At 63.2% G+C, this 111084-nt stretch carries 113 protein-coding genes and 7 pseudogenes (1 of these 120 running past the window's edge); 57 read left to right on the top strand and 63 right to left on the bottom strand.

What is annotated here, in order from left to right:
- Window positions 1-351: 351 nt before the first annotated feature.
- The 9 genes from ACVDG8_RS28820 to ACVDG8_RS28780 all read right to left on the bottom strand — a co-directional run bounded on the left by ACVDG8_RS28820 (window position 352) and on the right by ACVDG8_RS28780 (window position 8111).
- Window positions 352-816 (bottom strand): cupin domain-containing protein, encoded by a 465-nt coding sequence (locus tag ACVDG8_RS28820; protein ID WP_447251481.1) that lies wholly within the window; start codon window positions 814-816, stop codon window positions 352-354.
- A gap of 298 nt (window positions 817-1114) precedes the next feature.
- Window positions 1115-1675: a DUF4142 domain-containing protein gene (locus ACVDG8_RS28815; protein WP_447251480.1), complete on the bottom strand. Its 561-nt coding sequence runs from the start codon at window positions 1673-1675 to the stop codon at window positions 1115-1117.
- Window positions 1676-1776: 101 nt separating this feature from the next.
- Window positions 1777-2532 (bottom strand): DUF899 family protein, encoded by a 756-nt coding sequence (locus tag ACVDG8_RS28810; RefSeq protein WP_447251479.1) that lies wholly within the window; start codon window positions 2530-2532, stop codon window positions 1777-1779.
- A gap of 141 nt (window positions 2533-2673) precedes the next feature.
- On the bottom strand, window positions 2674-3099 hold the full coding sequence (locus ACVDG8_RS28805) for a lysozyme inhibitor LprI family protein (protein WP_447251478.1): 426 nt from the start codon (window positions 3097-3099) through the stop codon (window positions 2674-2676).
- A 142-nt stretch (window positions 3100-3241) separates the two neighbouring features.
- Entirely contained in the window at window positions 3242-4066 is an 825-nt protein-coding gene (locus ACVDG8_RS28800; RefSeq protein WP_447251477.1) for a carbohydrate ABC transporter permease, read from the bottom strand.
- Between the two features lies 1 nt (window position 4067).
- On the bottom strand, window positions 4068-4982 hold the full coding sequence (locus ACVDG8_RS28795) for a carbohydrate ABC transporter permease (protein WP_447257123.1): 915 nt from the start codon (window positions 4980-4982) through the stop codon (window positions 4068-4070).
- Window positions 4983-5011: 29 nt separating this feature from the next.
- Window positions 5012-6280 carry an ABC transporter substrate-binding protein gene (locus ACVDG8_RS28790; RefSeq protein WP_447251476.1) on the bottom strand — a complete coding sequence of 423 codons (1269 nt, stop codon included), beginning with the start codon at window positions 6278-6280 and terminating at the stop codon, window positions 5012-5014.
- Window positions 6281-6397: 117 nt separating this feature from the next.
- Window positions 6398-6925, bottom strand: a complete 528-nt coding sequence (locus ACVDG8_RS28785; RefSeq protein WP_447251475.1) for a phage tail protein — start codon at window positions 6923-6925, stop codon at window positions 6398-6400.
- A gap of 250 nt (window positions 6926-7175) precedes the next feature.
- Window positions 7176-8111 carry a transglycosylase SLT domain-containing protein gene (locus ACVDG8_RS28780; RefSeq protein WP_447251474.1) on the bottom strand — a complete coding sequence of 312 codons (936 nt, stop codon included), beginning with the start codon at window positions 8109-8111 and terminating at the stop codon, window positions 7176-7178.
- 166 nt (window positions 8112-8277) lie between these two features.
- On the opposite strand from ACVDG8_RS28780, the gene ACVDG8_RS28775 reads away from it, so the two are divergent.
- Window positions 8278-8847: a methylated-DNA--[protein]-cysteine S-methyltransferase gene (locus ACVDG8_RS28775; protein ID WP_447251473.1), complete on the top strand. Its 570-nt coding sequence runs from the start codon at window positions 8278-8280 to the stop codon at window positions 8845-8847.
- Window positions 8848-8935: 88 nt separating this feature from the next.
- On the opposite strand, the gene ACVDG8_RS28770 is transcribed toward ACVDG8_RS28775, so the two are convergent.
- Complete coding sequence (locus ACVDG8_RS28770) at window positions 8936-9262, bottom strand: hypothetical protein (RefSeq protein WP_447251472.1); 327 nt, start codon at window positions 9260-9262, stop codon at window positions 8936-8938.
- Between the two features lie 282 nt (window positions 9263-9544).
- On the opposite strand from ACVDG8_RS28770, the gene ACVDG8_RS28765 reads away from it, so the two are divergent.
- The 3 genes from ACVDG8_RS28765 to ACVDG8_RS28755 all read left to right on the top strand — a co-directional run bounded on the left by ACVDG8_RS28765 (window position 9545) and on the right by ACVDG8_RS28755 (window position 10481).
- Window positions 9545-9757, top strand: coding sequence for a cold-shock protein (locus ACVDG8_RS28765; protein WP_140821395.1), 213 nt, complete (start codon window positions 9545-9547; stop codon window positions 9755-9757).
- A gap of 271 nt (window positions 9758-10028) precedes the next feature.
- Window positions 10029-10229 (top strand): hypothetical protein, encoded by a 201-nt coding sequence (locus ACVDG8_RS28760; RefSeq protein ID WP_447251471.1) that lies wholly within the window; start codon window positions 10029-10031, stop codon window positions 10227-10229.
- 84 nt (window positions 10230-10313) lie between these two features.
- The gene (locus tag ACVDG8_RS28755) at window positions 10314-10481 is read left to right on the top strand and encodes a hypothetical protein (RefSeq protein ID WP_447251470.1); all 168 of its coding nucleotides are present in this window, start codon (window positions 10314-10316) and stop codon (window positions 10479-10481) included.
- A 26-nt stretch (window positions 10482-10507) separates the two neighbouring features.
- Here ACVDG8_RS28755 and ACVDG8_RS28750 read toward each other — a convergent pair whose 3' ends face one another.
- From ACVDG8_RS28750 to ACVDG8_RS28740, 3 genes and pseudogenes are all read right to left on the bottom strand, one after another.
- Window positions 10508-11116 (bottom strand): glutathione S-transferase family protein, encoded by a 609-nt coding sequence (locus ACVDG8_RS28750; RefSeq protein WP_447251469.1) that lies wholly within the window; start codon window positions 11114-11116, stop codon window positions 10508-10510.
- Window positions 11117-11231: 115 nt separating this feature from the next.
- Window positions 11232-12091: pseudogene (locus ACVDG8_RS28745) on the bottom strand (EAL domain-containing protein).
- A gap of 201 nt (window positions 12092-12292) precedes the next feature.
- Window positions 12293-12985, bottom strand: a pseudogene (locus tag ACVDG8_RS28740) (EAL domain-containing protein); the annotation flags it as partial.
- A gap of 190 nt (window positions 12986-13175) precedes the next feature.
- On the opposite strand from ACVDG8_RS28740, the gene ACVDG8_RS28735 reads away from it, so the two are divergent.
- Window positions 13176-14378 (top strand): pyridoxal phosphate-dependent aminotransferase, encoded by a 1203-nt coding sequence (locus ACVDG8_RS28735; protein WP_447251466.1) that lies wholly within the window; start codon window positions 13176-13178, stop codon window positions 14376-14378.
- 54 nt (window positions 14379-14432) lie between these two features.
- Here ACVDG8_RS28735 and ACVDG8_RS28730 read toward each other — a convergent pair whose 3' ends face one another.
- Both ACVDG8_RS28730 and ACVDG8_RS28725 read right to left on the bottom strand, forming a co-directional pair.
- Window positions 14433-15950, bottom strand: a complete 1518-nt coding sequence (locus tag ACVDG8_RS28730; protein ID WP_447251465.1) for an MFS transporter — start codon at window positions 15948-15950, stop codon at window positions 14433-14435.
- A gap of 59 nt (window positions 15951-16009) precedes the next feature.
- Window positions 16010-16405: a (R)-mandelonitrile lyase gene (locus ACVDG8_RS28725; protein ID WP_447251464.1), complete on the bottom strand. Its 396-nt coding sequence runs from the start codon at window positions 16403-16405 to the stop codon at window positions 16010-16012.
- Window positions 16406-16694: 289 nt separating this feature from the next.
- Between ACVDG8_RS28725 and ACVDG8_RS28720 the strand changes: the two genes are divergently transcribed.
- The 3 genes and pseudogenes from ACVDG8_RS28720 (at window position 16695) to ACVDG8_RS28710 (ending at window position 21736) form a co-directional block, all read left to right on the top strand.
- A complete protein-coding gene (locus ACVDG8_RS28720; protein ID WP_455707324.1) occupies window positions 16695-18176 on the top strand; it encodes a putative bifunctional diguanylate cyclase/phosphodiesterase in 1482 nt (493 codons plus the stop codon).
- A gap of 265 nt (window positions 18177-18441) precedes the next feature.
- Window positions 18442-20493 (top strand): elongation factor G, encoded by a 2052-nt coding sequence (locus tag ACVDG8_RS28715; protein WP_447251462.1) that lies wholly within the window; start codon window positions 18442-18444, stop codon window positions 20491-20493.
- Window positions 20494-21237: 744 nt separating this feature from the next.
- Window positions 21238-21736 (top strand): annotated as a pseudogene (locus ACVDG8_RS28710) (methyltransferase family protein).
- Here ACVDG8_RS28710 and ACVDG8_RS28705 read toward each other — a convergent pair.
- Together ACVDG8_RS28705 and trxB are read right to left on the bottom strand one after the other, a co-directional pair.
- The gene (locus tag ACVDG8_RS28705) at window positions 21733-22629 is read right to left on the bottom strand and encodes a LysR family transcriptional regulator (protein ID WP_447251460.1); all 897 of its coding nucleotides are present in this window, start codon (window positions 22627-22629) and stop codon (window positions 21733-21735) included. The pseudogene ACVDG8_RS28710 and the gene ACVDG8_RS28705 sit on opposite strands and share 4 nt — an antisense overlap.
- A gap of 72 nt (window positions 22630-22701) precedes the next feature.
- Window positions 22702-23676 (bottom strand): thioredoxin-disulfide reductase, encoded by a 975-nt coding sequence (gene trxB / locus ACVDG8_RS28700; protein WP_447251459.1) that lies wholly within the window; start codon window positions 23674-23676, stop codon window positions 22702-22704.
- 235 nt (window positions 23677-23911) lie between these two features.
- Between trxB and ACVDG8_RS28695 the strand changes: the two genes are divergently transcribed.
- On the top strand, window positions 23912-24382 hold the full coding sequence (locus tag ACVDG8_RS28695) for an Lrp/AsnC family transcriptional regulator (protein WP_447251458.1): 471 nt from the start codon (window positions 23912-23914) through the stop codon (window positions 24380-24382).
- Here ACVDG8_RS28695 and ACVDG8_RS28690 read toward each other — a convergent pair.
- The 6 genes from ACVDG8_RS28690 to ACVDG8_RS28665 all read right to left on the bottom strand — a co-directional run bounded on the left by ACVDG8_RS28690 (window position 24379) and on the right by ACVDG8_RS28665 (window position 28515).
- A complete protein-coding gene (locus ACVDG8_RS28690; protein WP_447251457.1) occupies window positions 24379-25029 on the bottom strand; it encodes a D-glycero-alpha-D-manno-heptose-1,7-bisphosphate 7-phosphatase in 651 nt (216 codons plus the stop codon). The genes ACVDG8_RS28695 and ACVDG8_RS28690 overlap by 4 nt on opposite strands.
- The gene (locus tag ACVDG8_RS28685) at window positions 25022-25594 is read right to left on the bottom strand and encodes a D-sedoheptulose-7-phosphate isomerase (RefSeq protein WP_447251456.1); all 573 of its coding nucleotides are present in this window, start codon (window positions 25592-25594) and stop codon (window positions 25022-25024) included. Before ACVDG8_RS28685 ends, ACVDG8_RS28690 begins: the two co-directional genes overlap by 8 nt.
- 8 nt (window positions 25595-25602) lie before the next feature.
- Complete coding sequence (gene rfaE1, locus ACVDG8_RS28680; RefSeq protein ID WP_447251455.1) at window positions 25603-27081, bottom strand: D-glycero-beta-D-manno-heptose-7-phosphate kinase; 1479 nt, start codon at window positions 27079-27081, stop codon at window positions 25603-25605.
- 125 nt (window positions 27082-27206) lie between these two features.
- A complete protein-coding gene (locus ACVDG8_RS28675; protein ID WP_447251454.1) occupies window positions 27207-27839 on the bottom strand; it encodes a LysE family translocator in 633 nt (210 codons plus the stop codon).
- Window positions 27840-27872: 33 nt separating this feature from the next.
- Complete coding sequence (locus tag ACVDG8_RS28670; protein WP_447251453.1) at window positions 27873-28286, bottom strand: hypothetical protein; 414 nt, start codon at window positions 28284-28286, stop codon at window positions 27873-27875.
- Window positions 28279-28515, bottom strand: coding sequence for a type II toxin-antitoxin system Phd/YefM family antitoxin (locus ACVDG8_RS28665; protein ID WP_447251452.1), 237 nt, complete (start codon window positions 28513-28515; stop codon window positions 28279-28281). Before ACVDG8_RS28665 ends, ACVDG8_RS28670 begins: the two co-directional genes overlap by 8 nt.
- A gap of 149 nt (window positions 28516-28664) precedes the next feature.
- Between ACVDG8_RS28665 and rfaD the strand changes: the two genes are divergently transcribed.
- Genes rfaD through waaC form a run of 3 tightly spaced genes read left to right on the top strand, consistent with a single transcriptional unit; the run spans window position 28665 to window position 31572 of the window.
- Window positions 28665-29615, top strand: a complete 951-nt coding sequence (rfaD, locus tag ACVDG8_RS28660; protein WP_447251451.1) for an ADP-glyceromanno-heptose 6-epimerase — start codon at window positions 28665-28667, stop codon at window positions 29613-29615.
- Window positions 29588-30595, top strand: a complete 1008-nt coding sequence (waaF, locus tag ACVDG8_RS28655) for a lipopolysaccharide heptosyltransferase II (protein ID WP_447251450.1) — start codon at window positions 29588-29590, stop codon at window positions 30593-30595. The genes rfaD and waaF overlap by 28 nt, the downstream gene beginning before the upstream one ends.
- Entirely contained in the window at window positions 30592-31572 is a 981-nt protein-coding gene (gene waaC, locus ACVDG8_RS28650; protein ID WP_447251449.1) for a lipopolysaccharide heptosyltransferase I, read from the top strand. The genes waaF and waaC overlap by 4 nt, the downstream gene beginning before the upstream one ends.
- Window positions 31573-31800: 228 nt before the next feature.
- On the opposite strand, the gene greA is transcribed toward waaC, so the two are convergent.
- Window positions 31801-32274 carry a transcription elongation factor GreA gene (greA, locus tag ACVDG8_RS28645; protein ID WP_371009000.1) on the bottom strand — a complete coding sequence of 158 codons (474 nt, stop codon included), beginning with the start codon at window positions 32272-32274 and terminating at the stop codon, window positions 31801-31803.
- Between the two features lie 274 nt (window positions 32275-32548).
- Window positions 32549-33085, bottom strand: a complete 537-nt coding sequence (locus tag ACVDG8_RS28640; RefSeq protein ID WP_447251448.1) for a tetratricopeptide repeat protein — start codon at window positions 33083-33085, stop codon at window positions 32549-32551.
- Between the two features lie 177 nt (window positions 33086-33262).
- Here ACVDG8_RS28640 and ACVDG8_RS28635 point away from each other — a divergent pair, with 177 nt between their 5' ends.
- From ACVDG8_RS28635 to ACVDG8_RS28620, 4 genes are all read left to right on the top strand, one after another.
- Window positions 33263-33673 (top strand): DUF3775 domain-containing protein, encoded by a 411-nt coding sequence (locus tag ACVDG8_RS28635; RefSeq protein ID WP_447251447.1) that lies wholly within the window; start codon window positions 33263-33265, stop codon window positions 33671-33673.
- Between the two features lie 211 nt (window positions 33674-33884).
- A complete protein-coding gene (locus ACVDG8_RS28630) occupies window positions 33885-35045 on the top strand; it encodes an extensin family protein (RefSeq protein ID WP_447257122.1) in 1161 nt (386 codons plus the stop codon).
- A 130-nt stretch (window positions 35046-35175) separates the two neighbouring features.
- Entirely contained in the window at window positions 35176-35979 is an 804-nt protein-coding gene (locus tag ACVDG8_RS28625; RefSeq protein WP_447257121.1) for an extensin-like domain-containing protein, read from the top strand.
- 78 nt (window positions 35980-36057) lie between these two features.
- Window positions 36058-36765 carry an LssY C-terminal domain-containing protein gene (locus ACVDG8_RS28620; RefSeq protein WP_447251446.1) on the top strand — a complete coding sequence of 236 codons (708 nt, stop codon included), beginning with the start codon at window positions 36058-36060 and terminating at the stop codon, window positions 36763-36765.
- A gap of 82 nt (window positions 36766-36847) precedes the next feature.
- On the opposite strand, the gene ACVDG8_RS28615 is transcribed toward ACVDG8_RS28620, so the two are convergent.
- Window positions 36848-37870: a zinc-dependent alcohol dehydrogenase family protein gene (locus ACVDG8_RS28615; RefSeq protein ID WP_447251445.1), complete on the bottom strand. Its 1023-nt coding sequence runs from the start codon at window positions 37868-37870 to the stop codon at window positions 36848-36850.
- Between the two features lie 122 nt (window positions 37871-37992).
- Here ACVDG8_RS28615 and ACVDG8_RS28610 point away from each other — a divergent pair, with 122 nt between their 5' ends.
- The gene (locus tag ACVDG8_RS28610) at window positions 37993-38907 is read left to right on the top strand and encodes a LysR family transcriptional regulator (protein ID WP_447251444.1); all 915 of its coding nucleotides are present in this window, start codon (window positions 37993-37995) and stop codon (window positions 38905-38907) included.
- Between the two features lie 75 nt (window positions 38908-38982).
- Window positions 38983-40296 carry a hemolysin family protein gene (locus ACVDG8_RS28605; protein WP_447251443.1) on the top strand — a complete coding sequence of 438 codons (1314 nt, stop codon included), beginning with the start codon at window positions 38983-38985 and terminating at the stop codon, window positions 40294-40296.
- Window positions 40297-40324: 28 nt separating this feature from the next.
- On the opposite strand, the gene ACVDG8_RS28600 is transcribed toward ACVDG8_RS28605, so the two are convergent.
- The 3 genes from ACVDG8_RS28600 to ACVDG8_RS28590 form a co-directional block, all read right to left on the bottom strand.
- Entirely contained in the window at window positions 40325-41887 is a 1563-nt protein-coding gene (locus tag ACVDG8_RS28600) for a DHA2 family efflux MFS transporter permease subunit (protein ID WP_447251442.1), read from the bottom strand.
- 10 nt (window positions 41888-41897) lie between these two features.
- Entirely contained in the window at window positions 41898-42905 is a 1008-nt protein-coding gene (locus ACVDG8_RS28595) for an HlyD family secretion protein (RefSeq protein WP_455707323.1), read from the bottom strand.
- 92 nt (window positions 42906-42997) lie between these two features.
- Window positions 42998-43549, bottom strand: a complete 552-nt coding sequence (locus ACVDG8_RS28590; protein ID WP_447251440.1) for a winged helix-turn-helix transcriptional regulator — start codon at window positions 43547-43549, stop codon at window positions 42998-43000.
- A gap of 172 nt (window positions 43550-43721) precedes the next feature.
- Between ACVDG8_RS28590 and ACVDG8_RS28585 the strand changes: the two are divergent.
- Window positions 43722-45016: pseudogene (locus ACVDG8_RS28585) on the top strand (glucoamylase family protein).
- 66 nt (window positions 45017-45082) lie between these two features.
- Here the strand turns inward: ACVDG8_RS28585 and ACVDG8_RS28580 are convergent.
- Entirely contained in the window at window positions 45083-45688 is a 606-nt protein-coding gene (locus ACVDG8_RS28580) for an NADPH-dependent FMN reductase (protein WP_447251439.1), read from the bottom strand.
- Window positions 45689-45778: 90 nt separating this feature from the next.
- Here ACVDG8_RS28580 and ACVDG8_RS28575 point away from each other — a divergent pair, with 90 nt between their 5' ends.
- On the top strand, window positions 45779-46147 hold the full coding sequence (locus ACVDG8_RS28575; RefSeq protein WP_447251438.1) for a winged helix-turn-helix transcriptional regulator: 369 nt from the start codon (window positions 45779-45781) through the stop codon (window positions 46145-46147).
- Between the two features lie 169 nt (window positions 46148-46316).
- Here the strand turns inward: ACVDG8_RS28575 and ACVDG8_RS28570 are convergent, their stop codons facing one another.
- The 3 genes from ACVDG8_RS28570 to ACVDG8_RS28560 all read right to left on the bottom strand — a co-directional run bounded on the left by ACVDG8_RS28570 (window position 46317) and on the right by ACVDG8_RS28560 (window position 48049).
- Window positions 46317-46520 (bottom strand): hypothetical protein, encoded by a 204-nt coding sequence (locus ACVDG8_RS28570; protein WP_447251437.1) that lies wholly within the window; start codon window positions 46518-46520, stop codon window positions 46317-46319.
- Window positions 46521-46624: 104 nt separating this feature from the next.
- On the bottom strand, window positions 46625-47020 hold the full coding sequence (locus ACVDG8_RS28565) for an acyl-CoA thioesterase (RefSeq protein WP_447251436.1): 396 nt from the start codon (window positions 47018-47020) through the stop codon (window positions 46625-46627).
- Window positions 47021-47107: 87 nt separating this feature from the next.
- Entirely contained in the window at window positions 47108-48049 is a 942-nt protein-coding gene (locus tag ACVDG8_RS28560) for a phosphoribosylaminoimidazolesuccinocarboxamide synthase (RefSeq protein ID WP_447251435.1), read from the bottom strand.
- 207 nt (window positions 48050-48256) lie between these two features.
- Here ACVDG8_RS28560 and ACVDG8_RS28555 point away from each other — a divergent pair, with 207 nt between their 5' ends.
- Genes ACVDG8_RS28555 through ACVDG8_RS28545 form a run of 3 tightly spaced genes read left to right on the top strand, consistent with a single transcriptional unit; the run spans window position 48257 to window position 51995 of the window.
- Window positions 48257-49873 (top strand): GMC family oxidoreductase, encoded by a 1617-nt coding sequence (locus tag ACVDG8_RS28555; RefSeq protein ID WP_447251434.1) that lies wholly within the window; start codon window positions 48257-48259, stop codon window positions 49871-49873.
- On the top strand, window positions 49870-51081 hold the full coding sequence (locus ACVDG8_RS28550; protein WP_447251433.1) for a mandelate racemase/muconate lactonizing enzyme family protein: 1212 nt from the start codon (window positions 49870-49872) through the stop codon (window positions 51079-51081). The genes ACVDG8_RS28555 and ACVDG8_RS28550 overlap by 4 nt, the downstream gene beginning before the upstream one ends.
- Entirely contained in the window at window positions 51078-51995 is a 918-nt protein-coding gene (locus ACVDG8_RS28545; RefSeq protein WP_447251432.1) for an NAD(P)-dependent oxidoreductase, read from the top strand. Before ACVDG8_RS28550 ends, ACVDG8_RS28545 begins: the two co-directional genes overlap by 4 nt.
- Before the next feature lie 71 nt (window positions 51996-52066).
- Here ACVDG8_RS28545 and ACVDG8_RS28540 read toward each other — a convergent pair whose 3' ends face one another.
- Entirely contained in the window at window positions 52067-53005 is a 939-nt protein-coding gene (locus tag ACVDG8_RS28540; protein WP_447251431.1) for a diacylglycerol/lipid kinase family protein, read from the bottom strand.
- A gap of 961 nt (window positions 53006-53966) precedes the next feature.
- Between ACVDG8_RS28540 and ACVDG8_RS28535 the strand changes: the two genes are divergently transcribed.
- Window positions 53967-55094 carry a hypothetical protein gene (locus ACVDG8_RS28535; RefSeq protein WP_447251429.1) on the top strand — a complete coding sequence of 376 codons (1128 nt, stop codon included), beginning with the start codon at window positions 53967-53969 and terminating at the stop codon, window positions 55092-55094.
- A gap of 237 nt (window positions 55095-55331) precedes the next feature.
- Window positions 55332-55847: a hypothetical protein gene (locus ACVDG8_RS28530; protein WP_447251428.1), complete on the top strand. Its 516-nt coding sequence runs from the start codon at window positions 55332-55334 to the stop codon at window positions 55845-55847.
- 6 nt (window positions 55848-55853) lie between these two features.
- On the opposite strand, the gene ACVDG8_RS28525 is transcribed toward ACVDG8_RS28530, so the two are convergent.
- The 3 genes from ACVDG8_RS28525 to ACVDG8_RS28515 form a co-directional block, all read right to left on the bottom strand.
- Complete coding sequence (locus ACVDG8_RS28525) at window positions 55854-56477, bottom strand: hypothetical protein (RefSeq protein WP_447251427.1); 624 nt, start codon at window positions 56475-56477, stop codon at window positions 55854-55856.
- Window positions 56478-56616: 139 nt separating this feature from the next.
- Window positions 56617-57591, bottom strand: coding sequence for a hypothetical protein (locus ACVDG8_RS28520; RefSeq protein ID WP_447251426.1), 975 nt, complete (start codon window positions 57589-57591; stop codon window positions 56617-56619).
- A 78-nt stretch (window positions 57592-57669) separates the two neighbouring features.
- Window positions 57670-58719, bottom strand: a complete 1050-nt coding sequence (locus tag ACVDG8_RS28515; protein ID WP_447251425.1) for a CapA family protein — start codon at window positions 58717-58719, stop codon at window positions 57670-57672.
- 154 nt (window positions 58720-58873) lie between these two features.
- Here ACVDG8_RS28515 and ACVDG8_RS28510 point away from each other — a divergent pair, with 154 nt between their 5' ends.
- The 5 genes from ACVDG8_RS28510 (at window position 58874) to ACVDG8_RS28490 (ending at window position 66084) form a co-directional block, all read left to right on the top strand.
- Window positions 58874-60130 (top strand): hypothetical protein, encoded by a 1257-nt coding sequence (locus tag ACVDG8_RS28510; RefSeq protein ID WP_447251424.1) that lies wholly within the window; start codon window positions 58874-58876, stop codon window positions 60128-60130.
- 155 nt (window positions 60131-60285) lie between these two features.
- Entirely contained in the window at window positions 60286-63495 is a 3210-nt protein-coding gene (gene uvrB / locus ACVDG8_RS28505) for an excinuclease ABC subunit UvrB (protein WP_455707322.1), read from the top strand.
- Window positions 63496-63864: 369 nt separating this feature from the next.
- Window positions 63865-65391 carry an ABC-F family ATP-binding cassette domain-containing protein gene (locus tag ACVDG8_RS28500; protein WP_447251422.1) on the top strand — a complete coding sequence of 509 codons (1527 nt, stop codon included), beginning with the start codon at window positions 63865-63867 and terminating at the stop codon, window positions 65389-65391.
- A 102-nt stretch (window positions 65392-65493) separates the two neighbouring features.
- Window positions 65494-65802, top strand: a complete 309-nt coding sequence (locus ACVDG8_RS28495; RefSeq protein WP_447251421.1) for a HigA family addiction module antitoxin — start codon at window positions 65494-65496, stop codon at window positions 65800-65802.
- A 123-nt stretch (window positions 65803-65925) separates the two neighbouring features.
- Window positions 65926-66084, top strand: coding sequence for a hypothetical protein (locus ACVDG8_RS28490; RefSeq protein ID WP_447251420.1), 159 nt, complete (start codon window positions 65926-65928; stop codon window positions 66082-66084).
- Window positions 66085-66150: 66 nt separating this feature from the next.
- Here the strand turns inward: ACVDG8_RS28490 and ACVDG8_RS28485 are convergent, their stop codons facing one another.
- Window positions 66151-66765, bottom strand: coding sequence for a glutathione S-transferase family protein (locus ACVDG8_RS28485; RefSeq protein ID WP_447251419.1), 615 nt, complete (start codon window positions 66763-66765; stop codon window positions 66151-66153).
- A 334-nt stretch (window positions 66766-67099) separates the two neighbouring features.
- On the opposite strand from ACVDG8_RS28485, the gene ACVDG8_RS28480 reads away from it, so the two are divergent.
- Complete coding sequence (locus tag ACVDG8_RS28480; RefSeq protein ID WP_447251418.1) at window positions 67100-67516, top strand: VOC family protein; 417 nt, start codon at window positions 67100-67102, stop codon at window positions 67514-67516.
- Window positions 67517-67711: 195 nt separating this feature from the next.
- Window positions 67712-68065 (top strand): DUF1428 domain-containing protein, encoded by a 354-nt coding sequence (locus ACVDG8_RS28475; protein ID WP_447251417.1) that lies wholly within the window; start codon window positions 67712-67714, stop codon window positions 68063-68065.
- A gap of 269 nt (window positions 68066-68334) precedes the next feature.
- Here ACVDG8_RS28475 and ACVDG8_RS28470 read toward each other — a convergent pair whose 3' ends face one another.
- Together ACVDG8_RS28470 and ACVDG8_RS28465 are read right to left on the bottom strand one after the other, a co-directional pair.
- A complete protein-coding gene (locus ACVDG8_RS28470) occupies window positions 68335-69969 on the bottom strand; it encodes a tetratricopeptide repeat-containing sulfotransferase family protein (RefSeq protein WP_447251416.1) in 1635 nt (544 codons plus the stop codon).
- A 199-nt stretch (window positions 69970-70168) separates the two neighbouring features.
- Window positions 70169-70576 (bottom strand): Kazal-type serine protease inhibitor family protein, encoded by a 408-nt coding sequence (locus ACVDG8_RS28465; RefSeq protein ID WP_447251415.1) that lies wholly within the window; start codon window positions 70574-70576, stop codon window positions 70169-70171.
- Between the two features lie 455 nt (window positions 70577-71031).
- On the opposite strand from ACVDG8_RS28465, the gene ACVDG8_RS28460 reads away from it, so the two are divergent.
- The 3 genes from ACVDG8_RS28460 to ACVDG8_RS28450 all read left to right on the top strand — a co-directional run bounded on the left by ACVDG8_RS28460 (window position 71032) and on the right by ACVDG8_RS28450 (window position 72308).
- Window positions 71032-71244 carry a cold-shock protein gene (locus ACVDG8_RS28460; protein ID WP_140821513.1) on the top strand — a complete coding sequence of 71 codons (213 nt, stop codon included), beginning with the start codon at window positions 71032-71034 and terminating at the stop codon, window positions 71242-71244.
- A 235-nt stretch (window positions 71245-71479) separates the two neighbouring features.
- Window positions 71480-71692 carry a cold-shock protein gene (locus tag ACVDG8_RS28455; protein WP_006202521.1) on the top strand — a complete coding sequence of 71 codons (213 nt, stop codon included), beginning with the start codon at window positions 71480-71482 and terminating at the stop codon, window positions 71690-71692.
- Between the two features lie 199 nt (window positions 71693-71891).
- The gene (locus ACVDG8_RS28450; protein ID WP_447251414.1) at window positions 71892-72308 is read left to right on the top strand and encodes a BA14K family protein; all 417 of its coding nucleotides are present in this window, start codon (window positions 71892-71894) and stop codon (window positions 72306-72308) included.
- 125 nt (window positions 72309-72433) lie between these two features.
- On the opposite strand, the gene ACVDG8_RS28445 is transcribed toward ACVDG8_RS28450, so the two are convergent.
- The 3 genes from ACVDG8_RS28445 to ACVDG8_RS28435 form a co-directional block, all read right to left on the bottom strand.
- Window positions 72434-73075 carry an MBL fold metallo-hydrolase gene (locus ACVDG8_RS28445; protein ID WP_447251413.1) on the bottom strand — a complete coding sequence of 214 codons (642 nt, stop codon included), beginning with the start codon at window positions 73073-73075 and terminating at the stop codon, window positions 72434-72436.
- A 130-nt stretch (window positions 73076-73205) separates the two neighbouring features.
- A complete protein-coding gene (locus ACVDG8_RS28440) occupies window positions 73206-73514 on the bottom strand; it encodes a hypothetical protein (RefSeq protein ID WP_447251412.1) in 309 nt (102 codons plus the stop codon).
- Between the two features lie 144 nt (window positions 73515-73658).
- Window positions 73659-74552 carry a branched-chain amino acid aminotransferase gene (locus ACVDG8_RS28435; RefSeq protein WP_447251411.1) on the bottom strand — a complete coding sequence of 298 codons (894 nt, stop codon included), beginning with the start codon at window positions 74550-74552 and terminating at the stop codon, window positions 73659-73661.
- A gap of 259 nt (window positions 74553-74811) precedes the next feature.
- Here ACVDG8_RS28435 and ACVDG8_RS28430 point away from each other — a divergent pair, with 259 nt between their 5' ends.
- The 4 genes from ACVDG8_RS28430 (at window position 74812) to ACVDG8_RS28415 (ending at window position 78843) form a co-directional block, all read left to right on the top strand.
- Window positions 74812-75345, top strand: coding sequence for a MarR family winged helix-turn-helix transcriptional regulator (locus ACVDG8_RS28430; protein WP_447251410.1), 534 nt, complete (start codon window positions 74812-74814; stop codon window positions 75343-75345).
- Entirely contained in the window at window positions 75332-76051 is a 720-nt protein-coding gene (locus ACVDG8_RS28425) for a response regulator (protein WP_371009039.1), read from the top strand. Before ACVDG8_RS28430 ends, ACVDG8_RS28425 begins: the two co-directional genes overlap by 14 nt.
- A 100-nt stretch (window positions 76052-76151) precedes the next feature.
- Window positions 76152-77567 (top strand): ATP-binding protein, encoded by a 1416-nt coding sequence (locus ACVDG8_RS28420; protein WP_455707321.1) that lies wholly within the window; start codon window positions 76152-76154, stop codon window positions 77565-77567.
- 253 nt (window positions 77568-77820) lie between these two features.
- A complete protein-coding gene (locus tag ACVDG8_RS28415; RefSeq protein WP_447251408.1) occupies window positions 77821-78843 on the top strand; it encodes a glycosyltransferase family 4 protein in 1023 nt (340 codons plus the stop codon).
- Window positions 78844-78863: 20 nt separating this feature from the next.
- Here ACVDG8_RS28415 and ACVDG8_RS28410 read toward each other — a convergent pair whose 3' ends face one another.
- From ACVDG8_RS28410 to ACVDG8_RS28385, 6 genes are all read right to left on the bottom strand, one after another.
- Window positions 78864-79913, bottom strand: a complete 1050-nt coding sequence (locus ACVDG8_RS28410) for a LacI family DNA-binding transcriptional regulator (protein ID WP_447251407.1) — start codon at window positions 79911-79913, stop codon at window positions 78864-78866.
- A gap of 120 nt (window positions 79914-80033) precedes the next feature.
- Window positions 80034-80873: an ABC transporter permease gene (locus ACVDG8_RS28405; protein ID WP_447251406.1), complete on the bottom strand. Its 840-nt coding sequence runs from the start codon at window positions 80871-80873 to the stop codon at window positions 80034-80036.
- Window positions 80866-81654: an ABC transporter ATP-binding protein gene (locus ACVDG8_RS28400; protein WP_447251405.1), complete on the bottom strand. Its 789-nt coding sequence runs from the start codon at window positions 81652-81654 to the stop codon at window positions 80866-80868. The genes ACVDG8_RS28405 and ACVDG8_RS28400 overlap by 8 nt, the downstream gene beginning before the upstream one ends.
- A gap of 110 nt (window positions 81655-81764) precedes the next feature.
- A complete protein-coding gene (locus ACVDG8_RS28395) occupies window positions 81765-82265 on the bottom strand; it encodes a M24 family metallopeptidase (RefSeq protein WP_455707320.1) in 501 nt (166 codons plus the stop codon).
- Window positions 82249-82479 (bottom strand): hypothetical protein, encoded by a 231-nt coding sequence (locus ACVDG8_RS28390; RefSeq protein ID WP_455707319.1) that lies wholly within the window; start codon window positions 82477-82479, stop codon window positions 82249-82251. Before ACVDG8_RS28390 ends, ACVDG8_RS28395 begins: the two co-directional genes overlap by 17 nt.
- A gap of 9 nt (window positions 82480-82488) precedes the next feature.
- Complete coding sequence (locus ACVDG8_RS28385; protein WP_447251403.1) at window positions 82489-83478, bottom strand: ABC transporter substrate-binding protein; 990 nt, start codon at window positions 83476-83478, stop codon at window positions 82489-82491.
- Between the two features lie 237 nt (window positions 83479-83715).
- On the opposite strand from ACVDG8_RS28385, the pseudogene ACVDG8_RS28380 reads away from it, so the two are divergent.
- Window positions 83716-84473: pseudogene (locus ACVDG8_RS28380) on the top strand (glutamine amidotransferase).
- A gap of 124 nt (window positions 84474-84597) precedes the next feature.
- Window positions 84598-85428 (top strand): nitrilase family protein, encoded by an 831-nt coding sequence (locus ACVDG8_RS28375; RefSeq protein ID WP_455707866.1) that lies wholly within the window; start codon window positions 84598-84600, stop codon window positions 85426-85428.
- A gap of 125 nt (window positions 85429-85553) precedes the next feature.
- On the opposite strand, the gene ACVDG8_RS28370 is transcribed toward ACVDG8_RS28375, so the two are convergent.
- The 3 genes from ACVDG8_RS28370 to ACVDG8_RS28360 form a co-directional block, all read right to left on the bottom strand.
- Window positions 85554-85913: a tRNA-binding protein gene (locus ACVDG8_RS28370; RefSeq protein WP_447251400.1), complete on the bottom strand. Its 360-nt coding sequence runs from the start codon at window positions 85911-85913 to the stop codon at window positions 85554-85556.
- A gap of 12 nt (window positions 85914-85925) precedes the next feature.
- Window positions 85926-86426: a YbjN domain-containing protein gene (locus ACVDG8_RS28365; RefSeq protein ID WP_447251399.1), complete on the bottom strand. Its 501-nt coding sequence runs from the start codon at window positions 86424-86426 to the stop codon at window positions 85926-85928.
- 313 nt (window positions 86427-86739) lie between these two features.
- Window positions 86740-87042, bottom strand: a complete 303-nt coding sequence (locus tag ACVDG8_RS28360) for an accessory factor UbiK family protein (protein ID WP_447251398.1) — start codon at window positions 87040-87042, stop codon at window positions 86740-86742.
- 455 nt (window positions 87043-87497) lie between these two features.
- On the opposite strand from ACVDG8_RS28360, the gene ACVDG8_RS28355 reads away from it, so the two are divergent.
- From ACVDG8_RS28355 to ACVDG8_RS28325, 7 genes and pseudogenes are all read left to right on the top strand, one after another.
- Complete coding sequence (locus ACVDG8_RS28355; RefSeq protein ID WP_447251397.1) at window positions 87498-87737, top strand: BrnA antitoxin family protein; 240 nt, start codon at window positions 87498-87500, stop codon at window positions 87735-87737.
- Between the two features lie 106 nt (window positions 87738-87843).
- Complete coding sequence (lgt, locus tag ACVDG8_RS28350; RefSeq protein WP_447251396.1) at window positions 87844-88698, top strand: prolipoprotein diacylglyceryl transferase; 855 nt, start codon at window positions 87844-87846, stop codon at window positions 88696-88698.
- Window positions 88695-89750: a class I SAM-dependent methyltransferase gene (locus ACVDG8_RS28345; protein ID WP_447251395.1), complete on the top strand. Its 1056-nt coding sequence runs from the start codon at window positions 88695-88697 to the stop codon at window positions 89748-89750. The genes lgt and ACVDG8_RS28345 overlap by 4 nt, the downstream gene beginning before the upstream one ends.
- Window positions 89751-89839: 89 nt before the next feature.
- Complete coding sequence (pgeF, locus tag ACVDG8_RS28340) at window positions 89840-90628, top strand: peptidoglycan editing factor PgeF (protein WP_447251394.1); 789 nt, start codon at window positions 89840-89842, stop codon at window positions 90626-90628.
- A complete protein-coding gene (locus ACVDG8_RS28335) occupies window positions 90628-91779 on the top strand; it encodes a M24 family metallopeptidase (RefSeq protein ID WP_447251393.1) in 1152 nt (383 codons plus the stop codon). Before pgeF ends, ACVDG8_RS28335 begins: the two co-directional genes overlap by 1 nt.
- A 54-nt stretch (window positions 91780-91833) precedes the next feature.
- A complete protein-coding gene (locus ACVDG8_RS28330; protein ID WP_447251392.1) occupies window positions 91834-92448 on the top strand; it encodes a hypothetical protein in 615 nt (204 codons plus the stop codon).
- Window positions 92449-92622: 174 nt separating this feature from the next.
- Window positions 92623-93556, top strand: a pseudogene (locus ACVDG8_RS28325) (ribose-phosphate pyrophosphokinase).
- Window positions 93557-93626: 70 nt separating this feature from the next.
- On the opposite strand, the gene ACVDG8_RS28320 reads toward ACVDG8_RS28325, so the two are convergent.
- Complete coding sequence (locus tag ACVDG8_RS28320; RefSeq protein WP_447251391.1) at window positions 93627-94112, bottom strand: dihydrofolate reductase family protein; 486 nt, start codon at window positions 94110-94112, stop codon at window positions 93627-93629.
- Between the two features lie 103 nt (window positions 94113-94215).
- Window positions 94216-95083 (bottom strand): annotated as a pseudogene (locus ACVDG8_RS28315) (AraC family transcriptional regulator).
- A gap of 151 nt (window positions 95084-95234) precedes the next feature.
- On the opposite strand from ACVDG8_RS28315, the gene ACVDG8_RS28310 reads away from it, so the two are divergent.
- On the top strand, window positions 95235-96476 hold the full coding sequence (locus ACVDG8_RS28310) for an MFS transporter (RefSeq protein ID WP_447251389.1): 1242 nt from the start codon (window positions 95235-95237) through the stop codon (window positions 96474-96476).
- 75 nt (window positions 96477-96551) lie between these two features.
- Here ACVDG8_RS28310 and ACVDG8_RS28305 read toward each other — a convergent pair whose 3' ends face one another.
- Window positions 96552-97409, bottom strand: a complete 858-nt coding sequence (locus ACVDG8_RS28305; RefSeq protein WP_447251388.1) for an alpha/beta fold hydrolase — start codon at window positions 97407-97409, stop codon at window positions 96552-96554.
- Between the two features lie 148 nt (window positions 97410-97557).
- Here ACVDG8_RS28305 and ACVDG8_RS28300 point away from each other — a divergent pair, with 148 nt between their 5' ends.
- Window positions 97558-97998: a MarR family winged helix-turn-helix transcriptional regulator gene (locus ACVDG8_RS28300; RefSeq protein ID WP_447251387.1), complete on the top strand. Its 441-nt coding sequence runs from the start codon at window positions 97558-97560 to the stop codon at window positions 97996-97998.
- Window positions 97999-98049: 51 nt separating this feature from the next.
- Here ACVDG8_RS28300 and ACVDG8_RS28295 read toward each other — a convergent pair whose 3' ends face one another.
- The 6 genes from ACVDG8_RS28295 to ACVDG8_RS28270 form a co-directional block, all read right to left on the bottom strand.
- Window positions 98050-98811: an ABC transporter ATP-binding protein gene (locus tag ACVDG8_RS28295; RefSeq protein WP_447251386.1), complete on the bottom strand. Its 762-nt coding sequence runs from the start codon at window positions 98809-98811 to the stop codon at window positions 98050-98052.
- Between the two features lie 17 nt (window positions 98812-98828).
- Window positions 98829-99827, bottom strand: a complete 999-nt coding sequence (locus ACVDG8_RS28290; RefSeq protein ID WP_447251385.1) for an ABC transporter substrate-binding protein — start codon at window positions 99825-99827, stop codon at window positions 98829-98831.
- A gap of 42 nt (window positions 99828-99869) precedes the next feature.
- Entirely contained in the window at window positions 99870-100718 is an 849-nt protein-coding gene (locus ACVDG8_RS28285) for an ABC transporter permease (RefSeq protein WP_447257120.1), read from the bottom strand.
- Between the two features lie 24 nt (window positions 100719-100742).
- On the bottom strand, window positions 100743-102107 hold the full coding sequence (locus tag ACVDG8_RS28280; RefSeq protein ID WP_447251384.1) for an LLM class flavin-dependent oxidoreductase: 1365 nt from the start codon (window positions 102105-102107) through the stop codon (window positions 100743-100745).
- A 36-nt stretch (window positions 102108-102143) separates the two neighbouring features.
- Window positions 102144-102701: an FMN reductase gene (msuE, locus tag ACVDG8_RS28275; RefSeq protein ID WP_447251383.1), complete on the bottom strand. Its 558-nt coding sequence runs from the start codon at window positions 102699-102701 to the stop codon at window positions 102144-102146.
- Window positions 102702-102841: 140 nt separating this feature from the next.
- Complete coding sequence (locus ACVDG8_RS28270) at window positions 102842-103498, bottom strand: glutathione S-transferase family protein (protein ID WP_447257119.1); 657 nt, start codon at window positions 103496-103498, stop codon at window positions 102842-102844.
- Between the two features lie 339 nt (window positions 103499-103837).
- On the opposite strand from ACVDG8_RS28270, the gene ACVDG8_RS28265 reads away from it, so the two are divergent.
- From ACVDG8_RS28265 to ACVDG8_RS28235, 7 genes are all read left to right on the top strand, one after another.
- Complete coding sequence (locus ACVDG8_RS28265) at window positions 103838-104482, top strand: 50S ribosomal protein L25/general stress protein Ctc (protein ID WP_447251382.1); 645 nt, start codon at window positions 103838-103840, stop codon at window positions 104480-104482.
- Between the two features lie 24 nt (window positions 104483-104506).
- Window positions 104507-105229: an aminoacyl-tRNA hydrolase gene (gene pth / locus ACVDG8_RS28260; RefSeq protein ID WP_447251381.1), complete on the top strand. Its 723-nt coding sequence runs from the start codon at window positions 104507-104509 to the stop codon at window positions 105227-105229.
- Window positions 105230-105339: 110 nt separating this feature from the next.
- On the top strand, window positions 105340-106092 hold the full coding sequence (locus ACVDG8_RS28255; protein WP_447251380.1) for a tetratricopeptide repeat protein: 753 nt from the start codon (window positions 105340-105342) through the stop codon (window positions 106090-106092).
- Between the two features lie 117 nt (window positions 106093-106209).
- Complete coding sequence (ychF, locus tag ACVDG8_RS28250) at window positions 106210-107313, top strand: redox-regulated ATPase YchF (protein WP_447251379.1); 1104 nt, start codon at window positions 106210-106212, stop codon at window positions 107311-107313.
- Window positions 107314-107484: 171 nt separating this feature from the next.
- Window positions 107485-108459 carry a magnesium/cobalt transporter CorA gene (corA, locus tag ACVDG8_RS28245; protein WP_447251378.1) on the top strand — a complete coding sequence of 325 codons (975 nt, stop codon included), beginning with the start codon at window positions 107485-107487 and terminating at the stop codon, window positions 108457-108459.
- A gap of 123 nt (window positions 108460-108582) precedes the next feature.
- A complete protein-coding gene (locus ACVDG8_RS28240; protein ID WP_447251377.1) occupies window positions 108583-109044 on the top strand; it encodes a MaoC family dehydratase in 462 nt (153 codons plus the stop codon).
- Window positions 109041-109511, top strand: a complete 471-nt coding sequence (locus tag ACVDG8_RS28235; RefSeq protein ID WP_447251376.1) for a MaoC family dehydratase — start codon at window positions 109041-109043, stop codon at window positions 109509-109511. Before ACVDG8_RS28240 ends, ACVDG8_RS28235 begins: the two co-directional genes overlap by 4 nt.
- Before the next feature lie 166 nt (window positions 109512-109677).
- Here ACVDG8_RS28235 and ACVDG8_RS28230 read toward each other — a convergent pair whose 3' ends face one another.
- On the bottom strand, window positions 109678-110223 hold the full coding sequence (locus ACVDG8_RS28230; RefSeq protein ID WP_447251375.1) for an adenine phosphoribosyltransferase: 546 nt from the start codon (window positions 110221-110223) through the stop codon (window positions 109678-109680).
- Window positions 110224-110232: 9 nt separating this feature from the next.
- Window positions 110233-111084, bottom strand: partial view of an alpha-hydroxy acid oxidase gene (locus ACVDG8_RS28225; protein ID WP_447251374.1) — the 3' portion only. It continues 294 nt past the right edge of the window; the window shows 852 of its 1146 coding nt (coding positions 295-1146); the start codon falls outside the window, past its right edge; its stop codon occupies window positions 110233-110235.

The raw sequence follows: 111084 nt of genomic DNA, 5'->3' as shown, positions 1-111084 counted from the left end.
GGGACCAGCGGCCGCGCCGACTTGAGTTCAATGCCGAGACGTTGACAATCAGCCGGGTTAGCACAGGCGGGATTCCCCTCCCCCTTGTGGGGAGGGGGTTAGGGGGTGGGGGTCCTCTTCAAAAAACTTTGGGCGACAACCCTGTCATTTCGCGGAGCTTATCCTGCCGCCGGCCGAACGCCAGCAGCGTTCTTCCCTTCTCCCCTTGTGGGAGAAGGTGGATCGGCGCGCTAGCGACGAGACGGATGAGGGGTGTTCCAGGGAATGCCAACGTCTCACTCCGCTGGAACACCCCTCATCCGGCCGCTTCGCTGCCACCTTCTCCCGCAAGGGGAGAAGGGGGAGCCTCGCTCACCCCTGCCCCGGATACGGCGTGCCGTCCTTATGCAAAAACCGCCCATCCGAGCTCGGGCTCATCATGTCGATGTCGGAACAGGTGATGACATCGTCCGGGTTGCGCGAGCCGACCTCCAGATAGCGCGCCGTCACCGTCGAGCGGTTGATCATGTGGTGGCCGTTGCCGCTGTTTTTGGCGAAGGCAGCACTATCGCCCGCCTTGAGCAGCGTCTCGCCGCCATCCTCGACCAGCGTCAGCTCGCCCTCCAGCACATAGACGAGCTCGTCCTCATGGCTGTGCCAGTGGCGCTGGCTCGACCAGCCGCCCGGCGGCAGTGTCATCAGGTTGACGCCGAAATCGCCGAGGCCGCCGGCATCGCCGAGGCGCTGGCGCGTGCGGGTGGCGCAAGGGACGTCGAAAGGCGCGGGGTAGCCGGAGCCTTTGCGGATGGGGACGGAGGGGAGGTCGATTTTGGGCATGGAGGCCTCGCGAGGTGGTGGCGTAGTTTAACGCGCGGCGTGCGGGTGCAAAGAGCCAGTGGTCGGCAATGCGATGAATACGTAGCAAGGCGCTCTACGGCGCCCCCTCTGTCCTGCCGGACATCTCCCCACGAGGGGGGAGATTGGCAGCTTCGGCGCCTCGCCTTTCCTGCAACGTTGGAGATTGGCGAAAGCCGGCGTGACAGCTGATCTCCCCCTTGAGGGGGAGATGTCCGGCAGGACAGAGAGGGGGCCGTAGAGCGCTGCCGCCGCTTGTTTAACATCGGGCACAAGCCCCTCACTGATGCGCGACCGCCAAATCCTTCACATGCTTCTCGTGCATCTTCAGCACCGGCAGCGTCTTCTTGGCGAATTCCTTTATCGCCGGGTCGTCGCCCGATTGCGCATAGGTGCTGAACAGGGCGACGGCATCCTTATGCGCGTCGGTCTGCATCTTGATGTATTTGGCATCGAAATCCTTGCCGCTGGCGCCCTTCAACTCGTCGAGCATCTGCTGCTCCTTGGGCTGCAGACCCGGCGCCCCGGGCTTGATCGACGCCGTGGTCTGGCCCTGGCTCAGCGCCGCCTTGAAATCCTCGCCAGCCTTGGTGTGATCCTTGATCATTTGACCGGCAAAAGCCTTGACGTCGGCGGATGCCGATTTCTGCTCCGCCAGCTTGCTCGATTGGATCTCGAACGCGTTGGCGTTTGGCACCGTCGTGACGAAGGTCTGGGTATCGACCTTGCTGTCGGTCACCATCGGTCCCACCGCGTCCGTGTCGATGTCGTTCGATTGGGCGAGAGCAGCCGGCGCGCCGGCAAAGAGCGCGACGGCGACCAGGGGCAGCAGCGTTTTCATCTGAAATCTCCGATCCGAAACAGCCCCTCTGCCATCCAAACGCGGCATCGGCCCCAGGGTTGCTTGAAAAGAGGCGCGCGGGCTGAACACCCGCCGCGCCTTCAGTGGCAGCGCGCGGCGGCGGGCTGCCCGGCATATTGCAGTTGCTCGTGCCACTCAGGCCGGCCTTCCGGTGTGAAATCCATCAGGTTCCACAGGATCTCGCAGGTGCCGATGGCGCGCGGGTCCTGTCCGGGATCGGTCGGCGCGAAGCCAAGCTCCGACGACCAGAAATGGCGGATGCCGTCGGCGTCGCGATGGAACACCGAAAGCAGCGGTATCTGCGCGCCCTCGGCCGTTTCGGAATTGTAGTCGCGCTTGAAACCATTGCCAGCCGACGAGACGAGCCGCATGTTTTTCCAGCCGCGGTCGCGGCCAAGTGCGATGAGATTGTCGAGCGCGGTCTTGGCCACCACGGCGAAGTTGAAGCCGGCCGCCTGCAGATGGCCGACCGCGCCGTCCAGCTGGTCGAGCAGCGCGGTGCAGGACGGGCACGGCTGGTCCTGTCGGACGAGCCTGGCCGTCTCGCCGCTCGACGCCACATCGCGCGTTTCCTGCGGATGACGCGGGAACATCATCTGGTAGAGGATCAGCGAATCCTTGGCCGGCGCGAACAGGTCTGCCAGTTTCACCTTCGCCGGCTTGCCCTCGCCATCCAGCGCGTCGAAGACATAGCGCTGCGACACCAGCCCGCCCGGCGGCAGAGCGCGCCGCTCCTCGGCCACGGCTTCCATGGCGCGGCGCAGTTCGATTTCCTTCTTCAGCAGCTTTTCGCGCGCGGTGCGGTATTTGGCGGATTCGTTGGGAAAGGTGATCATGATCGGCTCCTTGTCTCGTCGCGCCGGCGTCCCGGCGCGGTTGCGCTACGACCCAAGGACGTTTCGAAACGATCGGTTCCGACATTTTTATACGCGCGCGGCCACGCAGGAGCCTGCCCTGCCGAAACGGCCGGGCAAACGCTACTGCGCCGTCGGCACCGGGCAATTGATCTCGCCTTCGGGACAGTTGAGATAGGTCTTGAAATCGCTCAGCCGGTCGTTGGTGAGAGACGTCTGGCAATTGGCGACCACCATCGGGTAGATGGTGCCCGCCTGGTCGATCGGACCACCCTGGAAGTTGCATTCGGCATCGCGGAAAGCGACCCAGGCGCGCTGCGCATCGACCAGCAATTTCTTCGACGCGGCATTGTCCTTGAGCCGCCCCTCGATCTGCTTGTAGGCGTCGTTGAGTTTCTTGTCGGCCGCGGTGAATTCCTTGCCGGCGCATTGGTTCATGGTCGCCTGGTCCTGCGCGTTGGCGCAATCGTCGGCAGCCTGTGCGGCACCGGCAAGGAGCGGCGCAGCGAGGATCAGGGTGGCGAGGCGGGAAAGCAGAAGCCGCATCATGTTTCCTCCGGTTTCAACAAAACCCCACGCGGGCGAAGCTTAGCAACTGGATGAGCACGGGCAAGACGCGGCCTGCCGCTTTGGTGGACAGTTCCTTTCCATGAAGAAGAAGGTCGGTAACGCACTGGATATCTGACCTATCTTACCCCTTCACCCCGCCGGCGGTGAGGCCTGAAACGATGCGGCGCTGGAAGATCAGCACCAGCACCACCAGCGGCACGGTGACGATCACCGAGGCGGCCATGATGTTGCCCCAGGGGATTTCGAACTGCGAGTTGCCGGAGAGCAGCGCGATCGCCACCGGCACGGTGCGCTGCGTGTTGGTGGAGGTGAAGGTGAGCGCGAACAGGAACTCGTTCCAGGCGCTGATGAAGGCGAGCAACCCGGTGGTGGCCAGCGCCGGCCACATCAACGGCAGGAAGATGCGCGTCAGGATGGTCCATGGCCCGGCGCCGTCGAGGATCGCCGCTTCCTCGATCTCGACCGGCAGGTCGCGCACGAAGGTGGTGAGCACCCAGACGGTGAACGGCAAGGTGAAGATCATGTAGGACAGGATGAGCGCCAAGAGCGAATTGTAGAGGTGCAGCGCCCGGATGATCTCGAACAGCCCGGCAAGCGCGGCCACCTGCGGAAACATCGACACCGACAGGATGGCGAGCATCAGCGCCGAGCGCCCGCGAAAACGAATGCGCGCCAGCGCGTAGGCCGAGGTGACGCCGAGCAGCAGCGAAATCGCCACCACCGCGCCGGAGACGATCAGCGAATTCATGAGATTGCGCAGGAAGGGCCCTTCGGTCAGCACGTTGCGGTAATTGGCAAGGCTGAACGATCGCGGCCACAGGCCGGCCTGGAACAGCTCGGTGCCCGATTTCAGGCTGGTGACGATGGCATAGTAGAACGGAAACACCGCGACGAAGACGATTCCCAGAAGCAGCAGATAGAAGCCGGCGCGCTTCAACAGTTTCATATCAGCGGCCTCCATCCAGGCTCAGCCGGCCGATCCGGATATAGGCGATGGTGAGCAGGCCGATGATGAGGAAAAGCAGCGTCGAGGCGGCCGAGCCATAGGCGAACTTGTCGAACTCGAACAGGTTCTCGCGCGCGAAGATCGACATCGATTTGGTCTGCACGTTGTTGGGCGTCAGCACATAGATCAGGTCGAAGATGCGCAGCGCGTCGAGCGCGCGGAAAATCACCGCCACCATCACCGCCGGGCGGATCAGCGGCAGGGTCACCCACCAGAACACCTGCCATGGGCTCGCGCCATCGAGCCTGGCCACCTCGACGATCTCGCGCGGCAGCATCTGCAGCGCCGCCAGGATCAGCAGCGCCATGAACGGCGTCGTCTTCCAGATGTCGACAATGAGCACGGCGACCATCGCGGTGTCGGCGCTGGCGGTCCAGGCGATCTTGGCGTGGATCAGGCCGAGGTTGAGCAGCACCACATTGATGATGCCGAACTGGTCGTTGAGCATCCATTGCCACATCTTGGCCGAGACGATCGTCGGGATCGCCCAGGGAATGAGGATCGCGGCCCGGACGATGCCGCGTCCCGGGAATTCGGCGTTAAGCGCCAGTGCGACGACCATGCCCAGCACCGTCTCGCAGGCCACCGAAACCACGGCGAAACGCATCGTGTTCCACACCGCGCGCCACCACACCGGATCGGCGAGCAGCCCGTCATAGAGCAGGCGGCCGCTCGGCAGGCGCAGCACCGAGAAGTAGTTGTCGAAGCCCACCCATTGCCGGGCATCGAGATCGGCAAGCGAGGCGTCGGTGAAACTGTAATAGACAGTGCGCAACAGCGGCCAGCCGGCGACGGCGGCCAGAACCACAAGCATCGGCGCCAGGAACAGCCATGCGATGCGCACGCGCTGGCGCATCAATGGCGATCGCCTTACCGGCGTCGCGGTCACCAGCCCTTTCCTTTCAGCCTGGTCAGCCTCGCCTCGAGATCGGCGAGATTGTCGCCCGCCGCGCCTTCGCCGGAAATCGTGTTGTGCACGGCCGTCCAGAACTGGCTCGATGCCTCGTTGTATTTGATCCTGGCGGTCGCGGAGGGCCGTGGCTGGGCGTCGAGAAAGATCGGCTTCCAGCGCGGCACGATCGGCTGCTGCCTGGCGATGTCGGGATCGTCATAGAGTGCTGCGATCGTCGGCAGATTGGACGTCCGCAGCGTGCGGTATTTCTGCATCTCGGGCGAGGCGATGAACTTGACCAGGTCGATCGCCGCGTCCGGATGTTTGGAATATTTTGAGACGGCAAGGTTCCAGCCGCCGAGCGTCGCGACCGGATGCGCGCCTTCGCCGCTACCGGCCGGCAGCGGCGCCACGTCGAACTTGCCCTTGATCGGCGAATTCTCGCTGTTGCCGAGCGCGTAGGCGTAGGGCCAGTTGCGCATGAAGACTGCGTTGCCAGTCTGCCAGACGCCGCGCGATTCCTCTTCCTGATAGGCGAGCACGCCCGGCGGCGCGATGGTGCCGATCCACCCTTTGACCATGTCGAGCGCGGCCGCCGCTTTCGGGTTGTTGATGGAGATGGCGCCGTCCAGTTCGACGATCCCGCCGCCGCCATTCGACATCACCCATTCGAGCGCGTTGCAGGTCAGCCCTTCATAGGCGTTGCCCTGGAAGACATAGCCCCAGATGTCCTTGTTGCCGGCCGCCCGCTCCTTGTCCATGACCAGCCTGGCGGTGTCCTGCAGCTCCTTCCAGGTGGTCGGCACCTTGGCGCCATATTTGTCGAGAAGATCCTTGCGATAATAGAGCGCCGGCGCGTCGGTGAAGATCGGCAGGGCCACCAGTCTGCCGTTGACGGTCTGCGACTTGATGATCGACGGGAAATGGGCGCCGACAACATCCCTGGTTGCCTGCGTCAGGTCGACGAGCTGGCTGGCAAGCTGCGGCGCCCAGATGACGTCGGTCTGGTAGACGTCGATGTCGCTGCTGCCGGCGGCAAGCCACAGCCTGTATTGGCCGAACTGGTCGGTGATCGAGGGCGGTATGACGACGATGCCGACCTTGTTGCCGCTCTTTTTCTCGTAGCGGTCGAGGATCTCGCGCAGCACCTTGATGCCGTTGCCGGTGTCGCCCGACACGATCGAAAGCTCGACCGCGTGGACCGGAACGACCGTAAGCAGGATGCCGGTTGCCAATGCCAGAAATGCGGGAAAGAACTTCACGGGGCGGCCGATCTCGCTTCAAGGCCGGCGAGACGGATTTCCGCGCGTCGTCAGCTCGTCAGCACCCCCGCCCTGCGTTGAATGCGGAGCGCCGCATTCGGTTCCGTAGCGCGACGATCACGCCGGCGGATCGGTAAAGCCGGGCTCGGTCGGCTCGACCACATCGGTATCGCGCTCCCAGCCTTCGTTCTCCAGCCTCATGGCCTGGATCGCCACGGCGTTTGCGTTGGCATCGAGCTCGGGCAGCATCTGGACTTCGGACGGCCAGCAGCGAAAGATCTTGTAGACGAGCGCCACCTGCCCGGCCTCGTTCAGGAATTCGAGGATGATGTCCTTGCGAAAGTCCTTCAACGACACTTCCGCGCCGAGACCGTTCTGCAAATCCCACACCTTGTTTGCCCAGCGCTCGAATTCGAGGTCATGGGTCACGCCGCGTTCGACGGTGATCGGCTCGAAGCGGGTAATGCCTGGCGATTTGCGCGTGTTGCCGGCAGCGCCGCCGTCACGGTGTTCGATGACTTCGGTGGTGCGCTTCAGCCCGCTGATCTTCGAGATGCCGGCAACATATTTGCGGTCCCATTTCAGTCGGAACCGATAGTTCTTATAGGGATCGAAGCGCTGTGTATTGACGGTGAACGGGGCCAAGGCGGACATCTCCTCCATGGGCTTCACACGAAAGCGGACGGGCTCCGAAACCCACCGCCCCGGAGCCCGCCTGGGAGTGGCTGACGCATGCCGGCACAGCCCCCTCCGACGCCTTGCCCGCGTCGATCCGCCGATCGGCCGCCGGCACGACGACGAATTAGCATGCCCTAACGTCAGTCTATGTGAAGGAGTTCACAAATTGCGCCGGCACGCCGCCGATGTTGCAAAGCGTCACAACTGGACAGCTCGCTCAGGCGTCGGGTGGCAGGCGGTGCCGCTTGCGGTCGACGCCGAGGCCGGTCGCCTCGAGCAGGCCCTTGCGCTTGGCGTCGTAGTAATAACCGGTCTGGTAGAGCATGTCGGCGCGCTTGGCGTTGCCGCCGGAGACCAGCCAGGCGCCGCGCAGATACTTGACCGCGTATTTGAGGTTGGTCTCGGCGTCGAACAGGCCGGTCGCCGGTCCGTCATAGCCCATGCCGCGCGCGGTCGCGTGCTTGATCTGCATCAGCCCCCAATGGCCATGATTGAAGGCTTTCGGGTTGAAGGTGCTCTCGCGGTTGACGACATGGCGCACCAGCTCGACCGGCACTTCATAGACCGCCGAATATTTCTCGATCAACCGCTCGATCTCGGCGCGCGGGCCGCTGGCGTGCTGTTCCGGCTGGGCGGGCGCCGTAAGCAGCGCCGGGTTGTCCGGGGAGACATAGGCGACCTGCTGGATGCCAGGCATCGGAGCGATCTTGGCCGTCTGTCCGGTGACCGGCATGGCGACGCCGGCGGTGGTGTAGAGCGCTGCCTGCTTGAGCGCGCCGGGACCGGTCGGCGAGGCGCCGGCCATCAGCACCGGCGGCGGCGGAAACTGGCCCGCGACAGGCGTCGCGCCGGCAAAGGCTGCCGGCTGCGCGCCGGGCTGTATGGGCGGCGGCAGCGCGGCACCTGGCGTCGTCGCCAAGGCGACGGCATCGCCGGCAAGTGCTGTCGTCTGCACCTGCGCCAAGCCGGACGGTTCCGGCAGCACGGCCACGGTTTCGGGCAGCGCCAGGGTCGGCGTATCGTCCGCGACAACAGGGCTAGACGCCGCCGCAAGCGCGGGCGCGGCCTTCATCTGCGAGGTCGAGGTACAGCCGCTGAGGCCGGCTGCTGCAACGAGCACGCCGATCGCGGTGATGATGATCTTGACTGGCAAGCCGTGCGGGTCCGGTTTGTCGGGCTGTTAAGAAGTCCTTACACCAGCGATTCACCCTCGGCAATCGCCGCCGGCCGGCGGTTTTCGGGTGTCAGGAACAGGGCCGAAATGCCATATTGTTCCGGATATGTACTCGTTTTTCGCGGTTTTACGGAAGGAATACGCCATGAAACCCACATCTCGGATCACGGCCGGCCACGCAGTGTTAGAAACAGTGATCGGCTTCATGGGAATAGCCTGGAGCGAGAAGGGCCTGATCCGCGTCTGCCTGCCCGAGCGCAGCCGCGAAGCGGTCGAACGCCGGCTGTTCCGCCACCCGGGCGTCTCCACCTCGACGGAGCAGCCAGGGTGGATCGTCGAGCTGATCGCTTCGATCAAAGCCTATGCGGCCGGCGAGGACGTCGACTTCTCCGGCGTGCCGGTCGACCTTGACGGAGTCGATGACTTTCGCCTCGCCATCTACGATGCCGCGCGCAAGCTCGGCTTCGGCGAGACGACCACCTATGGCGAACTGGCCAAGCGCGCCGGCCATAGCGGGCTTGCCCGCGAAACCGGCGCCGCGCTTGGCGCCAACCCGGTGCCGCTGGTCATCCCTTGCCATCGTATCCTGGCCGCCGGCGGCAAGATCGGCGGCTTCTCGGCGCCGGGCGGCTCGGCCACCAAGGAAAAGATGCTGGCCATGGAAGGCGTGCGTGTCGGCCCGCCGCCGGCCGCGCAGGCGTCATTCGGCTTCTGAGACTTCCAGAGCCCGTTTCGAAACTTGCTCCCGCGAGTCAGATGACCGCCGCCAGGTGGCCGCGGGAGTAGAGTTTCCAAACGGACTCTCAGCGGTGGTGCGGGAACCGGCGGCGGAAATGGTCGAAGTCCGGCCGCTTGCAGACATAGACCGCGCACGACCTGATGTCGGCGCTCGGCACATAGGCGCGGGACCGCACCTCGCCCATGTTGCAGAAGCGCTCGTCGCGCACATAGCGGTCGTAGAGCGGCAGCCCGGGCACGCGCGTCGACTGGTAGCGCAGGATGACCGCACCTTGCCTGGCGATCGTCGCCTGCACCCGGTCGCAGCTCATACGGGTGGGGTCGTAGCGCGAGACGGCCTGCGCCTCGGCGGACACCAGCACCAGGCAAGCAGCAAGCAGAATGGTTTTCATGTTCCTCTCCTAGAACGGCGAGCATGTTCATCCCTCCACAACGCGCGCCACGTGTCAAAACTTCCCTTCGAACTTCTACTCGATTCCAGCGCTATGCTGTCGGCGCCCATGCGGACCATCTTGTTTTCTTGGCAAAATCATCCTATATGCGTCCCATTGAATTTGGCCGATCGATCGGGCCTCGCGATACCTCGCGTTTGCTGACGTCTATCTCCAAAATTTCGATGCAACCGGCCGGACGTTGGTCCGGTCAAACGTAAGCAAATGTGGAAGGGCATTTAGATGGCAACTGGTACGGTCAAGTGGTTCAACGCCACCAAGGGCTACGGCTTCATCCAGCCTGACAATGGCGGCGCGGACGTTTTCGTCCACATCTCCGCTGTCGAGCGCGCTGGCATGACCAGCCTCGTCGAAGGCCAGAAAATCAACTTCGAGATCGAGCAGGACCGCCGCACCGGCAAGTCCGCCGCTGGGTCTCTGAGCAAGGCGGCCTGATTTTTGCGAATGGCGCGCACTGGGCGAGAGCCTAGGGCGCGCGGCAAGTCACGGATGTACTGACGGTCGCGCGATGAGCGCGCCGGAGCGAAAGACCCGATACGCTGGAACAGCAGATAGCTGCCAGCCCGGACCGGACGCTCCCGATCAGGCTACCTAAATGGGAAGGCGGGATTTATCCCGCCTTTTTGTTTGTCTGCAGTCAGGCGGGTTGAGGTCTAGTGTCCCACCGATGGTACCATTTTTAGCCCGATTGTGGTACCGTTAGCCTATGAGCAAGCTTGAACAGATCGAAAAATCCGTCGCCGAACTGAGCCCTGAAGAACTGAAGGCCTTTGCCGCATGGTTCGAGCAGCTTCAGGCGGACAAGTGGGATCGGCAGATCGAAGACGACGCAAAAGCGGGGCGGCTCGACAAGCTGCTGGCCGAAGCGCGGGCTGAAATAGCAGCAGGCAAGTTGCGCGACTTGTGAAGCACCGGGCGACCGCAAGTTTTTGGGGGGAAATACCAAGCTCTACCCAAACCAGTTCGTCGCCTTGCCGACAAGAGTTTCACGTTGCTGAAGACCAACCCTCGCCATCCATCCCTTCACTTCAAAAAGGTAGGTGAGGCTTGGTCAGCGAGAATCGATAGCAATTATCGCGCTTTGGCTTTGGAAAGTGCCGACGGCTATAACTGGATCTGGATCGGCACCCATGCCGAGTACGAGCGTCTTATCAAATAGCCCGCCTTCGTTCGAAGCAGCCGGAATTACCCCACCCACTCGATCGGCACGTGCCCCTGATCCGCCTCGACGCGCTTCAGCCAGGCCGCCACGGCCGGATAGGCGTCAAGCTGGAAGCCGCCCTTCTCGGCGGTGTGGGTGTAGGCGTAAAGCGCGATATCGGCGACGCTATAGGAACTGCCGCTGAAAAACGCGTTCTGCTCCAGGTGCCTGTTCATCACGCCGAGCGCCTTGTTGCCGCGCTCCAGCGTCGCCGCCAGCCGTTCGGGCGTGGCGTCCTTCGCCCTTTCGGGAAAGGTGAGCAGCGCCTTGCGCACGGCGATGTAGGGCTCGTGGCTGTATTGTTCGAAGAACAGCCATTGATAGGCCAGCCCACGCTCGTATTTGTCAGCCGGCAGGAAGCGGGTGCCCTCGGCGAGATAGAGCAGGATGGCGTTGGATTCGGCGATGCGCCTGCCATCGTCGAGCTCCAGCATCGGCACCATCGCGTTCGGATTCTTGGCGACATAGTCGGGCTTGCGTGTTTCTCCGCTGTGCGAGTTGACCTCGACCCGAGTGAAGGGAATGCCGAGCTTGGCCATCAACAGCCGCGGCTTGTAGCAATTGCCGCTGTCGCTCATGTCGTAAAGGATCATGCTGTCACCTCGCGCGTCGATAGCAAGGCTCTACCGCGCTTCAGCGTGGCTCATCCAGTGATTTGTTCTTGGGCTAAAGCATCAGCGACGCTGATGCGTTTCTTGGGATCAAGCGTCAGCGGCGCTGATGCAGGGCACGACCTTGTTGTTGGCGCCAAGCAGCGCGTCGATCGACAGCGGCTCTTCATTGAAGATCGTGCCGGCGAGCGCCGGGCGGGCAAGGTGGAAGCCCTGGAGGAGATCGACGCCGCCATCCAGCGCGACACGCAGATGCGTCGCCCGCTCGATGCCTTCGACCAGGACCTTGGCGCCACGGTCGTGCAACATCGAGACCAGCGGCCGGAAGAAGCGTTCGGCCGCCGCATGCCGGCAGAACTCGGCGAACCAGGCGCCGTCGATTTTGACGATATCCGGCGCAAGAAGATTGATCCGCTCCTCGGTCGAATGTCCGGTGCCGAAATCGTCGATCGCAATGCGGATGCCGTGACGCCGCATTTCGTGCACCAGGCTGATCAGGACGCGATCGTCGGCCGCCTGTTCGGTGATTTCGCAGACAAGCAGGCCAGGCTGCAGGTCGAAGTCGCCGAGATGCCTGGTCATCAGCCGGATTTCCGCCAGCGCTCGCCCGAGGTGATCGTTGATCATCGGATTGTAGTTGAAGAACAATGTCAGCCCGTCGGCGCCGATGTTGCGGTAATTGCCGACATGCAGCATCCGGCACATCGTCTCGACGAACAAACGGTCGGCTTGCGGCACGCTGTCGAAGAAGGCGGATGGCGCCACGGGCCGCGCGACGCGACGCGGTTCGATCAGCCCTTCGACGGCCACAGCCTTCAGTGCCCTGCCTTGCGGCGCGAAGATCGGCTGATAGGCGCTCCACAGCCGGAACTCGCCATAGACGCCGAACTGGATGCCGATCTCGTCGGCGAAGATCGCCTCGGCGGCGTTGCGCCGCCTTTCGGTATGTCCGGTCATGGCGCGACCTTGCGCCCGAATACCCTTGCCGGCCGTGCCGGCGAAGCCGGGCGGGGTCGCAGCGAGCAACGCCTTACTCTCCTCGACCTGGGGCGGCTCGGTACCCTTGCCGAAAACGCGAAAGCTGGTGGGCGCCAGTTCCGGCCGGGCGAGCACATAGCCTTGCACCATCGAGGCGCCGGATCTTTCGGCGAGTTCCAATTGCCAGCCTTCCTCGATACCTTCGAAGACGGTGCGGATGCCCTGGTTTTCGAAACTCTGCACCATGGCCGTCAGCAACGCGAAGCCGGCTCCGGATTCCATCAATTGCGTGATCCATTGGGCGTCGAATTTGACGATGTCGGGCTTGAGTTCCTTGATGCGGTTGATGTCAGAATCGTCCGCGCCGTAATCGTCGACGGCAATGCGGAAGCCATTAGCCTTCAGCGCCTCCACGAAATTGTAGAGCGTTTCCTGCGAGGCCGACCTCTGCTCGGTCACTTCGCAAACGATGCGGCGCGCATCGATGCCGGCCTCGTGCAGCACCAGCCGCATGTCGCGCAATGCCTTGTCGGCAATGCCGCGATCGGTGAACACCGACGGGTCGAAATTGACGAAGATGGACGCTTCCTGCGGCAGGCAGGCGCCGGCATTCAAAAGATGCAGCGTCCGCGTCAGCGCCTCGATATGCAGCCTGTCGGCGGCCGGGCATGTGCCGAAGAAGGCTCCCGGCGACTGCGGCTCGCCATTGCGAAACGGCCGGATCAGGCCCTCGAAAGCCGCGATCGAAAGCCTGCCCTCCTTGAAGGCGAAGATCGGCTGAAACGCGCTCTGCAGTGTATAGATGCCCCAGACACCACTGGAGGTGCCGTCATCGTTGCGGATGATGTGGGCAAGCCCGATGCTGCGCGACAAAGGTTCCTCGTTTCGCAATTCAACCTGCGATCCTGCCAGTCAAGGGTTTACCGGTCGTTGATGAATTTAGCGTTGCCGCTCACGCCTCCTTGACCTCTGGCTCATCCGACAATGCTTGCGCTTGAGCCGATGTTGCGACATGAGAAGCGCCGCGGCCGCTCTTGGCCGCTTTCCTAGGAGATAGTTTGTCATGGCCTTTCTCGCCGACGCCCTTTCCCGCGTTAAGCCTTCCGCGACCATCGCGGTGACGCAGAAAGCGCGCGAGCTGAAAAATGCCGGCCGTGACATTATCGGCCTCGGCGCCGGCGAGCCCGACTTCGATACGCCCGACAACATCAAGAACGCGGCGATCGAAGCGATCCGCCGCGGCGAGACCAAATATCCGCCGGTTTCGGGCATCGTGCCGCTGCGCGAGGCGATCTCCAAAAAGTTCAAGCGCGAGAACAACCTCGACTACCGGCCGGAGCAGACCATTGTCGGCACCGGCGGCAAGCAGATTCTGTTCAACGCCTTCATGGCGACGCTGAACCCCGGCGACGAGGTCATCATTCCGCGTCCCTACTGGGTGAGTTATCCCGAAATGGTGGCGATCTGCGGCGGCACCTCGGTCTTCGCCGACACCTCGATCGACAACGGCTTCAAACTGACACCGGCGGTGCTGGAAAAGGCGATCACGCCGAAGACCAAATGGCTGTTGATGAACTCGCCGTCGAATCCGTCGGGCGCCGCCTACACGGAAGCGGAACTGCGCGCGCTGGCCGATGTGCTGTTGAAGCATCCGCATGTCTGGACGCTGACCGACGACATGTACGAGCACCTAACCTATAGCGATTTCGTCTTCAAGACCATCGCCGAGGTCGAGCCGAGCCTCTACGAGCGCACGCTGACCATGAACGGCGTGTCGAAAGCCTATGCCATGACCGGCTGGCGCATCGGCTATGCAGCGGGTCCTGTCCAGCTCATCAAGGCAATGGACATGATCCAGGGTCAGCAGACGTCTGGCGCCTGCACGATCGCGCAATGGGCTTCGGTCGAGGCGCTCAACGGCCCGCAGGATTTCATCGCCAAGAACAAGGCGATCTTTCAAGGGCGTCGCGATCTCGTCGTGTCCATGCTCAACCAGGCGCGCGGCATCACGTGCCCGTCGCCGGAAGGCGCCTTCTATGTCTACCCGTCCTGCGCGCAACTGATCGGCAAGAAGACGAAGGCAGGCAAGGTCATCGACACCGATGAGACGTTCTGCGCCGAACTGCTCGAGGCCGAAGGCGTTGCGGTGGTGTTCGGCTCGGCCTTTGGCCTAGGTCCGAACTTCCGCATCTCCTACGCCACGTCGGACGCATTGCTGGAGGAAGCCTGCACCCGCATCCAGCGCTTTACGGGATCGCTGACCTGATCGGCGCAAGCCACGAAACACCAAAACCCGGCTTCAGTCAGGTTTTTTTGACGCCTACGCCTGCTGCTTCGCTTCCCGGGCGGAGCGCGCTTCGGCCGGCGCCAGCACGGCGACCAGCAATGCGGCGGTGAGGAACGCGCCAATCGCCGCCGTCAGCATCGCGGCATGGAAGCCGCCGGCATAGGCGATCGTGAAAAGGTTGTGCACGCCACCCGCGCCGATCGCCGCGTCGGTGGTAAAATCATGCCGTGAGATGGCGGCGCGGGCCACCGTCTCGGCATTGGCGACGCCAGCATCGCCGAGATAGCCGGCAAGCAGGCTGGTCGCGCGCATGCTCATCAAGGCGCCGAGCAGCGCGATGCCGATGGCAAGGCCGCTCTGGCGGGTCGCGTTGATGACCGCCGACACCATGCCGGAACGCTCACGCGGCGCGTAGGACATAGCCGCGGCGCTGCCGGTCGGGATCGCCAGCGAGTTGCCAAGGCCGCTGATGGCAAACAGAAGGCCGAGCATCGCGTAGGAGGTCGACGGACCGGCCCAGCACATGCCAAGCATGGAAAGGCCGATCAGGAGATAGCCCGCCGTCATCAGCATCGAATGGCCGTAGCGCGCGCTGAGCCTGCCGATCCATGGCGACACCACCATCTGGACAATGAAGGCCGGCGCCATGCGCAGGCCGGTCTGCGTCGGCGACCAGCCCTGCACCTGCTGCAGGAACATCGAGAAGAAGAAGACGCTGGTGTAGGAGGTGAAGCCGAGCGCGAACGAGGCGACATTGGCGACGGCAAAGCGTGCGTCGGCAAACAGGCCAAGCGGCAGCATAGGGCGCGCTATGCGTGCTTCAAAGCCGAGGAAGACCGCCAGGCCGACGATGCCGACGACAAGCGCCGTGACGGTCTTGGGATCGCTCCAGCCGGTTTCGCCGGCCGTGATCAGGCCGAAGGTCAAAGCACCAAGCCACAGGATCGAGAGCGCCAGGCCGACAAGATCGAGATGCGCGTGTTCGGGGTGCGAGGTCTCGTCGATCGACACAGCGCCAAGCACGACCGTCACCAGACCAAGCGGCAGGTTGATCAGGAAGATGCTTTGCCAGCCGACCGTCTGCACCAGGATGCCGCCCAGCACCGGGCCGACCAGCAGCGAGATGGCGGCGAACGAAGCCCAGCCGCCGATGACGCCGGCCCGCTCGCGCGGATCCGGGAAAGCCTGGGTGAGGATCGACAGCGCGCCCGGGATGAGCAGCGAGCCGGCAATGCCTTGCACCACGCGGCCGGCAAGCAGCGCCGGCAGGTTCGGGGCGATGGCGCAGATCAGCGAGCCGACGACGAAGATGCCGACACCAGCCAGCCACGAGCGCTTGCGGCCGTAGCGGTCGCCGATCAGGCCCGACGACAGCATGAAGGCGGAAAGACAGAGCGTGTAGGCGTCGACCACCCATTGCAGGCCGCCGAAATCGGTAAGCAGCGCCTGCTGGATCGTCGGCAGCGCGACATTGACGATGCTGACATCGAGCAAGGCGACGAAAGAGCCGAGATAGACGGCGGCGACGAGAGGCAGGCGGCTCTTCAGCATGACATTCCAAACATGATTTTGCGGTCATCCATACCACTGACCGACGTCGAGGCAGGCGCTCAGCCGCCATATTGCTCCGACGTCACCGCTTCCAGCCACTCCGCATGGACACCGTCCAGCGCCTCTTGCATGGCGATATGCGTCATGGCGGTTTTCGCCCCCGCGCCATGCCAGTGCTTTTCGCCGGGCGCAAACGAGATGACGTCCCCTGCCCTGATCTGTTCGATCGGTCCGCCCCAGGTCTGGGCAAGTCCGGCGCCGGAGGTGACATAAAGCGTCTGTCCGAGCGGATGCGTATGCCAGTGCGTGCGCCCACCGGGTTCGAAGCTGACCAGCGTAGCCCGCAATCGCGCCGGCGCTTCCTTTTCGATGATCGGCGTCTGCAGCACCCGGCCGGTGAAATACTTATCCGGCGCGATGATCGTCGGCACGGTGCCGCACGCAATGATCTTCATCGTCCTATCCTTTCCTACGAAACAACCCACCGCGAACGCGCGTCCTGCAACACAGTTTCATGCCGACAAGGGTTCGCGCAACCGACGTTTTCGGCCATCGAAAGATAGCGTCGAAGTCCGTGCGATAGAAGTTCATTAGCCGGTCAACAAACTGTCATAAATCATTGCTTTTTAACCATAAAATTCCTGCGAATGACCGAGCGCCGATTAATGCGACGAAGCCGCAGCCGAACTCAATGTTTGTTAACGGCTGCCCCCTAGCCATGACGCGTGCTGTGGGGGTGCGGACATGAGTATCTTGGCGACGATCAAGGATCACAGCGGCCGTATCTATCGCGGCATCCAGGCATTGCTCCTGGTGAGCATCGCCGCCACCTGCCTTGCCGATTTCGGTCTGACGGAAGGCGCTTCGCGCACCGGCGTGCTCGCCATATCGGCGACATCGACCTTGATGGCGCTGCTGGTGCTGATGTACATGCGCTCGAGCGTCGTTCAGCGCCTGCAATCGGCGGCTGCCGCCGAAGCCGAGAAGCATCGCTTCCTGACCATCGATACGATGACCGGCGCCATGACGCGCCGCTATTTCATCGAAGCGCTGCGTGACCGTCTGGGCAGCCAGCGCAACCCGCGCAAGGCCAGCCTGCTTCTGATCGACCTCGATCACTTCAAGCAGCTCAACGACACGTTCGGCCATCAGTTCGGCGACCTGGCCCTGGCGCATCTGGTCAAGGAGGCGGAGCGTATCTTCGAAGACGGCGTCATCGGCCGGCTCGGCGGTGACGAGTTCGGCGTCATTCTCCCACATGGCAACACGGCTTCCATCCAGAAAGATATGCGCCGATTGCTGGAGGCGATGCGCGCCGGCAAAAGGCACGAGGGCAAGATCATTCCATTGTCGATCTCGGTCGGCGTGGCGCTTGCGCCGCTGCATGCTTCCAACGGTACCGAGCTGCTGCTGCTCGCCGACCTTGCGCTCTACGAGAGCAAGGCCGGCGGCCGCGGCCGCGTCACCGTCTTCGATGAGGAGATGCTGTCGGACAAGCGCTATCGCCGGTTGGTCGAACGCGAACTGCGCGCCGCCGTCTATCTCGGCGAGTTGGAACTCTACTACCAGCCGATCGTCGATCCGAACGGTTCCGTCGAGGCGCTGGAGGGATTGATCCGCTGGCGCCATCCGGTGCGCAGCCTGATATCGCCGGCGGAGTTCATCCCGATCGCCGAGCGCTCGACGCTGATCGATATGATCGGCGAATGGGTCTTCAAGCGCGCCTGCGCCGACATCGGCCATTTTCCGGGGCGGCGCATCTCGATCAACGTCTCCGGCGAGCAGTTGAAGCGCGACGAGATCGTGACGATGTGCGAGCGCGTCCTGCGCGAAACCGGACGGTCGGCATCGCAATTCATCATCGAGATCACCGAGACGGTTGCGATGGCCGCCACGCCTGAGGTGCTGAGACGCCTTGAGGCGCTGCGTGGCCTCGGCTTCCAGATCGCGCTCGACGATTTCGGCACCGGACATTGCGGCTTCAACTATCTGAAGTCGCTGCCCATCGACTGCGTCAAGATCGATCGCTCCTATATAAGCAGCCTCGCGCATGACCAGGTGGCGCAGATCTTCGTCTCCGCGCTTGCCCAGATCGCGCGCATCCAGGACATCGCCATCGTCGCCGAAGGCGTGGAAACGGCCGACGAGTTCATGCTGGCACGCACTGCCGGCTGCAGCCGCTTCAAGGCTACTTCTTCGGCCGGCCGGGGCCACGCGATAAAATGAGCGCCTTGTGCGTCGCGCCTTCAAGCCGCTCGCGCTCACGGCCTGACAAATAGGCGACCACCGACGAAACCAAGCCGGCGAATTTCCTATTTTTCTTGCCCTCTCCGCAAACCCGTGTGACGATGGCTTTGGGCAGGAGGAAATAAACCGCCCGCGACGGCCGAACAGGCCGGCCGCCGCTCTTCTAGAGAGTGCGATCGCACGCAAAACCGGTTTCCACTTTTGCTGATCGCTCTCTCGGGAAACGCCTGAGTGGAGGTCAGCCATGGGTACTCGCGCCGGAGGACGACGCACGGGACCGAAATGCATCGCCATAGTCGGTCCCTTTGCAAGCGGTAAGACGACACTTCTCGAAGCAATCCTCGCCCGCACGGGCGCCATTCCCCGCCAGAACCCCGTTTCATCGGGCAGCACTGTTTCCGATCATTCGCCCGAGGCTCGCGCTCACGCCATGAGCGTCGAGGCGAACTTCGCCACCACCGAATTCATGGGCGAGCAATTGACCTTCGTCGACTGCCCCGGTTCGATCGAATTCGCCTTCGAGGCCGAGCCGGTGCTTGCCGCCTGCGATCTCGCGGTTGTCGTCGCCGAGGCCGACGAGAAGAAGATCCCCGCACTGCAGCTCATCATGCGCAAGCTCGACGATCTCGGCGTGCCGCGCATCCTGTTCCTCAACAAGGTCGACAAGGCAATCGCCGGCGTACGCGACACGCTCAAGATGCTGCAGCCGACGAGCGCTTCGCCGTTGTTGCTGCGCCAGATTCCGCTGCGCAAGGACGGCATCGTCATCGGCTCGATCGATCTGGCGCTCGAACGCGCCTACATCTACCGCGAATACGCCGAGAGCGAAGTGGCCGAAATTCCCGGCGACGACAAGGCGCGCGAGCTGGAAGCCCGCTTCTCCATGCTGGAGACGCTTGCCGACCATGACGATCATCTGATGGAACAGCTGCTGGAGGAGATCGAGCCGCCGAAGGATGCGGTCTTCGATGATCTCTCGGCCGACCTGCGCACCGGCGCGGTGACACCGGTGCTGATTGGCACCGCCGAGAAAGGCAATGGCGTGCTGCGTTTGCTGAAAGCGATCCGCCACGACGCGCCGGACGTGGAGGCGACCAGGAAACGGCTTGGCGTGCCCGACGGCAACCAGACGGTCGTCCAGGTGATGAAGACCATCCACACGGCGCATGGCGGCAAGCTGTCGGTCTCGCGCGTGCTTTCCGGTCAATTGGCCGACGCGGCCGAGCTGTTCCTTTCCAATGGCGATACGGCGAAGGTGTCTGGCATATACAAGATGCTCGGCAAGGACCAGATCAAACAGGTATCCGCCAAGGCCGGCGACACGGTCGCGCTCGGCAAGCTCGACGACGTCAAGACCGGCCACACGCTGAGCTCCGCCAAGGGCGGCATCAGGCCGCTGGTCGCGCTTGACCCGCCACAGCCAGTCTTCGCCTTCGCGCTGCGCCCCAAGGAGCGCAAGGACGAGGTCAAGATGTCGGCGGCGATCCAGCGCCTTGCCGAGGAAGATCCTTCACTCGGCCTGCGCCACAACCAGGACTCCGCCGAGACCGTTCTATCGGGGCACGGCGAGATGCATTTGCGCGTGGTGCGCGAGCGCCTTGAGGGCAAGAACCAGATTCCGATCGAGGGCCATGCCCCGGCGGTGCCCTATCGCGAAACCATCCGCAAATCCGTGCAACAGCGCGGCCGCCACAAGAAGCAATCGGGCGGCCACGGTCAGTTCGGCGACGTGGTGATCGAGATCAAACCGCTGCCGCGCGGCAGCGGTTTCCAGTTCTCCGACACCATCACCGGCGGCGTGGTGCCGAAGACCTACATCCAGTCAGTGGAGACAGGGGTTCGCGACTATCTGAAGACGGGTCCGCTCGGCTTCCCGGTGGTCGACGTCGCGGTCAACCTTTCGGACGGCTCCTATCATGCGGTAGACTCCTCCGACATGGCGTTCCAGATGGCAGCCAAGCTGGCCATGAAGGAAGGCATGGCCGCCTGCTCGCCGGTCCTGCTGGAGCCGGTCATGAAGGTCGCGATAGTCACGCCTTCCGATGCGACCTCGAGGATCATCGCGCTGATCCCGCAGCGGCGTGGCCAGATTCTCGGCTATGACGCGAGGCCCGACTGGCCGGGCTGGGATGTGGTCGAGGCGACAATGCCGCAGGCCGAAATCGGCGACCTGATCATCGAGCTGCGCTCGGCGACCGCCGGCGTTGCCAGCTATAAGGCGGTTTTCGACCATATGGCCGAACTGACTGGACGCCTCGCCGACGAGGCCATGAACGCCAACGGCAAGGCTGCCTGAGCGATTTTAAGTGCGTCGCTGAAACGCATTCAGCCGACGCACTTTAAGTTTTTGCTTGATGTCCCAGAACTGCTGCACACTTCTGGGGAAGACATAAAAACGGCGTCCGGATCATCCGGACGCCGTTCTATTGCGGACCGTCTTCTTCCTGGGAGGCAACGGCAGGTCCGCCGCATCCGGAAAAATGGTTCGGACGCGGTAGCTGCCTGAGCCCGGCCTTCCGAGTGATGCCCCCATCTCCCGAACCGACCAACCGCGTCCTATCGTCTACTTAATCGATAGAGTGCGTCCGCGACATGTTACCCGATGTTACATGTCACTGTTACGTGGTGGATTTTACCGATTTCCCGGGAGCCCGCAGGCAATCGGGCAACAAAAAAGCCGGATCAATAAAGATCCGGCTGAGTTTGATTGGAAGTGCCGATTAAGGCTAACCTCCAGAGGGGAACACTCGAGGGCGCTAATGGGAGGAGAACGCGCCCCGGAGATGCCACTATATATCTGCTCATCATGCCCAAGAAACAAGCATCTATTTTGCAACACACGCATGCAAAAAGACGCAGGCTGTGGTCCAACCCATTCCCGGAGCCCATAGGACCAGCAAAATAGCCGATTTCAGAACGTTTTCGGATCGAAGCGACTGCTAAAATACAAAATCGGGCCGGTTTTTCTCGGAATTACGTGAGTCGGCAAATGACGCCGGTTTCATCAGGCCAAGTTTATTTTTGCGGCAGGAGACCCACGATGCGAACTTTTTCAGCAATCGCCGGCAGCGCGCTGTTCCTGGTCGTCGCGCCCGGTGTCGTTGCCGGACTGGCGCCCTGGCTGCTGACCGACGGCTATCGCGTGCCGCTGTCCGCGGTGCCGGGCATCGTGCCCGCAGGGCTTATTCTGGTGGTCGGAGCGGCTGCAATCCTGCTCCACGCCTTCGCCCGCTTCGCGCTTGAAGGCCTCGGCACGCCGGCGCCGGTGGCGCCCACCGAGAAGCTGGTCGTCGGCGGCATCTACCGCCATGTCCGCAACCCGATGTATGTCGCGGTGCTGTCGATCATCCTTGGACAGGCGCTTATTTTCGCCAGCTGGCCGGTCGTGCTCTATGGCCTGATCGCCGCGGCGGCGATGGTCTCCTTCGTCAAAGTCTACGAGGAGCCGACGCTGGCGAGCCGCTATGGCGCCGAATACGAGGCTTACCGCCGCGCCGTACCCGGCTGGCTGCCGCGGAATCACGCCGTGGCGCGGTTAGTAGGACCAGCTGCGCGCCTTGGCGATGATGAAATCGCGGAAGACGTGCAGCTTCGCCTGGTTCTTCATCGCATCAGGGTAAGCGAAATAGGTGTCGAACGACGGCACTTCGGTCTCGGGCAGCAGCTGGACCAGGTTGGTATCCTTGCTGATCACATAGTCGGGCAGCATGGCGATGCCGGCGCCGCCCTGCACCGCCCGCTTGATCGACAGGATGTCGTTGATCTGCAGCGTCGGAACCCTCTGCCCGCCTTCGAAATCGCCGACCGTCTCCAGCCAGTTCAGCTCCGACAGATGCGAAGGCACCGGCAAGCCGAAGGTCACGATGCGGTGGTTCCTGAGCTCGGCGATCGAAGCCGGCTTGCCGAATTTCGCGATATAGGAGGGTGCGGCATAGAGGTGGAAGTGCACAGTGAACAGGCGGCGCTGGATAAGGTCCGGCTGTTGCGGCTGGCGCAGCCGGATGGCGCAATCGGCCTGGCGCATGGTGAGGTCGAGCTCCTCATTGGCGAGGATCAGCTGCAGGCTGATCTCGGGATAGAGCTCGATGAATTCCTGCACGCGTTCGGTCAGCCAGCCGGCGCCGAGCCCGACCGTGGTCGTTACCCTGAGCACGCCGGACGGCCGGTCCTTGGTCTCGGTCAACCGGGTCTTGATCGTCTCCAGCTTCATCAGCACGTCGTGCGCCGTGCGAAACAGCATCTCGCCCTGCTCGGTCAGCACCAGCCCGCGCGCGTGGCGGTGGAAGAGCGCCACGCCGACATCGTGCTCCAGCGCGCTGACCTGCCGCGAGATTGCCGATTGCGACAGGTGCAGTGTCTCGGCGGCATGGGTGAACGATCCAGCCTCCGCCGCTGCGTGAAATACGCGTAGCTTGTCCCAGTCCAGCGCCATGATTCCCCTCGCGTTGCGTTTGGCGTCTGAATGAAAAATCAGGCTTTTAAGCGGCCTTTCTCAGCCGATTTGTCATTCCGCCGCTTCGCGGTGAACCTCGATCCCCGCCAGGTACTTCTCCGCCTCGAGCGCCGCCATGCAACCAAGCCCGGCCGCTGTCACCGCCTGGCGGTAGATGTCGTCGGTGACATCGCCGGCGGCGAACACGCCGGGCACATCGGTGCGGGTCGAATCCGGCGCCGTCCACAGATAGCCGTTCGGCTTCTGCTTCAGCTTGCCGGCGAAAAGCTCGACCGCCGGCGCGTGGCCGATGGCCACGAAAACGCCGTCGATCTTGAGATGGCTGATCTCGCCGGTTACCGCATTTTTGAGCTTCAGCCCTTCGACCGAAGGCGGCAGCGGCGTCTTGCCGGGACGACCGGTGATCTCGTCGACGACCGTGTCCCAGATGACGCGGACATTGTCCTTCTTCAAGAGCCGCTCGCGCAGGATACGCTCGGCACGGAAATCGTTGCGCCGATGAATGACGGTCACGCTCTTCGCCAGATTGGAGAGGTAGAGCGCCTCCTCCACGGCCGAATTGCCGCCGCCGATGACCGCCACATCCTTGCCGCGATAGAAGAAGCCGTCGCAGGTGGCGCAAGCCGACACGCCAAAACCCATGAAGGTCTGTTCTGTCGGAATACCCAGCCACTTGGCCTGCGCACCGGTGGCAATGATCAGCGCGTCGGCCGTATAGGTCGTGCCGGAATCGCCCTTGGCGCGGAACGGCCGGACATTGAGGTCGACCTCGGTGATGATGTCGTTGATGATGTCGGTGCCGACATGCTCGGCCTGCTTGAGCATCTGCTCCATCAGCCAGGGTCCCTGGATGGGGTCGGCGAAGCCCGGATAGTTTTCGACATCGGTGGTGATCATCAGCTGGCCGCCCTGCTGCAGGCCGGCGACGAGCATCGGCTTCAGCATGGCGCGCGCGGCGTAGACCGCAGCCGTGTAGCCGGCGGGGCCGGAACCGATGATGAGAACAGGCGCGTGTTTGGTGTTCATGAAAAAGTCCCCTGCGGCGCAAAGCCGTGGTTTTGTCGAGGGTAATGTAAGGGTTGCCAACCATGGCAGCAAGGCGAACGGGCCGTCGTCCCCGGAAAGCTGTGGCCAATCAGCTATTCGCGAAATGGCGGCTTTTGTTACGCTTGAAAAGTCGCGTCGATAAGGGCTGGCGCGGACACAAAAGTCGTTTAATTACAAAATCGCGAAAGATTCTTGCGCAGAAGCCGAGACAGCCATGCCGCTCAAAGCCGACCTCGACGCCATCGACTGGAAGATCCTACGCGAGCTGCAGGGTGACGGACGCATGACCAATGTCGAATTGTCGAGCCGTGTCGGCATCTCGGCGCCGCCTTGCCTGCGCCGTGTCAGGCGGTTGGAGGAGGCGGGCATCATCCGTGGCTACCGCGCGCTGCTTAACGCGCCGGCGCTCGGCATGGATGTCGTCGCCTTCTGCCTGATCGGCTTGCATCATCAGGCCGATGCCGAGCTGAAAACCTTCGCCGAACGCACGCGCGGCTGGCCGATCGTGCGCGACGCCTGGATGGTCTCGGGTGAATCGGATTTCCTGCTGCATTGCGTGGCAAGCGACCTCGGCACTTTCCAGACCTTCGTCATCGAGGAGCTGGCCTCGGCGCCCAATGTCGACACGGTGCGCACCGCTTTGACCATCCGCCGTGTCAAGGATGAGGGGTTGGTGGCTTTCTAAGCCCTACCCAGCTCGGTAACTACGTCGCACAGTCTGCGGTAGTCGTTGCCCGTCATCAACTTACGCGTCGTAAAACTGCCGTCCGGGGCCTTTTTGTTGAACCTGCCGCCGACCAGCCAGCCCTCCACCAGCCCAGCCCTTCGGCCGGCTTCCATGTCGTCGGCCTTGTCGCCGACGATGACCGATCGACCGAGGGCCACGCCGAGCAGATCACGAGCACGGAGGAGCATGCCGGGATTGGGCTTGCGCATCGGATGATCGCCTATCGCCAGTTCACCTGTGCCGCTCGAATGGTAGGCGCAGGCAAGCACCATATCGATCCGGCATTGCTCGGCATCGAGAAGCGCCAGCACCCGGGCATTCACGGCGGCGAATTCCGGCCAGCCGAAATAGCCGCGCGCAATGCCGGACTGGTTCGAGACGACAACTGCGGGAAGGCCGACAAGGTTGGCCGTTCGGATCACAGGCAGCATTTCCGGCCGCAGCACGATATCCGCGGGGTTGCTCGGGTAGCCGGTGTCGACATTGATGGTGCCGTCACGATCCAGGAACACCGCCGGCCGTCCCGCTGGAAACGTGCCTTTGCCGACGCGCTCGACCCACAGGCCGGGCTCGGCAAGCGGAAGGCCAGCTTCGCCGTCAGCCATTGCTGAGACGCGCTTCGACCACCTCGCACAGATAATGGTAGAGGCACAGATGCCCCTGCTGGATGATCGGCGTCGAGGTCGACGGCACATTGAGCAGGATGTCGGTGAGCGGCTTCAGCTTGCCGCCGGTGTCACCGGTCAGGCTGATCACCGTCATGCCCATCGCCCGCGCCTGTTCGGCGGCGGCGAGGATGCTCGGCGAGTTGCCGCTGGTCGAGATCGCCAGCAGCACCGCGCCTTCCGATCCATGCGCCTCGACCTGGCGCGAGAAGACGGTGTCGAAGCCATAGTCATTGCCCCAGGCGGTCAGCACCGCCGCGTTGGCCGGCAGCGCGATGACATTGTAGGCCTTGCGTTCCTTGAGGAAGCGGCCGACCAGTTCGCCGGCGATGTGAATGGCATCGCTGGCCGAACCGCCATTGCCGGCGATCAGAAGGGCCTTCCCGGACGCAAGCGCCGTTACCACCGCGCTCACGGCGCGTTCCATCGCGCTCGACAGGTCACGCTCGACCGTCGCGGTGATCGCGGCCGCGGAGCGGACCAGATAGTCGTTCAGTTCAGACATCGAAACCCTCAGTTTGCGGCGCGCATCTTGCCGATCGTGTTGGTCGTGCTTTTGCCGGCGACGAGGTCGACCAGCACCACGCGCCCGCCTGCCTTCTGCACCACATCGGCGCCGACGACGGTCTCGACCGTGTAATCCGCCCCCTTGACCAGAATATCGGGAAGCAGCGCTTCGATGAGCGTGAGCGGCGTATCCTCTTCGAAGACAACGACAGCGTCGACGGAAGCAAGGGCGGCGAGCACGCAGGCGCGGTCATGCTGGTCGTTGACCGGGCGACCCGCCCCTTTCAGCCGGCGCACCGAGGCGTCACTGTTGAGGCCTAGCACCAGGCGGTCGCATTGGCTGCGCGCGGCATGCAAAAGGCTGACATGGCCGGCATGCAGGATATCGAAACAGCCATTGGTGAAGCCGACCGTCAGGCCTTCTTCCTTCCACGCCGCGACCATCCGGGCAGCGGCATTGGCGTCGAGAATGGCATCGGTATGGGCCACCGGCCCATGCGATCGGAACAAAGCGCCGGAAAGCTCCTCCACCGACAGCCGCGCTGTGCCGCGTTTGCCGACGACGACGCCGCCCGCCGCATTGGCGATCACGGCGGCGTGCACCCGGTCGGCGCCCGCGGCGAGCGACAGCGCGAAGCTGGCGATCACCGTATCGCCGGCGCCCGAAACGTCGAACACTTCGCGCGCCTGCGTGGAGATATGGCGGGCGTCTTCGGCGCTCACCACGCTCATGCCCTTTTCGCTGCGCGTGGCGACGATGAATTCGAAGTCATGCGCCGCGATCAGGTCGCGCGCCGCTGCCACGATCTCGTCGTCGCTGAACACCTTGCGTCCGGCCGCCTCGCCAAGCTCTTTGCGGTTCGGGGTGACCGCGGTGGCGCCGGCATAGCGCGCATAGTCATGGCCTTTCGGGTCGACCAGCACCGGCTTGCCGGCGTCGCGGCAGATCGCGATCAGCTCGGCCGCCACGCCCTCGAGCAGGATGCCCTTGCCGTAGTCGGACAGGATGACGATGTCGGCGCGGGCAAGTGCTGACTGGAAATGGTCGATGAGTTTTGCCCGCTCAGTGGAGGTCAGCGGCTTGATCTCTTCCTCGTCGAAACGCAGCACCTGCTGGTTGAGCGCGCTGAACCGGCTTTTCGACGAGGTCATGCGGCCCTTCCGCTGCAGCAAGCCGTCGGTGTCGACGCCGATCTCGCCGAGCATGCGCACCAGATTGTCGCCGGCCTGATCAGTGCCGATCACCGAGACGGGAACGGCGGCAGCGCCCAGCGATACGATGTTGGAGACGACGTTGCCGGCGCCGCCTATGGCCAGCATCTCGCCCCTGCCGTGCAGCACCGGTATCGGCGCTTCCGGCGAGATCCGCTCGATGACGCCGCTGACGAAACGGTCGAGGATGAAATCGCCGACCACCAGCACGGTGGCCTCGCCAAAGCGGGCGATGGTGCGATGCAGGGGTTCGGGAGAAGGCAGCTTGAACATCTCACTCGAGGCAGGCCGAAAAAGGCCTATTTGGTTGGGTTGCGATGCCGGAATTATGCTGCCGGCAGCTCAGGACGAAGCGGATATACCGCAATTTGGGCCAGCGCAACGCCGACCCGCCCGCCTCAGCTCTTCTGCAGGGCGACATGAACGCCGAGCCCGACCAGCACGGCGCCGCCCGCGCGCTGCATCAGGCGCTGCGCCCGGCTGGACCGGCGCAGGCGCGCGATCATCGCGCCGGCCAGGAACACGCAGGCGATATCGGCCGAGGAGAACATCAGGTTGACGATGGTTCCCAGCACCACGAATTGCAGCCAGACCGGCAGCGCCGCCGAGCCGTCGATGAATTGCGGCAGGAACGCCATGAAGAAGATCGCCGTCTTGGGATTGAGCACTTCGACGGTGATGCTCTCGAAAAAGGCGCGGCGTGCCGTTTTCCGCTCGATGACGGGCAAACCCGTCTCGCCATCCGCACGCTTTCGGAACAGGCAGACACCGAGCCAGACCAGATAGAGCGCGCCAATCAGCTTGACCGCCATATAGAGCGGCGGCACGGCGTGAAACAGCACCGACAGGCCAGCGGCAGCGGCAAAGACATGCACATAGCCGCCGAGATGGATGCCAAGTGCGGCCGTCAGCCCGGACCAACGGCCCCGTGCCATGGTCTGCGCCGCCGCGTAGAGCATGGCGGGACCGGGTATGTAGGCGAAGATCGCGGTGGTGGCGAAAAAGGCGATAAGCAGTTCGGTCGACGGCATTTCTCTTGTCCCTCAAGACCCGGTTGCAGGCGTTCAGTCCCCACGTGGAATGGCTTTGGATTGGCCTGCGCGAACAGCCGCTATGAAAGCGGACATGACTTTCTTGTGGAATGACGGACTGAAAGCACCGACCCGCGCACCAGGTTCGAAATACGCCGAAGATTCCAAAATGTCGTGATTGTACTCGTCGACTATGACCCAAAGGGGCATAGCGTCAAGGCCGGCGCGATGACGTTCAATTTCCGGAACGCTGATGGCCACGCGATCGCGGCCAGGCTGAGAGGAAGTAGTTGCAAGAATAAAAAGGTTCGTGCCGCCGGCTTTCCCTGGAAGGACGGCCACAAAGGCGACAGGTCGTGCCTTGCGGCCTTCGGTCTCGCCGCCTCCATGCTGGCGATACCATAGATATGGATATCGCCAGACGTCGGCGGCAGCAGGCTTAATCACGATCCAACTCTTGAGCGTATTCCTCAAGCATCTCGATATGATCCGATGGGGCGTCCTTGGCAGCGTAAGCGCGACGGCTGTCGTTGACGAAGCGAGCCTCGTAGGTCTCGATGCTCATCAGGACGTATCTCGGCTTGTTGTGACGAGTGATGGAGACAGGCTGCTGGCTGGCCGCCGCAAGCACATCACCGAGATTCTGTTTCAGATCGGTCGACGGATACTGTTTCATGGGATGCTCCGTTTTGTAGATAATAGACAAAACAGACAAAATGGACAAGCGTGAAAACGCGAAAATGGGATGACGCCTGCTTTATCGACAGCCCAACCTAGCTCCCTTATAAGGGCCGGAATCGACAGCGGAGCAAGGCTGAAAAAAGCATGATCATCGTCACAGGCGGTGCCGGCATGATCGGCTCCAACATCATCGCGGCTCTCAATGCCGAGGGTCATGACGACATCGTCGTCGTCGACGACCTCACCGATGGCCACAAGATCGCCAATCTGGCCGACCTTCACATCGCCGACTATCTCGACAAGGATGATTTCTGCGCGCTGCTCGAAAACGGCGAGCTCGGCCGCATCGAAGCCGTCTTCCATCAAGGCGCCTGCTCGACCACCACGGAGTGGAACGGCAAGTTCATGATGGAGGTGAACTACGCCTACTCGAAGCGGCTCTTGCATGCCTGCCTCGAACTGCGCGTGCCCTTCCTTTATGCCTCCTCGGCCTCTGTCTATGGCAGCGGCAGCGAATTTCGCGAGGAACCCGCCTTCGAACGGCCGCTCAATGTCTACGCCTATTCGAAAAAGCTGTTCGACGACTATGTACGCCGCACCGTCTTCGACACCGATCATTCACAGGTCATGGGCCTGCGTTACTTCAATGTCTACGGGCCGCGCGAGGCGCATAAGGGCGCCATGGCCTCGGTCGCATTCCATTTGTTCAACCAGGTCGAACGTGGCGAAAACCCGAAGCTGTTCGGCGCTTATGGCGACTTCGGTCCGGGCGAACAGAGCCGCGACTTCATCCATGTCGGCGATGTCGCCGACGTCAATCTCTGGCTGTGGAAGCGCGGGGCGAGCGGCATTTTCAACTGCGGCACCGGCCGCGCACAGCCGTTCCGGGCGATTGCCGAGACCGTGATCGACACGCTGGGCAAAGGCGAGATCGAATTCATCCCCTTCCCCTACCACCTTAAGGGCAGCTATCAGAGTTTTACGCAGGCTGATATGTCCCGCTTGCGCGCGGCCGGCTACAATGGCCAATTCCGCACCGTCGAAACCGGCGTGAGAGACTATGTCGAATGGCTGAAAGCCCAACGATCCTCGTGATCGGCCCACGCTGGGTGGGCGACATGGTCATGGCGCAGTGCCTGTTTTCGGCGCTGAAGGAAAGATATCCCAACGCCGCGATCGACGTGCTGGCGCCGGCCTGGGCCGCACCCCTGGTCAAACGCATGCCGGAAATTCGCTGCCAGATCGACTTTCCGCTGATGCCCGGCGCGCTCGAGTTCCGCAGCCGCCGGCGCTTCGGCCGCCTGCTGCGCGGCCGCTATGACATGGCTTACGTGCTGCCCGGCAGCTGGAAATCGGCGCTGATCCCGTACTTTGCCCGCATTCCGCGCCGCGTCGGAAACTTGCGCGAAATGCGTTATGGCCTGCTGACCGATATCGTCCCGCTGCCCGACGCGCTGAAGCGGCGCACGGCGCGGGCCTATTTTGGCCTCGCCGGTGGCGGCACGTTCCGCATGCCGAAGCTCACCATCGATACAGCCAACCAGGTGGCGCTGCTCACGCGGTTCGGACTGACCGGACAGGATTTCGTCGCCTTGATGCCGGGCGCCGAATTCGGCCCGGCAAAACGCTGGCCGAGCGACCACTATGCCGAGCTTGCGCGGGATATGATGGCAAAGGGCCTCGGCGTCGCTTTGCTCGGCTCGAAGAACGATGCCGACGTGACCGGCGAGATCGCAGCGCTTGCGCCTGGCGCCATCGACCTTGCCGGCAAGACCAGGCTCGAGGACGCCATCGACCTGATTGCCGCGGCAAAACTCGCGGTTTCGAACGACAGCGGCCTGATGCATGTCGCGGCCGCGGTCGGCACGCCGATCGTCGCCGTCTACGGCTCGACCTCGCCCGAGAACACGCCGCCGCTGACGGAACATTCGGAGCTGATCTGGCTGCATCTGTCCTGCTCGCCCTGCCACAAGAAGGTCTGCCCGCTCGGCCATCTCAACTGCCTGAAGACGCTTGATGTCGCGCGCGTCGCGGCGGCCGCCGACCGGCTGCTCAAGGTTCCAGCGGCCGCATGAAGGTGCTGATCGTCAAGACATCGTCGATGGGCGACGTCATCCACACCTTTCCCGCCGTCGAGGACGCGCTGCGCAATCGCCCCGATGTGACGTTCGACTGGTGCGTGGAGGAGGCTTTTGCCGGCATCGTTGCGCTCCATCCGAAGATCGGAGCCATCCACAAGGTAGCGACCCGGCGCTGGCGCAAGCAGCTTTTCGATGGCGGCACGTGGCGCGAGATGGCTGGGCTGCGTAGGGCATTGCGCGCTTCCCGCTACGATCTGGTCATCGACGCGCAAGGACTGTTGAAGTCGGCTCTGGTCGCCATCCAGGCCGGTGCGCCGATTGCCGGCTTCGACCGCGCCAGCGCGCGCGAACCCTCCGCGACGCTATTCTACCAGCGCAAATATGCCGTGCCGCGCAACCTGCACGCCATCGAGCGCACGCGCCGGCTGTTCGGCCTGGCGTTGGGTTATCAGCCGGATCTGTCGACGCTCGGGTCAGGCATCGTGCCGCCGGATGGCGGGCTTCCTAGTGCCGACGGCCGGATCGCGTTCCTGCTGCACGGCACCAGTCGCGAGGACAAGAAATGGCCGGTCGAGGACTGGATCGCGACCGCGCGATTGCTGGTTGCCAGGCAGTTCACGCCTGCCGTCACATGGTCGAACGAAGCGGAAAAGAACGTCGCGGAAGCGATCGTTAGCACCGTGCCGGAGACGGTGTTGGTGCCGAAATCACCGCTAAGCGACGTAGCCGCGATCCTCGGCCGCTCGGCGCTCGTCATCGGCGCCGACACCGGCCTGACCCACCTCGCCAGCGCGTTCGGACTGCCGACGGTTGCTGTGTTCCTGGCGACAGAGCCGGGTTTGACCGGCCCCCACGGGCCCTATGCATCAACGCTGCTGGCCACGCCAGGGGCGCGGGTGACCCCGGCTGAGGTGGTTGCGGAAGCTGAGGGGCTGCTGGAGCTTGGTCGAGCCAGCGCCGGCAAGAGTTGATTTCATTCAATCAATTGGAAAGGCTGATGCTGCCCCTCATTGCCCTGCCGGGCATTTCTCCCCGTAAACGGGGCGAAGGAAGCTGACCCGCAACGCTGGCGATTGGCGAAACCATCGATGAGCGCGTCCTTCTCCCGTTCACGGGGAGAAGATGGCGGCAGCCAGATGAGGGGCAGCGCGGCGTTTGAAATTGAGCAAAAAGAGGCCGAGTGCCCTCGTCTTTGGCGCCTAAATAAACTGCACCTGGACGATCTCATAACCGCGAGCGCCGCCGGGAGCATTGACTTCGATGGCGTCGCCGACTTCCTTGCCGATCAATGCACGCGCGATCGGTGAAGAGATCGAGATGCGGCCGGACTTCACGTCGGCTTCCTGGTCGCCGACGATCTGGTAGGTCTTCTTTTCCTCGGTGTCTTCGTCGACGAGCACGACCGTGGCGCCGAACTTGACCTTGTCGCCGGACAGCTTCGAGACATCGATGACCTCGGCGCGCGCGATCAGGTCTTCGAGCTCGTTGACGCGACCTTCATTGTGGCTCTGCGACTCCTTGGCCGCGTGATATTCGGCATTTTCTGACAGGTCGCCATGCGAGCGCGCTTCGGAAATCGCCTCGATGATGCGCGGACGCTCCGACTGCTGGCGCCAGCGCAGTTCTTCCTTCAATGACGCGAACCCCTCGCCTGTCATCGGGACCTTGATCATAATGCCTGACCTTTCCTGCCGCCACCCCCGCTTTCGGGAATGGCCTTGTCAATGGGTACAAAAAGAAAACGGTCCGGCAGCCTCGTGCTAACGGAACCGTCTCACCGCAATTTTCCCCAATATAGCGATCTTTGCGCGGATTTTCACGCCCAAAAAATCACTTTGGCAAAATCATCACCGCTTTTGCCGAACGGCCATGCAGCCAGGGGAGCGAACGACAGCAAAAAACCGGCCGCGATCGCCCGCAGCCGGTTGGAAAAGCCAGGTGGCTCGATCAGCTCCTCAGGAAATGATCGATCTGCTCGGAAAGCATGCCGTATTCGCGCGAGCCCTTGCCGGTCCGCTTCTCGATTTCGCTGAGCTGCTGCTGGGCGCCGGCGAGATCGCCGATCTGCAGATGCGCCTCGCCGAGATATTCGCGCACCAGCGTATAGTTCGGATCGATGCGCAGCGCTTCCTCGTAGTAGCCGAGGCCGACGGTGACGCGGCCGGAATGGCGATGCGAATAGCCGAGATAGTTGAGGATCCGCGGATCCTGCTTGTTGGCGGCGAGCGTCAGCACCGAGATCGCCTCGTCATAACGCCCGGCCATCGCCAGGTCGTGGCCGGCGGCATAGATGCTGTCGTCGTCCAGCATGCCGTATTTCGGCACGACGCATTTCTGCTTCTTGTTGTCCCAGACCTCGCCCTTCTTGCATTTCGTGGTGGTCTGGGTGTCGCCGCCTCCACTTGCGCCGGCCGCAAACGCGGGCGCAACAAACAGCGGCAGCGCCGCAATGGCCATCACCTGAACAAGCAAACGTCTGCGCATCGAAGCCTCCATGTTGAGCTTGAGAATGCCAGACTAACGCCGCCTCGCTCAAGTTTCATCCCGAAATGCCGGCCAAGGCGCAACTATTTCGAAAAGCCGGCTGCCGGCTTTGTCTGCGGACGTGACGCGCGCCGCAAATTCGCTATCATCGCGGCAGCGCATCACGTGGAGAAGGCCGTGCAGCAGCGCATCGAGCAAGAATGGGATCTTTCGATCGACCCGGACACGGTGCGCCTGTTCATCCTCAAGGCCAAGGCGCTGAGCGCGGCCGTCAATGAGGACTATGACGACGGCGCCGAGCATGAGGTTGAGTTCGACGGCGCCACCCATGACAACCACCATCATGACGGCCTGGTCGAGGAAGCCTCGGAAGATCTCACCGAAGAAGAATTCCGCGAGCTGATCAACGATCTCAATGTCGACGAAGCGGCCGAACTGGTAGCGCTCGTCTGGATCGGGCGCGGCGACTATGACGCGTCCGAGTGGACCGACGCCGTGGCCGCCGCCAAGGAACGCTCCAACAAGCGCACGGCCAAATACCTGCTCGGCATGCCGCTGCTTGCCGACTGGCTGGAGGAAGGGCTGTAGGCGATCGGCGCGTGACGGCGTGGTAACCGATCGTGATCGGGCGCAGGCGCCTTGCGCGGCAACTTACCGAGGTTGGCGCCGTTTACGGCAAATGGCGGCGCTTGTCCTCTCCAGAATGTGCGGGTTGGCGCTGGCCATGGTGATGGCCGGCTTGCTTGCGACCCCTGCGGACGCCAAGCATCACAGGCGCCACAAGCCGCTGACACCGCGGGTGGAGCAGCCGCTGACACCGCGGGCCGACCAGCCGCTGAAACCGCGCGGCAAGCATCGCCTGAAAGCGCGGGTCAAGCGGCATATCACTCCGAAGAAGACACAGGACACGCAGGCTCCGCCGCCCTCGCCCGGTGTGCCGGTGCCTGAGGCACGTCCCGCAGAGGCAAAGAAACCTGGCGCCAAGATTGAAGACCAGAAGACCGAAGCTCCCAAGACCAACGGCGCACCGGGGCGATTGAACGAAGAAAAGCTCCTTGAGAAAAAGCGAGCCGAGCCCGAACCATCAACCCCGGAGCCGTCGACTGATACCGAAAGCGAGCCCGAGCCGCCGGCCGTGGTGCCGATCCCCACAGAAAGACCCCCTGAGAAAAGGCAGAGCGAGCCCGAACCGTCGGCCGCTGAGCCGTCAACCGATACCGAAAGCGAGCCCGAGCCACCAGCCGTGGTGCCTATCCCGACAGAAAGGCCGGATATCGCAAAACCGCAGGTTGAGCCGCCGGCCGTCGCCCCGCAACCACCCGAAAAACCGGCCGGTGCCGGCGACGAGATGCTTCCCGACCCGCGTTCCGCCGATCGGCCTGGCGAAAAGATGCCTGCCGACGAAGTGGCCTGCCGCGCGCGGCTGAAGGCGCTTGGCGTCGAATTCGAGGAGCATAAGGCGGAAAGCAATCCCGAAATCGGCTGCTCGATCCCCTACCCGATCGTGCTGAAGTCGCTCGGCAAGACGATCGCGGTCGGCCCGGGAACGTCGATCGGCATCGCTCCCGGCACCGAGCTCAATTGCAAGATGGCGGAAGCGGCGGCCCGGTTTGCCGCCGATGTCATCCAACCGGCGGCGAAGGCTGAATTCGGCGCCGACCTGAAATCGATCGGCCAGGCATCGGCCTTTGTCTGCCGACCGCGCAACGGCACCAGGAAACTGTCCGAGCATGCCTTCGGCAACGCGCTCGACATCGCCAGCTTCACTTTGTCCGACGGCAGGAAGATCGAAATCAGCCCAGCGCCGCCGGAGGAGGACGCCAAATTCCTCAACACCGTGCGCAAGGCCGCCTGCGGGCCGTTCAAGACCGTGCTGGGGCCGGGTGCCGACGCGGACCACGCTTTCCACTTCCATCTCGATCTCGAACCCCGCCGTCACGGCGGCACTTTCTGCCAGTAATTGAACAGAACAACGCCGCAATTCGGCCCCAGGCGTGAATGCCGCCGCTGATCTTTCCTTTACTCTTGCCCGTTAATCTTGTGCCATTCGGGGACAAGGATGCCTTTCGATGGCTCGAAGACTTGGCGCCATGCTTACCGTTGCGTGGCAGGATGGGCGTGCACGCGCGATAGCCGGCGTAATCGCCGCGGGCCTCGCCATCGCCACGGTGTCGGCCTGCACGACGGGCGACGTCTTTGCGCTGCAGCCGGCCGTCGATGTCGGCAGCCAGACCGCCGCCGTGCCGGCAGCGCCGCAATATTCCGGCTTGCAGCGGCTTGTCCCGTCCAACCCCTATATGACCGAGGCCGCCTATCCGCGCATGGACGAGCCGTTGTCGGAGCCGCAGCAGATGCCGGCCAGCGAAATCGACTGCCGCAACGAACTAAAGCGGCTCGGCGTCGTCTACCAGGACATCCAGCCGATCCATGAAGGCCAATGCGGTATCGATTTCCCGGTCAAGGTAACGGCGATCGGCAGCGTCGCCATGAAACCGGCCGCGACGCTGACCTGCAACATGGCAGCGACCTTTGCCGCCTGGACCAAGAACGAGCTGCAGCCGGCTGCCCGCTGGCGCTATTTTTCTAGCGTCAAGACGATCCACCAGGGCTCCAGCTATTCCTGCCGCAACATCGCCGGCGAAGGCGTTCTGTCCGAGCACGGCAAGGGCAACGCGCTCGACGTGATGAGCATCGAGCTCAACAATGGCGACGACATCGACGTACGCAAGCCCGGCCTGTTCGCCTTCCGCACCCGTGGCTTCCTCAACAATGTGCGCGCCGACGGTTGCCAATATTTCACCACGGTGCTCGGCCCCGGCTACAATTACGACCACCGCAACCACTTCCACTTCGACATCAAGAACCGCAAGAGCGGCTATCGCGCCTGCCGCTGATCGCAAACACTTGCCTTTGCCCAACGCATCCAACACCGCATAGACTGATGTCGTGGCCTGTGTTGGGAGTATCCTATCGTGAGTGAGCGAAGCCTGCGGCAGCGCGTGGCCATCTGGCTGATGGCGTTCTGCGCCGGCTACCTGGCATTGGCCTATCTCGCCGCGCCGGAATTCTGGACATGGCGGGAGCGCGGCTTCCGCACCCAACCCTTCGTGATGGTGACGCACACGCCACAAGGCATTCCCGGCGACCCGATCAACATCGGCCTTGTCGGCACCGAGAAGGAAGTGGTCCACGCTTTTGCACTCGCCGGCTGGGACACCGCCGACGCCGTCACACTGAGGACGGCAATCGACATCGGCGAGAGCGTCCTGTTTTCCCGCCCCTATCCCGACGCGCCGATGAGCCGCCTGCTGTTCGAGGGCCGCGCCCAGGACCTTGCCTTCGAAAAGCCGATCGGCGACAGCGCCGACCGCCGCCACCATGTCCGTTTCTGGCAGACGGATACGGTCGGCGATGACGGCCGCCCGTTCTGGCTGGGCGCCGCCAGTTTCGATCGCGGCGTCGGCCTCAGCCACGACACCGGCGCCATCACGCATCACATCGGTCCGGACATCGACGCCGAGCGCGACTTCCTGATCGGCGACCTCAAAGCGGCCGGCCTGCTGGCATCGACCAGCAAAATACCGGGGATCGGCGCCACCAAAACCGGACGCAACGGCGGCGGCGATCCTTATGTCACCGACGGCATGGCCGTCATCGGTGTCTTGAAGACGCTCGAGTGACAGCGCTTTTCCGGCAGGCATTATGTAGAAACAAATACTTAGAGCGGTTCAGCGTGAAACGCTGGACCGCTCTGCCAGACCGTCAGCTTGTGGTAATGACGATCTTGCCGAATGGCCCCTTTCCCAGATACTGGAGCGCCTGCGGCACCTCATCGAAACCGTACACCTTGTCGATGACCGGCTTGATGCCGAGCGCCTCGATCGCCTGGTTCATGCGCTCGAAGGAACGGCGATGACCGATCGACAGGCCTTGCACGACAATGCGGTTGCGCATGAAGGGCAGGATCGGGAAACTGAGCTCCATCGCGCCCAGGAGGCCAATGATCGAGAGCCGGCCGTCGGCGCCAAGCGCATTGAGCGATTGCCGCGCATTGTCGCCGCCGACCATTTCCAGCACGTGGTTGACGCCCAATCCATTGGTCAGTTCACGCGCCACCTCGTCCCATGCCGGCTGCTTGCGATAATTGATTACCTGCCAGGCGCCAAGTTCCCTGGCGCGCTTCAGTTTGTCATCGCTGCTCGAGGTGACGATGGCGCGCAGGCCGAAGGCAGCGGCGAACTGCAGCGCAAACAGCGACACGCCGCCGGTGCCCTGGATGAGGATGGTCTGGCCCGCCACCGGCCTTGTCGCCTCGGCCATCGCGAACCAGGCGGTCAGCGCCGCGATCGGCAGTGTCGCCGCCTCGACATCGCTGAGCGAGGCCGGCGCCAGCACCGCGGCGTCCTCGCCGAAAATGACGTGTTCGGACAGCATGCCCGGCAGCGAAGACCCCAGCGTATGCTGATGCAGCACCGGTGGCGCATCCCCATCCGGCCAGTCGGCAATCACTTGCCCCAGCACCCGTTGCCCAATTTTGAAGCGGCTGACCGCGCTGCCGACCGCGACAATCTCGCCGACGCCATCGGAAGTCGGCACGAATGGGAAGGCAAGGTCGGGGATCAGCACGCCCTCCACGATCAGCTTGTCCTTATAGTTCAATGAGACCGCGCTGATCCGCACCAGAAGCTCGTGCGGCCCGGGTTCAGGTATCTTTCCCTCGGCTGGCCTCAGCTGCGGAAGGCCAAATCCCGTCATCTGCCAGGACCTGTTGGTGTCGCCGCTCATCGCGCATGCTCCATGATTTGATCGCCGCGTCAGAAATTTATGCCATCTGACTATGGAAAATAAGGCCGTAATGCGGGATATTCGACAACAGATTGAGGAAGATAAATCTACAAAGGCGCAAGATGGACTCGGTCGACCTGCAAGGCATCGTTGCATTCGTCAACACGGTCGAGGCCGGTAGCTTCACCGGCGCGGGCGAGCGTCTGCGTGTGACAAAATCGGCGGTCGGCAAGTCGGTCGCGCAGCTTGAGCAAAGGCTTGGCGTCCGCCTGCTCAACCGTACGACCAGGAGCCTGAACCCGACCAGCGAGGGCATGAGCTATTACGAAGCCTGCGTCCGGGCGCTGGCCGAGATCGAGGCCGGCCAGGCGCTGCTCGCCTCGCGCCGCCAGGTGCCCTCCGGCAAGCTCCGCGTCGACGTGCCGCTTGCCTTCGGCCGCAGATGCGTCGCGCCGCTGCTGTTCGGGATCTTGCAAAAATTTCCTGACCTGACGATCGAGATGTCCTTCAACGACCGGCGCGTCGACCTGATCGAGGAAGGCATCGACCTTGCGGTGCGCATGGGCGATCTCGACGATAGCTCATCGCTCGCGGCGCGGCGTATCTATACGCAGCGCTCGGCGATCTGCGCGGCGCCTGCCTATCTCGAGCAGCGTGGCAGGCCGCAAAGCGTCGACGACCTCGCTCGGCACAGCGTCATCGGCTATGGGCGCGAGGGCGTGGTCCGTCCTTGGGCGATAAGGGACGGCTCCGGGCACCTCGTGACCTTCATTCCCAGGGCCCGACTGGTTCTGGGCCATGGCGAGCCGATGCTGGACGCCGCGCTCGCCGGCTGCGGCATTGCTTTCCTGCCGACATGGCTCGCAGCCGAGGCCCTGAAGCGCGGCGATCTCGAAATGGTGCTCTGCGAATGTCTGGTCGAATACATCGTCGTGCATGCGGTGTGGCCGGCGACGCGCGCGCTGACGCCGAAGGTTCGCGTCGTCATCGATGCGCTCGTCGACCATTTTTCGGCGCCGCCTTGGGATGCCGTCTGAGCATCCGGCTGTCATGTTCCAAAAATAATAGACCTGCTATTTTCGAATGCACTGCAGCAATGCTATTGACCCGGCATGCTATACGTTGAAATCGCCATCGTGGCCGTCCTCATCTGTGTGAACGGCCTTCTGTCGATGTCGGAGCTCGCCATCGTCTCGTCGCGGCCTGCCCGTCTGAAGGCGATGATCGACCGCAACGTCAAGGGCGCTGGCCGCGCGCTGGCGCTCGGCTCCAATCCCGGCAAATTCCTGTCGTCGGTGCAGATCGGCATCACGCTGGTCGGTGTCCTCTCCGGCGCCTTTTCCGGCGCCACGCTGGGCGAGCGGCTGGCGCAGTACCTGGCATTGACCGGCATCCGCGAAAACATCGCCGACCCACTCGGCGTCGGCATCGTCGTGGCTTTGATCACCTATGCCTCGCTGATCGTCGGCGAGCTGGTGCCAAAGCAGATCGCGCTCAAGGATCCGGAGCGTGTCGCCGTGAGGGCGGCGCCGGCGATGACCATCCTTGCCAAGGTTTCGGCACCGGTCGTCTTCCTGCTCGACATTTCCGGCCGCGCCATTCTGTGGCTGCTCGGCCAGAGCGGCCAGGGTGAGGAGAAAGTCACCGACGAGGAAATCAAGATGCTGGTCGCCGAGGCCGAGCACCACGGCACCATCGAATCCGACGAGCGGCGCATGATCGCCGGCGTCATGCGTCTCGGCGACCGCGCGGTGCGCGCCGTGATGACGCCACGCACCGAGGTCGACTGGATCAATTTGCAATCCGACGAGGCCGCCATCCGCAAGCTCTTGATGGAGACGCAGCATTCACGCCTGCCCGCCGGCGAGGGCAATGTCGACGCCATGGTCGGCGTCGTGCAGACGCGCGACGTGCTGGCAGCGATCCTCAACGGCAAGGCGCTGGAGCCGCGCCAGCATGTGCGCGCGGCTCCCATCGTCCATGACCAGGCGGACGCGCTCGACGTGTTGCAGCGGCTGAAGGAATCCGACGTGCCGATGGCGCTCGTCCATGACGAATACGGCCATTTCGAAGGCATAGTCACCCCGGCCGATATGCTGGAGGCGATCACCGGCGTCTTCCGCTCGGACCTTGAGGCCGGCGAGGACGAAGAAAACGCCGTCAAGCGCGAGGACGGCTCCTGGCTGCTCGCCGGCTACATGCAGGCCGACGAGATGGCCGAGGTGCTGGGCATCGACCTGCCGGAAAACCGCGACTACGAGACGGTCGCCGGCTATGTGCTGTCGCATCTGCATCACCTGCCGACGACCGGCGAATGCGTCGACGCGCAAGGCTGGCGGTTCGAGGTGGTCGACCTCGACGGCCGCCGCATCGACAAGCTGATCGCCACCCGCCTGCCCGACGGCCACCGCCAGTTGGTGCGCTGACAGTTCTACCAATCGACTTGGCAGAGCTTCAATGCGCGTCCGGCGGCGGCGCCGTCGGTGTGACGTTTCGCAAGAATGGCACCAGCGCCGTCGCGATGACGAAGGCGACCATGATCGCCAGGAACGCATCGGCGTAGGCCATTGTCGATGCTTCGCGATAGGCCAGTTGCCAGAGCTGTTTCAGCGCCGCGGCATGGCCGTCATCAATGGCGCCCGGCAACTGGCCGTAGCGTTGCGCGACATTGTTTAGGACTTGCATCGCGGCCTCGTTCTGCGGCGTCAGATGCGAGGCGATCGTCAGGAAATGAAAGTTGGTGCGATCGTTGAGGATCGCGCCGCAAATGGCGATGCCGACCGCGCCGCCGAGATTGCGCATCGTATTGAACAGCCCGCTGGCATATTTCAGCCGCTCCGGCGGCAGGCTGCCAAGTCCGAGATTGACGCTCGGCGCCACGGCGAAGACCTGCGGGAAGCCACGAAATATCTGCGGCAAAAGCAGCTCGGCCGAGCCCCACTGGCTGGTGATGGCGCTGAAACTCCACATCGACGCGCCGAAAGATGCGAGGCCGAACATCATCAGCCAGCGCGTGTCGAAGCGCCTGGCGAGAAAGATGTAGACGGGAACGCCGATCATCGAGGCGACGCCGGTGGAAAACACCGCGAGCCCGGTCTGCAGCGCGTCGTAGCCGCGCACGTAACCCAGAAACAGAGGCGTCAGATAAATCGTGGCGAAAATGCCGATGCCGGTGATGAAAGAAAGGAAACAGCCAATGGCGAAATTGCGGTTGCCGAAGGCGCGGAAATCCACCACCGGCTGCGCATAGGTCAGGCTACGGATGACGAACAGGACCATGGTGACACCGGCGACGACCGCGCCATTGCGTATCGTCGCGTCGTCGAACCAGTTCCAGCGCGAGCCCTCCTCCAGCACATATTCCGCCGTGCCAAGGCTGACCGCCATAAGCGCCATACCGATATAATCGGCACCCTTCAGCAGTGATGGATCGGCTTTGTCGATCTTGACCAGAGCCGCGACGAGGATGGTGATGATCACTCCGGGCACAACGTTGACGTAGAACAGCCAATGCCAGCTCAACGTGTCGGTGATCCAGCCACCGATGACGGGCCCAAGCGTCGGCGCGATCGAGGCGATGCTGCCGACCACCGCGGCCGCATAGACGCGCCGGGGACCCTGGAAATAGTGGAATGACGAGGTGAACACCGTCGGGATCATCGACGCCCCGAGCAGCCCCTGCAGCGCCCGGAAGACGATCATGCTTTCGATGTTCCAGGCGAAGCCGCAAAACGTGCTGGCGAGCGTGAAACCGGCCGCCGAGATGGTGAACAGCCAGCGTGTCGAAAACACCCGGGTGAGCCAGCCCGACAGCGGGATGACGATGATCTCGGCCACCAGATAGGAGGTCTGGACCCAGCCGATCTGGTCCTGCGCCGCCGACAGGCCGCCGCCGATATCCTGCAGCGAAGACGCCACGATCTGGATGTCGAGCAGTGCGATAAACATGCCCACGCACATCACCATGAAGGGCAAAATGCTCTTCAGGAAGGGCTCCTGGGTGGCGCTCTCGGGCATGGCGGCGACCTCAATGTGAACGCGTGTCGACCGTGACTACGGTCGACAGTCCAGGCCGCAACGAGACTTTCCGCGCCTGTTCAGGGTCGATAGTGATGCGCACCGGCACGCGTTGCACGATCTTGGTGAAATTGCCGGTGGCATTCTGGGGTGGGATCACGCTGAAGATGGCCCCCGTCGCCGGCCCCAGGCTGGTGATATGACCTTTGAGGGGCTGGTCCGGGGCGACATCGGCATAGACCGTCGCCGCCTGGCCATCGCTCATGTCGCGCAGTTGGTCTTCCTTGAAATTGGCGTCGACCCACAGCCCCGACGACGGCACGATCGTCAGCAAATAACTGCCCGGCGAAACATAGGTGCCGACCTGTGCCAGCCGATTGCCGACCACACCGTCTATCGGCGAGCGGACTTCCGTGAATCCGAGATCGAGCGCGGCCGTATCGAGGTCCGCCTTGGCGGCCGCGACTTCCGCCGTCGCCTCCTCGATCTGCGTGTTGAGGACATCGAGCTGCTGCCGGGAGGCCGCGAATGCCGCCCGGGCGGCGGTGACGGATGCCTGCGCCTGGCCGTCGGCTGCCGCGCTCTTCTGCGCATCCTGCTGCGAGCCGGTCTTGGCGCTGGCAAGCACCTCGTAGCGCTTCGCATCCTGAGCGGTAAACAAGGCGGCAGCACTCTTGGCCTTGAGATCGGCCTCGGCTTGAGCGATCAGTGAGTTCTGCAGTGAAATCTGGGCGCGCAAATTGCCGAGCGCCGACCGCTTCTGCTGAACCGACGCCTGTGCGCGCTCCAGCGCCGCCTGGAACGGCCTGGCGTCGATGCGCATGACCAACTGGCCGGCGGCGACGTGCTGATTGTCCTCGACGAGGATCTGATCGATGTGCCCGGCGACCCGCGGCGCCAGCGGCGTGACATTGCCGCCGACATAGGCATCGTCGGTCGAGACGAGGAAGCGCCCGACCTGCCACCACTGGACGCCGTACCAGCCGGCAACGCCGAGCGCGATCAAGGCACCGAGCATGAAAAGCGGCTTACGGCGCGACTTGGCAGGCGCGGGAGCTTGGACAATTGACGGCGGCGCCGGTTGCAACTCGGCACCGGATAGAACCTTGTTCATTTGCCCCGCGCCTCTTCACCGCTTTGATCGGGCCTGTTGTCGACCAGCGGAAGGCCGGAGCCTTCCGTGCTGAAGCGATAGCGCTGTCGCATGCGCTCGCTCGCCATCGGTGCGGTCGCCATGGTGAAGCCGCCGCCATCGAGTTCCCTGCGGCTCTCGCGGTCGACCATAATCGGCTCGGCCCAGCGCCCGTCCGACTTGTCCACCACAACCAGGCTCGGCCCCTCGGGCGCCAGATGCTTGTTGCCCCAGGCGAGCAGCGACAGCAGGACCGGGCGGAAATCGTGCGCCTTGGCGGTCAGCACATATTCGTGGCGAAGCGGTCGCTCGCAATAGACGCGCTTCTCGAACAGCCCGCGCTCGACCAGGCTGTTCAGCCGCCGCGTCAGGATGTTGGGTGCGATCTCCAGGCTCTTCTGGAACTGATCGAAGCGGGTCAGGCCCTGGAATGCGTCGCGCAGCAAAAGGATGCTCCACCACTCGCCGACAGCGTCGAGGCTGCGCGCGATGGGGCACGGCCGTGTTTCAAAGCTTGTTTTGGCAACCATGACAAGTCTCTTTCAAGATGAAAGTGACCAATAACCGAGTTAGTTGCATTATGCAAGTCACTCGGACGTGATCGCTACCAATCGATATCGCTGACGGCTTTTTGCCTCGCTCGCCGATTGTTGATCCCCGCAAGAATGGGAAATGCGGCCAAAGTTCCCCTATATCGACGCCATGGATGCATCGACCGACCGCCTGCTCTACGACGAGCTCCTCCAGGATATCCAGCGCCTGTCGTTCGAGTATTTTCTCAACGAGGCCAATCCTGAAAACGGCCTGGTCGCCGACCGCAACACACCGGTGTCGCCTGCCAGCATAGCCGCCGTCGGGCTTGCTCTGTCGTCCTATCCCGTCGGTGTCGAGCGCGGTTTCATGACCCGCGCCGCCGCCACCCTGCGAACGCTCGCCACACTTCGCTTCTTCTGGAGCGCGCCGCACGGGCCGGAGCCCGATGCCACCGGCTACAAGGGCTTCTACTATCATTTCCTCGACATGAAGACCGGCCGGCGCGTCTGGAATTGCGAGCTGTCGACGATCGATACTGCGCTCCTGCTGGCCGGCGTCCTGGCCGCCGGCGCTTATTTCGACCAGGACGACGAAGCCGAACTGGAAATCCGCCGGCTGGCCGATGCGCTCTACCGCCGCGCCGACTGGCGTTGGGCTCAGAATGGCGGCGCCACCGTCACCCATGGCTGGCGGCCTAAAAAGGCTTCCTGCGTTACCGCTGGGAAGGATTTGACGAGGCGCTGATCCTCTACGTGCTGGGGCTTGGCTCGCCGACCCACGCATTGCCGCCGGAGAGCTACGCGGCCTGGCTGTCGACCTATGTGTGGAAAAAGATCTATGGCCGCGAGCTGATCTATGCAGGCCCGCTTTTCATCCACCAGTTCTCGCCTATCTGGATCGATTTTCGCGGCATCCGCGATGCCTTCATGCAGGGTCGCGACAGCGACTATTTCCAGAACAGCCGTGACGCGACTTACCTGCAGCGCGATTATGCCATTCGAAATCCGAGAGGGTTCGCGGGCTACGGCGAGAATTGCTGGGGCGTCACCGCCAGCGATGGCCCAGGCCCGGTTGCGCGGGGCGCCGATGGACGCCGTTTCTTCGGCTATCGCGCGCGCGGCGCGCCTTTCGGCCCCGATGACGGCACGCTGTCACCATGGGCGGCGATCGCCTCCTTGCCCTTCGCGCCGGAAATCGTGCTGCCGGCGCTGCGCAATTTCCACGACATGGACCTGCACATAGGCAATCCCTACGGCTTCGTCGCAAGCTTCAATCCGACGATCGCTGCCGACGACGGCCGTTCCTGCGGTTGGGTCTCGCCGGACCATGTCGGAATCAACCAGGGGCCGATCGCCCTGATGATCGAGAACTATCGGTCGGACTTCCTGTGGCGGCTGATGCGCCGCGTGCCGGCGATCACGACAGGCCTGCGCCGCGCCGGCTTTTCGGGCGGTTGGCTGTAGCTTGAGCCCACGCTTCGCGAAGAAAGGGCGGCGCAAGCGCCGCCCTTTGGAAGATGATTTCGAAGCTCAGGCAGCCTGGGCCTCGCCGGCGACGGCGTCGGCGGCGCGGGCTGCCTTCAGCACCTTGGCCCACCAGGCGACGTCGTTGACCAGCGCCGTGGCGGCCTGGTTCAGGTGTTCGATCTCCTCGAGCTTCTTCTCGCCCTGGCGCACGGCCAGGAAATCGCCCCAGGCGATGTGGACGGCGGACTTGACCGGCGCCATCTGCAGCTCGACGGCTGCCAGGCGAAGGTGCTCGACGGCGCGCGAGCCGCCGACGCTGCCATAGCCGACGAAGCCGGCGGGCTTCTTGTTCCACTCATTGGCGGCGTAATCGATAGCGTTCTTCAACACGGCAGTCGGGCCGTGATTGTATTCGGCGGCGGTGAAGATGAAGCCGTCGAACGAAGCGACCTTCTTCTGCCAGCGCTGCGCCACTTCGTTCTGCGACGGCGCCCAGGCAGAGGAAGCGACCTCGTCGAAGAAGGGCAGCGGCCAGTCGCGCAGATCGACGATTTCGACGTCGATATCGGCATGCGCCTTGGCGATCTTGGCAATCCACAGCGTCGGTACGTCGGCGAAGCGGGCGGCGCGCGTTGAACCGACGACGATGGCGATCTTGGGCTTGGACATTAGGGGGCTCTCCATGGGGAATTGCAGGTATCGTTTGGATACCGGCGCTATATGTGATACTGACAACCAAGCGCGCAAGGAGGCACTTCTTTGTTACTGAGGCACCCGCACAACACCGAGGACTGCCGGGCCGTGTCGGAAATCCTGCAACGGGTCGGCGACAAATGGACGGTTCTGGTCGTCGGCAAACTGGGCGGTGGACCGATGCGCTTCAATGAATTGCGCGCAGCCGTCGGCGGTATTTCACAGAAGATGCTGACCACCACATTGCGCGGTCTGGAGCGCGATGGCTTCGTCACCCGCGAGGTGTTTCCGACCATTCCGCCGCGCGTGGATTACGAGCTGACGGAGCTCGGCCACGAGCTTCTGGTGCCGGTCGGCGCTCTCGGCGAATGGGCGCGAAGGAACACCGCACGGGTGCAGGCCGCGCGTGCGAAATTCGACGACCAGCACGCCTGAACCCCTTGCACTGCAAGGGGTTCAGGAATCCTGTATGGCGGCAACTGCACTTCGCTAGCCGCGTCCTTTATTCGATTTTCTATTGAGTTCACGGGCAGCCTGTCACCCGCATGATACCCGCGCCGTATGATCGCTGTGCCGCGCGGGATCGTCCGGCGCCGCCAAATCGTCAGGCGTTGGGCATCATCGTGCCGCAGCACACCGCGCCGCAACTTCCGACCCGCACGAGGTTCTTGTCGGAGGCTTTCTGGCTGTGGATGCAGGCAACGCGCGGAAGGTCTTTCTGGACCTCCAGATAGGCGGTTATGCCAAGCAGGCAGACCAGGGCGAGCAAGGCTGCCAGGAGCCAGCCGTTCAGCATGTGTTGACGCATTGTCTTCCTCCAGTGCCGGGACAATCAGGTGTGGAGGCAACCACCGGATGTCGCCCGGCGCATCTCCCGCGCGGGCGTTGTTACAAACCGCAAACTTTGGAGAATCAGCTTTCGGCCGGGACCGGCTTCGGCTTGCCCTCGCCGTCGAGCGCCACCATGACGAAATCGGCATGGGTGACCTTTTCCATCAGGTCGGAGAGGTAGCGTTGCGCCCAGGCTTCGACCTTGAGCGTCATCGAGGTGCGGCCGACACGCTCGACATGGGTGTAGATGCACAGCGTGTCGCCGATCTTCATCGCCTTGGCGAAGGACATTTCCTTGACCGCCGCCGTCACCACGCGGCCCTTGGCGCGCTCGGCGGCGCGGATGCCGCAGGCAAGGTCCATCTGCGCCATCACCCAGCCGCCAAAAATGTCGCCGGCCGCATTGGCGTCGGAGGGCATGGCGAGCGTCCTCAGCGTCAGATCGCCGATCGGCCGTCCGTCCGCGTAGTGCACCATGCGAGAAATCCCCGAGATAGATTGCCTTCGATCCCGTAGCGTCACGGCGTCTGGAGGTCAACGCGCCGTGGCTCCGGACTGGAGCGGTTAGAAATAGCGCTCGAGGTTCCCGCGGATGCGATCGAGAACGGTCGCCCCGGAAACATCGGGGATAAACTCCTTGCCGGTGATCGCCTCATAGGCCTGCGCGTAGACGCGCGACGCCTGCTCGATGATCTCGTCCGGGATCGTCGGGATCGGATCCTTGTAGGGATCGCATCGGGCCGTCACCCACGAACGAATGAAATCCTTGTCGAAACTCTCCGGCCGCGCGCCGCTCGCCAGAGCCTGCTCATAACTGCTGGCGATCCAGTAGCGGCTGCTGTCGGGCGTGTGGATTTCGTCGGCGAGAATGATATTGCCGCTCTTGTCGGTGCCGAATTCGTATTTTGTGTCGGCGAGGATGAGGCCACGTTCGGCGGCGCGCGCCTGGCCACGCGCGAAAAGCTGCAAGGCATAGCCCGACACGGTGTTCCAATGCGTCGGCGTCAGAAGCCCCTGTTCGAGGATCTCAGCCTTCGACAACGGCTCGTCATGGGCGCCATCCATAGCCTTGCTCGTCGGCGTGATGACCGGTTCGGCCAGTTTCTCATTGTCGCGCAAGCCGTCAGGCAGGTGCATGCCGTACATGTCCCGCTCGCCGCGCTTGTAGCGGGTCAGGATCGAGGTGCTGGTGGTTCCCGCCAGATAGCCGCGCACGACGATCTCGACCGGCAGGATGTCGAGCCTTGTGCCGACAACGACATTGGGGTCGGGGTATTCCAGCACATGGTTGGGACAGATGTCGGCCGTTTCCTCGAACCAGTAGCGGGCCGTCTGGGTAAGGATCTCGCCCTTGAACGGGATCGACGCCAGGATGATGTCGAAGGCGCTGATGCGATCGGTGGCGATGATGATGCGCCGTCCATCCGCGAGGTCGTAGTTTTCGCGGACCTTGCCCCGGTAGTGTCCAGGCAGTTCGGGGATGAAAGCATCCGACAGGATACGCATCTTGATGTCCTGCCTTGCGCAGTGATTGCCGATGCTCCGGCATAAGGCGTCCGCCCCTGGGATATCAAGCGCGATTGTCGGTATTCCCCGCAACTCCACCAATTATCCCAGTCGCTTTTTTCACAACCGATGCCGGATGGCCCGGCGACTTGGCGGACCCGCCGAGCCTAGGTTGGTGTCGAATTTCAGGAAGCGCCCACATTCACCATGCAGACTTTTGATTTCATCATCGTCGGCTCCGGCTCGGCCGGCTCGGTCGTTGCCGAAAAGCTTTCGGCCTCGGGTCGTTTTTCGGTGCTGGTGCTTGAAGCCGGCGGCAGCGACCGCCGCTTTTACGTGCAAATGCCACTCGGCTACGGCAAGACCTTCTTCGATCCGGCGGTCAACTGGAACTACAAAACCGAGCCGGATCCCGGCCTCAACAACAACGCCGACCATTGGCCGCGCGGCAAGCTTCTCGGCGGCTCGAGCTCGATCAACGCCATGGTCTTCATCAGGGGCGCGCGCGAGGATTTCGACGCCTGGGCTGCCGCCGGCAATCCGGGCTGGAGCTACGACGACCTCTTGCCGTCCTTCAAGGCGATGGAGGACAATGAAGCCGGCGCCGACCAATGGCGTGGTGTCGGCGGTCCGTTGCATGTCACCGATTGCACGAGCGCGGTGCATCCGCTCACCAAGCAGTACCTTGCTGCGGCTCAACAGGCCGGCCTGCCCTTCAATCCGGATTTCAACGGCGCTTCCCAGGAAGGCGTCGGCGTCTACCAGATCACGACGAAGAACGGCCGCCGCATGTCGGCCGCCCGCGCCTTCCTGCGGCCGGCGATGAAGCGCGGCAACGTCCGTGTCGAGACCGATGCGCTGGCAACAAGAATCCTGTTCGAAGGCAAGCGCGCGGTCGGCGTCGAATATCAGCAGAACGGCCAGACCAAGACCGCCCGCGCCGGCCGCGAAGTGATCCTGTCCGGCGGCTCGATCAACTCGCCGCAGCTCTTGCAGCTTTCCGGTGTGGGTCCGTCGGCGCTGCTTGGCAGTCTCGGCATCCCGGTCGTCCACATCAACGACAATGTCGGCGCCAATCTGCAGGACCATGTCGGCATCAACTACACTTTCAAAGGCAGGCTGCCGACGCTCAACCAGATCCTGCGCCCCTGGTGGGGCAAGATGCTGGTCGGCATGCAGTATATTCTGACCCAGTCCGGCCCGCTGTCGCTGTCGATGAACAATGCCGGCGGCTTCTTCCGCACCGACCCGTCAATGACGCGGCCGAACATGCAGCTCTACTTCCAGGCTTTTTCGACCGTCATCCCGAAGAGCGGCGAGCGGCCGATCCTGACGCCGGACCCGTGGCCCGGTTTCTCGATCGGCCTCTCCAACTGCCGCCCGTCGAGCCGTGGCGAAATCATGATCCGCTCGAAGAACCCGCGCGAGTATCCCAAGATCACGCCCAACGCCTACTCGACCAATGCCGATGTCGACGAGATGCTGGCGGCGGTGAAATTCGTGCGCAAGATCGCCTCGATGCCGGCCATGGCCGAGATCATCCAGGAAGAGGTTCTGCCGGGCCCGTCGATCACCTCGGATGCCGACCTGATCACCGATTTCAGGAAACGCTCCGGCACCGTCTATCATCCGGTCTCGACCTGCCGCATGGGGCCGGATGCGTCGCGCGCCGTGGTCGACTCTCGGCTCAAGGTGCACGGGCTGGACGGCCTGCGCGTCATCGACGCCTCGATTTTTCCCGACAACATCACGGGCAACACCAACGCCGCCTCGATCCTCACAGGATGGAAGGGCGCCGACCTGGTTCTGGAGGATCATAAATGAAAATCACCGACGTCAAGACCTGGGTTGTCGGCAATCCGCCGCCCGGCATCGGCGGCAAATATTTCATCTTCGTCAAGCTCACCACCGATGGCGGCGTGGTCGGCTATGGCGAGGCCTACAACGCCACCTTCTCCGCCCATGTCACGGCCAAGCTGGTCGAGGACATGGCCGAGCGCTACCTGATCGGCCACGATCCGCACGACATCGAGAACTTCTTCCGCCGCGCCTATTCCTCGGGCTTCACCCAGCGCCCCGACGTGACCGGCATGGGCTGCTTCTCGGCGCTCGAAATGGCCTGCTGGGACATCGTCGGCAAGGAAGCGGGCAAGCCGGTCTACAAATTGCTCGGCGGCCAGGTGCACGAGACCTTGCGCTCCTACACCTATCTCTATCCGCACACCGGCAGCGTCCATTCCGAGGATGCGCGCGGCAAGAACGTCTACAACGATCCCGACATGGCGGCGGCCTGCGCGCTGGAATATGTCGAGCAGGGTTTCAACGCGGTCAAGCTCGACCCGGCCGGCCCCTACACCGCCTATGACGGCCACCAGCCGCGCCTTGTCGACATCGATCTGTCCGCCCGCATGATCAAGGCGATCCGCGAGGCGGTCGGCACGCGCGCCGACATCCTGTTCGGCACGCATGGCCAGTTCACCGCGTCGGGCGCGCTGCGCATGGCGCGCGCCATCGAACCCTATGATCCGCTGTGGTTCGAAGAGCCGGTGCCGCCGGATATGCCCGAAGTGATGGCGCAGGTGGCGCGAGGCACATCGATCCCGATCGCCACTGGCGAGCGGCTGACGACCAAGTTCGAGTTCGCCCGCGTCATCGAGAACCGCGCCGCCACCATCCTCCAGCCGGATCTCGGCCGCTCCGGTGGCATTCTCGAGACCAAGAAGATCGCCGCCATGGCCGAGGCCTACCACATCCAGATCGCGCCGCACTGCTATTGCGGCCCGCTGGTTGGTGCGGCCAACATCCAACTCGCGGTGACGCTGCCCAACTTCCTCATCCTGGAATCGCTGAAGCAGTGGGACGGGTTTCACGCCACGCTCTTGAAGAAGAAGATCGAGTGGCAAGACGGCAACGTCATCCCGTCGAAGGAACCCGGCCTCGGCGTCGAGCTCAACGAGGCGGTCTGCGACGCGCATCCTTATAGCGGCAAGGAACTGCATTTGCAGATGATGCAGACGCCGCTGATGCCGTGAGTGAAAGTTACGCCTTCATCGGCCTCGGCCATCTCGGCGGCAACCTTGCCGCCAGCCTGCTGCGCAATGGCTTTGCCGTCGCCGTCGTCGACCGCGACCCGGCAGCGGTTGAGCGCCTGGTCGCGCTCGGCGCCGTGGCGGCTGCAAGCCCGGCCGAGGCTGCCGCCTGCGCGGGCAACGCCATCTCTTGCCTGCCCTCGCCCAAGGTCAGCGAGGCGGTATTGGCCGGCCCCGACGGATTGCTGGAAGGCCTGCCGGCTGGTGGCACCTGGATCGAGATGTCGACCAATGGCCGCGACGAGATCGTGCGGCTCTCGGCCCTCGCCTCGGCGAAAGGCATCGAGACGCTGGAATGCCCGGTCACCGGCGGCGTGCACCTGGCGGCGGTCGGAAAGATCACCGCGCTGGTCGGCGGCGATCCAGCGCTGTACGAACGCCATCGCCCGGCGATCGAGGCGATGTGCGCGAAATCGTTCCTGATGGGACCGGTCGGCTCGGCGGCGGTGATCAAGGTCATCACCAACATGCTGGCCTTCATCCATCTCGTCGCCGCCGGCGAGGCTCTGATGCTGGCCAAGCAGGGTGGCCTCGATCTCGCCCAAGCCTACCACGCCATTGTCGCCTCTTCCGGCAACAGCTTCGTGCACGAGACCGAAAGCCAGCTCATCCTGAACGGCTCCTACGACATCGGCTTCACCATGGACCTGGCGCTGAAAGACCTCGGCTTCGCGCTTGCCATGGGCCGCGATTTCGGCGCGCCGCTCGACCTCGCCACCCGCGTCAACGCGATCTTCGAACAGGGCAAGGCGGCCTATGGCGGCGATGCCTGGTCGACCCAGATCGTCAAATTGCTGGAGGACGCCGTTGGCACGGACCTGCGCGCGCCGGGCTTCCCGGCCAAGCTGGAGATATAGTAGGCAAAAAATTAGCCAGCTATTTCAGTCGTCTGGTCGCGCTCGCGGATTCAGCCCCTTAAGCAGTTGATTCAACATCTCAGCGTCAGCGCGCCAGGCAGGATCTCGAAGGTCGCCGGAATCCTGCCCGGCGACTCGCCATCTACGTCGACCAGCGCGCCGTTCTTCTCGACATTGCCCAGCGGTTCGACCAGCACCTTGCGGCCGCGCAGGATGGTGATGGCCGGGTGGTTGCGATGACGGCCGCCATAGAGCAGGCGGATATCGCGGATCAGGCCGATCTTGCCCGCCGCACGCAGGATGACGATGTCGAACTGGCCGTCGGAAAGCTCGGCGTCCGGCGCGATCATCATACCGCCGCCGAAGAACTTGCCGTTGGCAACCGCCACCAGCGCCATGCGCGCCTCGACCGGCTCGCCGTCGTCAACGGTGATCCTGACATCCTGGAAGCGGTAGCGGATGAACTCCGCCACCGTACGCCAGAAGAACAGCGCCTTGGCCGAGACCCTGCCCTTGTGTTTGTCGGCGTTGACGGCGCGGTCCGTCGCGCCGGATAGGCCAAGGCTGGCAATGTTGACGAAGTGGCGGCTGGCCAGCTTGCCGTGGTCGTCGATGTAGCAGACGCGCCCGGCATCGATTTTTCGTGGGTTCGCGTCGACGATCTGCTGCAGCGTGGCATCGATGCCTTTCGGCAATCCGAGCCCACGGGCGAAGTCGATGCCAGTGCCGCACGGCAGCAGGCCGAGTTCGGCGCTCCGGCCGGTTTCGGCTGATGCCTGCAGCAAGCCGTCGGCAACCTCGCTGGCCGTGCCATCGCCGCCAGCCGCGATCACAAGCTCGAAGCCGCTTACCGCCAGGTCGATCGCCAACCGCTCAGCATCGCCACTGGCCTGGGTCTCGCGCAGGTCGAATTCGCCGAAATGCCGGCGCAGCGACGCGGCAGCCTCCGGCCAATGCCGCTTGAGCTTGCCGCCTCCGGCAATCGGATTGAGAACCACCCCGACCTTCAATCCCGCCTCCCCGGTGCATGTCATTCAAGGACGTGCACTCCCAAGGGTACGGGACTATCGTCCCGATCCTTTGCCGGCATTCAAACCCGCGCGAACCCGCAGAGCAAGACCTCCCTTCCGGCCAGGCAGCGAAAAGCGGGGCAGGCTGTCTAAGGCGTCGGGATGTGAATTTCCGATGCTTCTGGCATTGATCCCCGATAATCCCGCTATCCACAGGGTCGAGGGCATTCCGCAAACCGCTTACCCGGCGTAGGTTAAACCCATCTCAGGCGGCTACCGATCGCCAAGCCGAAAGGCGAAAGTGAAAGGCGGATTTCCTGAGGCCCGTACGGCCCAGAACGAGAGCAGGCTTGCCTGTTCGAGGGACGGAAGCCGAGACCTACGGGGCCGCGGAAAGCGTGCCAACGCCGACGGCGGACCGGTGCTGCCATGAAGGACGGCAAAAACCTTCGATGGCGCGCAGGGCAAAGCCCGCAAGGGTGGAGACCGGCGTGGTCTGGAACGGGCGCTGCCCTCGGGTGGCGACTGGCAGGACCGTCAAAATCAAGGCCGACCTGGCGCGACATCTTTCGGGAGTTGCTGCCGAGATCGTGTCCTGATCTGACAGGGAGGCGCTGGGAGAAATCCCAGCGCCAACTGTCTTTGGGGGCCAGCGCTGCACCCACTTATCGCCGAACATGCAGACACGACGGCGGGCGATGGCCCCTCGCTGGTAACCAGCTTCATGCTTTGTTGCGTCGGCGGGCTGTTCCTCACACCAAAATCGGCTAACGTCCGGCGTGACGTGAAGGGGGATGCTTCATGCCGCTGACCTGGAAGCCTGCCAACGCCGGCATCTTCGCCGACCGCGCTGGCCTTTGCTTGCCACCATGCCGCGCCTTCGATCCAGAGCATGATCCCGAAAAGTGGGAACCGGTTTTCGGAAAAAGATCATGCTCCAACAAAGAGGGCGCGGCCTGACATGTTCCTGCTGCGCTGGCTGAGACGGCTCATCAAGACAATCCTCTGGTTGATCGTTCTCGTCGTGCTCGTCCCGGTCGCCGGACTGGCTTACGGTTTTCTCACCACCGCTTCCCTCGACAAGACCCCGCTGCCCGGCATAGCCGATGGCGCTCCGCCGGCAGCGCTCGCCGCCAAGGTCAGGCAATCGACACAGGACTATCAGGTGCCGCCACAGTCGGCATGGCTGGCTTACCCGAAATGGACGGCCGTCCATGCCGCGCGCGACTACGCCGCCTTCATCGACAAGGACCAGCCGAGCGGCTTTCCCTATTGGAGCTATATCGGGCACTACTGGCAGGATTACGCGACCGTCATCCGCGTAACCTCGGCTCGCGGCATCGACATTCTCGATTACGTCGTGCCAACGGTCATCGGCACCGGCCTCACAATCGACGGGGCTGTGCAATGGGCTTACGAAAACACGGTCGGACGCGTTACCGAGGCAATCGCCGGCAAGCGCATCGCGGTCGATATCTATCAGGCGAAAGCGGCCGGCGAGTACGCTTCCCTGCTTGGCACCAGGCCCTGGTCTGACTTTCCCTATGCCGAAAAGCGCACCGGACTGTTCGCCGTCCAGCCCGCCGCTGGTGACGATTCCATCCGCACCAGCGAACGCAAGCTCGCCTTCGGCCTCGCCGACACCGTCAAGCAATGGTGCGCAGATCTAAGCAAATCGCTGTCTCCCGCAACCGGCGACCCAGGCCCCTCCGACGTCCATATCTGGGCCAAGGGACCGGTCGGCGAGGCGACGCGCAACGAACCCGACACGCTTCTCGAGCGCGATCTCGGCGCCGACGGCACCGTCTTCGTCACCAGGCAGGCAACCCTCACCGAAATGATCGCGCGCCTCATCGACAAGGGCGTCTCCTTCATCGAGATCGGCGGCAATGAGGAGGTTCTTGTCACGGTGACCTCAAGCGCGGCGATCACCGCGCCCGAGGGCTCGCGCGCGTTGTTCAGCCACGCAGTCCCGGTCGCGTCCGACACACGCCGCACCGCTCTTGGCGTCGCAGTGCGCAAGCTGCACACGGTGCTGCCGGCGCTGGCCAAGGCCGGCGCCAAACTGGAGCGCATCTATACCGACTGAGGCGATATGGCTGTCAGACGGGGCGAAACCCGGGTTCGTCAGTATATCGAATGGCAAAACTGGATATGCCGTCGGCGCCGACCACCACCGCCGTCCAAAGCGTACCGGCGCGCTCGTTTCACACCGGAAGCCAAAATCCCGCCTTGTTCGCGCGCGATGGGATATTGCGTGTCGCCCGGAACCATCGGCGACAAAGACCCGAATGGCTGCCTGGGGGCATCTCGAAGGGACGAGACCGTGATCAAGACCGCCCTTGTCGCCATGACCATTGTCGGCTGCGACTGCGACGCCAAGCTGTGCGAATATATCGGCGAGACACCTGCCAAATGGGCAACGATCGCCGACTGCGAAGCGGCGATGAAGAGCCAGATCCTGCACCAGCGCAATTTCAATTATCCGCTGGTTTCCGGCATCTGCCGCGAGAAGGGTTCGGCTTCCTCCGCCGAGCTCGCCGCGAAGGCTTCGAAGCCCGATCTGAAGCCGGCGAACCGCACTGTCGAGACAGACGCACCGCTGCCGCCGGAACTCAACCATCGCCCGCGCGCCCCCGTCGGCGGAACGGTGACAGCCAGCGAAACCGCAGCCGCAAAGCCGGTCGCCTTCGAAAGCGCGGTCGACGGCGGCCGCGCGGTCGTCTATCGCACCAAGGCCGGCTATGCGGTGGTCAAGACCGATATCGGCCGTGCCGCTGGCGCAACCGTTGACGCAGCCAAGCGGTCGGCAAACTGGCTGGCTGGTCTGACCGGTCTCTGATCCGACTCAGTCCAGCTTGATCTTCAGCGTCTCCCAGAACTTGTCGATCAGCGGCTGTTCGGTCGCATTGTCCTGATCGCCGATGCGCGTGATGAACAGCACGCCCTGATCGGCTAGGCCGTAGCCGACAATTTCAAAATCCGCCCTATCGGTACGCGTCTTGACGGTGGCCTTGATGCCGGTCAGTTCCTTGCCGTCGGCAAGCTTGCGGCTCGTCGGCTCCTGCGTCACTGTCCCGCCCGCCTGAACCGTTTCCTTGGTCATCTCCTGCAGCATCAGCTGGTTGAGCGAGACCGGGTTCATGTTATCGTATTTCTGCACGACGACGAGCGTGGCCAGCGCCGAGGCCATCATATACTGGGTGATGCCGTCGCCCAGATCGGTCTTGGCAACCGAATTGCTGCTTGGATGGACAAAGGAAAAGGTGCCGCCGGAGAAGGTGGCGAAATCATTGTGGTCGATGCGCACCTTGCTGGTCTTGCCGCCGGGCAAGGTCATGTCCACATCCTCGCCCGGATCGATATCGACCGTAACGCCGTCGATCGTCAGCTTGAAAGCCTTGGGATCCTCGGCGCGGGCGAACCCAGCGCAAAGCATGATCGCAGCGAATGCCCCAGCCGCAAATTTCATTCGCATCGCTCGTCTTCCCCCGCCCGTCTCATTTTCGAGGCCTCAGAGATTGCCCGCGTTTCCTCATATCGCCGTCTTATGACGGTTAAAGCGGCCGTGTTGCAGAAACCAAAATAGAGCGTCGCTTGCACGACGTCAGTCAATAGCCCGCCGCCTCGTCCTTCGCGCCGATCTTGCGTACCAGCGCCGCTGTCGCCAGCATCGCATCGAGATCGGCGATCATCGGCGCGACATGCGTCTGATAGTCGATCGGCACCGAAATCTCCGGCAGTTCGAAGAAGTTTTTCGACCGCGGCATCAACAGGAACCCGTCGCTGCCGCTGAGTGCGACGCGGGCCTGGTCGAAAGGCCATGTCTCGCCGAGCCAGGTCAGCGCCCGCGCCAGCCGTCCCGTCACCAGCGGCCGCGCCGCCTCGACATTGTCGGTGCGGAATTCGTAGGCAGCATCGAGTTCGGCCACGCCGCAGGTCAGTTCCTGCATCTTGCTGGCGAACATGCCGCGGAAGAAATGCAACACCTTGTTGGCCTTGCGCGCAGCCACCAGGGTACCCGGAAAGGGCTCGATGGTCTCGAAGGCGACGACGATGCCTTTGAAGGTAACGGTCTCGCCCTTGCCGGTTCCTTCCGAAAACCTCGCCTCGTAAAGCTCGAACGGAAAATCCACATAGCGTCCGGAAATGATGTCGTCGAAACTCTGCCGGTTGAAGGATCCGACCGTTTCGCGCGGCAGCCTGTCGAAGGATTTCGGCCTGACGCCATGCTGGTAGCGCACATCACGCACGAAGCCGAAGATCATCGGCAGGAGCGTGTCGCGGAAGGATTGCTGCAACCGTGTAGCCGGCTTGATCGCCTGGAAGTGGAACAACACCGCGGCGATGAAGCCGCCGAGATAAAGGAAGACATGCGGCGTCGAGAACCACTGCTCGTGCGGGTCGGCGACCTTGTTGAACAGCCAGGCAATGAGCCCGACGCAGACGATGAGCAGGCCGAGGAACACCGGTACGCGCCAGCGAACCTGCCGCTGCGCCGACGCCCGCCTCGCCTCATAGGCCTCTATATCGCGCCTGATACCGGCGATCACCGCCTCGCTCGGCATGAAATCCGTTGCTTCCATGACCAACCCCCGGCCGCCGCTGAGATGGTGGCGATGATAACGGCTTTCGTAGGAAAGTCGCCAGCATTGGACAGGTGCTCAGACAGAGCGTGTCGGAAAGATCGCATCGAGACGAACCGCAACCCGCTGCCTGGTTGCTCCGTCCAATGCCTCGACCGGCACCAGCCGCTCATGGTTGCCCTCACGCAGCCGCATGAAGAAATGCAATTTGTAGCCTTCTATCGCGCCGCGCGTACCAAGGCCGGCGCTGACATCGACGGTAAGAATGGCGCCGATACGGCTGGGCCAGGGCTGACGGGAGAGTGCGGTGCCGAGAAAATCGCCAAGCCCATAGGCGACGACCGTCTTGCCGAGCCGCTCGACCGGCTGCACGACATGGGCATGATGCCCGGCGATCAACCCGACGCCATGGCTGGCCATCAGCCTTGCCAGCGCGCGCGTCGCTTGCCGTGGGAAATGCCTGAACTCCCAGTCCCAATGCGGCACGGCGCAGATGAGGTCGATGCCCTTAGCGGCATCGCGGGGCCACCGCGCCGGATCGATGTTCATCGACACACGGCCCGAAAACAGCGCGGCATCGGCATTGCGCCAGAGCGTGACGGCGGCAAAACCCAGCATCAGCGGCCCTGCGGGAAGCCGCTCGATCGGGCCTTTCATGGCGGTGCCGATGGTACGGATGCCAAGTCGCTTCAGCGCGACGGTCGTCTCATCGAAACCGGCAATGCCCTGGTCGAGCACGTGGTTGTTGGCCAAGGACAGCACCAGCTTGCCATGCGCGATTCCGACAGCCGCAAGTGTGTCGACCAGGAACCGCTCTGTCATCGTGTGATGCGTGCCGAGCTTTGTTCCCAGCAGCGCACTCGGCCGCTCGACGATCGGGCTCTCGCAATTGCCAACCACGAGGTCGGCCGATGACAGCAGCGCCATGATCGCCGGGTCGCATTCCGGTGCGCGGCGATTGCCGACCGCGGAGATATCGCCGACGAAAGCCAACCGCACCGGCCGCGCCGGCCGTGGTTCGATCAATGTCGCCGCCGGCGCTGCAAAGCCGCTCCTGTCGCCGCCAAGCGATGGCTTCAACAGGCTCGGCAGCCAGGACAGTCTGTAGGAAAGTGGATAGTTCGACACGTGTCGCCCGAATCGTTTGCCCTGTGTAGACGCTCAGCCAGGGAAGTGTCGACCGTCGGGCTGTTGGATTGCCGTTGTCTGTCGCCTGGGAACCGGCAGACGCGGCAGAGCGAAAATGTGTATGGTCCACTCAACCGCACAATGGAGGAACGAGATGAAATGTCTGGCAAGCCTGCTCGCATCGGCTCTCATTTCATTGCTGCATTTGTCTGCCGCCTCGGCCGCCGCGCCTGAAGCCGCAACCGCTCTGTTCGAGGCCAAGACAGTCACGCAACGCGATGCCGCGCTGGCCAAGCTCGAGGCCGCGGCGCCCAGCGATCCGGCATCGGCCTATGCCGCCGGCGCCGGCGAATTCTTCACAGCGCTGGAGACTTTGGCCAGCGGCCTGCATCGCCGTGGCTTTGAAAGCCCGCAATCCTTCATGCTGCCGCTGATGCGGCTTCCCGTTCCGGATAACCCCAATCCCGAATCGCTGACCTACGAAGAATTCCGCGCCATCCTGGTCACCTTCCGCGATCGTCTGGAAAAGTCCGCCGCCACACTGGGCTCCGTGCCGGCCGGCGCCGACATCGGCATGGTCGTCGACCTCACCCATGCCGGCATCGACCTCAACGAGGACGGCACCATCGCGCCGGACGAGAGCTTCGCCGCGATCATGGCAACGCTGTCGCACGGCAGCATCGACACCAGCGATACCGCGCCGTCGCTGACCTTCCGCTTCGATCGCGCCGACGGCTACTGGCTGCAGGGCTATGCCGAATTCCTGATGGCGCAGGCCGATTTCTGGCTGGCGCATGATTTCAGAAGCACCTTCGACGGCTCCTTCCACATGCTGTTTCCGCGCGCCAAACTGCCGCTGCAGGACATTCTCGTGCCGCCGCCGAGCGAGATGGGCAGCAACATTTTCTCCTCCGAGTGGCGCATCGCCGACTTCATCTCGATGGTGCATCTCATCAACTGGCCGGTGGTCGAGCCGGAGCGCCGCAAGGCGGCGCGGCGCGAGCTGCTCGAAATGATCCGGCTGTCGCGCGAGGATTGGAAAGCGATCCGCGCCGAGACCGACAATGACCGCGAATGGCTGCCCGGACCGCAGCAGAAAGGCGTCAATCCGCTCACCGGCCTCGAAGTCGGCGAGGAGCAGGTGCAGGCTTGGCTCGCTACCTTGACCATGGCCGAGGATCTGCTCGAAGGCCGGGTGCTGCTGCCGCATTTCCGCATCGCCGGCAAAGGCATCAACATGAAGCGCTTCTTCGACGAGCCGAAACCCTTCGATCTCGTCCTGTCGATCACCGGCCCTGGAATCGCGCCCTATCTGGAGAGCGGCAAGACCCTGACCAGCGAGGATTTCGACCAGATCCAGCGCGAGTTCAGCGGCGGTGGATTTTTGACCTTCGCGCTGTGGTTCAACTGAGGGACGGCAGCGCCTGAAATCGATGCCGCGCTGCCTTGACAAGGCGCCGGCGGTGACGCCTCTCCTGACAGCCTTCTGTCAGCAGCATCGGCTGCCGCTGCCGGGCCTTTCACTCCGCTCTTTCCATTTTGGCCGAGTCCACCCATATTCGGCTCATGGCCAAACGTCCTGACAACAAAACGCCTTCGCCGGCGCAAGATGGCGCGCCGAAACGGCGCAGCCCACTGACCGAATTCCTCGACGCCGCCGAGCCACTTGATCCCGGTGGTTTTGCCGAAGCGCCGCAAGCCGGCTTTTCCGGTGCGGCGCTCACCGGTTCGATCGCCGATTGGGCCGGGCAGATCGAGCGCGAGGCGGAAAAGCAGCCGAAGCCGAAGACCCCGAAGAAGATCCCCGAGCGCTCCGCAGCGCCGGGCCGTACCGCGCGCGGCACCTCGATGGGCGGCGCGGCGACGGCGCGCGAACGCACGGCAGCCGGCCTCAATCCTGTCGCCGGCCTTGACGTCTCGCTGGAAGAAGCCGAGACGATGACATCGAGCGGTGTGACCGCAACGGTCGCCGCTCTTTCCGCACTGATCGAATCCGGCAATCCGCTGCACAAAGATGGGGTGCTGTGGACGCCGCACCGCCCTGCCCGGCCGGAAAAATCCGAAGGCGGCATCGCCATCAAGATGGTGTCGGATTTCGAGCCGGCCGGCGACCAGCCGACCGCCATCAAGGACTTGGTCGAAGGTGTCGACAACAACGACCGTACCCAGGTGCTGCTCGGCGTCACCGGCTCCGGCAAAACCTTCACCATGGCCAAGGTGATCGAGGAGACGCAACGCCCCGCCTTGATCCTGGCGCCCAACAAGACGCTTGCCGCGCAGCTCTATTCCGAGTTCAAAAAATTCTTCCCCGACAACGCGGTGGAATATTTCGTCTCCTATTACGACTATTACCAGCCGGAGGCCTACGTCCCGCGCACCGACACCTTCATCGAGAAGGAATCCTCGATCAACGAGCAGATCGACCGCATGCGCCACTCGGCGACGCGCTCGCTGCTCGAGCGCGACGACGTCATCATCGTCGCCTCGGTGTCCTGCATCTACGGTATCGGTTCGGTCGAGACCTATACGGCCATGACCTTCCAGATGCAGATCGGCGATCGCTTGGACCAGCGCGCGCTGCTCGCCGACCTCGTCGCCCAGCAGTACAAACGCCAGGACATCAATTTCGTGCGCGGCTCGTTCCGCGTGCGCGGCGACACGATCGAGATCTTCCCGGCCCACCTTGAGGACCGCGCCTGGCGCATCTCGATGTTCGGCGACGAGATCGAGCAGATCACCGAATTCGACCCGCTGACCGGCCAGAAGACCGGCGAGCTCAAAAGCGTCAAGATCTACGCCAACTCCCACTATGTGACGCCGCGCCCGACGCTCAACCAGGCGATCAAGTCGATCAAGGAAGAGCTCAAGCAGCGTCTGGTGGAACTGGAGCGCGCCGGCCGCCTGCTGGAAGCGCAACGGCTGGAACAGCGCTGCCGCTTCGATCTGGAGATGCTGGAAGCCACCGGCTCCTGCGCTGGTATTGAAAACTATTCGCGCTATCTCACGGGACGCCAGCCGGGCGATCCGCCGCCGACCTTGTTCGAATACATTCCCGACAACGCGCTGGTCTTCATCGACGAAAGCCACGTCACCGTGCCGCAGATCGGCGGCATGTATCGCGGCGACTTCCGGCGTAAGGCGACGCTGGCCGAATATGGCTTCCGCCTGCCCTCCTGCATGGACAACCGGCCGCTGCGTTTCGAGGAATGGGACGCCATGCGCCCGCTTTCGGTCGCGGTTTCGGCCACGCCCGGCGCCTGGGAGATGGAGCAGGCCGGCGGCGTCTTTGCCGAGCAGGTCATCCGCCCGACCGGGCTGATCGATCCACCGGTCGAGGTGCGTCCGGCCAAGAGTCAGGTCGACGACGTCGTCGGCGAGATCCGCGACACGACCAAGGCCGGCTACCGCACGCTGGTCACCGTGCTCACCAAGCGCATGGCCGAGGACCTTACCGAATACCTGCATGAGAACGGCATCCGCGTCCGCTACATGCACTCCGACATCGACACGCTGGAGCGCATTGAGATCCTGCGCGACCTGCGTCTCGGCGCCTTCGACGTGCTGGTCGGCATCAACCTACTGCGCGAGGGCCTCGACATTCCCGAATGCGGCTTCGTCGCCATCCTCGACGCCGACAAGGAAGGGTTCCTGCGTTCCGAAACCTCGCTGATCCAGACCATCGGCCGCGCCGCCCGCAACGTCGACGGCAAGGTCATCCTCTATGCCGACCAGGTCACCGGCTCGATGGAGCGGGCGATGGCGGAGACCAACCGCCGCCGCGAGAAGCAGATGGAGTGGAACGCGGCCAACGGCATCACCCCGGAATCGGTCAAGTCGCGCATCTCCGACATTTTGGATTCGGTCTACGAAAAGGACCATGTCCGCGCCGACATCTCGCAGTTCACCGACGGCGCCGGCGCCATGATGGGCAACAATCTGAAGGCCCATCTCGAAGCGCTCGACAAGCAGATGCGCGACGCCGCCGCCAATCTCGATTTCGAGAAGGCAGCCCGCGTCCGCGACGAGATCAAGCGGCTGCGCGAGATGGAGCTGTCGATCTCCGACGATCCGCTGGCGCGCGAAGTGGAAGGCCAGAGTCCCGCATCGGGCCGCGAAAAGGGCAAACACAACAAGGGCGTGGCCAAGCACCGCACGGTCGAGGAACAGGAGCGTTTCCGCAAGTTCGAGGAAGCACGCGCGGCCGAAGAGGCGGCCAAGGCCGCCCGGCCCAATCTCTTCCGCAAGCCGGAGCTCGACGAGATGGGCGCCGACGGCACTGTCCCCGTGAAGAAGCCGCTGTTTGCCAAGCCGTCGATCGACGACATGGGTCCCGGCACCGATATGCCGACGCCGGCCGGCGCGGTGTCGCGTTCGCTGTTCAAGAAGCAGTCGGCCCAGGAGGCGCATGGTTCCGATTTCGGCATCCCGGGCGAGGCCACCAAACCGCTGTTCAATAAGAACTCGCTCGACGAGATGACGGTTCGCCGCACCGAGAAGCCGGTAGAAGGAAAAGTGCCGGCCAAGCCGCAGCCGATCTCCCCCAGGTGGGGGAGATGCCCGGCAGGGCAGGCGCGAAGGAACGCGACGACAAACCGGTTGTGCGTCAACGCGCCGGCATCGGCTCCTACGAGGATCCGGGTGATGCGCGCCGTCAAAAGCGTCGACCAGGCAAGACTGGCAGGCCGGGGCAGTAGCGCCCTCTCCTTCCCCCCTTGTGGGAGAAGGTGGATCGGCGCGTCAGCGCCGAGACGGATGAGGGGTGTTCCAGCGAAGTGAGACGTTGGCTTTCCCTGGAGCACCCTCATCCGACCGCTTCGCGGCCACCTTCTCCCACAAGGGGAGAAGGGAAGTGCTCCACCGTTGCCGCCTTGCCATCATCCCCGCCTTTGGTGTAATCCCACCCCACACTCGAACGTCTTGAAAGGAGGGCTCACGTGTTTACGTTTTTTCGTCACCATCGTCAGCGTGGCCCGATTTCTGCCCTGCGAGTTCGCTTGCAGGGCTGACCAGGGACGGTCCGGGGTTTTCCCGCTTCGCGATTTTTTGGTCTGCCCTTCGTGGTGCCGCTAAGCCGAGCCTGATGGCCAGCAAGCGCACCGTCAAAGTGCACCCGGAGTTGCTTCCGGCAAGACCAGAGAAATCCAAATGGCCCTGATCAGCCTCAAATCCCTCGGCGTCGCCATGAGTGCGCCGCTTTTCTCCAACCTCGACCTCACTATTGGCGCCGGCGACCGGCTCGGCCTCGTTGCGGCCAATGGCCGGGGCAAATCCACGCTTCTCAAATGCCTGGCCGGTGAATTCGAACCCACCACCGGCGACATCACCCGGTCGCGCGGCCTGCGTGTCGGCCATGTCGAGCAATCCGTCGCCGAGGCGCTGCTTGACCGCAACTTCCACCAGGCGGTTGCAGATGCAATGCCGCCCGAGCAGCGCGACAGCGAACTGTGGCGTGTCGACGTAGTGCTGGATTCGCTCGACGTGCCGGAGGACATGCGCGAGCGCAAAATGGGCGCCTTGAGCGGCGGCTGGCAGCGATTGGCGCTGATCGCCCGTGTCTGGGTCACCGATCCGGATGTGCTCCTGCTCGACGAGCCGACCAACCATCTCGATCTCGCCAAGATCAGCCAGTTGGAAAGCTGGCTCAACGCACTGCCGCGCGAGGTGCCGGTGGTCATCGCCAGCCATGACCGCGCCTTTCTCGACGCCGTCACCAACCGCACCCTGTTCCTGCGCCCGGAAGAATCGCCGGTGTTTGCCTTGCCCTATTCGCGGGCGAGAGAGGCCCTCGACGAACTGGACGCCTCGATGGCGCGCAAGTTCGAGCGCGACATGAAGGCCGCCCAGCAGCTGCGCAAGCAGGCGGCCAAGCTCAACAACATCGGCATCAATTCCGGCAGCGACCTTTTGACGGTGAAGACCAGGCAGCTCAAGGAGCGGGCCGATAAGCTCGAGGATGCCGCCGTGCAGGCGCATCGCGAACGCTCGGCCGGAGCGATCCGGCTGGCGAACCGCGGCACACACGCCAAGGTGCTGATCACGCTGGAGGATGCGGCGGTGGAAACGCCCGACGGCACGCTGCTGTTCAGGACCGGCAAGCGCCACATCTGCCAGGACGACCGCATCGTCCTGCTCGGCCGCAACGGCGTCGGCAAATCGCGCTTCATCGCGATGATCCGCAACGCCATCGCCGAGCCCGGCACGGTGCCGAATGTCAAGGTGACGCCGTCGACGGTGCTTGGCTACAGCGACCAGGCGCTGTCGGGCATCAGTGGCGACGATACCCCACTGGCAATGGTCTCGCGGCGCTTCGAGGTCGGCGAGCAGCGCGCTCGCTCGCTGCTCGCCGGCGCCGGCGTTGCCATCGAGATGCAGGAGAAAAAGATCGGCGCCTTGTCGGGTGGACAGAAGGCGAGGCTGATGATGCTGGTGCTCCGGCTCATCCATCCCAACTTCTACCTGCTCGACGAACCGACCAACCATCTCGACATCGATGGCCAGGAAGCGCTGGAAGCCGAATTGCTGAAGCACCAGGCAAGCTGCCTGCTCGCTTCGCATGACCGTTCCTTCATCCGCACGGTCGGCAACCGCTTCTGGCTGATCGAGAAACGGAAGCTGACCGAAGTCGAGGACCCGGAGGACTTTTTCCGCGAGGTGGCTGAAGCGGGCGGCTGAAGGCGGAGGATCGATACTCTCAATCGACCAGTAAATTATTTGCTTACATCCCTTGATTTCGAGCAATATCACTGAGGCGGCCAGATTGGAGAAGTTCGACTTATGAACGTGCACAAGCCGACGCGTCCGATCGAGCGTTGTCCCTCCCACCCGGGAGCGCTGCTTGAGGACATCATCCCGGCAACTGGAAAGACCAAGGTGGAAATTGCAAATCTGCTCGGAATCTCCCGGCAGCAGCTCTATGACATCATCCGCGAAAAGAAGCCGGTTTCGCCGACAGTGGCCGCCCGCCTTGGGAAGCTGTTCGGCGATGGCGCCGCGGTCTGGCTTCGGATGCAGGCGGCTTTCGACGCCTGGCACGCCGAGCGTGAAGTTGATGTTTCAGCTATTCCGACACTCAAGGTTGCCTAGGCCTCGTTCTGGGTTGAATCCGGCGCCGTAACAAAAATTCCGCCGCCCTGTCGGATTGCTTGAACCCGCCGCGTCCTTGGAATGCCGACACGATGATGCCGGCATCAACCAGGGAGAATGACCATGTCGGTACTGTCATCCATCAACCGCATCGCAGCCCGCTATGCGGCGGCCCGCGCTCGCCAGCGTGGCGAACGCATCCTGCTCTCGCTGCCGGCCGCGCTGCGCAAGGATATCGGCTTTCCGGAAATCTTCGACGTGCGGAAGGATCCTGGTGTCTGATATGCGCCCGAACCAGCGCAGCCGGGAGACCGCCACTGACGGCGGCCGCCAAGAGGCGACCGCCAGTCAGTCATGCGTATCGCCCGAAGGCGGCGTCGCCAGCATCGAGGCGCGCTTTTCGAAAGCCTCGAACCAGCGCGTCAGCCGCGCACGCGAGCGAAAACTCGGCAAATGACGGAACGCCATCCACGATAGCGTGGTGGCCAACGCAATGTGCCCAACATGAAGCGGCGCTTCATCGTCCAGCGTGCTTTCGATCCAGTCATAGCTCGCCTCGATCTTTTCCCGATATCCGTCGGCAAGAGCCACGTAGCGCAATTCTTCGGGTCTTCTTTCGGTCTCCCAGCGCAAGGCAATTCCCGTCTGCGCCAACCCTTGAGCGACTGATTGCAGACGCAGCGCCTGCCAGCGCGCCTCACCGTCCTGCGGCAACAGCCTGCGGCCGTCATGCAGCGTGTCGAAATAGGCGCAGATGACGTCGGAATCGAAGATCGGCGCCGCACCGGGCCGCAACAGCACCGGCACTTTACCGAGCGGGTTTTCGGCATAGACGCGGGCGTTGCGCAAGGTCGGGCTGGTCTCATGGTGGATGACCTCGAGCCGATCGGCAATGCCGACCTCAAGGGCAAAGACAAGCGCCTTGCGCGCGAAAGGCGAGTGCGTCTGGTAGTAGAGGATCATCGTCGTCTCGCACCGTTGGAGGAGAGCAGCATGGTCCGCTTGTTACCCCGCCAGGCGCGAGAATTGCGCTCTGATTGAGCAGCGTCGACGCAAGTTCATTTCGTGGCTTTCGTGACCGCGCAGGCCTTTAGAGCAATTCCAGGAAAAGCGTGAGCGGTTTTCCGTCCGGAATTGCGTCAAAACAAAGAGATAGAGCGGTTCGCCGTTTCCTTGAAACGGTGAAACGCTCGGCGAGTCCGGCTTCCAAAAAATTCGCGGGCGGTGTAGGATTGCCGCCGCCTCGTTCGTCCTCTGGATCGCAAGGTCCAATCAACCCGTGAAGAGGAACATGCCGATGAACGACCAAACCCCACCCCGGGCGCAAGTGCTTGGCGGATTGACCCCTTATCTGCAGCTGGACGGCGCCTTCAAGGCCGCCGAATTCTACAAGAAGGCCTTCGGCGCCGAGCAGGTGTTCTTCTACCCGCCCGATGACCAGGGCCGCACCATGCACATCCATCTGCACATCAACGGCTCGACTTTGATGATTTCGGATTTCTATCCCGAGAACGGGATGCCCGCCGTCAAGCCGCAGGGCTACACCATGCAGCTCCATCTCGGTAGCGACGACATCGCCACCTGGTGGCAGCGCGCCGTCGATGCCGGCTGCGAGGTCGCGGTGCCGCTCCAGGTCATGTTCTGGGGTGACCAGTGGGGCAACATGCGCGATCCCTTCGGCGTCGAATGGGCGATGAACGCGCCGGTAAAGTAAGGCTGAGCCTTTACCTCTCCCCCTTGTGGGAGAGGTCGGATTGCCCCGAATTGCCCTTCGCAATTCGGTTGGCAATCCGGGTGGGGGTAACCTGGCGCCAAGCTGGAGCACCCCTCATCCGTCTCGGCGCTGCGCGCCGATCCACCTTCTCCCGCAAGGGGAGAAGGGAAGAGCGCCGCCACCAAGGAGAACCGCATGTCCTATGTCGATGGTTTCGTGCTTGCCGTGCCAAAGGCAAGTCTCGATGACTACAAGAAACTGGCTAACCTCGCTGGGCCCATATGGATGGAACATGGTGCGCTCGCTTATGTCGAATGTGTCGGCGACGACGTGCCCTATGGCGACCTGACCTCGTTCCCGCGCGCCGTTCAGGCCAAGGAAGACGAGATCGTCGTCTTCGCGTGGGTTGTCTATGAATCGAGGCAGAGCCGCGATGCGGTCATGGCCAAGGTGATGGCCGATGAGCGTCTCAAGATGGACTGGTCTGCAATGCCGTTCGACGGCAAGCGCATGATCTTCGGCGGCTTCCAGCCGTTCATCCAGCTTTGAGCAATTGGCGCGACACCAGAGTTGGCAGGTCGTAAGCCTTTGAGATTGGCCGAAACGCTCGTGAGGTCGTCATCCTAGGGCGGAGCAAGGAGCGAAGCGACGCGGCGCAGTTACCCATAAGCGTCGCGGCGGTGCAGAAAGATCTCTGTTCTGCGCCGTCTCTACTTTTCGCGCGAGGCCACGGCATGGATCCTCGGGTCTGCGCGTCCGCTTCGCTCCCGCTCCGCTCGTGGATGACGAAGTTCGGGCGCTTCGACTAATCCGGCGTACTAACCCAGCCTATCCAGCAGCGGCTTCAGCCGGTCACCATAGCGCTTCCACAGATCGACCGAGCCCTGATACATCGGCTGGCGCACCTGCGCTGCCGATGCCGTGCGCACCGGGCGGTCGGTCTCGTGGAACGACAGCACCTTGTCGTCCCAGGGCAGGTCGAGATGCGCCATCAGCGCCCTCGTCTGACCTTCCTGGTCGGCGACGAAATCCTCATAGCGCACGTCGTGCACGACGCCCGGCAGCACCTTGTGCCAATGCGCCATGATGTCGGTGTAGAGGTTGTGGAAGTCCGCGAGCTCGCCGAGCTCGTAGCCGTAGCGATGGCTGTCGCCGCGGAAATGCACCTTGAAGATCGACAGACACGTGGCGGCGGCATCGCGCGCGCAATGGATGATCTTGGCCTTCGGCAACATCATGTGCAGGAAGCCGATCAGCATGAAGTTGCCCGGCATCTTGTCGGTGACATGGGGCAAGCCCGGATAGCGGGAATGCAGCATGTCGAGATAGGCCAGGCCGGCTTCGGCAAAGGCTTTGTCCGGCATGTCGGCAACGCCCCACGGAAAGCCGCCTTCCATGCTCATCGGAAACTGCTTGCCGACGGCGGTCTTGAGAAGGGTCAACTCGCCGGCGCCGAAGACCTGCGGATGGCTGGCGATGATCTGCTCGACCAGCGTCGTGCCGGAACGCGGCATGCCGACGACGAAGATCGGTGTGTCGTCGGCAATGTCGCTCGGCTTGTGCTTCTCGAAGAAGGCCGCGTCGAACACCGCCTTCATCGCCTGAAACTCGTCGCGCGTGCGGACCGGATCGTAGTCGATGCTTTGGCGGCGGATGGCGTTGCCCTCGGCGAAATAGTCGAAGGCGCGGCCATAGTCCTTGAGGTCGTCATTGGCTTTGCCGAGGCCGAAGGACAGCTGCATGCGCGCGAGACTGCCTTGCGGCGCCTTGGCATGCTCGGCCTCCATGCCGGAAAGCTCCTTGTCGCGCTCGCTCTGGCGCTTGACCTGCGTCAGCAGCAGCCACGCCTTCGCCATGGGCGGCGCGATCGTCACCGCCTGGCGGGCGAGATCGGTGGCTTCGTCGAGCTTGCCCCGCTCCATCATGGCGACGCTTAAGCCATAGAGCAGCTCGGCGTCCTTCGGCCGGATCGACAAGGACTCGCGGAACAGGGCGATCGCCTCGTCGAGGCGCCCGGCTTCCTGCAGCGTTTCGGCAAGGCCGATACGCGCACGGACATGAAACGGATTGCGGCCGATGGTGCCGCGATAAATCTCCTCGGCGGCGTCGAACTGGCCGAGTTGCTTCAAGGACGAGCCGAGATTGTCGCGCGCGGCCAACTGGTCCGGCTTCATATCCACCGCGCCACGGAAGAAATCGACGGCGGCGGCGATGCGACCGAGGTCGCGCATGACGGTGCCCGTATTGTTGAGAAAATCGGCATTCCTGGGCTGCAGCGCCACCGACTGCTCGATGAGATCGAGCCCCTCCTCGCTGCGGCCGGTCTGATGCAGCAGCAGCCCGAGGAAGTGCAGCGCGGCGGCATGGTTCGCCTGCTGCGCCAGCACCTGCCGGTAGAGCGCCTCGGCCTCCTGGCGTCGCCCGGCCTGATGCAGTTGCAGTGCCCTCTGCACATACGGATCGAGGGCGCTCGCCGCAGAACCTGGCTTGCCGCCCGCGTTTGCCGCTCTTCTTTGATCTCTGTTAATGGGAAACCTGCCGCGTTTGTTGGTCCGCCGGACCTAAGCCATACCGGCGGCAGATTCAAGAGATTGCGTCAGCTCGGCCTCCCGGCAGCGCAAGCCGCGTCCCGCCGGACATGAGATCCGATCATCAGCACGGCCCGTCGCCGACGATGCGATAGTCGGCGGCCCGAGCCTCGCAGGCATTCGGGAAGGTGCGCTCTTGTCCATCGCGCCTGGCGCAGACCGGAGCGTATTCGCGCGTGCAGAATGTCTGCTCGCCGCCGCCTCCACCACCACCGCCATTGTCGCGGCATGGGCCGTCGCGCACGATGCGGTAGCCTGCCCTGTCGGCCAGGCAGGCATTGGCGAAGGTCTGGCGGTCGTCGCCTCGGCGCGCGCAGACCGGCTCATATTCCCTGGTGCAGAATTGCCGCTCCGGTCTCGGCGGGCGCGGCCGTGGTCCATCGTCGCCAACGACCGTACAGGCTGACAGCAGCGCGGATAGAAGCAGGGCGACAAGACCCTGTCGCCAGGCAATCGCCGCAAGAAGCCGCATATCTTCCTCCCCGATCCACGGCAAAAGATGCCGTCTCGAGACGATCCTCGCTATTCCCACCGCGAAAGCAAGCCAAGCCCGCCACGTGCCGGCAAAACCGTTGCGCCGAAGGGTTCAAGCTGGCCTATGCCTGATCCGTCTCTGGCCGATGACCTGTCGCGGTGTCGGGTCTATCGAGGCCCGGCGTTGGACGCGCAGCTGGCCGTCTGCGGCCGCTATCTTGCAACCTTCACGTTTCCGTGTAATAAATTTCCCCGTTCGGGCATTTGCGACCCGGAGAGCGGAACGTTTTGGACGACCTTTCCCCGATAAGTGTGAATCTCTGACAGCCCCGTTTTTCGGCGGGGGGTTTTGACCATGCGCGAATGCATGACCGCCGAAGCAACCACCGGGAATTGCCTGAGGCGCGAGGCAGCGGGCAAACCACAAGACTGACGGGTGAAGGAGTTTCCCCAATGGCCCAGACTGGCACCGTAAAGTTCTTCAACGCCACCAAAGGCTTCGGCTTTATCACGCCCGATGGCGGCGCGAAGGACGTGTTCGTCCACATTTCCGCGATCGAGGCATCTGGCCTGCGCACGCTCGTCGACGGCCAGAAGGTTACCTTCGACGTCGAGCCGGACCGCATGGGCAAGGGCCCGAAGGCGGTCAACCTGCGCGCCGGCTGATCATCGGCGCCACTTGTCGATGCGGATTGAATGATGCGGCAGGATCGTGAACCGGCATCATGGCAGGCCTGAAATTTCGAAGGCGCGACGGAAACGTCGCGCCTTTTTCATTCGGCAAAGCGCGGATTGGCGGCCGAAAACTTTCTCTTGCCGATAGCGCTAAAATAAAGGACAAATTTCCTGTCGGGCAATTTGCCGGCCCGAGACTGACTTGATGGGATCAAAGGAGCTTCCCATGCCGCAGACCGGCACCGTCAAATTCTTCAACCATGCCAAAGGCTTCGGCTTCATCACGCCGGATGATGGCGCGAAGGATGTCTTCGTCCACATCTCGGCTGTGCAGGCGTCGGGCCTCCCCGGTCTTGAGGATGGGCAGAAAGTGACATTCGACACCGAGCCGGACAAGCGCGGCAAGGGTCCGAAGGCCGTCAATCTGTCGATCGGCTAGGCCGGCTCACGACAGATTCGGCTAAGGTTAAGTCAGGCGGGCAGCTCCCCGCCCGGTAATGGGCTGTGCCCAAGCCGAAAAATCGTTTTGGCGGAATTTCGTTCAGCCTCCGTTCAGCCACGGTCCTCTATTAATCTTTGCTAAAGCCGGGCCGTATCCCCTGAGACAATGCGCGGGCCGGTGCGTAAGGAGACCGAAAATGAACAGAATTCTCAAGACCGCCATTTTGAGCGTTGGCATTGCCGCGACCACTTTGGCAACCTTCTCGGCGGCCAATGCCGATGACTGGGGCTGGCGCCATCGCCATCACGGCGGCCATGGCGGCGATGCTCTCGCCGCCGGCGTCGTCGGCCTTGCGGCCGGCGCCCTGATCGGCAGCGCGCTCAGCAATCCCGGGCCGCGCTATTACGATCAGGCCGAGGACGACGGCTATTATGACCGGCCCGTGCGCCGCTACTACGTGCAGCAGCCGCGCGTCGTCTATGCCGATCGCTACGCCGAGCCGTGGACCCGCGGCTGGTACGAGTATTGCTCGGACCGCTACCGGAGCTTCAACTCGCGGACCGGCACGTTCACCGGCAATGACGGGGACCAGCATTTCTGCGTCGCCAACTAAGCAGAAGCAATTCCAGGAAAAGTGTGGAGCGGTTTTCCGTCCGGAATTGAGTCAAAACAAACTGGGTTCCCTGCCCTGAGAAAGCGCCGCTCTCGAGCGGCGCTTTTGTTTTGCGCACGCTAAGATCAGGTCAGGAACGGATTGGTCCGGCGCTCGTCGCCGAAACGGCTGCCGGGGCCATGGCCGCAGATGAAGCCGATGTCGTCGCCAAGCGGCAGCAGCTTTTGCTTGATCGAGGCAATCAGCGCCGCGTGGTCGCCGCCAGGCAGGTCGGTGCGGCCGACCGAGCCGCGAAACAGCACGTCGCCGACATGGGCGAACTTTGCCGCGCGGTTGTAATAGACGACGTGGCCCGGCGCATGTCCCGGACAATGCAGCACCTCGAACTGATGCTGGCCGAACGACACCGTCTCGCCTTCGCTTAGGAAACGGTCCGGCACGCAGTTGCGCACTGGATCGGTTAGACCGAAGCGCTTGGCCTGGTTCTCGAGATTGGCAAGCAGCGGCTTGTCGGCCTCGTGCGGACCGATGATGTCGATGCCGAGCGCATCCTTGAGCTCCATCGCGCCGCCAGCATGGTCGATATGTCCGTGCGTGATCCAGATCGCGCCGGCGGTGATCGCATTGTCCTTCAACGCCTTGAGCACCTGGTCGATATCGCCGCCGGGATCGACGACGACGCCGGTCTTGTCATCCATGTCGAACAGGATGGTGCAGTTCTGCTGGAACGGCGTGACCGGCACGATGCCGGCATTGAGCTGACCCATGGCTTTCCCTTCGAAGCGTCGCCCGGACACGCTCTAGACGGCTCGGCGACCGTCGTCCACCATCGGCGGAAGCTCGAAACGAAAATGGGCGGCCAAAGCCGCCCATTGGAAAGCCCGAAATTAACCGAGCCTATTTCTTCATCGCGTTCATGACCGCGCCGATTACACCGGCCAGGATGGCACCACCACCGACGCCGCCGAGCAGGTTCTTCAGGTCGAGCGCGCTGCCGATTCCACCCGCGGCTGCCGCCGCGTCGGCACCACCGCCACCGAGCAAGCTGCCGAGGATAGCCGCACCACCGACGCCGCCGATGGCGCCGCCGAGTACCTTGGTGAGCTGACCCATCGCGGCCTGCTTCAGCGCAACCCCGATAGCCTGGCCGCCGACAACACCCGCAATTACCTGTACAACGATCTGAATAATCGTGTTCGTGTCCATGTAACTAGTCCCTCCATAGCCGCCAGCCTCCTGCGGCCGACGTCATCATGAGACGCCGAATTGTCGAAAGTCAAATGCACAGATGCTGAAATAAAAGGGGCGGCTCGAAAACCGCCCCTAATGCAAAAAAAGCTGTGACTTTCGCTATTCGGCAGCAATCGCCTGCTTTGGTTGCACCGCGGCAGAATAATCGTTCATCAAGGTCTTGGCGATTTCGCCGACCTCGAATCGGTAGGGGCCGATCTCCGAGACCGGAGTGACTTCGGCGGCCGTGCCGGTGAGGAAGCACTGCTCGAAACCTTCGAGCTCCTCCGGCATGATGGCGCGCTCGATCACCTCCAGACCACGGTCCTTCGCCAGGCCGATGACGGTGCGGCGGGTGATGCCGTCGAGGAAGCAGTCGGGCGTCGGCGTATGGATCTTGCCGTCCTTGACGAAGAAGATGTTGGCGCCGGTGGCTTCCGCAACCTGGCCGCGCCAGTCGAGCATCATGGCGTCCGCATAGCCCTTGGCCTCGGCGGCGTGCTTGGACAGCGTGCAGATCATGTAGAGGCCGGCCGCCTTCGACTTGGACGGCGCGGTGCGCGGGTCCGGACGGCGCCACTCGGCGACATCGAGACGGATGCCCTTGAGCTTCTGTGCCGGGTCGAAATAGCTCGGCCACTGCCAGATCGCGACGGCGCAATTGATACGGTTGTTCTGTGCCGCAACGCCCATCTGCTCGCTGCCGCGCCAGGCGATCGGACGCACATAGGCGTCCTGGAATCCCTGCTTCTTCAGGAGCGTGCGGCAGGCGTCATCGAGATCGGCGACCGGATAGGGTATCTTGAAGCCCAGCAGCCGCGCCGATTCATGCAGGCGCTCATTGTGCTCGGTCAGCTTGAAGATCTGGCCGCCATAGGCGCGCTCGCCCTCGAAGACGGCGCTGGCATAGTGCAGGCCATGGGTCAGCACATGGATCTTGGCGTCCGTCCATTTGACGAACTCGCCATTCATCCAGATAAAGCCATCCAACTGGTCAAAAGGAACGGATGCCATGGAAACCTCCCGCGGGTGGCTGCCCGCATATCGTTGTGTCATCTAGCGTTTGTCTCGGCCGCGCAGTCTCTCGAACGCCAGCCTCTGCCCGAAAAAATAGGCGGATATTTGTGGCATGGCAAACTCAGGAAGTTCCGGAAAAACGGCTCCCCCTTGCCTTTTCGTTCGCAATCCGGCGAAAAGCTTGTCAAAAATTATCATTGCCGGGAAATTACGTCAATAGTACTGACATAATTTCCCGTTTGGCATTGGAGACAAGATGACGGATCGAAGCGCCGCAGCCGGAAAACCGATAAAGACGGCGATCTCCGACGAAGACGGCATCGACTTTGCCATTATCGAATTGTTTTTCTTCGCTTATCGCGATTTCACGTCCGATCCCGATCAGATCCTCGCCGATTACGGCTTCGGCCGCGCCCACCACCGGGTGCTGCACTTCGTCAACCGCAGGCCGGGGCTCACCGTTGCCGAATTGCTCGATGTGCTGAAGATCACCAAGCAGAGCCTGGCGCGGGTGCTGAAGCAATTGATCGATACCGACCACATCGTCCAGCTGCAGGGCCCGCGCGACCGCCGCCAGCGCGAGCTCTACCCGACGGCCAAGGGCCGCGCGCTGGCGCTGGCGCTGGCGCGGCCACAGTCGCGCCGCATCCGTGCTGCATTGGAGGATTCCGGAGCCATGGAGCGCGCCACGATCGAACGATTCCTGGAAGCGATGGTCAATCCGGAACTAAGAGCGCAGATCGACATTGTGCCTGCGCAAACATCGGGGAAGAACCATGGAGACCATTGAGAAGGTCGATAACCCTGCCGCGCCCGATGATGACGCGCCGCATCTGTTGGTGGTCGACGACGACACACGCATCCGCAACCTTTTGAAGCAGTATTTGTCCGAAAACGGCTTTCGCGTCACGGTCGCCGGCAATTCCGGAGAGGCCAGGCGAAAGCTCGCCGGCCTCGATTTCGATCTTCTGGTGCTCGACGTCATGATGCCGGGCGAGACCGGTGTCGACCTTACAAAGGCGTTGCGGGCCGAGAAGAACGTGCCGATCCTGATGCTGACCGCGCTGTCCGAAACCGACAGCCGCATCACCGGCCTTGAAGCTGGCGCCGACGACTATTTGCCAAAGCCTTTCGATCCGCGCGAGCTGATCTTGCGCATCAACAACATCCTGCGCCGCGGCGGTCCGTCGGCGACGCCGAAGGTCGAGCAACTGGTGTTCGGCCCCTACACCTTCCAGATCGCCAAACGCGAATTGAAGCGCGGCGGCGAGGCACTGAAGCTGACCGACCGCGAGCAGGAAATCCTGGCGATCTTTGCCGCGCGGGCCGGCGAGACGATACCGCGCCACGAGTTGGTCGGCGACGAATCCGACGTCGGCGAGCGCACCATCGATGTCCAGATCAACCGGCTGCGCCGCAAGATCGAGCGCGATCCGTCCAATCCTGTCTGGCTGCAGACGGTGCGCGGTATTGGGTATCGGCTCAGCGTGGAATAAACTATCTCCCGAAGGCCTCGAGCATGATCCCGAAAAGTGGGAACCGGTTTTCGGAAAAGACCATGCTCCAACCGAATGGCCATCGACGAGCAAAGGGCGAATGGCGACCACGCAATTTGAACAGCCTGAAGGAGGCGGCCTCGGCGATCTGGCGATCCGGACGCTGAGGGCAATGCCGCGCGCCTGGAACCGGTTCTGGCGCCTGGTCGCGCTTTACATGCCGAAGCGGCTCTATGCCCGCTCGCTGATCATCGTCATTGCGCCGATGATCCTCCTGCAGTCGGTCGTGGCCTTCGTCTTCATGGAACGTCACTGGCAAACGGTCACCCAGCGCCTGTCGCAGGCGACCATCGCGGACATAGCCGCCGTCATCGACATGATGGAGACTTATCCGCACGACGCCGATTACGCCAACATCATCCGCATCGCCCAGGATCGCATGCAGCTGAAGGTGGATCTGCTGCCGCCCGATCCGCTGCCGCCGCCCGGCCCCAAACCGTTCTTCTCGATCCTCGACGAGGCGTTGTCGTCGGAGATCACCAAGCAGATCAACCGCCCGTTCTGGATCGACACCGTCGGCAACTCCAACGTCGTCGAGGTCCGCGTCCAGCTTGAAGGCAAGGTGCTGCGCGTCTTCGTGCGCCGTAGCCAGGCCTATGCCTCGAACACCCACATCTTCCTGATCTGGATGGTCGGCACCTCGCTGGTGCTGCTGATGATCGCCATTCCCTTCCTGCGCAACCAGATAAGGCCGATCCTGACGCTCGCCGAGGCCGCCGAGAGTTTCGGCAAGGGCCGGCCGATGCCGCGCGATTTCCGCCCGCGCGGCGCCGAGGAGGTGCGTCGCGCCGGCTTCGCCTTCATCCAGATGCGTGAGCGCATCGAGCGCCAGATCGAGCAGCGCACCGCGATGCTGACCGGCGTCAGCCACGATCTGAGAACCATCCTCACCCGCTTCAAGTTGCAGCTGGCGCTGGCCGGCGGCAAGACCGAGACCAAGGCCGCGCTCAACCAGGACATCGACGACATGCAGTCGATGCTGGAAGGCTATCTCGCTGTTGCCCGCGGCGAAGCCGCGGAAGACGCCGGCCGCTTCGACCTGGAAACCTATTTCCAGAAGCTTGGCGAGGAAGCGCAGCTGCGCAAGTGCAAGCTGACGACGACGCTGACCGGCGACCCGACCGTGCATGTGCGGCCGAACGCCTTCGCCCGGCTGTTGTCCAACGTCATCGGCAACGCCTTCCGTTATGCCAAGACGGTGGAAGTCCACGCCAACCACAGTCGCGGTTCGCTCATCGTCACCATCGAGGACGACGGTCCAGGCATCGCGCCGGACAAGCGCGAGGAAGTGTTCAAGCCGTTCCTGCGGCTCGATGAAGCGCGCAACCTCGATGCCAGCGGCACGGGGCTCGGCCTGTCGATCGCGCGCGACATCGCCCGCAGCCATGGCGGTGACATCAACCTGGAAGACAGCCCGCTTGGCGGCTTGCGCGCGGTGATCAAGGTGCCTGCCTGAACCGGAGCATGATCCCGCAAAGTGGAAGCCGGTTTGCGGACAAGATCATGCTCAACTCAAAGTGCAGGCTTCATCCGCCCGTCATGAAATCATGATCAAGAGCGCGCATGAAGCGCGCGTCTCTCATCGATTCGGCCTTGCCGCCCCGCTTCGATCCCGTGCCTTTCCGGGTGCGCTGGAGCGAAGCGCAAGCGGCTGCCTGGTCGCCATTCCGGCACCGTGCCGTCGCGCTTGATTTCGGCAAAGGGTCGCCATGCGCATCCTGATGGTCACCGATGCATGGCGGCCGCAGGTTAATGGCGTGGTGCACACGCTGGAGCGGCTTACCGAGGCGCTGAAGCCCTTCGACGTCGAGCTCGATTTCCTGACGCCCAACCTCTTTCGCACTTTGCCGATGCCGACCTATCCCGACATCCGTCTGGCGCTGACCACGCCTGGCCGCGTCGCGCGGCTGATCGAGACGCGCAAGGCCGATCATATCCACATCGTCACCGAAGGGCCGCTCGGCATCATGGCGCGCCGCTGTTGCCGCAAGGCTGGCCGCCCCTTCACCACCAGCTACCATACGCGCTTTCCCGAATATCTCAGCGCCCGCTTGCCGGTCCCGGAAAGCTGGGCCTACAGCTGGCTGCGCGACTTCCACAATTCCGGACAGGGCACGCTTGTCGCCACGCAATCGCTGGCCGACGACCTCGCGGCACGCGGCTTCAACAAGCTGCGCCCATGGACGCGCGGCGTCGACATAGAGCATTTCCACCCGGACAAGCGCAAGCAGACGAGCTTCCCGCACCCGGTCTTCCTCAGCGTCGGCCGCGTTGCGATCGAAAAGAACCTCACCGCCTTTCTCGATCTCGACCTGCCTGGCAGCAAGGTGATCGTCGGTGAAGGCCCGGAACTGGCCAGGCTCAAGGCACGTTATCCGAACGCGCATTTCCTTGGCCACCGCCCGAACGACGAACTGGCCGATATCTACGCCTCGGCCGACGTCTTCGTCTTCCCGAGCCGCACCGACACCTTCGGCAACGTCATCACCGAGGCTCTGGCCAGCGGCACGCCGGTGGCCGCCTTTCCGGTGACCGGACCGATCGACATCGTCGGCGACGGTATCGGCGGAGCGGTGTCCAATGACCTGCGCGAAGCCGCCCTCAAGGCGCTTGAGGTCGACCGCGCCGAGGCACGCCAGCGCGCGATGCGCTACAGCTGGAAGGCCTGCGCGGAAATGTTTCTCGACGCGGTCGACGAGGCGCTGGGGCTGCCGCGCGAGCTGGCCGCCTGAAATTCGGGGCCGGACGTGACCTATGGTCGGGGAGCTATTCTCGCCACCGAATCGCGTATTCGCACCGACGTCTGGAAATAGGTGCTGGATGGCGGCTTCTCGCGGACGCCGGTCCGGAAAAGCAGCAGTTCGGCCGCGGCGCGGCCCATCTCCACTCCCGGCTGGGCCACGCTGGACAGCGACGGCAGCAGGAATTCGGCCGCCGAAATATCGTCGAAGCCGGTGATGCTGAGCCGGCCGGGAATGGCGATGTCGCTCTCGCGGCAGTAGCGCATCACCCCCATGGCCATGAGGTCGTTGGCGCTCAGGATCGCCGTTGGCCAATTCTCCTTGGGGCCGGCGAGAAGCCGGCTTGCCGCGAGATAGCCGGACCGCTCGCTATAGTCGCCGGTGACATAAGGCACCATATCGGGGTCCAGCCCCGCTGCGGCGATGGACTCGCGAAAACCCGCCAGCCGCTGCTCGCTGGTCCAGAGCCGGGGCGGTCCGCCGACGATGCCGAGGCGGCGATGGCCGCAGTCCAGCACGTGGCGGGCGATCGCGCGGGCGCCGGCCAGATTGTTGGAGCTGACGAACGGCACGTCTATCCCGGGCAGCACCTCGTCGACGAAGACGACCAGCCCTGCCCTGGCAAGCTCGAGCAGCGAGGGGCTGGGCAAGCCGGAGCCGCTCAGATAGATGACGCCCCCCAGGCGCTGCGTGCGCAGGATGCGCGCGAAATACTCCTCCCGTTCGGTCTTCGACCAGGTCGCGCACAGCACGAGCAGAATGTCGTTGTTGCCGATGCCGCGCTGCACGCCCTCGGCCACGGCGGCGAAGAATGGATTCTGCAAATCGGGGACGACGAAGCCGATCGAGGAGATCCGGCCGTGCTTGAGGCTGCGCGCCGCATTGTTGGGCTCGAAGCCGAGCTCCGCGATCAGCCGCAGCACATGGCGCTTCGTCTCCTCGGCAACCTGCCCGCGGTCGTTTATCACGGCGCTGACGGTGCCGATCGAAACGCCCGCCTCCCGCGCAACGTCCCGGATCGTCGGGCGGCCGTTGCGAGGGGCTTTGGTGCCGAAAGTCATGTCCGACGGGTGTCCTGGCTCTGGAGCTGTTCACGTTTCACGGAGACGCCGAACCGCTCCATGTCTCTGTTCTCGCGCAATTCGGGGCCGATCACCGTTTCACATCTTTCCCCGAATGTTCTAGCTCCGGGTCAAGGTGCCGGGCGACGGATCTCGCCAGTAAGTTCGCGACCAGGCACGCGCTTTCGAAGACGATTTCCAAGGGGTTAACAGATACTCCGCCAGCACGACAAGTAGAAAGCTGACGACGCCGAGCACGGCCAGGAAGGCGATCGCGGAGAATGTTCCGGCGGTGTTCAGCCGCGAATTCGCCTGCAGCAGGTAGGCGCCAAGGCCGCCGCTGGTCGAAGCGGTCCATTCCGCGATTACGGCGCCGGTGACGCTGAACGTTGCCGAAAGCTTCAGAGCGGAAAACAAAGGCGAATAGGTCGCCGGCAGCTTGACGTGCCTGAAGGTGCTCATTTTCGACGCGCCCATGGAGCGCACCAGGTTGAGCACGTCTCGGTCGACCGAAGCCAGGCCGTCGAGAACATTGACTACCACCGGGAAGAAGACGACCAGCGCCACGATGACCAGCTTGGGCGCCAGACCGAAACCCAGCCAGATCGTCAACGCCGCCGAGATGGCGACGACCGGGATTGCCTGGCTGGCGATCAGCACCGGATAGAGCACGCCCCGCACCGAGCCCGAGGCATCCATCAGAACCGCGAAGACGAAGCCCGAGCCTGCGCCGAAGATGAAGCCGAGCAGGAATTCGAAGAAGGTGATGCCGAAGCCGTTGAGCAGCGCCTGCCAGTCGGACTGGATGTGCGTCCACACCTGCATGGGCGATGGCATCACGTAGCGCGGGATCTCGAAGGCCGAGACCAGGAAGGCCCACAGCGCTACGACGAGCACGAGCGCGACCACCGGATAGGCCACCTGCATGACCGCGTTGCGCGAGATCTGGCCATTAGCCATGGGCGGCCTCCATTTCGAACGGATTGGTGGTGACGCCATCGGAATAGATCAGGTCGAGTATGTGCGCCTTGAGCTTGCTGAACTCCGGGCTGGTCAGGCAGGACATCGGCCGCGGGCGTTCGATGGGCACGGGAAGGATCTCCCTTATGCGGCCTGGCCTCGGCGTCATGACTACGACGCGGTCGGCCAGCAACACCGCCTCGTCGATGTCATGGGTCACGAAAACGATGGTGCGCTTTTCCTGCGCCCACACGCTGAGCAGCCATTGCTGCATCGACAGCCGCGTCTGCGAATCCAGCGCCCCGAACGGCTCGTCCAGCAGCATCACGTCGTGGTGCATAGCCAGCGTGCGCATGAGCGCCACGCGCTGGCGCATGCCGCCGGAAAGCGCGGAAGGATAGTGGTTGATGAAATCGCCAAGGCCGTAGCGCCGCGCCAACGAAACCCCTTCGGCGCGTTCGGCCTTGCTGGCGCCACCCCTGAGGATGGCGCCCAGCACGATATTGTCGATGACCGTGCGCCAGGGCAGCAGCAGATCCTTCTGAAGCATGTAGCCGACATGGCCGGCGCGGCCGGTGACATCCTTGCCCTCGATCTTAACCTTGCCTTCGGTCGGATTGAGAACGCCGGCGATTATGTTGAACATCGTGCTCTTGCCGCAGCCCGAAGGGCCGACGACCGACACGAACCCGCCAGGTTGGATATCGAGGTTGGTGGGAGCCAACGCCTGGGTTTCTCCAAAGCGCTGGGAAATGTTCTGGAGCGAAAGCTTGGCCGTCATCGGTTTCCGATCCTAGGGCAATTCCGGGAAAAGCGCGTAACGGCTTTTCGTCCGGAATTGCGTAAAAACAAAAAGGCAGGACGTTTCACCGTTTCCATGAACGTGAACCGCTAGAGCGTGACGCAGCATTCGCGGCCGAACCAGACAAGGTCCTCGACCTTGACCGCGATATCGCCACGGGCGGCGAAGGGCTCGATCGCCCATGCGCCCCACATGGGGGTGGAATTGCCCGCGTCGATGAACTGGTGGAGGTAGGCGGCGCCGGCGGTCAGCGAATGCCCGATATTGGCGAGTTGGTCCAGGAGCACGAAACCTTCCGCCACCAGCCGCTCATGGGTCATGCCGAACAATTCGTTGGCCGACATGCCGGGCCGACACTTCGGCAGGACCTCGTGGTGCAGCCTTTCCAGGTCGCGTAGCGCGCGATCGGCCTCGGCATAGTCGCCGACGACCTTGCAACGGGTGCAGTCGCCCCAGGAACCGTCCGCGGTGATCGGATGCACGTCGACCATCAGGACGTCGCGCTCCGCGGCGGCGAGATCGGTCGGAGGGTTGGTCGGGAAGCAGACCCTGGTGTTCTCGCCGAGGCCGATGTTAGTGATCGTCCACATGCTCGACGCCGTTGGCGATGAGATAGGCGCTCACCGCCAGTTCGACGTCCTTCTCTGTCATGCCCGGCCTTACCGAAGCGAGGCCGGCCGCGGCCGCTCCTTTCGCAAGGATCTGCGCCCTCACAAGTCCGGGTGGAGGAGTATCCGAAACGTCGGGCCCGGGCCGGTAGGTCCAGGCGGGCACAACGCGATGAGGAGCGGCGGCGGCGGTCATGGGCAACTCCTACTGAAGGTACTGGTTCGTATAGTAGGCGGAAGACGACAGCGGCGCCTCGACGACCTTGAACTTCTTCAGAGCGGTGAGAAGCGAGACCCAGTCGGCGTCGTTCAAGACCATCAGGTCCGGCCCGATCTGGCCGAACAGCGGAATGGTGTCCTTCCACTGCTGGGTGATGAACTTCTCGTCATAGGCCTTGGAGTAGAGTTCCGTGAAGGCGGCGATGCCCTCGTCGGGATGGGCGGCCGCGTACTCGATGCTCTTCTTCGTGGCGCGTAGGAAGGCCTTGGCCAGATCGGGGTTGGCTTTCAGCCAGTCGTCATTGCCGGCGATCATGAAGATCGGCGTGTTCGGCACGCCATGATCGACGGCCGCGGTGAATTCCGCCTTCTGGTTGCCCGAGGTCGACATCTCCGTGCCTTCGGCATTGGTGATGCCGGTGATGGCGTCGACCTTTTTCTGCAGCAGCAATGGCACCGTGTCGTCGGCAGCCGCAACGGTGCTGACGTCGTCGAGCGTAAGGCCGGCGTCGGCCAGCATCATGGTCAGCTGCGCCTTGGTCCAGGCGTCGTTGTAGATACCGATGGTCTTGCCCTTCAGTTCGGGAACCGTCAGCGGCGCGCCTTGCGCGCTCAATATGCCCCAGTTGTTGCCGCGTCCGTAGCGGGCGATCGCCGTGACCGGCGCTTCCTGCTCCTTGGCAAAGATCACGTCCATGACGGTGGTGAAGGCAACCTGCGCCCTGCCGGTACCCAGGAATTTCATGGTGTCGGCAACCGTCGGCGGCACGACGATCTGAAGATCGATGCCCTCCTCGGCATAGAAGCCTTTCTTGGTGCCGAGGATCCACGGCACCCAGAAACCGTCCGGCGTCGGCCATTCCTGAATGAAGGTGAGCTTGGTGAGATCCTTGGCGGCCGCGGGTGCAGCCGCGACGCCAAATGTCGTGATTGCCACGGCCAGCGCGGCGGCGAAACTGCGCCTTGTGAATGTCATGACTGCGTTCTCCTCTTGCGAGATTTTTGGTTTTTTTAACTCTGCCCATCAATCCTGAACCGGTTCAGCTATTTCTGTCAACGGTAAAAAATTTCGAGCAATACCCCTTGCAAACCGGACATTCAGGCGACAGACTTAGTGCCTGAAACGGTTCAGTATATATCGCGAAACATTTTCGCCCGACGCCATTGCACATTGCATGAAGGAGATTTCGGTCGTGTCGAATGAAAAAAGAAGGTGTTGCTGGTCGGAGAAACCTGGCTAAGCACAGCGACCCATATCAAGGGCTTCGATCAATTCGGCAGCGTCACCTTCCATTCGGGCGCGGCGCCGCTGGCAAAGGCGCTCGAGGGCAGCGGATCTGAACTCACCCACATGCCGGCCCATGAGGCGGTGGAAAAGCTTCCGTTCGACCTCGACGGGCTGAATGCCTATGACGCTATCCTGTTGTCGGACATTGGCGCGAACTCGCTGCTGCTGCATCCGGATGTCTGGCTGCATGGCAAGCCCGTCGCGAACCGGCTGAAGCTCCTGAAGCAGTGGACCGAGGCCGGCGGCGGCCTCGGGATGATCGGCGGCTATTTCTCCTTCCAGGGCATCGACGGCCGCGCCCGCTGGCATCGTACGCCGGTCGAGGACGTGCTGCCGGTGACGTGCTTGCCCCATGATGACCGGCTCGAAATCCCCGAGGGCTTCAGCGCGGTCGTCGACACGAAATCCGGCCACCCGATACTCGCCGGGCTTGAGGGCCGGTGGCCAATTCTGCTTGGCGCCAACGAGGTGAAGCCCAGGTCGGCCGCGGGCGTCGAGGTGCTCGCCAGCCTGCCGGAAGAAATGGGTGGACATCCTCTGCTGGTGACCGGCAGCTACGGCAAGGACGGACACTTGCCTGGACATCGGATATCAGCCCGCACTGGCTGCCGGCATCCTTCTACGAATGGCCGGGCTACGCAAAACTCTGGCGCAACGCGCTCGGCTGGCTGACAAAGGCTTGAGGGCTTCGGAAAGAAGCGCGAGGAAGCCGAAGCGGCATCGCGCCCCGCGCCGGGCAGCAGCGAAAGGAATACCGGGATGACGAGCCAGGTTCGGGAAGCAGAAGTCACAGTCGCCTGCATTCAGATGGAGCCGCGTTTCGGCGAGACGGCTGAAAACGTGGCGAAATCGGTATCCCTGATCGAGGACGCCGCGCGGCGAGGCGCCGAATTGATCGTCCTGCCCGAGCTTTGCAACACGGGCTACGTCTTTCAAACCCGCGTGGAAGCCCGTGCCCTCGCAGAGGAGATACCGGACGGCCCAACGACAAGCGCCTGGCTCGAGGCGGCCGCCCGGCTCGGTGTTCATATCGTCGCCGGCATCACCGAGCGCGCAGGCAACGATTTGTACAATACGGCAGTTGTCATCGGTCCGGACGGACTGATCGGACGCTACCGCAAGATGCATCTTTGGGCGGACGAGGCGCTATACTTTACGCCGGGCGATCTCAGCTTCCCGGTATTCGATACCGCTCTCGGTCGCATCGGCTGCCATATCTGCTACGATTGCTGGTTTCCGGAAAGTTTCCGATTGGCGGCACTGCAGGGCGCGGAGATTCTCTGCGTCCCGACCAATTGGGTTCCGATCCCGGGGCAGGATCCGAAGCGGGAAGCCATGGCCAACATCATCGTCATGGCGGCTGCACATTCCAATTCCGTGTTCGTTGCAGCAGCCGACCGCGTCGGCACCGAGCGCGGCCAGCCATTCATCGGCCAGAGCCTGATCGTCAGTCACACCGGCTGGCCTATCGCCGGACCGGCAAGCACCGACCGCGAGGAAATCCTGATCGCCAAGGCCAATCTTGCCGACGCCCGCCGCAAGCGCAACTGGAACGCCTTCAACCAAGTGCTGCGCGACCGCCGCACCGACGCCTATGCCGAGATGCTCGGCAGCAGCCACAAGCGCGGCTGGTATTGATGGGTGCAGCGCTACTCGATCCATCGCGCCGCTGGCGCGCCCCGACACGCGCAATCCTCCCGAACGAAGGGATCGACTTCATGGGCCAGATGTGAAAACAGGGCTGCCAGCCGCGCCTTTCCTGATCAGAACAAGTGTCCGCCGTTCGGCACCTTGCGCTCGATGGCGCCGAGCACCACGGCGCCCTCCTCATCCGGAAAACCGAGCGTCAGCACTTCCGACATGAACGGACCGATCTGGCGCGGCGGGAAATTGACGACCGCGAAGACCTGGCGGCCTATAAGCGTTTCCGGCGCATAATATTTGGTGATCTGCGCCGACGATTTCTTCACCCCGATGTCCGGACCGAAATCGATCTTGAGTTTGAACGCCGGCTTGCGCGCCTCCGGAAACGGCTCGGCCTCGATAATCGTGCCGGCGCGGATGTCGACACGATCGAAATCGGCAAAGCTGATCTTCGGCTTGCGCTCGTTGCTCGAACTCATCGCTAACTGTGCTCAGGCGTTTCCGTGCGTTTCGAACAGCACGCTGGACAGCGCGTCCTTGGCCGAGGTGCCAGACCAGACGACGAACTGGAAGGCCTGGAAATAGCATTCGCAGGCTTCGAGCGCCGAGGACAAAAGCACCTCGACCTGCTGGCTCGACGGCTCGACCCCGCCGGCGAGCAGCAGCGACTGGCGGAACATGATCGCGCCTTCCTGCTCCCACAGGTCGAAATGGCCGAACAGCATCTGTTCGTTGATCAGCGACAACAGCCGCATCACTTCCAGCGCGCGCGTCTCCGGCACTTTGATGTCGAAGGCACACGCTAGGTGCAGCGCCTCGAAATCCTCCATCCAGGAGAAGGAGACGTGATAGTCGGTCCAACTGCCAACCACGGAAATCGAAATCTCGTCGTCGCCGGCACGCTCGAAGGACCAGTCGTTGTTGTGAGCCACCTGCTCGATGACGTCCACCGGGTGGATTTCGCGGGATATTTCGAGTTCGAGGAGTTCCATAAATGCTTCCTGTGTTCAGGGGAGCGCCACACGCTCCGCGGGGCACACACGACGAACAATCTGTCTAGAAACTCGGACGGTCAGGACTTTCCAACGAAAAGACCCCAACCGGATCCCACCGCCCGGCGCATGACCCTACTCCGAATCATGCAACAAATTCAGTCTATTGATCGGGAGTCGCGTGAACAGCCCAATTTTTCGCACTGCGTCATTCGCATGTGGAAAGCCGCTGTCACAAAGATTCATGCAATGCCGGTAAACGATTCACGGCAAAGCGATTTTTCGGATCGCGCTATGTGGAAAAGTTTAACGATTATTTTTTTGCGCGGGGCTTCGCGGCACCCGCCGGTGCGGCCTGCCCGGTCAATTCGGCGAGCCTGGCCTCGAGCGCCTCGACGCGCGCCGCCAATTGGATGTTGTCTTCGCGTGCCTTGACGGCCATCTCGCGCGCCGCCTCGAACTCCTCGCGCTGAACCACGTCCATGGAGTTGAGCAGGCGCTCCGCCTGGGCCCGGAACGCCGTCTCCATCTCCCGCCGGACGCCTTGGGCGGCACCCGCCGCATCGGTCATCAGCTTGGCGAATTCATCGAGAATGCGGTTCGGTCCGGTCGACATGGCAAATCCTCGGCTTTAGTCATTTTGACGTAGTGGCGTGCGAGGCGGAATGCAAGAACGTTGAGGGTTGATGCGTCATCAAGTCGGATACAATCTGACTTGGCTGGTACAATCAGAGCAAGAGCATTCGACGGGGGTCTTCTGTGGCTATAAACGCGAATTCAAACCGGCGTCTTGCAGCACTCGACAAGGCGCTTACCCGAGGCGTCAGCGATGCCGACGCAGAGCGGGTCAAACCAGCCGAAGATGTGTTTGATCGGCTGGAAGCCAAGTACGAGGCATTGGCAGAGACCAAGAAGTCGCCAACCTAGGCACGCTTGACTCTGCGGGAGGCTCCCGCGATTGCAACTCGCTTTCGAGACCTCCTCCTATACGAGATGTCACCAAGTCGCCTATTGTGGCGTTTTCGTCGCGACTTGCGTCAAGCATGAGCCACTCTCACTTGGGATCAACCAATGGCAACGCCCCCGCGCCGACCGACAAATCCGATGGCGGCCGCAGAAGCCGCCTTCAAGCCGGTCAAGAAACCTGCAGCTCCCATTCGCGAGGCCGCTGCCGCACCGAACGTCAGGGAGCTCGTTTCGATCAGGATCGATCGCGCCGTGCTGGACCACTTCCAGGAAGATGGTCCCGGCTGGCAGGACAGGATCAACGACGCTTTAAGGCAAATTGTCGCCGGCAGACCCCAGGCTTGAGACCGCACCTGCGAAGGTGAAGGCAACCACGACCTTGCCTTGACCCTGCCAAAACCCTGCCGCATGGTCCGCGCCCGATAGACGACCGCAACCGGGAGACCCCAGTTTGAGCGAATATTTCCTGCTGCCGCTGGCCTCCCTGCCTTTCCCCAACATCAATCCGGTTATCGTTCAAATCGGGCCATTGGCGGTGCACTGGTATGGCGTCGGCTACATCGTCGGCATTCTTTTTGCCTGGTGGTATGCCAAGCGCCTCGTCACCAATTCCAGGCTCTGGCCGAACGGCGCCCTGCCGATGAAGCCGGAAGATCTCGACGATTTCATCGTCTGGGCGGCGATCGGCGTGGTGCTCGGCGGGCGCACCGGCTACGTGCTGTTTTACGACCTGCCTCGCTATATCGCGCATCCGCTCGACATCTTCGCCGTCTGGCAGGGCGGCATGTCGTTCCATGGCGGCCTGCTCGGCGTCATCCTCGCCATGACGCTGTTCTCGCTCAAGCGCGGCATCCTCACCTGGACCTTGTTTGACGTTGTGTCGGCAGGCGTGCCGGTCGGGCTTGGCCTGGTGCGCGTTGCCAATTTCATCAATTCAGAACTCTGGGGCCGGCCTTCGAACGTGCCGTGGGCGATCGAATTCCCCAATGGCGGCCCGTTCACACGCCACCCCAGCCAGATCTACGAAGCGCTGCTCGAAGGCCTCGTGCTGTTCCTGGTGTTGCGCTTCTTCACCCACTCGCGTCTCAAATTGAAGACGCCGCGCTTTGTCGGCGGCGCCTTTATCTGCGGCTACGGCCTGTCGCGCATCTTCGTCGAGTTTTTCCGCGAGCCGGATCAGCAACTCGGCTACCTGCTCGGCACCAACTGGCTGACCATGGGCATGATCCTGTCGACGCCGATGGTGTTGGCCGGCATCTGGGCCATGGCCACCGCGAAGCCGGTGACACAGTCGCAGGCGGCATGACCCGGCTGAAGGAGCGCATCACAGGCCTGATCGGCGCAGCGGGGCCGATCCCGGTCAGCGAATATATGGCGCTCTGCCTGTTTGATCCCGACGACGGCTATTACACGACGCGCGAACCCTTTGGCGCCTCGGGCGACTTCATCACCGCGCCCGAGATCAGCCAGATGTTCGGCGAGCTTGTCGCCGTCTGGCTTTACCGCGCATGGCAAGATGCCGGCCGGCCGCAGCCCGCGACGTTTGCCGAGATCGGCCCTGGACGTGGCACGTTGATGAAGGACATGCTGCGCACCTGGTCGCGGATCGATCCTGAGATCCTCGCCGGGACGTCCTTTGCCATGGTCGAGACCAGTCCACGCCTTGCCGAAATCCAGCGCGCCACACTTGCCGGCCAGAGCACCGAATTGGCGTGGCACCAGACCATCGACACGCTACCGCGGCAGCCGCTGTTCATCGTCGGCAACGAACTGTTCGACGCCGTGCCGATCCGGCAGTTCGTGCATGCCGGCGGAAGCTGGCGCGAACGGATGATCGGCCTCGACGACAATGACGACCTGCGCTTCTTCGCCGGCGCGGGGTCCGTCGACCCGGCGCTGCTGCCCGACGATGCCTCGGACGCACCCGAAGGCGCCATTGCCGAGGTGGCGCCAGCCCGTTCGGCGCTGATGGCGGCGATTGCCGAGCGTATTGCCGCCCAGGGCGGCGCGGGTCTTTTCATCGACTATGGTCATCTGCAACAGGGCATCGGCGACACCTTGCAGGCCTTACGCAGGCATCGGCATGAGGACGTGCTGGCCAATCCCGGCGCGGCCGATCTCACCTCCCATGTCGATTTCGCAGCCCTCGCCACCGCAGTCCGCTCCCATGGGCTCGATGCCCAGATGACGACGCAAGGCGAGTTCCTGCTTGGCATGGGCCTGATCGAACGCGCTGGCGCGCTGGGCGCCAATGCCGATGACCAGGCCCGGCAAGCCATTGCCGATGCGGTCGAGCGCCTGGCCGGCCCCAATGCCATGGGTGACCTGTTCAAGGTGCTGAAGATCGGCCCGCCGTGAACCGAGCCTGACGGCAACTTGGCCTGGCCCGGTCCCTCGCCCGAACTTCGCCTTGACGAACCCGCCTTGCGCGGACGACAAACCCACCCATGCTGAATCAGACCAGACCCGATCCAGTGCGCTCGCCCCTCCTGGAAAGGATACAAGGCATCCGCCATGGTTATTTCACCCGCGTTGGCGGCGTCTCCGGCGGAATCTATCAGGGCCTCAACATCGGCACCGGCTCAAGCGACGACCAGACGCTGGTGGCCGAGAACCGGCGCCGCGTTGCCGACTGGATGGGCGTGGCCGCCGGCCATCTGCTCACCGCGCACCAGGTCCATTCGCCCGACGTCGTCATCGCCAGGGAGCCTTTTGCGGCCCCTCGCCCCAAGGCCGACGCCATCGTCACCGACCGTCCAGGCATCGCCATCGGCGCCTCGACGGCCGATTGCGGCCCGGTGCTGTTTGCCGATGCCGAGGCGCGCATCATCGGCGCCGCCCATGCCGGCTGGAAAGGCGCTTTCACCGGCGTGCTCGAAAACACAATTGCCGCCATGGAGGGCCTGGGCGCGCGGCGCGAGCGCATCGTCGCCGTGCTTGGCCCTTCCATCGGGCCCCGCAATTACGAGGTCGGGCCGGAATTCGTCGCTCGCTTCGTCGAGGCCGACGCCGGTAACGAACGCTATTTCGAGCAGTCGGTTAATCCCGCACACTCGATGTTCGATCTCAACCAATATACGGTCGACCGGCTGCTTAAGGCCGGCGTGACCGCCGAAGGCCTCGGCCGCTGCACTTACGCGGAAGAATATCTTTTTTATTCCTACCGGCGCACCACCCACCGCAAGGAAGCGGATTATGGACGCCAGGTTTCGGCAATCGTTCTGGAGAAAGAATAATGGCGCTGCATTTCGAACGATCGGAATATGACGCGCGGCGCGACCGGCTGCTGATCGAGATGGCCGAAAAGAAGCTCGACGCCGTGCTGCTCTTCGCACAGGAGAGCATGTACTGGCTGACCGGCTACGACACCTTCGGCTTCTGCTTCTTCCAATGCCTGGTGGTGAAGGCCGACGGCTCAATGGTGCTGCTCACCCGCTCGGCCGATCTGAGACAGGCGCGCCACACCTCGACCATCGACAACATCATCTTGTGGACCGACCGCCAGGGCGCCAATCCGGCGATCGACCTGCGCAACCTGCTCAACGATCTCAACCTGCTCGGCGCCCGCATCGGTGTCGAGTATGACACCCACGGCTTGACGGCCTATAACGGCCGTCGCCTCGACGAGCAGTTGCAGACGTTTGGCCAGATCGCCGATGCCTCAGGCATCGTCGGCCGGTTGCGGCTGTTCAAGAGCCCGGCCGAGATCGCCAAGGCGGAAAAGGCCGCGAATCTTTCCGATGACGCGCTGGATGCCGCCTTGCCACTGATCAAACAAGGCGGCGACGAAGGCCTTATCCTCGCCGCCATGCAGGGCGCGGTCTTTGCCGGCGGCGGCGACTATCCCGCCAACGAATACATCATCGGTTCGGGCGTCGATGCCTTGCTCTGCCGCTACAAGGCCGGCCGGCGCAAACTCAACAAGAATGACCAGCTGACGCTCGAATGGGCGGGCGTCTTCCATCACTACCATGCGCCGATGATGCGCACCGTGCTGACCGGCAAAGTGTCGAAGCGCCACCAGGAACTGTTCGACGCGTCCCGCGCCGCCTTGCTGGCGGTCGAAAAGGCGATGGTGCCCGGCAACACCTTCGGCGATGTCTTCGACGCGCATGCCCGCACGCTCGAAGCGCATAATCTGACCAAGCACCGGTTGAACGCCTGCGGCTATTCGGTTGGCGCCCGCTTCACGCCGTCCTGGATGGACATGCCGATGTTCTACCAGGGCAACACCGAACCGATCGCGCCCAACATGACGCTGTTCGCGCATATGATCATCATGGACTCCGAGACCGAGACGGCCATGACCCTTGGCCGCACCTATCTCACAACGGAATCGGTGCCCAAGCCGCTGTCACGCCATGATCTCGACTTGATCGTGCAGTGAATCCATAATGGTTGGTTCACGCGGGGGCGTCGCCACCATGGAGTTTTCGGGCAGATGAGACGATCGCAAGCGACGACCGTGTCATTGCTCGCGGCCTTGGTGCTCGCAGCCTGCACCAACGCCAAGGACGTGCTGGAACCTTCGGCCATCACGCCACCTGCAACTTCGGCTCAGACCTTGCCGGCCACGCAAGGCACGACATCGGCCGCCACGTCCCCGACCGCGACCTCTCCGGCTCCTGTGCCCACTCCGGGCGCATCGACCTCGGCGACGCCGGCCCAGACCGCTGTTCTGGCGAGGACCCGGCTGCAGGTGGCGCCGATCGTCGGCGCCCCAGTCGAAGCCGCCGGACCGTTGACGGCCGAACTGCAGACACGCGCCAAGCAGCGCGGCCTGACGCTTGTCGGCAGCTCTGACCAGACGGCGACCCATGTGCTGAAGGGCTATTTCTCGACGATGTCGGAAGGCAAGGACACCACCGTCATCTATGTCTGGGACGTCTACGACCCGTCAGGCAACCGCCTGCATCGCATCAACGGCCAGCAGAAGGCGCCGTCCGCCAGCAGCGGCGAAGGCTGGCCGACCGTGGCGCCAGCGACCATGCAGTCGATTGCCGACCAGACGATCGACCAGTTCGCCGCCTGGCTGGCCACCGGCCGCGCCGGCTGAGGAACCGCTGGTCTAGTGAACTGTTGCCGGCTTGCGATGTTTTCCACGTTTGTTGCGGTCGCCTGAAGGATTCGCGCTCACGAGGCTTGCAATACCGGCGCGGACCGCTAAAAGCCCGCTTAAAAGGCTCATGAGAGTCTCTCCCGTCTCTCACTCCTTCACCAGGAACGGTGCATGAAGCTTTTCGCGGGCAATTCCAACCGGGTGCTGGCCGAGGCGGTCGCTCGCTATCTCAACATCCCGCTGGGGAAGGCCAGCGTCAGGCGCTTCGCCGACCAGGAAATCTTCGTCGAGATCCAGGAAAATGTGCGCGGCGAGGATGTCTTCATCCTGCAGTCGACCTCTTATCCGACCAATGATCATCTGATGGAACTCCTCATCATGATGGACGCCTTCATGCGCTCCTCGGCCAAGCGCATCACGGCGGTCATCCCTTATTTCGGCTATGCCAGGCAGGATCGCCGCGCTTCCGGCCGCACGCCGATCTCGGCCAAGCTGGTCGCCAACATGATCACCCGGGCCGGCGCCGACCGCGTGCTGACGCTAGATCTCCATGCCGGCCAGATCCAGGGCTTCTTCGACATTCCGACCGACAATCTGTTCTCGGTGCCGGTGATGGCGCGCGATGTGAAGGCCAAATACAAACAGCTCGGCAATGTCGTCGTCGTCTCGCCGGACATTGGCGGCGTGGTGCGCGCGCGCTTTGGCCAAACGCTTCGACGCACAGCTCGCCATCGTCGACAAGCGTCGCGAACGTCCTGGCGAATCCGAGGTGATGAACATCATCGGCGCGGTTGCCGGTAAGGATTGCCTGTTGATCGACGACATCGTCGATTCCGGCGGCACGCTGTGCAACGCCGCCGATGCGCTGCTCGCCAACGGCGCGACCAGCGTCACCGCCTACATCACCCATGGCGTGCTGTCGGGCGGTGCGGTTGCCCGCATCGCCGGCTCCAAGCTGCAGGAGCTGGTGATCACCGATTCCATCCAGCCGACGCAGGGCGTGCTCGACGCTCCGAACATCCGCGTCATCTCGATCGCCGACCTGATGGGCGAAGCGATCTCGCGCACCGCGACCGAAGAGTCTGTGTCGAGCCTGTTCGATTAGGTTATGGCCGGCGCGTAGCGCAGCAGCGTCACGCCCTGCGTAAGGTTGTGCGTGCCAAGCGGTTTCAAGGTCAGCGACAGGCCGGCCTGGAAATACGGCTTGCCGCCACCAAGCACCATAGGGTGCACATAGAGCCGGTATCGTCGATCAGACCAGCGCGTGCGAGATGCGCGGCAAGCTCGGCGCCGGAGACGGAAATTTCACCGTCCGTTTCCGACTTCAGCGACCTTGCCGTCGTCTCGACATCGCCCTTCATCAGCCGGGCGTTGGGCCCAACCTCTTCAAGCGTGGTCGAAAACACGATCTTCGGCGTCTCTTGCCAGGCGTGGGCAAAATCCCACTCGACCTCGTCAGGGGCAGTGTCTCGCTCGGGGCTGTCCCAGAAGCGCATGATTTCATACATCCTGCGCCCGCAGAGCGCGATCGATGTCCGTCTCATCTCGTCGTTGAAATGCCGGTGCAGTTCCTCTTCGGGTATCGGCAAGTCGATGCCGCCGCTCGGCCCGGCAATGTAGCCGTCGAGTGAGGTCAGCATGGCATAGACGATCCTGGCCATCGGGTCGCTCCGTTTGTCGCATCACAAAAAGAGCATAACTGATTGCATTTCGCAATCAGTTATCGCGGAGACGCACCAAATTTCGTCGACGCTTGCTTAACCCTCAAGCGGCGGCGGGGCCACCTATCCGGCGCAGGTTTCCACCGGTATCGCGCGCGCCGCGCATATAGCCGCGCGGCGAGGCTCCGAGCATGCGCTTGAACATGGTGATGAAGGCCGGCACGCTGTCATAGCCGAGATCGAGCGCCACCCGGGTGATCGGCTCGCCATCGGCGAGCCTCGGCAAGGCCGCGAACAGGCAGGCCTGCTGGCGCCACGTCGACAGCGACAGCCCGGTCTGGCGGTGGAAGGCGCGGGTAAAGGAGCGACGGCTCATGCCCGCGGCGTCCGCCCAGTCATCGATCGTCGCATGCGGCGAGGGTGCCGCGACAAAGCGCCGGCACAGCGCCGCCAGCTTCGGATCGGACGGGAACGGCAGGCCGAGCGGCCGTTCCGGCAGGGTCGGGATCTCGTGCAGCAAGAGGTTCATGATCAACCCGCCGCGCCCTTCCAGCTCGCCGCCTTGCGGCAGCTTTTCCGATTCGACGATCAGGCTATGCATCAGATCGGTAATCCCGACCACGCGCAAACCTTCCGGCAGCCCGGGGATAGCGCCCGGCATGACATAGACCGAGCGCATCGAGACATCGCCCAGCATTTCGACCGAATGCTCGATGCCGGCGGAATCCACATCGCGTGGTCGGGGGCACCATCCAGCGCCCATGCCTGGTCGTCACCAGCACCACGCCAACCAGAGCGTGCAGCAATTGGCTGCGGCTGTGGCGGTGCTGCGGCACGTGGTAGCCGTCCGGATACTCTGTCGGCAGCGCCACCGCTGGCCCGGCGACCTCCTCCAGCCATTGCCAGCGGCTCTCGTGCAATTGGCCGAGATCGGCATTGCCGACGCGAAAGATGTCCCTGCCATGTGGCATCGCTATGGCCCACTTGCGAAACTATTGGACCAAACCACGAAAGAAGTCGCGCGGCAAGCGGCTTATAAGGCAACCGTCCCTAAGGCGGCCGCAGGAGCGTCCGCCAGACTGCCTGCGGGAAACACCCGCCAAAAAGACCACGGAGCCTGCCTTGACCGACACGACAGCCACTAGCATCGCGCCGCCGGCGCCCGCCAGCCTCCCCTCGGCCCAGGCGACCGCGTTCACCGTCATCCTGGCGGTGAGCTTCTGCCACGGCATCAACGACATCATGCAGTCGCTGCTGCCGGCGATCTATCCGCTGCTGAAGGAGAATTACGGTCTCGATTTCTGGCAGATTGGTCTTTTGACGTTCACCTTCCAGGTAACGGCTTCGCTGCTGCAGCCGATCATCGGCATGGTCACCGACAAGCGGCCGATGCCTTATTCCTTGCCTTGCGGCATGGCTTCGTCGCTGATCGGCCTGATCGTGCTGGCTTATGCCGGCCACTATGTGCTGCTTCTGGTCGGCGCCTCGCTGATCGGCATCGGCTCGGCGATCTTCCATCCGGAATCCTCGCGCATTGCCCGCTTTGCCTCGGGAGGGCGCTTCGGTCTGGCGCAATCGCTGTTCCAGGTCGGCGGCAATTTCGGCCAGTCGATGGGCCCGCTGCTCGCCGCCTTCATCGTCGTGCCGTTCGGCCAGACCAGCATTTCCTGGTTCGCCGTCGGTTCTCTGATCGGCATCTTCGTTCTTTGGCAGGTCGGCGGATGGTACAGCCGCATGCGTGCCTCGATGGCCACGCGCAAGCAGGTCGCTCACGTGTCGCCCTTCCCGCGCAAGAAGGTGATGGCGGCACTTGCCGTGCTGACGCTGCTGGTGCTGACCAAGAACGCCTACATCGCCTCGCTCTCCAGCTACTACACCTTCTACTCCATCCATAAATTCGGCGTTTCGGTGCAGACAAGCCAGGTCATGCTGTTCCTGTTCCTCGGCGCCTCGGCGTTGGGCATTCTGCTCGGCGGTCCGTTCGGCGACCGCTACGGACAGAAGGCGATGATCTGGTTCTCGATCGTCGGCGTGCTGCCCTTCACGCTCGCCCTGCCCTACGCCAATCTGGAGTGGACGATGGTGCTGACAGTGCTGATCGGTCTGATCCTGTCGTCGGCCTTCTCCAACATCGTGGTGTTTGCGCAAGAACTGGTGCCGGGGCGTGTCGGCACGATCGCCGGCATCTTCTTCGGCTTCGCCTTCGGCATGGGCGGCATCGCCGCTGCCGTGCTCGGCGTCGTCGCCGACATGAAGGGCATCGACTTCGTTTTCCAGATCTGCTCGTATCTGCCCTTCCTCGGCCTGCTGACGGTCTTCCTGCCCAACATGAAGGAAGCGCGGAAGGCCGGGGCGCCGGCTTGAACCTGCCAAGCCTGGACACATACGAAAAGGCACCCGCCAGCCGGCGGGTGCCTTCTGACTATTTACTGGGCGATACTAGGCCTTGAAGAAGGCCAGCAGGTCGGCGTTGATGACATCCGCGTGGGTCGTCGCCATGCCGTGCGGAAAACCCTTATAGATCTTCAGCTCGCCCTTCTTGAGCAGCTTGATCGACAGCAACGCGGAGTCCGCGATCGGAACGATCTGGTCGTCATCGCCATGAAGGACCAGCACAGGCACCTCGATTGCCCTCAGATCGTCGGTGAAGTCGGTTTCCGAGAAGGCCTTGATGCAATCATAATGCGCCTTGGTGCCGCCCATCATGCCCTGGCGCCACCAATTCTCGACCACCGCTTTCGAGACTTCGGCGCCGGGACGGTTGAAGCCGTAGAACGGGCCGGCCGCAACATCGTGGAAGAACTGGGCCCGGTTGGCTGCCTGGGCGGAGCGGAAACCATCGAACACCTCAATCGGCAGGCCACCGGGATTGGCCGGGGTCTTGACCATGATCGGCGGCACCGCGCCGATCAGCACCGCCTTGGCGACGCGGCCGCCTGAGCCGTACTTGGCGACATAGCGCGCTACCTCGCCACCACCGGTCGAGTGGCCGACATGGATGGCGTCCTTGAGGTCTAGATGCGCCGCAAGTTCCGCGACATCGGCGGCGTAGGTGTCCATCTCGTTGCCGGTGTCGGTCTGCGTCGAGCGGCCGTGGCCGCGGCGGTCATGGGCAATGACGCGGTAGCCTCTTTCCAGGAAGAACAGCATCTGCGCGTCCCAGTCGTCGCTGCTCAGCGGCCAGCCATGATGGAAGACGATCGGCTGACCCGTCCCCCAGTCCTTGTAGAAGATCTGCGTTCCGTCCTTGGTGGTGATCGTGCCGCTGCCCGAGCCTGACTTGGTCTGCGAGGTCATCTCAATCTCCTTCTGTTGATGCCGCGATAAACAATATCGCGATAATTATCTTCGTACCGAAGCACGGAACCCATGTCTACAAAAATATGTATCGCGATATCTTTTTTCGTAGTATGCAATAATGCTCAGTCGGCAAAAGGAATGCGCCGTGCCCCTCCCGTTGGACAATCAGCTTTGCTTCACGCTCTATGCCACCTCAATGGCGATCAATCGCACCTACAAGCCGATGCTGGACGAGATGGGGATCACCTATCCGCAATATCTGGTTCTCAATGCGCTGGGCGAGGCGGACGGCATGTCGGTCGGCAGCATCGCGCACCGGCTCGCTTTGGAATCGAGCACCATCACGCCGCTCGTGAAGCGCATGGAACAGGCTGGCCTGGTCACACGCCAGCGCAGCCAGACCGACGAGCGCCAGGTGCAGGTCGACCTGACCTCCGAAGGTCGCGCGCTGCTTACCCAATGCAACTGCCTGAACGAGACCCTGATCGAGCGCTCCGGCATGACGCTTGCCGAGTTCGACGGCCTGAACCGGAAAATCCAGGCGCTGCGCAACGCTTTAAGCGCTGGCCAGGCGGCGGACGCCTGAGGTGTACTGAGAATTCAAGTCGGACTGGCATCACCTGAATATCAACACACCTCAGTGTAGGCCGAACTCGCGCAGCAATTCCTCGCGGTAGCGCACGAAGCGGCTTTCGCTGCGCTCGCGCGGCCGCGGCAGGTCGATATCGATCAGCCGGGCAGCGCCGCCCTTCTCCCTGGGCAAGATCAGCACCCTGTCGGCGAGGTAGATCGCCTCCTCCAGGTCATGCGTAACCATGACCATGGTGACGTTCTCTTCGCTCCAGATGCGCGCCAGCTCTTCCTGCATCGAAATCTTGGTCATGGCGTCGAGCGCCCCCAGCGGCTCGTCGAGCAGCAGGATCTCCGGCTGCACGGTCAACGCCCGTGCGATGCCGACGCGCTGCGCCATGCCACCGGACAGCTGCCGCGGATAGGCGTCTGCGAATTCGGCAAGGCCGACCAGCGCGATGTAGAAGCGCGCCCTCTCCTCGGCTTGCGCCTTCGCCACGCCGCGCACTTCGAGGCCGAAGGCAACGTTGCCAAGCACGGTCAGCCAGGGCAGCAGCCTCGGCTCCTGGAAGATCACCGCCCGCTCCTCGCCGACGCCCTCGACTTGCCTGCCGTCGATCGCGACAGTGCCGTTGTTGGCGCTCTCCAACCCGGCAAGGATGCGCAGCAGCGTCGTCTTGCCGGAGCCGCTGGCCCCGACGATGACCAGGCATTCGCCGGAGCGGATGTCGAGGTTGAGCGAGCGCAGCACGGCAAGCTGCCGTCCGGCAATGCTGAAAGACTTCGACAGGTCGCGGATCGTGACCTCGCCGCCGCGTGACATAGCCATGCCGCCTGCCTCCGTGCTCAATTGATCTTGGTTTCGCCGGGGCGGTAGAGAATGTCGGTTGCCTTCAACTTGCCCTTCGGCAGGCGGCCATCGCGCTCGAGAACGTTCACCCAGAAGTCGATGTCGCGGTCCGTCACCGCGGCCTTCTCGCGCAGGCCGAAGCCTGTCCAGTAGCGCGCCAGGTCGCCATTCTCTCCGCGCTTGTTGAGGATACCGGCGAGCAGCTTGCGCGTCTCGTCGGGATTTTGCCTGGACCAGTCCGACGCGCGCGCCGATTGTTCGACGAAGTTGCGTGCGGCATCCGGATTGGCGGCGATGAAATCGCGCCGCAGCACGACGAAGCCGCCGGCGATTTCGCCCAGCACATCGGTGTCGTTGAACACGCCGCGCACGCCGCCATTGGCAACCAGTTGGCCGGCAAAGGTCGCCTGCCAATAGCCGAGCCCGGCTATGTCGACCTGGTTGGAGCGCAAGGTCTGCTCGAGCTGCGGTCCCGGCACCACGACCAGCTTGGCAGCGTCCGGCGGCAGGCCGACGCTGTGCAGCGCCTCGCGCACCGTATAATCGAGATGGGCGCCCAGCGTGTTGACCGAGATCGTCTTGCCGGCGATGTCGGCGATCGATTTGATCGGGCTGTCCTCAAGCACGTAGAAGACGCTCTTCACGTCCTTGTTGATGCCATTGCTCGGATAGGCGGCGACGAAGTCGTTGCCGCCGGCAATCGAGTTGATCACCGCGGGTGTCGCGGCCGAACCGAGATCGACGCTGCCGGAGGCGAGCGCAAACAGCGATTCCGGCCCGCCGCCGACATAGCCGACATTTTCGAGCTCGATGCCGAGGCCTTTGAAATAGCCGAGTTCGTCGGCAAGCTCGTGCGGGGAGACGCTGCCACGGCTGGCGAGATAACGGATTTTGACGGAAGCGGCTTGCGAACGCGCAATCGATGGCAGGCCGGCAGCAAGGATGCCGACGGCAAGCGGTGCGCGCAACAGAAGCGAACGGCGGGTGATGCTCATGATCAGGCCTTTCATTTTCAAATGACGATGATGGATGGCTGATTAGCCGACGGTCTCGTTCCAGCGACAGAGCCGCCGCTGCAGGACGACCAGCACCTGGTTGGCGATCAGGCCGAGCGCCGCAAGAATGACGATCGCCGCAAACATCAGCGGGATCTGGAAATTGTACTGCGCGTTCATCACCTGGAAGCCGATGCCCTTGTTGGCGCCGATCATCTCGGACGCGATCAAGAGCAGCAGCGCCGTGGTGGCCCCTAACCTTAAGCCGACGAAGATCGAAGGCACCGCGCCCGGCAGCACGACACGGCGGAAGATGGTGAGCCGCCGGGCGCCATAGGCGCGCGCCATTTCCAGCAGCTTCGGGTCGACCTCCTTGACGCCACTGATCGTGTTGAGCAGCAGCGGAAACAGCGTCGCCCAGAAGATGACGAACACCTTGGAAGCTTCGCCCAGCCCCAAAAGCAGGATGAACACCGGATAGAGAGCCAGGGCCGAGGTTTGGCGGAAGAGCTGCAGGATCGGGTCGAGCGCGGTCTCCACCGCGCGCGCCTGGCCCATGACCAGGCCGAGCGGAATGGCGACAGTGACCGCCGCGGCGAAGGCAAGGCCGGCGCGCTGCAGGCTGATGGCGATGTCGCCGAGCAGGCTGCCGCCGGCAAGACCCTTCCAGAGCGCGACGACGATCATGTCGACTGGCGGCAGCACGGCTGCATTGACCCAGCCGCTTCTTGACGCCACCTGCCAAAGCGCCAGGAAGCCGAGCAGTACGCCATAGCGCGACAGGATGCGCGCCGAGGTCCGTGCCAGCAGACGCACCGCCTCCGCGCCGAAGTTGCTGCTACCTTCATGCCGGCCGATACCGGCCGTCCTTTCGATATGCTGCAGGGTCATCGTCATGCCTCTCGCTTCAGGAAATCATTCGGCGGCGAGCACGGTCGACCGAGCGACCGTCCATGGATTCTGTGGCCGCCTCAGACCGAGATTTTCGCGCAGCGTCCGGCCCTCATAGGCCGTGCGGAACAGGCCGCGCCGCTGCAGCTCCGGGATGACCAGGTCGACGAAATCGTCGAGCGCGCCGGGCAGCCATGGCGGCAGGATGTTGAAGCCGTCGGCGGCGTCGCTGGTGAACCATTCCTCCAACTGGTCGGCGACCTGAACGGCGCTGCCGACGATGGTGTAATGGCCGCGCGCTGTCGCCACCCATTGATAGAGCTGGCGGATGGTGAAGTTGTGCTCGTCGGCGATCTGGCGGATCAGCGCCTGACGGCTCTTCATGCCTTCGGTTTCCTTGCTCGGTGGCAGCGGCCCGTCGAGCGGATAGCCTCGGATGTCGAGCGTCTGACCGGCGAGCGCGTTGAGCAAGGCAACACCGTCCTCGGGCAGGATCAGGTCGTTGAGCTGCTGGTATTTGGCACGAGCTTCTTCCTCGGTGCGGCCGACGAAGGGCGCCACGCCTGGCATGATCAGCACCTGTTCCGGGTCACGGCCGACTTCCGCCACGCGCGCCTTGATGTCGCGATAGAATTCCTGCGCTGTCTCGAGCTTTTGATGGGCGGTGAAGATCACCTCAGCCGAATGCGCGGCAAGCCCGCGTCCGTCCTCGGATTGCCCGGCTTGTACGACAACCGGATGTCCCTGCACCGGGCGTGGCACGTTGAGCGGGCCTTTGACGCTGAAATGCTCGCCCTTGTGGTCGATGTCGTGCAGTTTGTCCTTGTCGTAGAAGCGGCCGGTCTTCTTGTCGCGGATGAAGGCGTCGTCTTCCCAGCTGTCCCACAGCGCCTTGACCGTTTCGACATGCTCATGCGCCCGCGCGTAGCGCTCGGCATGATTTGGCTGTACGTCGCGATTGAAATTGCGCGCCGTGTCGTCGCCGGCCGAGGTGACGACATTCCAACCGGCGCGGCCGTTCGACAGAAGGTCGAGCGAAGCGAATTTGCGGGCGAGCGTATAAGGCTCTTCATAGGTGGTCGAGGCGGTGGCGATGAAGCCGAGATGCTTGGTCAGCGGCGCCAACGCCGCAAACAGCGTCACCGGCTCGAACCCGGCGATCTTGGCGTTGCCGCCTTCGCGGGCGCCGAGCCCGACCGTCAGGTTGTCGGCGAGGAAATAGGCGTCGAACAGGCCGCGCTCGGCAGTGAGCGCGAGCTGCTTGTGGAATTCGAAATTGGTGGCGCCGTCGGCGGGCGCATCCGGATGCCGCCATGCCGCGACGTGCTGGCCACCGCCGGGCAGAAAGGCGCCGAGCTTGATCTGTCTGGACTGGCTGGAACTGGTCATGGCTGATCCTTCGGTTCGCAAGGAGATTGGCTGAAGTCAGGCGGCGAGGCCGATCCTGCGTGCCTCGCCGACGATGCGGGAAACCTCGTCAACGGCCTGGCGAGCGCGGGCATGAATCGCTTCCGACGCCAGCACGCCCTCGGCGAAATCCTTGTCGGACGCATAGATGGCGGTCGGCATGGTCAGCGCTTCGAAGAAGCCGAACAGCGGCCGCAGCTGGTGCTCGACGATTAAGGAATGACGCTCGCCGCCGCCAGTCGCCGCCAGGATAATCGGCTTTCCGCGCAGCGATGCCGGGTCGAGCAGGTCGAACAAATGCTTGAACAGGCCGGTGTAGCTGCCTTTGAACGTCGGCGACCCAACCACCAGCACGTCGGCGCGGATGAGTTGTTCGACAATGTCGTGAGCGCCAGGATCGAGATCCGAGAGGCGCCGCGCTGGCGGGAACGATGCGCCAAGGTCCTCAATATCGAAGACCGCCGAAGTCGCGCCGATACGGCTTGCGACGTCGCCGGCGATCTGCGTGATAAACGCTTTGGTCTTGGACGGGCGGGTCAGATTGCCGGATATTCCCACCACCAGCTTCTTGCTCATTTTCGGGCTCTCCTCGCGGGCACTTCTTCATTAAGCCTACCGATTTTGTAGAATTTAATGAGCGAGAAGATTTCAAAAGGCGGCGCGCAAACGGATTGGGTTTGCGCGGACCGACCGTTGCTTGGTTCAGTCCGTGCGGATCAGGCCTCGGTCTTGACCGGCGGCAGTTGCGGCGCCTCAAGCCCCTGGAACGGGTCGCGCCAGGCATCGATCGCTTCCAGCCGGCCATACCAGCGGCGGATCGACGGATAGTCGTCGAGCGGTAATCCGGCTGCGTCGTTGAAGGGCAGGAATGTCGCCATGCGGAAGTCGGCATAGGAGATGGAAGCACCGACCAGCCATTCTCGCGCTGAAAGCTCAGCCTCGAGGACTGCCGCGGCTTTATGGAACTGCCGGAACCCCTCCTCGACCAGCGCCTGATCGATCGGACCGAGCCCATAGCGCTGCTTGGTTCCGCGCTCGAAATGCACCATGTCGCAAGCGTAAGCGAACCGTTCCTTGCCCCAGCTTATCCAGCGGATCATATCCGGCTCGTCGTCGCCGCTGCGCCAGAAATCGGAGCCGATTGCACGCGAAAGCCGGCAAGCGATGGCGTCGGTCTCCCAAAGACTCCAGCCCGAACCGACCAGGATCGGCAAGGTCAAATTAGGATTGAGCACGCGGTAGGCCTCAGCCGCGCCGGGCGCCATCGGCGAGGCGAATTCGAACGTCACATCCGCCTTGAGATAACGCGCCGTTGCCACCGCAAGGCGAGGATTGGGATTGCGGTGAACAGGAGTTTCATATCGGGTTCCCAGGGATTGGTTGAAACAACTGCCGCAGGACGATTGAAACCTGCCCGATCCTACATTGCGACAAGCGGGGATTGCGATGACATACTTTTCGGTTGAAAACACCCTCAAGGCCTTCCAGCCCAACCGCTTGCGCCTGCGGCCGCCTTCGGCTATAGAGCCGCCACCCGCGTAGACACCCTTGGAGGCAACGCGGCGGAAGGCCGGCCAGGCCTCGCATGATCTCCAAAGCATTTGGATCGCCAAAAGCATTTGGAAAGCTTGTGCAGGGCCATGACGGCTTTCGACGTTTGCGGATGGGCTTGCCCGCCTGTGAACGCTCCATAACACGCGAAAGGAAATGCCATGAGCCACGACACTTACGAGCTCAAGGCCGACGCGCGCGAACAGGTCGGTAAGGGGTCCGCCCGTGCAGTTCGCCGCAACGGTAAAGTGCCTGCAGTTATTTACGGCGACAAGCAGCCTCCCCTGGCGATTGCGCTGAACTACAAGGACCTCTTCTACAAGATCCACGGCGGCGGGTTCCTGACCACGATCGCCACGATCGATGTCGACGGCAAGAAGATCCAGGTCCTGCCGAAGGATTTTCAGCTCGACCCGGTCAAGGACTTCCCGGTCCATGTCGACTTCCTGCGCATCGGCAAGGACACCCAGGTCAATGTCGACGTGCCTGTCCACTTCATCAATGAGGACAAGTCGCCCGGCATCAAGCGCGGCGGCGTGCTCAACATCGTTCGCCACGAAGTCGAGTTCCATTGCCCGGCCAATGCGATCCCGGAATTCATCACCGTCGATCTCACCGGCGCCGACATCGGCGATTCGATCCACATCTCGGCGGTCAAGCTGCCGGCCGGCGTCAAGCCGGTGATCTCCGATCGCGACTTCACCATCGCGACCGTTGCCGGCTCGTCGGCGATGAAGCCGGAGACCGAAGAGACGGCCGAAGCAGCAGCGCCGGAAGCGGCGGCTCCTGCCGCCGAAGAGAAGTAATTTTCGGGCCCGGAGCAGTAGACGATGCTTGTCTTTGCAGGCCTCGGCAATCCGGGCGCGAAATATGAAAACAACCGGCACAATGTCGGCTTCATGGCGGCGGACGCGATTGCCCGCCGCCATTCCTTTTCGCCCTGGTCGCGCAAATTCCAGGGGCTGATTTCCGAAGGCACGCTCGGCGGCGAGAAGATCCTGCTGATCAAGCCGCAGACCTTCATGAACCTGTCGGGGCAGTCGGTCGGCGAAGCGCTGCGCTTCTACAAGCTCGGCCCTGAGGCGCTCACCGTCTTCTATGACGAGATCGACCTTGCCGCCGGCAAGCTCAGGGTCAAGGTCGGCGGCGGTTCCGGCGGCCACAACGGTATCCGCTCGCTCGACCAGCATGTCGGTAATGCCTATCGCCGCGTGCGCATCGGCGTCGGCCATCCCGGCGTCAAGGAAATGGTGCACGGCCATGTTCTCGGCGATTTCGCCAAGGCCGATCGCGAATGGCTGGATGTCCTGCTCGACGCGATTGCCGACGACGCCACGTTGCTCGCCAAGGGCGACGACAATTCCTTCATGAACCGCGTTACGCTCGCGCTCCGCGACAAACTCGTGCCGACCGGCGATGACGATCGCCCGCCGCCCAAGGCGCCGAAGCCGCAAAGCCATATCCGTCAGGCACGGCCTCAGCCGGCGCCGGCCAAGCTGCCCGAAAGCGGCCCGATGGCCGCGATGTTGAAGAAGCTGTTCGGCAAGGACTGAAACCACGGCACCGCCCGCTCGGGATCACCAGCAGAGGGCCATCGAGCAAGCGGCGCCGGCCGTAAAAGGTGCGCTAGCAAATGCCGCGCAGGACCATAGGTGCGAACGGCATGTCTGACAGTGTTTCGGATCTGACTGGGCAAGCCAGGCGGCTTGGTCTGGCAGGCGACTTTGCCGCCGGCCACGCGCTGATCGACCAGGCTGAGCGGCTGGCCGGCGATGATCCGACAGCCCGCGCCATATGCGCCATCGAGCGCGGCCGCCTCTACAATTCCGCTGGTGAGCGCGAAAAGGCCCGGCCGCTGTTCGACGAGACCTGGCAATTGGCGCGGCAGGCCGGAGCCCATGCGCTGGCCGTGGATGCTGCGCATATGATGGCGATCGTCGGGACCCTTGGCGATGCCGTCCAATGGACAGCAGCCGCGCTCGCCTATATCGACGACCATCCGCAGGCCGAGTTCTGGCGCGCGCCGCTGCTCAACAATCTCGGCTGGTCCTATTTCGATGCCGGCCGGTTCTCGGATGCACTGGCAATCTTCGAACAGGCGGTGGAGCTGCGCCGCTCGGCTGGTCAAAAACGCGAGCTGCGTATCGCGCGCTACGCCGTGATCCGGACGTTGCGCGTACTGGATCGCCTGGAAGAAGCCAGGCTCCTTGCTGAGGAAACAGCTGGCGCGGCGGCCACGGACGGCGAACAGGCGCCTTTCGTGCAGGAGGAACTCGCCGAATGCTGCGTCCGTCTCGGCGACACGGATCGTGCCCGCGACAGCGCCCGGCTGGCGCTTGCGGTGCTGGAACACGATCAGGCCTTCGTCGACAGCCAACCGCATCGTCTCGCCAGATTGCGCGAGCTTGCGCGGTGATCCCGTAATAACCACATCACCCGCGGCGGAGCGCTCGGCAGATCGGGACTTGACGTTGATCGTCCCTTTCGCCCATAGCCCTCATCAAAATCGAATTCCCGATAGGACCGGACGAACATGGGTTTCAAATGTGGCATCGTTGGCTTGCCCAACGTCGGCAAGTCGACGCTGTTCAACGCGTTGACCAGGACGGCCGCCGCGCAGGCCGCCAACTATCCTTTCTGCACCATCGAGCCGAATACCGGCGAGGTGGCGGTGCCGGATCCCCGGCTGCAGAAGATCGCTTCGGTCGCCAAATCGAAGGAGATCATCCCGACCCGCATCTCCTTCGTCGACATTGCCGGCCTGGTGCGCGGCGCCTCCAAGGGCGAGGGCCTGGGCAACCAGTTCCTCGCCAACATCCGCGAGGTCGACGCCATCGTGCATGTACTGCGCTGCTTCGAGGATGACGACATCACCCATGTCGAGGGTCGCATCGACCCTGTCGCCGACGCCGAGACCGTCGAGACCGAGCTGATGCTCGCCGACCTCGACAGCCTCGAGCGCCGCATCGTCCAGATCCGCAAGCGCGCCGGCAGCAAGGACAAGGAAGCGACGACCGTGCTGCCGATGATGGAGGCGGCACTCGAGCTGCTGCAGGCCGGCAAGCCGACCCGCATCCTGCTCAAGGGCATTTCGGCCGAGGACTTGCGCATCCTGCAGGGACTGAACCTTCTGACCTCGCACCCGGTGCTCTATGTCTGCAACGTCGCCGAGGCCGATGCCGCCACCGGCAACGAGCACACCAGGGCCGTGGAAAAGATGGCCACGGCACAAGGCGCCGGCACCGTGGTGATCTCGGCCGCGATCGAGGCCGAAGTCGCCCAGCTCTCCGACGAAGAGGAGATGGAGTTCCTCGCCTCGCTCGGGCTCGACGAGCCTGGCCTCAACAAGGTCATTCGCGCCGGCTACGACCTGTTGCATCTGATCACCTATTTCACCGCCGGCCCGAAAGAGACGCGCGCCTGGACCATCCACAAGGGCGACAAGGCCCCGCAGGCCGCCGGCGTCATCCACACCGATTTCGAGCGCGGCTTCATCCGTGCCCAGACCATCGCCTACAACGACTACATCACGCTTGGCGGCGAAGTGGCGGCCAAGGAAGCCGGCAAGGCGCGCGACGAAGGCAAGGAATATGTCGTCCAGGATGGCGACGTCCTGCTGTTCAAGTTCAACACCTGACATTTGCGGTTGCATCGACCGCCATCCGTCGGCCTCCCGGCTGGCGGCGCCAGTCTTGACCTTGTAATATCGCGGAGCTAATCGGCACTCTGCTCGGGGGCTCCCGAAGCCCATCCGTCCGAACGACGCGGCGCAATCGAACGAAACCCTGTCCAGTAAGGAGACCCGGCGATGATCAAGGCCTTCGTCGTGGACAATGACCGCCTGCGGACCACCGAGGATCTCGCCGCCGATGGCGACAGGATTGTCTGGGTCGATCTTTTCAAGCCTACCAAGGACGAAGAGGCCAAGGTCGAGAGCTGGCTGGGTGTCGGCGTGCCGACCCGCGAGGAGATGGAAGAGATTGAGATTTCGAGCCGTCTCTACATCGAGGATGGCGGCTACTTCATGACCGCGGTGCTGCCGGCGCAGACCGAGGCTGACGACCCGCTGATGTCGCCGGTGACCTTCGCTCTCGCCGGTAACAGGCTGATCACCATTCGCTATCACGAGCCGAAGGCGTTCAAGACCTTCCCATTACGCGCCGAGAAGGTGGCGACCGGCTGCACCACCGGCGACACTATCCTGATCGGCCTGCTGGAAGCGATCGTCGATCGTCTGGCCGATATCCTCGAGCGCGCCGGGCGCGACGTCGAGGCGGTTTCGCGCGACATTTTCGAGGCGCGCTCGACCAAGGCCTCGAAGCGCAACCGCGACTTCCAGGAGCTCCTCAAAAGCATCGGCCGCAAGGAGGACATCGCTTCCTCGGTCCGCGACAGCCTGATCTCGCTGCAGCGCCTGGCCGGCTTCCTCGCCCATGTCGCGACCCAGACCAGGATGAGCAAGGATGTGCGTGCCCGCATCAAGACCTTGTCGCGCGACGTGCTCTCGCTCGCCGACCACGCCACCTTCCTGTCGCAGAAGATTTCCTTCCTGCTCGACGCCACGCTCGGCATGATCTCGATCGAGCAGAACGCCATCATCAAGATCTTCTCTGTCGCCGCCGTCATCTTCCTGCCGCCGACGCTGGTCGCTTCGATCTACGGCATGAATTTCGACATCATCCCCGAGCTGAAATGGGAGTTCGGCTACCCCTTCGCCATCGGCCTGATGATCCTGTCGGCGATCCTGCCCTTCTGGTATTTCCGCCGCCGCGGCTGGCTCTGAGGGGCATTGACCGGCCAGCCGTCCTCAACTGGCTTACCAGAAAGGACTTGACCAAATCGCCGTCGGCCTGCATCCGGGTTGCCCGATCCCTTCGGGATGTGCGGGTCAACCGGGTTGCAGACCATGACGGCAAAGACATGGGCCTATGAGGATTTCATCGAGGGCACCTCGATCGATCTCGGCAGCAAGCGCGTAACCGCCGCCGAGATCATCGAGTTCGCCAGCGAATTCGATGCACAGCCGATGCATCTCGACGAGGAAGCGGGCAAGGCCAGCATCCTCGGCGGCCTGTCGGCCTCCGGCTGGCACACTTGCGCGATGTTCATGCGCATGCTGTGCGATGCCTTCCTGCTCGACTCGACCTCGCAGGGTTCCCCCGGCATCGAGCATGTGAAGTGGAAGAAGCCGGTGTTGGCGGGCGATCGGCTCACCGGCAAGGTAACGATCGTTTCCAAGCGCCAGTCGAAATCGAGACCTCAACTCGGTCTCATCACCATGCGCAGCGAGTTGTTCAATCAGCGCGGTGAAAGTGTTTTCGAGCTTGAGAACACCGGCATGTTCCTGACCAGGGAGGCCGTGACGTGACGCTCGACGAATACTTCATGATCGGCCAGACGGTCACGCTCGGCTCGCACAAATTCGAGCCGGACGAGATCAAGGCTTTTGCCAGGAAATACGATCCGCAGGTCTTCCATGTCGATGAGGAGGCGGCCAAGCACAGCGTGCTCGGCGGCCTCTGCGCCTCCGGCTGGCACACCGCCGCCACCTGGATGAAGTACAATCTCGAAAAGCGCATGGAGACCGAAGGCGTGCGCTGGACCGGCCCGAGTCCGCAGCCCGAATTCGGCCCCTCACCCGGCTTCCGCAACCTGAAATGGCTGAAGCCGGTCTATGCCGGCGAGACCGTTACCTTCATGCGCACCGCACTCGCCCATCGCCCACTTACCGGTCGCCCAGGCTGGAGCCTGCTCACGCTGCGCTCGGAAGGCTTCGATTCGACCGGCGACAAGGTCATCGAATTCGACAGCGCCGTGCTGGTGAAGGTGGGGTGAGCCCTTCCCTTCTCCCCTTGCGGGAGAAGGTGGATCGGCGCGTAGCGCCGAGACGGATGAGGGGTGTTCCAGCGAAGTGAGGCGTTGGCGTTCCCTGGAACACCCTCATCCGACCTCGCTTCGCGAGGCCACCTTCTCCCACAAGGGGAGAAGGAGAGGGCGCCCACTAATGCCCCTCGAACCCGATCAGCGTCCGCACCGGAACACCCAGCGCTTCGAGCTTCTGGCGTCCGCCGAGATCCGGCAGGTCGATGACGAAGCAGGCGGCCAGGATATCGGCGCCGATCTGGCGCAAGAGCTTCACCGCCGCTTCCGCCGTGCCGCCGGTGGCAATCAGATCGTCGACCAGGATCACCTTCTCGCCAGGGGCAACGCCATCCTTGTGCATCTCCATCTCGTCCAGCCCGTACTCCAGGCTGTAGGCGACGCGCACGGTCTCGTAAGGCAGCTTGCCCTTCTTGCGGATCGGCACGAAGCCGGCCGAGAGCTGGTGCGCGACGGCGCCGCCGAGGATGAAGCCGCGCGCCTCGATGCCGGCGATCTTGTCGATCTTCTGGCCGGCATAGGGATGCACCAGTTCATCGATGGCGCGGCGGAAGGCGCGCGCATTGCTGAGCAGCGTGGTGATGTCGCGAAACAGGATGCCGGGCTTGGGGTAGTCCGGAATGGTGCGGATGGAGGCGAGCAGCGTGTCTTCGAGCGAGGATTTCATGGGCTGAGATTACCTGAACCGGAGATTCTTGCGCGACAATTGTTCGATCGAACTGCAGCCCATCAGCTTCATGCCGCGTTCGATCTCGACCCGCATCTGTCCAAGCGCCCGTTCGACGCCCGGTTGGCCGGCGGCCGCAAGCGGAAACAGATAGTAGCGCCCGACACCGACGGCCTTGGCGCCGAGCGACAGCGCCTTGAGCACATGCGTGCCGCGCTGCACGCCGCCATCCATGATGACATCTATTCTGTCGCCGACCGCATCGACGATCTCGGCCAATTGGTCGAAAGCCGCCCTTGAACCGTCGAGCTGCCGGCCGCCATGGTTGGACAACACGATGCCGCTGCAGCCGATATCGACGGCGCGCCGGGCATCCTCCACCGACATGATGCCCTTGAGGCAGAATGGGCCCGACCAAAGCTTGACCATCTCGGCGACGTCGTCCCATGTCATCGACGGGTCGAGCATTTCGGTGAAGTAGCGGCTGATCGACATGGTGCCGCCGCCCATGTCGACATGCTCGTCGAGCTGCGGCAGCTTGAAGCCCTCATGCGTGAAATAGTTCAACGCCCAGGCCGGCTTGACGGCGAACTGCAGCATTCCGACGAGGTTGAGCTTGAAGGGAATGGCAAAGCCGGTGCGCTTGTCGCGCTCGCGGTTTCCACCGGTGATGCTGTCGACGGTCAGCATCATCACCTCGACGCCGACCGCCTTCGCACGCTGCATCATCGCCCGGTTGAGGCCGCGATCCTTGTGGAAGTAGAACTGGTAGACCTGCGGGCCGCTGCTGATCCGGCGCACCTCCTCGAGGCTGACGGTGCCAAGTGACGAGACGCCGAACATGGTGCCGTATTTGGCCGA

Source organism: Mesorhizobium sp. ORM8.1 (assembly GCF_053005525.2).
This window is presented reverse-complemented; position numbering and strand designations above follow the sequence as displayed.

Bases quoted from the DNA above. Each gene is read 5' to 3' on its own strand.
- ACVDG8_RS28355 (WP_447251397.1), top strand. From the start codon at position 87,498: ATGGCAACGCCCCCGCGCCGACCGACAAATCCGATGGCGGCCGCAGAA.
- ACVDG8_RS28335 (WP_447251393.1), top strand. From the start codon at position 90,628: ATGGCGCTGCATTTCGAACGATCGGAATATGACGCGCGGCGCGACCGG.
- ACVDG8_RS28735 (WP_447251466.1), top strand. From the start codon at position 13,176: ATGGCCTTTCTCGCCGACGCCCTTTCCCGCGTTAAGCCTTCCGCGACC.
- ACVDG8_RS28440 (WP_447251412.1), bottom strand. From the start codon at position 73,514: ATGGACACGAACACGATTATTCAGATCGTTGTACAGGTAATTGCGGGT.
- waaC (WP_447251449.1), top strand. From the start codon at position 30,592: ATGAAGGTGCTGATCGTCAAGACATCGTCGATGGGCGACGTCATCCAC.
- ACVDG8_RS28405 (WP_447251406.1), bottom strand. From the start codon at position 80,873: ATGGCTAATGGCCAGATCTCGCGCAACGCGGTCATGCAGGTGGCCTAT.
- ACVDG8_RS28415 (WP_447251408.1), top strand. From the start codon at position 77,821: ATGCGCATCCTGATGGTCACCGATGCATGGCGGCCGCAGGTTAATGGC.
- ACVDG8_RS28565 (WP_447251436.1), bottom strand. From the start codon at position 47,020: ATGGTGCACTACGCGGACGGACGGCCGATCGGCGATCTGACGCTGAGG.
- ACVDG8_RS28640 (WP_447251448.1), bottom strand. From the start codon at position 33,085: ATGCGCAGACGTTTGCTTGTTCAGGTGATGGCCATTGCGGCGCTGCCG.
- rfaD (WP_447251451.1), top strand. From the start codon at position 28,665: ATGATCATCGTCACAGGCGGTGCCGGCATGATCGGCTCCAACATCATC.
- ACVDG8_RS28410 (WP_447251407.1), bottom strand. From the start codon at position 79,913: ATGACTTTCGGCACCAAAGCCCCTCGCAACGGCCGCCCGACGATCCGG.
- ACVDG8_RS28775 (WP_447251473.1), top strand. From the start codon at position 8,278: ATGAAACCCACATCTCGGATCACGGCCGGCCACGCAGTGTTAGAAACA.
- ACVDG8_RS28600 (WP_447251442.1), bottom strand. From the start codon at position 41,887: ATGCCCGAGAGCGCCACCCAGGAGCCCTTCCTGAAGAGCATTTTGCCC.
- ACVDG8_RS28685 (WP_447251456.1), bottom strand. From the start codon at position 25,594: ATGTCTGAACTGAACGACTATCTGGTCCGCTCCGCGGCCGCGATCACC.
- ACVDG8_RS28615 (WP_447251445.1), bottom strand. From the start codon at position 37,870: ATGAGCGGCGACACCAACAGGTCCTGGCAGATGACGGGATTTGGCCTT.
- ACVDG8_RS28450 (WP_447251414.1), top strand. From the start codon at position 71,892: ATGAACAGAATTCTCAAGACCGCCATTTTGAGCGTTGGCATTGCCGCG.
- ACVDG8_RS28795 (WP_447257123.1), bottom strand. From the start codon at position 4,982: ATGCGCCAGCGCGTGCGCATCGCATGGCTGTTCCTGGCGCCGATGCTT.
- ACVDG8_RS28475 (WP_447251417.1), top strand. From the start codon at position 67,712: ATGTCCTATGTCGATGGTTTCGTGCTTGCCGTGCCAAAGGCAAGTCTC.
- rfaE1 (WP_447251455.1), bottom strand. From the start codon at position 27,081: ATGTTCAAGCTGCCTTCTCCCGAACCCCTGCATCGCACCATCGCCCGC.
- ychF (WP_447251379.1), top strand. From the start codon at position 106,210: ATGGGTTTCAAATGTGGCATCGTTGGCTTGCCCAACGTCGGCAAGTCG.
- ACVDG8_RS28800 (WP_447251477.1), bottom strand. From the start codon at position 4,066: ATGAAACTGTTGAAGCGCGCCGGCTTCTATCTGCTGCTTCTGGGAATC.
- msuE (WP_447251383.1), bottom strand. From the start codon at position 102,701: ATGAGCAAGAAGCTGGTGGTGGGAATATCCGGCAATCTGACCCGCCCG.
- ACVDG8_RS28580 (WP_447251439.1), bottom strand. From the start codon at position 45,688: ATGTCCAAGCCCAAGATCGCCATCGTCGTCGGTTCAACGCGCGCCGCC.
- ACVDG8_RS28595 (WP_455707323.1), bottom strand. From the start codon at position 42,905: ATGCTCGGTGCCTTGATCGCGCTCGGCGTTGCCGGCTGGTACGGCGTC.
- ACVDG8_RS28395 (WP_455707320.1), bottom strand. From the start codon at position 82,265: ATGTGGACGATCACTAACATCGGCCTCGGCGAGAACACCAGGGTCTGC.
- ACVDG8_RS28330 (WP_447251392.1), top strand. From the start codon at position 91,834: ATGAGACGATCGCAAGCGACGACCGTGTCATTGCTCGCGGCCTTGGTG.
- ACVDG8_RS28485 (WP_447251419.1), bottom strand. From the start codon at position 66,765: ATGATCCTCTACTACCAGACGCACTCGCCTTTCGCGCGCAAGGCGCTT.
- ACVDG8_RS28285 (WP_447257120.1), bottom strand. From the start codon at position 100,718: ATGACCCTGCAGCATATCGAAAGGACGGCCGGTATCGGCCGGCATGAA.
- ACVDG8_RS28490 (WP_447251420.1), top strand. From the start codon at position 65,926: ATGTCGGTACTGTCATCCATCAACCGCATCGCAGCCCGCTATGCGGCG.
- corA (WP_447251378.1), top strand. From the start codon at position 107,485: ATGATCAAGGCCTTCGTCGTGGACAATGACCGCCTGCGGACCACCGAG.
- ACVDG8_RS28435 (WP_447251411.1), bottom strand. From the start codon at position 74,552: ATGGCATCCGTTCCTTTTGACCAGTTGGATGGCTTTATCTGGATGAAT.
- ACVDG8_RS28500 (WP_447251422.1), top strand. From the start codon at position 63,865: ATGGCCCTGATCAGCCTCAAATCCCTCGGCGTCGCCATGAGTGCGCCG.
- ACVDG8_RS28550 (WP_447251433.1), top strand. From the start codon at position 49,870: ATGAAAATCACCGACGTCAAGACCTGGGTTGTCGGCAATCCGCCGCCC.
- ACVDG8_RS28730 (WP_447251465.1), bottom strand. From the start codon at position 15,950: ATGCTGAAGAGCCGCCTGCCTCTCGTCGCCGCCGTCTATCTCGGCTCT.
- ACVDG8_RS28570 (WP_447251437.1), bottom strand. From the start codon at position 46,520: ATGCGTCAACACATGCTGAACGGCTGGCTCCTGGCAGCCTTGCTCGCC.
- ACVDG8_RS28375 (WP_455707866.1), top strand. From the start codon at position 84,598: ATGGAGCCGCGTTTCGGCGAGACGGCTGAAAACGTGGCGAAATCGGTA.
- ACVDG8_RS28705 (WP_447251460.1), bottom strand. From the start codon at position 22,629: ATGGCGCTGGACTGGGACAAGCTACGCGTATTTCACGCAGCGGCGGAG.
- ACVDG8_RS28715 (WP_447251462.1), top strand. From the start codon at position 18,442: ATGGGTACTCGCGCCGGAGGACGACGCACGGGACCGAAATGCATCGCC.
- ACVDG8_RS28675 (WP_447251454.1), bottom strand. From the start codon at position 27,839: ATGCCGTCGACCGAACTGCTTATCGCCTTTTTCGCCACCACCGCGATC.
- ACVDG8_RS28810 (WP_447251479.1), bottom strand. From the start codon at position 2,532: ATGATCACCTTTCCCAACGAATCCGCCAAATACCGCACCGCGCGCGAA.
- ACVDG8_RS28525 (WP_447251427.1), bottom strand. From the start codon at position 56,477: ATGAAATTTGCGGCTGGGGCATTCGCTGCGATCATGCTTTGCGCTGGG.
- ACVDG8_RS28385 (WP_447251403.1), bottom strand. From the start codon at position 83,478: ATGACATTCACAAGGCGCAGTTTCGCCGCCGCGCTGGCCGTGGCAATC.
- ACVDG8_RS28230 (WP_447251375.1), bottom strand. From the start codon at position 110,223: ATGAAATCCTCGCTCGAAGACACGCTGCTCGCCTCCATCCGCACCATT.
- ACVDG8_RS28280 (WP_447251384.1), bottom strand. From the start codon at position 102,107: ATGACCAGTTCCAGCCAGTCCAGACAGATCAAGCTCGGCGCCTTTCTG.
- ACVDG8_RS28305 (WP_447251388.1), bottom strand. From the start codon at position 97,409: ATGACCTCGCAGACCAAGTCAGGCTCGGGCAGCGGCACGATCACCACC.
- ACVDG8_RS28295 (WP_447251386.1), bottom strand. From the start codon at position 98,811: ATGGCTATGTCACGCGGCGGCGAGGTCACGATCCGCGACCTGTCGAAG.
- ACVDG8_RS28365 (WP_447251399.1), bottom strand. From the start codon at position 86,426: ATGGAACTCCTCGAACTCGAAATATCCCGCGAAATCCACCCGGTGGAC.
- greA (WP_371009000.1), bottom strand. From the start codon at position 32,274: ATGATCAAGGTCCCGATGACAGGCGAGGGGTTCGCGTCATTGAAGGAA.
- ACVDG8_RS28750 (WP_447251469.1), bottom strand. From the start codon at position 11,116: ATGATCCTTTACGACATGAGCGACAGCGGCAATTGCTACAAGCCGCGG.
- ACVDG8_RS28360 (WP_447251398.1), bottom strand. From the start codon at position 87,042: ATGTCGACCGGACCGAACCGCATTCTCGATGAATTCGCCAAGCTGATG.
- ACVDG8_RS28605 (WP_447251443.1), top strand. From the start codon at position 38,983: ATGCTATACGTTGAAATCGCCATCGTGGCCGTCCTCATCTGTGTGAAC.
- ACVDG8_RS28425 (WP_371009039.1), top strand. From the start codon at position 75,332: ATGGAGACCATTGAGAAGGTCGATAACCCTGCCGCGCCCGATGATGAC.
- ACVDG8_RS28520 (WP_447251426.1), bottom strand. From the start codon at position 57,591: ATGGAAGCAACGGATTTCATGCCGAGCGAGGCGGTGATCGCCGGTATC.
- ACVDG8_RS28805 (WP_447251478.1), bottom strand. From the start codon at position 3,099: ATGATGCGGCTTCTGCTTTCCCGCCTCGCCACCCTGATCCTCGCTGCG.
- waaF (WP_447251450.1), top strand. From the start codon at position 29,588: ATGGCTGAAAGCCCAACGATCCTCGTGATCGGCCCACGCTGGGTGGGC.
- ACVDG8_RS28820 (WP_447251481.1), bottom strand. From the start codon at position 816: ATGCCCAAAATCGACCTCCCCTCCGTCCCCATCCGCAAAGGCTCCGGC.
- ACVDG8_RS28460 (WP_140821513.1), top strand. From the start codon at position 71,032: ATGGCCCAGACTGGCACCGTAAAGTTCTTCAACGCCACCAAAGGCTTC.
- ACVDG8_RS28510 (WP_447251424.1), top strand. From the start codon at position 58,874: ATGAAATGTCTGGCAAGCCTGCTCGCATCGGCTCTCATTTCATTGCTG.
- ACVDG8_RS28255 (WP_447251380.1), top strand. From the start codon at position 105,340: ATGTCTGACAGTGTTTCGGATCTGACTGGGCAAGCCAGGCGGCTTGGT.
- ACVDG8_RS28455 (WP_006202521.1), top strand. From the start codon at position 71,480: ATGCCGCAGACCGGCACCGTCAAATTCTTCAACCATGCCAAAGGCTTC.
- ACVDG8_RS28625 (WP_447257121.1), top strand. From the start codon at position 35,176: ATGCTTACCGTTGCGTGGCAGGATGGGCGTGCACGCGCGATAGCCGGC.
- ACVDG8_RS28815 (WP_447251480.1), bottom strand. From the start codon at position 1,675: ATGAAAACGCTGCTGCCCCTGGTCGCCGTCGCGCTCTTTGCCGGCGCG.
- pth (WP_447251381.1), top strand. From the start codon at position 104,507: ATGCTTGTCTTTGCAGGCCTCGGCAATCCGGGCGCGAAATATGAAAAC.
- ACVDG8_RS28765 (WP_140821395.1), top strand. From the start codon at position 9,545: ATGGCAACTGGTACGGTCAAGTGGTTCAACGCCACCAAGGGCTACGGC.
- ACVDG8_RS28240 (WP_447251377.1), top strand. From the start codon at position 108,583: ATGACGGCAAAGACATGGGCCTATGAGGATTTCATCGAGGGCACCTCG.
- ACVDG8_RS28420 (WP_455707321.1), top strand. From the start codon at position 76,152: ATGGCGACCACGCAATTTGAACAGCCTGAAGGAGGCGGCCTCGGCGAT.
- ACVDG8_RS28495 (WP_447251421.1), top strand. From the start codon at position 65,494: ATGAACGTGCACAAGCCGACGCGTCCGATCGAGCGTTGTCCCTCCCAC.
- ACVDG8_RS28390 (WP_455707319.1), bottom strand. From the start codon at position 82,479: ATGACCGCCGCCGCCGCTCCTCATCGCGTTGTGCCCGCCTGGACCTAC.
- ACVDG8_RS28760 (WP_447251471.1), top strand. From the start codon at position 10,029: ATGAGCAAGCTTGAACAGATCGAAAAATCCGTCGCCGAACTGAGCCCT.
- ACVDG8_RS28465 (WP_447251415.1), bottom strand. From the start codon at position 70,576: ATGCGGCTTCTTGCGGCGATTGCCTGGCGACAGGGTCTTGTCGCCCTG.
- ACVDG8_RS28400 (WP_447251405.1), bottom strand. From the start codon at position 81,654: ATGACGGCCAAGCTTTCGCTCCAGAACATTTCCCAGCGCTTTGGAGAA.
- ACVDG8_RS28320 (WP_447251391.1), bottom strand. From the start codon at position 94,112: ATGGCCAGGATCGTCTATGCCATGCTGACCTCACTCGACGGCTACATT.
- ACVDG8_RS28290 (WP_447251385.1), bottom strand. From the start codon at position 99,827: ATGAGCATCACCCGCCGTTCGCTTCTGTTGCGCGCACCGCTTGCCGTC.
- ACVDG8_RS28695 (WP_447251458.1), top strand. From the start codon at position 23,912: ATGCCGCTCAAAGCCGACCTCGACGCCATCGACTGGAAGATCCTACGC.
- ACVDG8_RS28480 (WP_447251418.1), top strand. From the start codon at position 67,100: ATGAACGACCAAACCCCACCCCGGGCGCAAGTGCTTGGCGGATTGACC.
- ACVDG8_RS28725 (WP_447251464.1), bottom strand. From the start codon at position 16,405: ATGAAGATCATTGCGTGCGGCACCGTGCCGACGATCATCGCGCCGGAT.
- ACVDG8_RS28590 (WP_447251440.1), bottom strand. From the start codon at position 43,549: ATGGTTGCCAAAACAAGCTTTGAAACACGGCCGTGCCCCATCGCGCGC.
- ACVDG8_RS28535 (WP_447251429.1), top strand. From the start codon at position 53,967: ATGTTCCTGCTGCGCTGGCTGAGACGGCTCATCAAGACAATCCTCTGG.
- ACVDG8_RS28345 (WP_447251395.1), top strand. From the start codon at position 88,695: ATGACCCGGCTGAAGGAGCGCATCACAGGCCTGATCGGCGCAGCGGGG.
- ACVDG8_RS28770 (WP_447251472.1), bottom strand. From the start codon at position 9,262: ATGAAAACCATTCTGCTTGCTGCTTGCCTGGTGCTGGTGTCCGCCGAG.
- ACVDG8_RS28265 (WP_447251382.1), top strand. From the start codon at position 103,838: ATGAGCCACGACACTTACGAGCTCAAGGCCGACGCGCGCGAACAGGTC.
- trxB (WP_447251459.1), bottom strand. From the start codon at position 23,676: ATGAACACCAAACACGCGCCTGTTCTCATCATCGGTTCCGGCCCCGCC.
- uvrB (WP_455707322.1), top strand. From the start codon at position 60,286: ATGGCCAAACGTCCTGACAACAAAACGCCTTCGCCGGCGCAAGATGGC.
- ACVDG8_RS28690 (WP_447251457.1), bottom strand. From the start codon at position 25,029: ATGGCTGACGGCGAAGCTGGCCTTCCGCTTGCCGAGCCCGGCCTGTGG.
- ACVDG8_RS28720 (WP_455707324.1), top strand. From the start codon at position 16,695: ATGAGTATCTTGGCGACGATCAAGGATCACAGCGGCCGTATCTATCGC.
- ACVDG8_RS28560 (WP_447251435.1), bottom strand. From the start codon at position 48,049: ATGCGTATCCTGTCGGATGCTTTCATCCCCGAACTGCCTGGACACTAC.
- pgeF (WP_447251394.1), top strand. From the start codon at position 89,840: ATGCTGAATCAGACCAGACCCGATCCAGTGCGCTCGCCCCTCCTGGAA.
- ACVDG8_RS28665 (WP_447251452.1), bottom strand. From the start codon at position 28,515: ATGAAACAGTATCCGTCGACCGATCTGAAACAGAATCTCGGTGATGTG.
- ACVDG8_RS28555 (WP_447251434.1), top strand. From the start codon at position 48,257: ATGCAGACTTTTGATTTCATCATCGTCGGCTCCGGCTCGGCCGGCTCG.
- ACVDG8_RS28430 (WP_447251410.1), top strand. From the start codon at position 74,812: ATGACGGATCGAAGCGCCGCAGCCGGAAAACCGATAAAGACGGCGATC.
- ACVDG8_RS28610 (WP_447251444.1), top strand. From the start codon at position 37,993: ATGGACTCGGTCGACCTGCAAGGCATCGTTGCATTCGTCAACACGGTC.
- ACVDG8_RS28445 (WP_447251413.1), bottom strand. From the start codon at position 73,075: ATGGGTCAGCTCAATGCCGGCATCGTGCCGGTCACGCCGTTCCAGCAG.
- ACVDG8_RS28370 (WP_447251400.1), bottom strand. From the start codon at position 85,913: ATGAGTTCGAGCAACGAGCGCAAGCCGAAGATCAGCTTTGCCGATTTC.